The following is a 100,813-nucleotide window of genomic DNA, read 5'->3' as shown; positions in this document are numbered from 1 at the left end:
GGGTGTCAACATATCTGGCGTTGACTTTTGGCACGCTGTTGAGTTCTCAAGGAACGGACGCTTCCTTTGTACTCACCGCAGCAATATTTGCTGGGCTTTCCTCCGGGCGCTTCCCTTCGGTGTTCCACCACTCTATCAGGAGTTTTCCGGCCCCTTTACCGCTCGTTTTCCGCACACACATGCATGCAGACACAACGAAGCGGATCCGGGAAAGGATCTTATCCGATGGAGTGCCGCCCTCCGCCTCGCCTGCAGTTGACTGCGGGCCTCGGTCGTGGGCAGGGAACTGACAGTACATGTCCCGCTCACACGAGGCAAATCGATTACGCACCGCACACGGCTCCCCGCGCGCACGCTCGTGCGGAATCCTCAGTTCCTATGACTTAGGCTTCCGACCAGTGCGCCGTCCAGGACAGGTAGTGACGGCGCGTGATGATTCTCCACCTCTGGGAGGCTTCCCATGACCACCGTGTCGTCCCCGATCGCCGGACGCGCCATCGGACTCGCGGCAGTGCCCGATCCGGTCTTCTCCGGCGCGATGGTGGGACCCGGTACCGCCATCGACCCCGTGCGTGAGCCCGCCACCGCGGTCTCCCCCGTCGACGGTGTCATCGTTTCGCTCCACCCGCACGCTTTCGTCGTCGTCGACGGCGAGGGCCACGGCGTGCTGACGCACCTCGGCATCGACACCGTCCAGCTCAACGGCGAGGGCTTCGAGCTGCTCGTCAACAAGGGCGACACCGTCACCCGCGGCCAGGACGTCGTGCGCTGGAACCCGGTCGCCGTCGAGGAGGCCGGCAAGTCGCCGATCTGCCCGATCGTGGCGCTTGAGGCCACCGCCGACGCCCTGGGCGACGTCCGTGAGGACGGCGACCTCAAGGCGGGCGACTCCCTCTTCACCTGGCAGTGACGTTTCACCTGCAGTGACCTGGAGCCGTCGCGGATGACGACGGCACGTACGACATCCACTGCGGCGGACACGACCCGCCGCATCCAACCGGAGACGGGTGAAATGGAGACAACGCTGCGAGGCGTCGGCGTGAGCCACGGTGTGGCGATCGGCGAGGTGCGGCACATGGGCACGGCGGTTCTGGAACCGCCGGCCAAGCAGATCCCGACGGACGAGGCGCCGCGCGAACAGGGGCGTGCGCGCCAGGCCGTCGAGGCCGTCGCCGCCGACCTCATCGCGCGCGGCAACCTGGCCGGTGGCGAGGCCCAGCACGTGCTGGAGGCCCAGGCCATGATGGCCCAGGACCCCGAGCTGATGGCCGACGTCGAACGGCGCATCACCGTCGGCAGCACCGCCGAGCGTGCGGTGTACGACGCCTTCGCCGCCTATCGCGCGCTGCTCGCCAACGCCGGCGAGTACCTGGCGGGCCGGGTGGCCGACCTCGACGACGTGCGCAACCGCATCGTCGCGCGCCTGCTGGGCGTGCCGATGCCGGGTGTGCCGGACAGCGACGAGCCCTATGTGCTGATCGCCCGGGACCTCGCTCCCGCCGACACGGCGCTGCTGGACCCGACGCTTGTGCTGGGCTTCGTGACCGAGGAGGGCGGGCCGACCAGCCACAGCGCCATCCTGGCGCGTGCGCTCGGGGTGCCGGCCGTGGTGGCGCTGCCGGGTGCCGGGGAGCTTGCCGAGGGCACGGTGGTGGCCGTGGACGGCAGCACCGGTGACATCTTCGTCGACCCGAGCGAGGAGAAGCGGGCCGAGCTGACGAAGGCGGCCGAGGCGCGCAAGGCCGCGCTGGCCGCGTCGTCCGGCCCGGGCGCGACGTCCGACGGACACAAGGTGCCGCTGCTGGCGAACGTCGGCGGTCCCGCGGACGTGCCGGCCGCGGTGGAGGCCGGTGCGGAGGGCGTGGGCCTGTTCCGTACCGAGTTCCTGTTCCTGGACGACAGTGCGAAGGCGCCGTCCGAGGCCAAGCAGATCGAGGCGTACCGCAAGGTGCTGGAGGCGTTCCCCGAGGGCCGTGTGGTCGTGCGGGTGCTGGACGCGGGCGCGGACAAGCCGCTGGACTTCCTGACTCCGGCGGACGAGCCCAACCCGGCGCTGGGCGTGCGCGGCCTGCGGACGCTGCTGGACCACCCGGAGGTGCTGCGCACGCAGCTGACCGCGCTGGCCAAGGCTGCCGAGGGGCTGCCGGTCTACCTTGAGGTCATGGCTCCGATGGTGGCGGACCGGACCGATGCCAAGGCGTTCGCGGACGCGTGCCGTGAGGCCGGGCTGCAGGCGAAGTTCGGCGCGATGGTGGAGATCCCCTCCGCCGCGCTGCGGGCCCGTTCGATCCTGCAGGAGGTCGAGTTCCTGTCGCTGGGGACGAACGACCTGGCGCAGTACACCTTTGCCGCCGACCGTCAGGTCGGTGCGGTGTCGCGGCTGCAGGACCCGTGGCAGCCGGCGCTGCTCGACCTGATCGCCGCGTCGGCCGAGGCCGCCAAGGCCGAGGGCAAGAGCTGTGGTGTGTGCGGTGAGGCCGCGTCGGACCCGCTGCTGGCGTGCGTGCTGACCGGTCTGGGAGTGACGAGCCTGTCCATGGGCGCCGCGTCGATCCCCTACGTGCGTGCCACGCTGGCCAAGCACACGCTGGCGCAGTGCGAGCGTGCCGCGGCTGCCGCCCGTGCCACGGACTCGGCCGATGAGGCCCGTCTGGCTGCGCAGGCGGTGCTGTCCGGCGAGTGAGCCGGTGTGCCTGAGGCGCAGGTGATGTGAGGGGGTGTCCCCGCCCGTGGGCGGGGACACCCCCTCCCCCTTTATGTGCCCTTACGCGTCCTGCGTCTCCCCTTCCCCGTCGGGTTGTCCGTCGAGCGGGATGCCCGCGCGGTACTCGACGCCCGGCTCCGGGGGTACGGGCTCGCCGGTCGCGGCGTCGGTGCAGTAGGCGGCGAAGACCTCCGCTTCGGTCAGGGGACGCAGCCCGCCGTCCTTCAGGGCCCAGCCCCGCACGGTGTCGGGGCTGCCGGGCCGGGTGGTGCGCAGGACGACGCCGCCGTGGCGGTCGGTGACGATGCCCGCGGCGAGGACGGTGCAGAAGACCAGGGCCTCCGCTTCCGCCAGGTGCAGCCGGCCGTCCTTGCCGCAGGTGGTGCGGAGCACCGCGACCAGGGGTGCGTCGCCGTCGGCCTGGACGCTGCAGACGAGGTGGTGTCCGCCCTCCCCCACGGCTTCGGTGATCCGTCGCAGGGCCCGGGAGGCCAGGGCGAACGCCGCCCGGCCGAGGTCCTCGCCGCAGGAGGTGCAGTCGCCGCCGCGGGCGAGCAGGGCCGAGGCGTACTCCCACGTGGCCTGCTGCTCGGCCTCGTCGATGAGGCGGGGCAGCAGGCCGGCGAGGGGCCGGCCGTCGTAGGCGACGGTGGCGCCCGTGGCGGCGACCTCGGCGGTGTAGCGGGTGCGGCTGGCCGCGGTGTCGGGGTCGAGGTGCAGGTCGGTGCAGTATTCCTCGTAGTCGACGGGGTCGAAGAGAGCGACGCTGGTGTACGTGCCCCGGGCGGCCAGGGACCGCAGCAGCCCGTCGACGTCCCGCAGGTAGTCGGCGTGGTCGTCGAAGAGGAAGCTCGTGTAGCGCCGCATGGCGGCGAAGTCCTTTTCGTCGGCCAGGACGGCCACGGTGCTCGGTGTCTCCGTGCGCAGCCTGCGGCGTGCGGTCAGCCGCCGCCGGCCGTTGTCGGTGTGCGCCATGAGTTCCCCCTCAGTGCGAGTGATCGGTGACCGATCGGTGACCGATGCTCACTCACCGTAAGGGGGGTCACTGACAGTCCGCCGTGACCTGCGGCGATCGCCCCTAGCCGCGCTCGCGTGCGAGCTGCTCGTAGAAGCCGAGGAGTTCGGCGTTGTCGACGGATCCGGGGTTGACCGCCTTCTCCAGCGGAGCGCCCTGCAGGAGGCGCTTGACGGGGACCTCGATGCGCTTGCCGGTGAGGGTGTGCGGGATGGCGGGGACCTCGATGACCTCGTCGGGCACGTGGCGGGGGGAGAGCTGCTCACGGATGGTGCGCTTGATGCGGTCGAGCAGTGCATCGTCCAGCGAGGCGCCGGGTGCGAGGTGGACGAAGAGCGGCATCCAGTAGCCGCCGTCGGGCCGTTCGACCCCGATGACGAGGGATTCGCGGATCTCGGGCAGGCGCTCGACGGCCTCGTAGATGTCGGCGGAGCCCATGCGGACGCCCTGCCGGTTGAGGGTGGAGTCGGAGCGCCCGTGGATGACGACGGTGCCGCGCGAGGTGAGGGTGATCCAGTCGCCGTGCCGCCACACGCCGGGGAACATCTCGAAGTAGCTGTCGTGGTAGCGGCTGCCGTCCGGGTCGTTCCAGAAGTGGAGGGGCATGGAGGGCATGGGGGCGGTGACGACGAGTTCCCCGACCTCGTCGACGACGGGCTTGCCCTGGGCGTCCCACGCCTGCAGGTCCGTGCCGAGGCAGGGGGCCTGGAGCTCGCCGATGTACACGGGCAGGGTGGGGACGGCGCCGGCGAAGCAGCTGCAGACGTCCGTGCCGCCGCTCACCGACGCGATCCACATGTCGCCCCCCGCCTCCTGGTGGAATTCGTCGTGGATCCAGCGGAAGCCGTCGGGCGGCAGCGGGGAGCCGGTGGTGGCGACGCACTGGACGCGGGAGAGGTCGAAGTCGCGGCCGGGACGGACCCCTGCCTTGCGGCAGGCCATCACGTAGGCGGCGGAGGTGCCGAAGAGGGTGGCTCCGGTGCGTTCGGCGATGCGCCACTGGGCGGCGGTGTCGGGGTGGCCGGGGCTCCCGTCGTAGAGGACGACGGTGGAGCCGACCAGGAGGCCGGAGACGAGGAAGTTCCACATCATCCAGCCGGTGGACGTGTACCAGAAGAAGCGGTCGCCGGGGCCGAGGTCGCAGTGCAGGGCGAGCTGCTTGAGGTGTTCGACGAGGATGCCGCCCTGGGACTGGACGATGGCCTTGGGCAGGCCGGTGGTGCCGGAGGAGTAGAGCACCCACAGGGGGTGGTCGAAGGGCAGCTGTTCGAAGACGGGCTCGGTGGGGTGCGCGGTCAGCGCGTCCCACTCCAGCGCGCCCTCGGGGGCGGGGGTGCCGAGCAGCGGGATGTGGACGACGGCGCGCAGCGTGGGGAGGCCGGCGCGCAGCTCGCCGACGACGTCGGCGCGTTCGTGGCGCTTGCCGCCGTAGTGGTAGCCGTCGACGGTGAACAGGACGGTGGGTTCGACCTGCTGGAAGCGGTCCAGGACGCTGCGGGCGCCGAAGTCGGGGGCGCAGGAGGTCCACACGCCGCCGACGGCCGCGGTGGCGAGGAGGGCGACGACGGCCTGGGGGATGTTGGGCAGGTAGCCGCTGATGCGGTCGCCGGGGCGGACGCCGAGGCGGCGCAGCTCGGCGGCGAGGGCGCCCACCTGGCCGCGCAGCACGGCCCAGGTGACGGGGACCGGTTCGTGGGTCTCGTCGACATGCAGGAGGGCGGGCTCGTCGGCTCGCGCAGGGTCCTCGGCGGTGCGCAGGGCGTGTTCGGCGTAGTTGAGGGTGGCGCCGGGGAACCAGCGGGCGCCGGGCATGGCGGCATCGGCGAGGACGCGCTCGTAGGGGGTGGAGAAGCGGACGTCGCACCATTCGGTGACGGCCTGCCAGAAGGGCTCGGTCCGCTCCACCGACCAGCGGTGCAGGGCCGCGTAGCCGGCGACGGGGTCGCCGGGCACGGGGGCGGGGGCGCCGTGCCGTTCGGCGGCCCAGGCGTGGAAGCGGGTGACCTGCGCGCGGGCGATGCGGTCCTCGCCGGGGCTCCACAGGGGCTGCGGCGGGTCGACGGGCTGCGGTGCGGTGGTCATCTCGGCTGCTCCCGGGCTCTACGCGTCGTGGGCGGCGCCGTGGGCCGGGCGGGGTGGCACGGGACACGGCTGACCAGGACGATGCCATGTGATCGACTCCCGCACCAGGGGTGTCGTGTCACACCGTGAGGCGGTGGCGCGGGTCCTGCGGGTGAACGGCGGTTGAACGGCGCACGGGCGGGTCGGGGACGGTGGCAGGGTGAGCGGCATGGACGCGGGTGACCTTGTGCGGTCGGTGAAGTGGATGGCGGCGTTGCGGGCGGCCGGGAGCACGCAGGGGCTGCGGTCCGTGCGGTCGGCGTGGCGTCGGCGGCGGGCGGACGCGCTGGGGCTGCCGCGGCCGGGGGCGCAGCGGGCGCGGGTGCCGGGGCTGGCGGAGGGGGCGGATCCGGAGCCGGGGGGCGGGGTGGTGCGGTTCGCGCGGTCGTCGCTGCGGGTGCGGGTGGCGGCGGGGGGTGCGGTGTTCTGCGGCTGGGACGGGGCGGGGCCGGAGCCGTCGTACGCGCTGGCGCGGCCGGGGCCGGAGGTGGACGAGCGGGCGGTGCTGGAGCCGGACACGGACGGCGGCTGGCGGGTGGTGTCCGAGCGGGTGCTGGTGGTGGTGTCCCGGCACGGCGGGGTGGAGGTGCGCACGCCGGGCGGGATGGTGCTGCGGCGTGAGCTGCCGCCGCGCTGGTGGGAGCCGGCGGCCGGGGCGGAGGGGGACGCTCGCTGGGTGCAGCGGTCGGAGGTGGCGGCGGACGCCCGGTTCTTCGGGCTGGGCGGGCGGGCGGCGGGGCCGCGGCTGCGGGACGGTGCGTACCGGCTGTGGAACACCGATCCGGGGGGCGCGTTCGAGCCGGGGGACGACCCGCTGTACATCACGATGCCGGTGCAGCTGGTGGTGGCGGACGCGGGGACGCACCTGGCGTTCCACGACAACACCTGGGACGGCCGGGTGACGTTGTGGGAGGGCGAGGAGGGTGCGGGGTCGGGGCACGACCGACCGGGGCGCTGCGAGGTGCGGATGGAGGGGGGTCCGCTGCGCTACTGGGTGCTGGTGGGCACTCCGGCGCGGGTGCTGCACGGCTGGGCACAGCTGACAGGTGCGGCCGCGCTGCCGCCTTCCTGGGCGCTGGGGTACCAGCACGCGCGGTGGGGGTTCGGCAGTGAGCGGGAGGTGCGGCGGGTGGTGGCCGGTTACCGGGAGCGCGGGCTTGCGCTGTCGGCGGTGCACCTGGACATCGACCACTACCGGGGGCACCGGGTGTTCACCGTGGACCGGGAGCGGTTCCCCGATCTGCCGGGGCTGGCCGCGGACCTGCGGCGGGAGGGCGTGCGGCTGGTGTCGATCGTGGACCCGGCGGTGAAGGCCGAGCCGGGGCTGGAGGTGTACGAGAGCGGGTGCGAGGCGGATGCGTTCGTGCGGGACGCCCGGGGACACCGGGTGCGGGGGGAGGTGTGGCCGGGTGAGTCGGTCTTCCCCGACTTCACCGACCCGAAGGTGCGTGCGTGGTGGGGCGGGCTGTACGCGGAGCGGCTGGTGCAGGGCTTCTCCGGGGTGTGGCACGACATGAACGAGCCGGTGTCGTTCGCGGCGTTCGGGGACCCGACGCTGCCGCGTTCGGCCCGGCACGTGCTGGAGGGGCGCGGTGGTGACCATCGCGAGGCGCACAACGTGTACGGGCTGTCGATGGCGCGGGCGGGCTACGAGGGCCTGTGCGAGCTGCGGCCCGAGGAGCGGCCGTTCGTCTTCTCGCGGTCGGGGTGGGCGGGCATGCAGCGCTACGGGGGCACGTGGTCGGGGGACGTGACGACGGGGTGGCCGGGGTTGCGGGCGTCGCTGGCGCTGGTGCTGGGGCTGGGGCTGTGCGGGGTGCCGTACTCGGGGCCGGACGTGGGGGGCTTCACCGGTTTTCCGTCGCCGGAGCTGTTCGTGCGGTGGTTCCAGCTGGGTGCGTACCTGCCCCTGTTCCGCACGCATGCGGCGATGTCGGCGGGGCGGCGGGAGCCGTGGGAGTTCGGGGCGGAGGTGCTGGAGCACACGGGGGCGGCGCTGCGGGAGCGGGAGCGGCTGCTGCCCTATTTCGTGACGCTGTCGCACCTGGCGCACCGGACGGGGGCACCGTACGTGCGGCCGGTGTGGTGGCGCTCGCCGGACGACCGGGCGCTGCGGGACTGCGAGGACGCGTTCCTGCTGGGGGATTCGCTGCTGGTGGCGCCGGTGCTGGAGCGGGGTGCGGACCAGCGGGCGGTGCGGCTGCCGCGGGGGCGGTGGTACGACACGGCGACGGGGCGGGCGCACGAGGGGCCGGGGCAGGTGCTGCTGGACGCGCCCCTGTCGCGGATCCCGGTGCTGGCACGGGCGGGGTCGGTGGTGCCGGTGGCGGGTGCCGACGGGGCGGTGGAGCTGGAGGTGTGGGCGCCGGCCGCGGGGCGTACGGGGGGCGGGGTGCTGATCACGGATGCGGGCGACGGCTGGGAGCGGCCGGAGGTGGTGCGTTTGACGACGCGGTGGCGGGGCGGGGTGGTGACGGTCGAGCAGGAGGGGGCGTCCGAGGTGGGGTATCCGGTGCGGATGCGCGGCTGAGGGGCGGGCGTCGTCCCTCTTCCGCGGTGGCCCGCCGGGTGGTATCCGGTGGGGTCATGCCGAGACTCTGCGTTCTTCTTCGCGCGTTCCTCCTGCGTGCGCTACCTCTGCGCGCGTTACCTCTGCGCGTGTCCGTGCGGCGCATACCTGTGCGGCGCGCGTCCGTGCGGCGCGTGTCGTCCCTGCGCGTGCTGGTGCTGCCGTCGGCCGTGCTCGCCGTCGTCGCGTCCGCCCCCGGTGCCGCGGCCGCCGCGCCGGGTACGGGATCCGGGCCGCAGCGGCCGCCGGGGTTCGTGGCGCTCGCCGAGGTGGACCCGACGATCCTTCAGGAGATGCGCTACATCACGCCGCACAACTTCACCGGCCACCGCGTCGCCGGCTACGAGCGGCCCCGCTGCCTGCTGACCCGCCCGGCCGCCGAGGCGCTGCGCCGGGCGCAGCGCGCGCTCCTGCGGGAGGGATACACGCTGAAGGTGTACGACTGCTACCGGCCGCAGCGCGCGGTGAACGACTTCGTGGCCTGGGCCAAGGACCTGGCGGACGTGCGGATGAAGGCGGAGTTCTATCCACGGGTGGAGAAGTCGCGGCTGTTCGAGGACGGGTACATCGCGGCGAAGTCCGGCCACAGCAGGGGAAGCACGGTGGACCTGACGATCGTGCGGCTGCCGGCCCGGCCGACGCGCCCGTACGTGCCCGGTGAGCCGCTCGTGCCGTGCTTCGCTCCGCGCGCCGAGCGGTTTCCCGACAACTCGGTCGACATGGGGACGGGCTTCGACTGCTTCGACACGCTGTCGCACACCCTCGATCCGCGGATCACGGGCCGCCAGCGCGCGAACCGGCTGGTGCTGAAGTCCGCGATGGAGCGGGCGGGGCTGGTGAACCTGCCCGAGGAGTGGTGGCACTACACGCTGCGGGACGAGCCCTATCCGGCCACTTACTTCGACTTCCCCGTGCGCTGACGCCACCGCCGACGGCGCTGCGGGGCGGGCCGCTCATACGGCCGCGGGCCGGCGCTCCTCGGTCCCGGCGGTCAGGGCGTGCTCGACCACGGAGACCAGGACGTGCTTGACGGACTCGCGGTCGCGGGCGTCGCACAGGATGACGGGCACCTCGGGGTCCAGGTCGAGCGCGTCGCGCACGGCCTCCTCGGGGTAGCGGACCGCTCCGTCGAAGCAGTTGACGGCGAGGGTGAAGGCGATGCCGCGCCGCTCGAAGTAGTCGACGGCGGCGAAGCAGTCGGCCAGCCGCCGGGTGTCGGCCAGGACGACCGCGCCGAGGGCGCCCTGCGCCAGCTCGTCCCACAGGAACCAGAAGCGGTCCTGGCCGGGGGTGCCGAAGAGGTAGAGGACGAGGTCGTCGCGCAGGGTGATGCGGCCGAAGTCCATGGCGACGGTGGTGGTGCGCTTGGCCTCGACGCCGGAGGTGTCGTCCACCGGCCGGCCCGCCTCGGTCAGCAGTTCCTCGGTGCGCAGCGGCTTGATCTCGCTGATGGCGCCGACGAGGGTGGTCTTGCCGACGCCGAAGCCGCCGGCGACCAGGAGCTTGAGGGCCACCGGGGTGACCGTGGGCCGTGTGCGGCGGTCAGTGCGCCCGAACACCATGGGAAATTCCTCCGATTCAGGGTCAGTGCGGCATCGCGCTCCCCCCGTGGTAGTGATCGTTCCGCAAGGACGGTCACCTCGACAACCCCCGTCCGGCCCCTTGGCCGGAGCCGGCCGGTCCGCCGGCTCCGGTGGCCGCTCACAGCGCCCGCAGGCCGGCGATCACCTCGCGCAGGATGCCGGCGTCGGGCAGCTCCGCGGGCGGGACCGGGCGGGAGACCTTGACGTAGCCGGCGTCGATGAGGTCGCCGACCAGGACGCGCACGACGCCGACCGGGAGGTCCAGGTCGGCGGCCAGCTCCGCGATGGACCGCGGTTCGTCCAGGGCGAGCTCGGCGATGTCGAGGTGTTCCGGTGACAGGGTCCGGTCGGCGATGGCGTGGGCCCCGCCGGGGTGGGCGACCAGGAAGTCCTCGGCGACGACGAGCGCGATCAGGTCGAGCCGCTCCTCGGCCCGGCTGCGGGTGCGGCCGCGGGTCATGGCGTACGGGCGGACCACGGGGCCCGCCGCGTCGTCGTACCAGCGGGCCTCGTGCGCGGGGTCTCCGGTCATGCCGCCCGTCACTCGTCGGCGACGCCGGCCCGCGGAGCGGTGGCCAGGTGCGTGCCCACCCGCTTGACGAGCAGCGTCATCTCGTAGGCGACCTGGCCGATGTCGGAGTCGGCGTCGGCCAGGACGGCCAGACAGCTGCCGTCGCCCGCGGCGGTGACGAACAGGAACGCCTGGTCCAGTTCGACCATGGTCTGGCGGACCCCGCCCGCGTCGAAGTGCCGGCCCACGCCCTTGGCGAGGCTGTGGAAGCCGGAGGCGACGGCGGCCAGGTGCTCGGCGTCCTCGCGGGTGAGCCCCTCGGAGCTGCCGGTGGCCAGGCCGTCGCTGGACAGGACGAGCGCCTTGCTGATGCTGCCGACGCGCTCGACGAGTTCGTCGAGGAGCCAGTTGAGCTCACCCGTGCCGCCGGCCTGCCGGCCCGTGGCCGACGGAGCGTTGCGTATCACGGCCTTCGGTGCGGTCATCGACCGTCCCCCTCAAATGTTGTTCCTGGTGCGGTTGTGCTCTGTGAGTTCGTCACGTCATGGTGCCCCGGCGCCTCGCCCTGCTCGCGCCCGCGCTGCCAGCCGCGCTGCATGGCCGCCATCCTGGCGCGCACCTCCTCGGCGTCGCGGTCGTCGCCGGGGCCGGCCGGGTCGGGCACGGGCCGGGTGCGCGCGGCCGGGCCCTCCTTCAGCTGCGGTACGAGGCTGGCCTGGCGCACCCGGCGGGGAAGGCCGCCGGGCGGGGTGCGGTCGGGGTCGGGGCCGTCGGGCGCCTGGTGGTGCTGCTCGCCCGGCCCGCCGTCGAGCGGGCGCACGGCGGCGGGTTCCGCTGCCGTCTTCCCGCCGGGCGCCGGGCGTCCGGGGCCCGTCCTGCGGTGGGGCAGGGGCAGGCCGCCGGTGTCGTCGCCGCCCGGGCGGCCCCCGCCGAGCGGCAGGGTGTCGGTGAGCAGCAGGGAAGGAATGAGGACGACGGCCGTGGTGCCGCCGTACGGGGAGGGCTGCAGCGAGACGCGGACGCCCTGGCGCTGGGCGAGCCGGCTGACGACGAACAGGCCCAGCCGGTCGGTGTCGGACAGCTCGAACTCGGGGGTCTCGGCGAGGCGCAGGTTGGCCTCCAGCAGCGCGTCGGGGGTCAGTCCGAGGCCGCGGTCGTGGATTTCGAGCGTGAACCCGTTGGAGACCCGTTCGCCGACGACCTGGACGGTGGTGTGCGGCGGGGAGAAGACGGTGGCGTTCTCCAGCAGCTCGGCCAGGAGGTGGGTGAGGTCGGCGACGGCGGGGCCGTTGAGGGCGAGGCGCGGCAGGCGGCGCACCTCGATGCGTTCGTACGCCTCGACCTCGCCGACCGCCGCGCGGACGACGTCCATCAGCTGGATGGGTTTGCGCCACTGCCGGGAGGGGGCCGCGCCGGAGAGGATGACCAGGCCCTCGGCGTGGCGGCGCATGCGGGTGGTGAGGTGGTCGAGGCGGAAGAGGTCGGCGAGTTCGTCGGTGTCCTCGGTGCGCCGCTCCATGGTGTCCAGCAGGGTGAGCTGACGGTGCAGCAGCACCTGGCTGCGGCGGGCGAGGTTGACGAAGACGTCGGAGACGCCGCGGCGCATGTCGGCCTGTTTGACGGCGGCCTCGACGGCGGCGCGCTGGAGCGTGTCGAGGGCCTGGCCGACCTGGCCGAGCTCGTCGGAGCCGCGCTCGCGGCGGGGGGCCTCGGCGTCGACGTCGACGTGCTCCCCCGCGGCGAGGCGGCGCATGACGGCGGGCAGCCGGACACCGGACATCTCGTGGGCCTCCTTGCGCAGCCGGCGCAGGTCGCGGACGAGGCCGCGGCCGACGCGCAGGGAGATGACGAGCGAGCAGACGAGGGCGGCGAGGCCCAGGACGCCGGCGGCCGCGGCCTTGGAGAGCACGCCGACGGCGGCGGGCCGCACCCGCTCGCCGAAGCGTTCGGCGGTCTCGGTGCCCATCCGGCCGAGGTCGTCCAGGACGGGGGTGGCGGTGGCCTTCCAGCGCTGGGCGTCGATGACGTGGGGGGCCCGGGCGGCGCCGGCGAGGATGACGGTGTCCTCGGCGGAGCGCAGCGCGTCCGCTCCGGCACCGCGCCAGTAGTCGTCGAACGCCTTCTGGTCGGCGTCGGACAGGACGGCCAGGTGGGTGGTGTAGAGGATCTTGCGCTCGGCCACGCGGTCGGAGAAGGCGCGCAGGTCCTGCCGGCTCATGCTGCCCGCGGCGAGCGCGGCGGCGAGCAGGGCGTCCTCGCGGGAGAGGGCCTCGCGGGCGCGGGCGATGCCGACCAGGGCGCGCCCCTGCCGGTCCATGCCGGCGTCCTTGAGGGCGCTGAGGCTGCCGAGGAAGTCGTAGTAGGGGTCGACGAGTTCGTTGAAGGACTGCAGCGCGCTGTAGCGGGTGACGGTGTTGTCCTCGACCTTGCGGCGCAGGCCCTCGATGCCGTCGAGGGTCTTCTCGATGGCGCGGAAACGATTCGCCGCCTCGGCCGGCACGTCGTCGCGCGCATCGTCGCCGACCCGCGAGCGGAAGGAAGTGACCATCCTGTCGGTGGCGCGCTGCCGCTCGCGCAGCTCGGCCAGGGCGTCGGCGCGACGGGGGTCGGCGAGGTAGACCATGGTCTGGCGGCGCTCCTTCTGCAGGGCGCGCACCATGTCCTCGGCCGGGAAGCCAACCTTCCGCATCACGTCGCCGACGGACAGCAGCCGGAGGGCCTCGCTGCCGGTGATGACGGTGGCGAAGGCCCACAGCCCCGTCAGGGACACCAGTGGCACCAGCAGCAGCGCCACGATCTTCCGGCGGATCGACTTCCCGCGCAAGCGCATGGCCTCCCCTCCGTCAGCCCCGGCGCACGGGGGTGGTCTTCCGACAGTAACGCGGCGTGAGCCTACTACTGCGGGGTACGCGGCTCGAAGGCCAGTACGGCCGACGGACGGGGGTCTGGCCGGATTACCCCTCCGGGAGGGAACCTTTGGGGGTCATTGTTCGCTCTTCTCCTGGGGAGACGGACCCTTGGGCAGCCACTGGGGGAGGTGAGCCGCCATGGACCAGGACCGCGACGTCAGGTCGTACGCCCGCAGGCCGTTGTGGGTCGAGGAGCCGGCCCGCAGGCCGCGGATGCCCGATCCCGTGCGGACGTCCGCCGTGCGGGCGTTCCTCATCGTCGCCGTGACGCTCATTCAGACCATGGTCGCGATACTGCTCGCGCTCACCGGGTCCTGGTTCGCCTTCCCCGCGGTGCTGTGCGCGGTCGCGTGCACGGTCGCCGCGACGTGGGCGGTGCTCGACGTCTGGGTGACCCGTCAGGTGTGGCTGCAGCGGCACGGCGTGGTGTCCGCGCCGAGCAGCACGGCGCGCGAGGCGCGCCGGATCCGGCGGCCGCGCTACCCCTGACGGTGCGCCAGGGGACATAGCGCGGCCGCCCGGGCGCTACACCCCGGCCGGCACCGGCCCCGCCGGGCCGCTGTCCTCCTCCACGGGCCGGCGGAACATCCGCGTGGCCGTGATCTCTCCGTGCACCTTCTCGGCCGCCCCGTCCTCACCGGTCCGCGTCTGCGGAAGGCCCGGCCGCAGGTGCTCCTCGACGCTGATGTACTTCAGCCCCGCCCGCAGGTCCGCGTCGTTGCGCAGCCGGATGACCAGCGGGAACTCCGCCAGCGCCGTGGTGTCGAACAGGCCGGTGGTGTACAGCAGCTGGACGCCCAGCGCGTCGGCGACGGCCCGCTGGAGCTCCAGCAGGTACGTGGCGTTGGCGCGGCCGATGGGGTTGTCGAGGAACAGCGTGCCCGCGTGCCGCTGCTTGTCGCGGCCGCGGTCGTTGCTGCGCAGCGCCGCCATGGTGCAGTACAGCGCGATGGCGGCGGTCAGCAGCTGGCCGCCGGAGAACACGTCGCCCATCTGCCGGACCGGCACGCGCTCGGCGCGCAGCACCGCGTCGGGCTTGAGGATCTCCACGGCCACGCCGCGCGGCAGCAGCGCCGCCTGCACGCCGCGCAGCAGCAGCGACATGCCGTCGCGGCGCAGGTCGGAGTTCTTCTTGACGGCGGAGCGGGTGGCCTCGTCGATGACCTCGCCGAGCCGCTCGGTGAGCGTGGACTGGTCGGGGTCCTCGAAGCGGATGCGCAGGAACTCCTGGCCCGACCACTCCCCCAGCCCCTCGGGCAGCCGCGACAGGCGCTGTGCGGATCGCAGGGTGGTCAGCGAGGACTCCACCAGGCCGCGCAGCCGGTCGACGATGCTGTCGCGGTTGCGCTCCAGCTGCTCCAGCTCGTCGGTCAGCACCCGCAGCCGGGGCGCGAACGCCTCGGCCCAGGCGGTGGCGTGCTCCGGCAGGGCCGCGGCGGGCAGTTCGCGGATCTGCTGGCGGGCGGGGGTGCGCACCTGCTCGTAGCGGGTGGAGTTGGCGTGGCGTACGAGCACGTCGCTCGCCTCGCGCACCGCCGTCTCCGCCGCCGACAGGTCACCCGCGCAGCCGCGCAGGGAGCGCCGGGCCTCGGCGGCGGCCTGCCGGGCCTCCTCCAGCGTCCCGCTGTAGGGCTCGGACTGCTCGGCGTCCTCCTCCGGGGCGTTGTCGCGCAGCAGGTCGCGCAGGAGGGCCGCCGTGTCGTCGAAGCCGGTGGCGGCGTCCTCCGCGGCGCGGTGGGCGCGCAGCAGGTCGCCGTGGGCCCGGCGGGCGTTCTCCAGGGCGTCGGTGCGGGCGGCCAGCTCGGTGGTGGCGGTGCGCAGCAGCTCCTTGGCCCGGTCGGCGTCCGCGGGCACCAGCTCCTCGGGGAGCTCGGTGTGGGCGTCGCCCTCGGCCGGGGCCAGCCGCTCGGCCTCGCCGCGCAGCCGGCCGAGCTGCTCGCTGGCCGTGGACGCGCGCGTCTCCAGCATCTGCACGAGCGATTCGGCGCGGGCGGCGGCGGCCTGGCGGGAGGGCCCGTCGGCGCCGTCGGTGCCCTCCAGGAGCTGGGCGGCGCGGGTGCGGACCTTGTTGGTGAGGCGGTCGAGCTCGGCGCGGGCGGCGCTCTCGTCGCTCTCGGCGCGGGCCTGTTCGGCGCGCAGGTCGGCGCCGACGCCGACCTTCTCGTAGAGCTGCGAGGCGGCGCGGTGCGCCTCGCGCAGGGCGGGCAGCGAGGCGGTGGGCGGCTCGGTGCCCTCGGGCACGTCGTCCGGGGCGCCGGCGATCTCGGCGCGCTCGGCGCGCAGGGCGCGGGCCGTGCGGCGGGCGTCGTCGCCCGCACGCTGGGCGGCGCGGCGGTCCTCGTCGGCGGCGCGGGCGCGGTCCACGCACGCCGCCGCGCGCTCCTCGCTCTCCGCGGCCTCCTCGGCGAGCTCGCGCAGCCTGGTCTGCCAGTTGGCGCGCTCGCGCAGCCGGTAGGCGAGACCGGCGAGGGCGTCGGCGACCCGGCGGGCGCGCTGGGCGGTCTCCTGCCGCTCGTCGCGCACCCGGGCCGTCTCGGCGGCGATCTCGTCGGCCTCGGCGCGGGCCGTGCGGGCCTCGGCGAGGGCTTCCTGCGCGGCGTCCGCCAGGCCGCGGCAGCGGCCGGCCTCCGCGGCCAGCTCGGCGAGGGCGCCCTCGGGGCAGCCGGCGCGCCAGGACGCGAGCCGGGCGGCGAGCGTGCGGTCGCCGGCCAGCCGGCCCGCCATGGTGCGGATCTCCTCGTCCCGGGCCATGGCGCGCTCGCGCAGCGCGTGCCGCTCCTCGTCGGCGGCGCGCTCGTCGTGCATGGCGGGGTTCGGCGGCACGAGGAAGACGCCCCCGTCCTGCGCGCCGGCCGCCGGGGCGGGCGCCAGAAGGGCGGCGGCGGTGCCGACGGCGACCGCGGAGCGGGGCAGCAGGGAGGCCGCGCCGAGCACCTCGCGGGCACGGGCGTGGGAGCCGGCGTCGGTGATGACGACGCCGTCGACGAGCTCGGGGCGGGCCGCGAGGACGGCCGCGTGGTCGGCGGGGTCGACGGACTGGGCGAGGTAGCGCCAGCCGGGCAGCGCGGGAATGCCGTGCTCGCCGAGGTACTCGACGGCGGCCAGCACGTCGGGGCTGGGCGGCAGCAGGCCGCCGTCGCCGAGTGCGCCCAGGATGCGGGAGTCGTCGGCGGCGGCGGTGCGCAGCTCGAACAGGTGCCGCTCGGCGGCGGCCACGTTCTCGTCGAGCAGCTCGCGCAGCGCGTCGGCGCTGCGGTCGAGGTCCTCGGCGGTGAGCCGGCCGTCCGCGCCGTCACCGGCCGCAGCGAGGGCCGCCGGGGCGTCCGGGGCGCTGCCGCGCCAGGTCTGGCCCGCGGTGCGCTGCGCCGGCAGCCGGCTGGCGGCCGGGGCCTGCGGCAGGCCCAGGAGTTCGACGACGCGCTGGTCGGAGGCGATCGACTCGGCGGCGCGGCGCTCGGCCTCGTAGGCCGACTCGGCGGCCGTGGCGGCGTCGGAGGCGCGGGCCGCGGACAGCTCGGCGCGGGTCTCGGCGGCGGCCGTCTCCTTGGCCCGCTCGGCTGCCCGGCGGGCCGCCTCGCGGGCCGATTCGTACGCGGCCACGGCGGGCTTCTCGGCGTCGCTGGCAGCGAGCGCGGCGCGGGCCGGGTCGGCGTCGGGGGCGCTGTCGTCGAGCCAGCCGGCGCGGACCGCCTCGGCGGTCTCCTGCTCGACCTCGGCCAGGCGCTGGCGCAGGTGCCCGGCCTCGCTGCGGGCGCGCTGCGCCTCGGTGGCGGCGGCGGTGGCGTCGCGGTGGGCGGCCTCGCCGGTCTCCTGCAGGACGGCGGAACGTTCCTCGTGCTCGTTGGCCAGCCGCTCGCCCTCCTCGGCGGCGGCGTTGAGGGCGCGGACGAGCTCGGTGGCGGCCTGGGAGCGGGCCGCGAGCGCCGGGGCGGCGTCCCGCTCGGCCTCGTGGATGGCGGCGGCCACGCGCGCGGAGCGGTCGGCGGCGGCGCGGTGCCGCAGCACGGTCTCGGCGGCCTGCCAGGCGGAGTGCAGCGTACGGGCGTCGTTGAGCTCGCGGCGCTGGGCGGCGGCGGCCTTCTCCGCGGCGGCCAGGGCCAGGGAGGCGTGGCGGTAGGCGAGCTCGGCGGCGACCAGGGAGTGGCGGCCGCGCTCGGACTCGGCGTCGGTGACGGCGTGCGCGGCGGCGGCGACCTGCTCGGCCAGCTCGGCGGCCCGGCCGCGCTCCTCGGCGCCGCGCCCGGAGAGGCTGCGGGCCAGGGCGCGGGTGCGGCGCTCGGCGGCGGCGTGCACGCCGCGGGCCTGCTCGCGACGGCCGCCGGCCTCGCCGATGCGGGAGAGCAGGTCGAGGGAGCCGGCGGTGAAGTCGCGCTCGGCGGTCAGCTCGGCCCGCCGGCCCAGCTTGTGGGCGAAACCGTGCACGAGGTCGGCGAGGCCGTCGGTGTCGCGGGTGTCGGTGACGGCGCGCAGCAGCAGGTCGGTGAAGTCGGAGTCGTTCTTGACGGCGAAGAGGCCGGCGGCCTCTCCCTCGTCGGCGTTCATCTCGCGCTGGTAGCGGAAGAGCTCCGGGTCCAGGCCGAGCTCGCCGAGGTGTTCGTTCCAGCGCTCGTGGATCTCCTCCCACACCACGTCCAGGTTGGGGTACGCCTTGCCGGCCTCGGTGAGGGCGTCGCGGAAGCCCTTCATGGTGCGGCGGCGGCCGCGCGCGCCGGAGGCGCCGTCGGCCGTGGGCCGCATGGCGGTGGACTCGGCGACGGGCAGCGAGTCCAGGCTGAGGCCGGGGCCGGGGCGGAAGGAGTACCACGCCTCGGCGAACTTGCGCGGGTCGTTGGAGACCTGGCGGCCGCGCCACTCGCTGACCTTGCCGACGACGATGGACTCGCCGGTCAGGACGTGCTGCCACTCCAGGGCGACGTGGCCGCAGTCGTCGGCGAGGAGGAACTTGCGCAGCACGCCGGAGCTGGCGCCGCCCAGGGTGTTGCGGTGGCCCGGCAGCATGACCGAGAAGATCAGCTTGAGCAGGACGGACTTGCCGCCGCCGTTCTCCAGGAAGAGCACGCCGGCGGGGGCGGGGCGGCGCGGCGGGCCGACCGGCTCCTCCTCGAAGAACTCCGCCTGCGCGGGCGCGGGGGAGGGCACCGGCGCGCCCACTCCGCGCAGGTCCAGCACGGTGTCGGCGTAGCGCGCACCGGCGGGTCCGATGGAGTAGAGACGGACCCGGGACAGCTCGTACATGGCGGACTTTCGTTGTCGTGACGAACGGTTGGTCAGGCGGAGTGCTGGTTTTCGAAGAACGGCAGGCCGGCGTCGGCGACCAGGTCGAGGGCGTCGGCGTCGTCCGGCGGCAGCAGGGTGGCGGTGCCGTCCGCGACGGGCACGACGCCGAGCTCCAGCAGCTCGGTCATGGCGGCGGTGCCCGCCATGTCGCGGACCTGCAGCTGGTAGCGGGCCGTGGTGCGGAAGGCGCCGCCGGCGTCGTCGCCGGTGCGCTGCAGGAAGCCGGAGTCGACGAGGAAGGCGACGGCCTTGGCGATGATGCCGGTGGTGGAGCCGGCCAGGCGGCGGGCGTCCTTGGTGGCGCCGGTGGCGCTGCGGCGGGCGTAGACCCGCCAGGCGGCCTCCAGGCCGGGGGCGTCGGTGGCCGGGTCGGTGTTCTCGCCCTGGGCGGCGGCCTTCTCCTCCAGGCGGCGGCACGCCTGGCGGACGAACGCGTCGACGCCGTTGACGGTGATGCGGCCGATGTAGCCGTCGTCCGCGAGGTCCTCGGGGCGCGGGAAGGCCATGGCGGCGACGGCGAGGTGGGCCAGGCCGTGCAGGAAGCGGTCGCCGGAGTCGGCGGTGGCGCGGCGGGCGTAGTCGCCCATGCGGACGGCGAAGACGGAGTCCTCGGCGGCGGTGACGGCCATGCCGGCACGGGTGGACACCTCCAGGACGATCAGCCCGAGGCCGGCGGCCACGGCGTCGGCGAGGCGTGCGAACGCGGGCTCGTCGCGGTGGCGGCGCAACAGCTCGGCGTAGTCGGCGTCCCGGGCGGGCTGCAGCTTGGGCTGCAGCCCGAACGCGATGAGGCGCGCGGCGTCGGCGGCGTCGGCGGGGGTCACCGGGGCGCTGCCGCTCGGCGCTGCGGGGGCCTCCGGCGCGTCCGGCTGCGCCATGTCGTCGGCGGCGTACTCAGTCACGGTTGGTGCTCCTGCTGGGGGTTTCCATGGGCTGTGGTGGATCCGGCACCGCCGGACCGGGCTGCCGTTCGGGACGTCACGTCGCCTCCTGGCGGTCCGCGGCCATGCCGGCCGCGTCCAGCAGGGCCGTGCCGACGATCAGGTCGGCACCGCCGAACTCCGGGTCGTCGAGGACGGTGCCGTCGTCGACGGCGAACAGCAGGGACGGCTCGCCCTGGCGGTAGGCCGTGCCGACCGAGGGGCTCGCGGCGTGCACGGCCAGCAGGGCGACGAGGTAGGGAAGTTCGGGGTCCTGGCGGCGGGCGTCGGCCAGCAGGCCGGAGAGGCGGCGGGGCGCGTCCGGCGGCAGGGCCAGCAGCTCCATGGCGACGGCCAGCTGCTCCTCGCTGAACCGGCTGTCGTCGGGGGTCTCGACGAGGTCGGGCTCCGGCATCTCGGCACCGAGGTGCTCGCGCTCGGCGGGCGGCGTCAGCAGCATGTCGACGAGGTCGCCGACCCGCACCGAGGCGGGGGTGCGCAGACCCGTGCCGCGGGCGAAGAAGGCGTCCGTGACGCGGCCGGCCTGCTCCAGGGGCAGCGGCAGCAGCGGGGCCAGGAGCTGGCCGTACAGGTCGAGGCCGGAGCGGGCGGTGGGCGTCGCGAACGCCTGGCGGTCCTGCTCGGCGCGGAAGAGGGGGCCGGCCTCCAGGAGCCGGGACTGCAGCTGGGTGTGGCGGCGGATGCAGTCCTTGACGATGTCGACGAGCTCGGCGGCGCGCCTCTTGTTCTCGGGGTCCTCCGCCTCGTCGCGCGCCTTGCGGATGTTGGTGAGGATCGCGTTCTCGTGGCGGTAGCGGTCGGCGACGTGGTCGAGCGCCTCGGCGATCATGTCGGGGACGGCCTGCAGCCAGTCGACCGCGCGGACGTTGCGCCGCGTGGCGTCGAGGGTCTTGCGGAGGGTCTCGGCGTACTGGACGGTGCGGTAGCGGGCCTGCTCGGCGGCGAGCTGGGCGTCGGCCAGCCGGCCGCGGCTGATGAGGACCTCCAGCTTGACCTCGGCGGCGATCTGGGCGCTGGTGACGTCCGTGTCGAGGGCGCCGACGAGGACGTTGACGGCCTCGTCGGTGGTGCGCAGGAAGACCGTGCCGCCGGGGCCGGGGACCTCCTCGATGAGCTTGAAGTCGTAGTCGCGCCGCACGTACGCGCCGTCGGCGCCGAACGTGCCGTAGACGGCGCGGAAGCCGCGGTCGACGCTGCCGACGTTGATGAGGTTCTCCAGGACCCAGCGGGCGACGCGCTCGTGCTCGCCGTGGGGCCGCTCCGGCGCCTGGGCGGCGACGCGGGGCTGGAGCCTGGTGACTATCTGCTCGTGGTCGGCACCGGTGTCGAAGTCCATGGTGAGCGTGACGAGGTCGATGGCGGCCAGCGCCACCTCCGCCATGGCGTAGACGCCGAACTCACCCGCGAGGTTCGCCTTGCGCGCGTCGAGGTCGTGCAGGGGGGCGGTGCAGGCGAGCGCACGCAGCCGCCGGGCCAGGCCCTCGTCGGCGGCCGGGCCCGGGGCTGGGCGTGAGGGCCCGTTGAGCTGGGGCGGAACGGCCGCCGGGGCTGCAGAAGTCACGTCGCACAGAGTAGGCGGTCGCACCGACAACGGACGAAACGGCACGGGCCCGCCGGAGTGCGGCGCTCCAGTTTAGGGCGGGCCCCTGCGCACCCGTTCGCAGGGGCCCGGGCCCGCGCACAGGGCCGGACCCCATCGGACCGCATCGCACCGGCCTGGACCGCACCGGACCAGACCATCAGACCGCAAAAGCGGACATGATGGCTATATTGCAGCCGAGCAGGAGGAACGCGGTCGGAAGTTGCGCCTTGATGGGCCCGTACTGGTCCTTCAGCTCCAGCAGGGCGGCGGGCACGAGGTTGTAGTTGGCCGCCATCGGGGTCACGAGCGTGCCGCAGAAGCCCGCGAGCATGCCGACGGCGAGCACGGCGGCGGGGTCGCCGTGCGCCTGCTCCACCAGCACCGGCCAGCCGACGGCCGCCGTCATCACGGGGAAGGCGGCGAAGGCGTTGCCCATGATGACGGTGAAGACGAACATGCCGGTGCAGTAGACGACGACCCCGAGGAAGACGGACCCCTCCGGCAGCACCGCGGTGGTGATCCTGCGGACCTGGTCGCCGACGCCGGCGACGGAGAAGATCGCGCCGAGGGTGGCGAGCAGCTGCGGCAGCAGCATGGCCCACCCCATGGACTCCAGCATCGACCGCCCCGCGTGCAGGGGGGTGGACAGGCGCTTCTCGCGCAGCATCACCATGGCGACGACGAGGGCCACGAGCGAGCCGATGCCGAGCCCCAGGACGGTCTCGCTGCCCTTCTGCAGGACGGGCTCGCCGCCCACGTGGAGCCTCTTGACGCCGACCGCGCACACCAGCGCGACGACGGGGACGGTCAGCGCGGGCACGAAGAGCCGGTTGCCGTGCTTCCGCGCGGCGGCGGCCCGCTGTGCGGCCGTGGTGGTGCGGGGCGTGCCGCGCCCGGTGAAGCCGAAGCCGGCGAGGCCGGCCATGACGAGGACGGCGGCGCCCAGCGGTTCGGCCGGCGCCTTCTTGTCGGCCACCCAGGTGCCGTAGCAGAAGCCGAGGCCGAGCAGGCCCCAGAAGGCCGCGGTGCCCAGGCGCCGGGGGTTGCTCCGGTCGGTGAGCATCTGCGCGGCCATCACCAGGAAGACGCCGCCGACGAGCCAGAAGAACCATTCCGCTTCGATCATCGGGCCACTCCGTCGGGGCGGGCGGGCTCCGGGGCGGGCCGCAGGGTGTGTTCCAGCGTGCGGTCCAGCCGCAGCAGCCGGCAGCCGTGGACGGCGAGGGCGCACAGGGCGGTCGGGACGGCCCAGAGCGCGAGGTCCAGCGGCTCCAGGTGCGTGTGGTAGGTCGTGTTGACGAATCCGGTGATCAGGAGGATCGAGCCGACGGCGAGGAAGACGTCCTCCCCGAAGAAGAAGCCGACGTTGTCGGCGCTCGCCGCGAAGGAGCGCACCTTCTCCCGCGCCCGGTCGGTCAGCGGTCCGTGGCGGCGCTCCGCCGCCCCCTCGGCCATGGGCGCGGCGAGCGGGCGCACGGTCTGGGCGTGTCCGAGGACGCCGCCGAGGCCGACGGCCGCGGTGATCTGGCGCAGCAGGAGGTAGAGGGCGAGGAAACGGCCGGTGGTGAGCCCGGCGAAGCGGGCGAGGAGGGCGCGGGCCTGTTCCTGGAGCCCGTGACGTTCCAGGAGGCCGATGACGGGCAGGGTGATGGCGAAGACGGTCACTGCGCGGCTGGAGGCGAAGCCGGTGCCGAAGGCCGCCAGGACCCGCTGCGGCGAGAGACCGCCCAGCAAGCCGGTGACGATGCCGGCCGCGCCGACCACCAGGAGGGGGTTGCGCCTCGTGGCGAAGCCGGCCACCACCACGAGGACGCCCAGGAGTACGAGCATGCGTGGGCCTTCCGCATTCTCGGACCTCACTCGACGAGGTGAGGCGACTGCGGAGGACGCTAAGATATTGTTCAACAATCCTCAATAGGCAATGCTGAACCCGTCGAAGGCCGAGACGGCTGGTTCCCCGGTACCGGCTGGAACGGCCACTCCGTCGAGCCCGTGGGAGACGCCATGGCCCGATCCACCGCTCAGCGCGTCGCCACGACGCTGCGCGAGCGCATCGAGGGCGGCTCGCTGCCGCCCGGCACCCAGCTGTCGGAGGAGGCCCTGGGCCGCGAGCTCGGGGTGTCGCGCAACACGCTCCGCGAGGCGTTCCGGCTGCTGGTCCACGAGAGCCTGGTGGTGCACCTGCTCAACCGCGGCGTGTTCGTCCGCGTCCTGGAGCCCGCCGACGTCACGGACATCTACCGGGTGCGCGAGGCCCTGGAGACCGCGGGCGTACGGGCCGTCGCCACCGCCCCCGCCGCCCGCCGGGAGGCGCTCGCCGAGGCGGTGGCGCAGGCCGAGCGGGCCGCGGAGGCGGGGAACTGGCTGGAGGTGGGCTCGGCCGACCTGCGCTTCCACCGGGCGCTCGCCGCGCTGGCCGGCAGCGAGCGCATCGACGCCGCGATGGACCGGCTGCTGGCCGAACTGCGGCTGGCCTTCCACGAGATGCCCTCGCCACGCCACTTCCACGAGCCGTTCGTGGCCCGCAACCGTGCTCTCGCGCAGCTGCTCGCCGACGGCGAGCACACCCGCGCGGAGGCGGAGCTGACCACCTATCTGGAGGACGCCCGCCGGCTCATCCTCGACACCATGCGGGAGGCCGACCGATGACCGCACACCCCGCCGCGCCGCCCGTGCTCGACCTCAACGCCGACCTCGGCGAGGGCTTCGGCCGCTGGCACCTGACGGACGACGACGCCCTGCTGTCGGCCGTCACCAGCGCCAACGTCGCCTGCGGCTTCCACGCGGGCGACCCCTCCACCATGCGGCGGGTGTGCGAGCGCGCCGCCGAGCGCGGCGTGCGCATCGGCGCGCAGGTCTCCTACCGCGACCTCGCCGGCTTCGGGCGCCGCGCCATGGACGTGCCCCCCGACGAACTGGCCGACGAACTCACCTATCAGATCGGTGCGTTGCGGGCCTTCGCCCGGGCCGCCGGCTCCGAGGTGACGTACGTGAAACCGCACGGCGCGCTCTACAACCGCGTCGTCACCGACGCCGAGCAGGCGGCCGCCGTGGTCCTGGGCGTGCTGCGGGCCGGCGGACCGCTGCCGGTGCTGGGCCTGCCCGGCTCGCAGCTGCACGAGGCGGCCGTCCGGGCCGGGCTGCCCGTCGTGGCGGAGGCGTTCGCCGACCGCGCCTACACCGCCCTCGGCACGCTCGTGCCGCGCCGGCAGCCGGGGGCCGTCGTGCTCGACCCCGAGGCCGTCATCGCGCGTTCCGTCCGGCTGGCCCGCGAGCAGGCGGTCACCGCGCTCACCGGCGAGGAGGTCGCCGTCCGCGCCCGCTCGCTGTGCGTGCACGGCGACACCCCCGGGGCGGCGCTGCTCGCGCGGCGGGTGCGGGAGGGGCTGACGGCCGCGGGCGTCCGCGTCGAGGCGTTCGCATGACGGGCCCCGGGCACCCCGCGCCGCTGCGGGCGCTTCCCGTCGGGCCGCGGGCCCTGCTGGTGGAGGTCGCCACCGCGGAGGAGGCCCAGGCCCTGCACGCCGAGCTGCTGCGGCGGCGCGCCGCGGGCGCCCTGCCGCCGGTGCGCGAGATCGTTCCGGCCGCCCGGACCGTCCTGCTGGACGGTCTCGCCGACCCGTACGCCCTCGCCGCCGACCTGGCGTCCTGGAACGTGCCGCCGCTGCCGGCCGCCGACGCCGAGCCCGTCGTGCTGCCCGTCCGCTACGACGGCGCCGACCTGGCGGAGGTCGCGGCGCTGTGGGGCGTGGGCGAGGACGAGGTCGTCCGCCTCCACACCGGCACCGTGTTCCGCGTCGCCTTCTGCGGCTTCGCGCCCGGCTTCGGTTATCTGACGGGCCTGCCCGAGCGGCTGCACGTGCCGCGCCGGGCCACCCCGCGCACGGCCGTACCCGCCGGGTCCGTGGGCCTGGCCGGCCCGTACACCGGCGTCTACCCGCGCTCCTCCCCCGGCGGCTGGCAGCTCATCGGCCGTACGGACGCCGTGCTGTGGGACCCCGGACGCGAGCCCGCGGCCCTGCTCGCGCCCGGTACGCGGGTGCGCTTCGAGGAGCGCGCATGAGGAGCGTCACCGTCGTGCGGGCAGGGGCGCTGACGACCGTGCAGGACCTGGGCCGGCCCGGCCACGCCCACCTGGGCGTGCCGCGTTCGGGCGCCCTCGACGAACCGGCGCACCGGATCGCCAACCGTCTCGTCGGCAATCCGGCGCACTGCGCCACGCTGGAGACCACCCTGGGCGGCTGCGCGGTGCGGGCCGGTACGGCCGTGACCGTCGCCGTGACGGGGGCGCCCTGCCCGGTGCGGGTCGACGGCCTCCCGGCGGCGTGGGGTGCGGCCGTGCGCGTGCCCGCGGGGGCGGTGCTCGACGTGGGCCCGGCGCGTGCGGGCGTGCGCAGCTACGTCGCGTTCGCCGGCGGGCTCGCGGTGGAGCCGGTGCTGGGCAGCCGCTCCCGGGACCTGCTGTCCGGCCTGGGGCCGGAGCCGCTGGCCGACGGCGTCGCGCTGCCGCTGGGCGACCCCTGCGGGCCGTCCGCCGGCGCCGACGCCGTGCCCTGGCCCGGGCCGCCCGTCGGCGAGCTGGTGCTGCCGCTCGTCCTCGGGCCGCGCCACGACTGGTTCACGCCGGAGGCGCTGTCGGCGACGCTGCCGGGAGGCGGCTTCCGGGTCTCCGCGGCGAGCAACCGCATCGGCCTGCGGACGGAAGGGCCCGCCCTGGCCCGGGCCCGTACCGGCGAACTCCCCAGCGAGGGCATGGTGCTGGGGGCGGTGCAGGTCCCGCCGGACGGACATCCGGTCGTCTTCCTGGCCGACCACCCGACGACCGGGGGCTATCCCGTGGTCGGCGTGGTGCCCGAACCGGCTCTGGCCGCGGTGGCGCAGGCCCGGCCGGGAACGCCGGTGCGGTTCGTGCCGACGCGGGGACGAGCGGGATGAGCCGTGTGCGGCGCGTACGGACACGAGCCGTACGGACACGAGCCGTACGGACACGAGCCGTACGGACACGAGCCGTACGGGCGGCACGCCGAACGGGCGGCACGCCGAACGGGCGGCACGCCGAACGGGCGTCGCGCACACCCGTACCGGCCCGGGCGCCGGACCCGCGGCACCCCGGGCCGGCGGTCCTCACGCCGGGACCCCCTGCCCGGCACGGCGGGCCAGCACCTCCTCGTAGTGCTCCAGCAGCAGGTCGCCGACCGCCTCCCAGGTACGGCCCCGGACGGATGCGCGCCCGGCGCGGCCGTACTCGGAGCGGGTGCGGCGTGCGGCCTCCAGGGTGAGGACCGCGTCGCGCAGGGCCTCTCCGTCGTAGGGACGGACGAGGAGGCCGGTGCGGCCGTGGTCGACGAGGTCGAGGGGACCGCCGACGGCGGGGGCGACGACGGGGACGCCGCTGGCCTGCGCCTCCTGCAGGGTCTGGCAGAAGGTCTCCTGCGGTCCGGGGTGGACGAAGACGTCCAGCGAGGCGAAGATGCGGGCGAGTTCGTCGCCGGTGCGGGTGCCCAGGAAGCGGGCACCGGGCAGGACGGCGCGCAGCCGCGCCGCGTGCGGACCGTCGCCCGCGATGACGAGGCGGATGCCCGGCAGGGCGCACAGGGGCGCCAGTAATTCGACGTGTTTCTCCGGTGCGAGGCGGCCGACGTAGCCGACGAGCAGCTCGCCGCCGGGCGCGAGCGCGCGGCGCAGGTCCACGTCGCGCCGGGCCGGGTGGAAGCGCTCGGAGTCCACGCCGCGGGGCCACAGCCGCACCCGGGGCACGCCGTGGGCGGCCAGGTCGCGGGCGGCGGCCGCGGAGGGGGCCAGGGTGCGGTCGGCGGCACGGTGGACGGCACGGAGGCGGTACCAGGCGTAGCCCTCGCCCATGCCGAGGTACGTACGGGCGTAGCCGCCGAGGTCGGTCTGGTAGACGGCGACCACGGGCACGCCGAGCCGCGTGGCGGCCGTCATGGCGCGGGCCCCGAGGACGAAGGGGCTGGCGAGGTGCACGATGTCGGGCCGGTGGGCCGCGAGCACGGCGGCCGGCCGGCGGCTGGGCAACGCGATGCGGAACTGCCGGTAGCCGGGCATCGGCACCGACGGCACACGCACCACCGGGCACGGTCCGGCCCCGCTCGCCGCCGCTTCGGGCCCGTCGGCGCCCAGCCGGCCGGCCGGCGCGATCACGAGCGGCTCGTGGCCCCGCAGCAGCAGGTGCCGGGCGGTCTGCCAGGCGCAGTGCGCGACGCCGTTGACGTCGGGCGGAAACGATTCGGTGACGATGACGACACGCATATGCCTGTTGTCGGCGCCCTGCGCGTGGTGCGGGCCACGTGGATCTTTCCGCCCGGGGAACGTCCCGTGAGCGTCAGTCCACGCCGCGGACGATGTGGGACTCCGATTCGTCCTCGTCACCGGTGTGGTGACGACCGGAGTGATCGTCCCGGTCCGCGCGGCGCGCCCTCGCGGGTGTGTCCGGGGCCCCGGCGGCGCGTTCGCGCTCCTGCCCTCTCGTGGGCTCTTCCATGGCGGGTTCCTCCCCCCTGGGGTGCGGTTCCTGACCTCCTAGCCTTCCCCGTCCGGGGGGCCGATATGCCGCGTCTTCGGACCAGGTGTCACTTCCTACCGCCAACAGGGTGAATTAATGGGCAATTGGGTTAAAATGCAACCAGGTCCGACCGACACGGAAGGAAGGTGGCTGACGTGACCGCCCCTACGTCGCCCCGGATCGATCAGCACCCGGACATCATGGCGCTGCGCGCCCACTCCGAGGAGACGACGGCGACCCCCGCCGCCCAGGCCGTCGAGGCCCTTGCCGTCCTCTGTGGCGTCTACTTGGCCGCCTCACCATGGATTGTGGGCTTCAACGGCTTCACCACCCTGGCCATCAATAATCTGATCTGCGGGGTCGCCTTCGCTTGCCTGGTCGGCGGCTTCGGACCCGCATACGAGCGGACGCATTCCATGAGCTGGGCGGCGCTCGGCCTCGCCCTCTGGACGATCGTGAGCCCGTGGGTCGTGGCGGGCAGCGCCGCGTTCATCACCCCCGCGATCGTGAGCAACGTCGTCGTCGGCATCGTGGCGTGCCTGACCGCCCTGGCCCTGGCGGGACTGGGCGTCAACAGGGCGCGCCGCCTCTGACCTCCTCAACCCCCCGACCGCCTGAACACCGGCCCCGTCGACCCCCGGTCGGCGGGGCCGTCGTGCACCCCGCCCACCGTCACGGGCCCGCCGCTACTCCGGCCGCTTCGCGCACTCCGGCTGCCCCGCGGGAGCGGCGGCGACCGGGTGCCCGGCACCGGGCGGCCGGGGCTGGGCCGGAATGACACCGGCCGGCCGGTCCCCGGCGCCGGCCGTGGGCAACGCCCTGCGGGCCCTCTTGCGCAGCTCCGTGTCCATGTCCCGGCGGATTCGTCGGATGATCTCATCCATGTCAGGCATGCGGGCGACGGTAGAACCCGTCCGTCCGCAACGCCGCGCAGGCCAGGGGGGATTCACCCGCTCGGATGAATACTCAGGTGATCTTCCGGCGTCATGGCTTCGCCGCACGGGAAGTGGCAATGCTCCCCTCCCCCATCCGGCCCACACGACCTCAAGAGGTGCCAGGCATGACGACCGTACGCGCAGCCGCGCGTGAGCTGTTGCGGTCCCACGGAGCGACGACGGTGTTCGGCAACCCCGGCTCCACCGAGCTCTCCTTCCTCCAGGACTTCCCCGCCGACTTCCGGTACGTGCTCGGCCTGCAGGAGGCCGTCGTCGTGGGGATGGCCGACGGGTACGCCCAGGCCACCGGCACCACCGCCCTGGTCAACCTGCACACCGCGCCCGGCGTGGGCAACGCCATGGGGGCCCTCGTCACGGCGGCGGCCAACCACACGCCGATGGTGGTGACGGCCGGGCAGCAGGTGCGGGCCATGATGACCATGGAGGCGATGCTGACGAACGCGGACGCCACGCTCCTGCCCCGCCCGGCCGTCAAGTGGGCCTACGAGCCCCCGCGCGCCCAGGACGTGCCCGCCGCCCTCGCCCGCGCCTTCCACATCGCCGGGACCGCCCCGCGCGGGCCGGTGTTCCTCTCCCTGCCGATGGACGACTTCGACGTGGAGCTCGACCCGGCCGAGCAGCGGGCCGCCCGGCACGCCGCGGACCGCCGGGTGACGGACCGGACGGCGGCGGACCGGGCGTCCGTGGAGGCCCTCGCCCGCCGGCTGGCGGCCGCGTCCCACCCGGTGCTGGTGACGGGCGGTGCGGTGGACGCGGACGGGGCGTGGGACGCGGCCGTCGAGCTCGCCGAGCGGCTGTCCCTGCCGGTGTGGGCGTCCCCCGTCGAGGGCCGGGTGGGCTTCCCGGAGAACCACCCCCTCTACCAGGGCGTGCTCCCGCCGGCCATCGCGCCCCTGGCACAGACCCTGGCCGGGCACGACCTGGTCCTGGTGGCCGGTGCCCCCGTCTTCCGCTACTACCCCTACGTCCCGGGGCCGTTGCTGCCCGAGGGCACCGAGCTGGTGCTGCTCACCGACGACCCCGGCGAGGCCGCGCGCGCACCCGTCGGCGACGCCCTGGTGGCGGGGCTGCGCCCCACCCTGGAGCTGCTCGCCGAGCTGGTGGACAAGCGCGGTGACGCGCTGCCGCCGCGCCCGCCCCGGGCCGCGGTCGAGGTGCCCGAGGCCGACGGCGAGCCGATGTCGGCCTCCATCGCGCTGGCCGCCGTCGCCGGCGGCGCCCCCGCCGACACGGTGTGGGTCAACGAATCGCCCTCCACCATCCAGGCGTTCCGCGACCACGTGCGCATCGACCGGCCCGGCTCGTTCCTGATGACCACCGGCGGCGGCCTGGGCTTCGGCCTGGCGGCGGCCGTCGGGGCCCAGCTGGGCCGCCCCGAACGGCCGGTGGTGGCGGTGGTCGGCGACGGCTCCGCGCAGTACGCCATCACCGCGCTGTGGACGGCGGCCGCCTACCGGGTGCCGGTGACGTTCGTCGTCCCCGCCAACCGCGAGTACGCGATCCTCAAGTGGTTCGGCCGCTTCGAGAACACCCCCGGTGTGCCCGGTCTGGACGTCCCCGGTCTCGACCTGTGCGCCCTCGCCCGGGGCTACGGGGTGCCCGCGCACCACGCCACCGACCCGGCGCACCTGGCGGAGCTCGTCGCCGCCGCCACGACCAGCCCGGACGGGCCGGTGCTGATCGAGGCCCCGGTCACGACCGTGCCGCCCACGCTCTGACCCCGCCGCCCCGCCGGCCCCCTCCCTCCCGCTCTTCCGCACCGCCCGGCCGCCGTGCCGCGCGGTCACCGCGCGACGCCCGTTTCCGGATTCCCCACCGCATGGAGCTGCCCATGACCGACACCCCCGGGAGCCCGCTGCTCGCGGCGCTCGCCGAAGCCCTGCCTCCCGACGCCCTCCTGACCGGCGAGGCCGAACTCGCCCTGCACCGCCACGACTCGGCCCCCTTCGGCGAAGCCGGGCGACCCGCCGTGGTCGTCCGCCCCGAGACCACCGAGCAGGTGCAGCACGTGGTGCGCGCCGCCCGCGCGCTGGGCGTGCCCGTGGTGCCGCAGGGCGCCCGCACGGGCCTGGCCGGCGCCGCGAACGCGGTCGACGGCTGCGTGGTGCTGTCGATGGTGCGGATGAACCGCATCCTGGAGATCGACGCCGCCAACCGCCTGGTGCGCTGCGAACCCGGTGTGATCACCGCGGACCTGGCGGCGGCCGTCGCCGGCGAGGGGCTGTGCTACCCGCCGGACCCGGCCTCCTGGGAGAGCTGCACCATCGGCGGGAACATCGCCACCGGGGCGGGCGGGCTGTGCTGCGTGAAGTACGGGGTCACCGCGGACTACGTGCTCGGGCTGACGGTCGTCCTGGCGGACGGCGAGGTGCTGCGGGTGGGCCGGGACACGGTCAAGGGCGTCGCCGGCTACGACCTGACGCGACTCTTCGTGGGCTCCGAGGGAACGCTCGGCGTGGTCGTCGAGGCGACGCTCGCGCTGCGGCCGCCCCGGCTGCCGGAGCGGGCGGTGCTGGCCCGGTTCGCGTCCGCCTCGGACGCCGGTGCCGCCGTCGGGGCGATCGTCCGGGCGGGCCTCGTGCCCTCCGCGCTGGAGCTGCTGGACCGCACGACGAGCGAGGCGGTCGCGGCGCTGGGCCACCCGCTGCTGGCGGACGCGGGGGCGGGAACGGGCGCCACGCTGATCGTGGCGAGCGACGCCCCCGACGCGGCGGCGCAGGTGCGACGGGCGGCCGGGCTGTGCCGGGACGCCAAGGCGCTGTCCGTCACGGCAGCCGAGGACGAGGAGGACACCCGGCAGGTGCTGCAGGCGCGGCGGTCGGTCATGCCCGCGCTCGGCGCCCGGGCCCGCGAGCTGCCGGGCGAGGTGACGGCGTTCATCGAGGACGTCGCCGTGCCCCGGGACCGGCTGGCCGGGCTCGTCGAACGGATCGAGGAGATCGCCGAGGAGTACGGCCTCGCCATCGCCACGGTCGGTCACGCGGGGGACGGCAACCTCCATCCGGCGGTGCTCTTCGACCGGTCCGACCCCTCGGCCGTGCAGCGGGCGCGGGAGGCGTACGACGCCATCATGGCGGCCGGCCTGGAGCTGGGCGGCACCATCACCGGCGAGCACGGCGTGGGCACCCTCAAGCGGGAGTGGCTGACCCGCGAACTGCCGCCGCGCGCCCTGCGGTTGCAGCGGGACGTCAAGCGGCTGCTGGATCCCGACGGGATCCTCAACCCGGGGAAGGTGCTGGCATGAGCTGGACGAGCGAGACCTTCGGCAGGGGCACGGGGACGCTCGCGGACGTGGCGGACGGCCCGGCCCTGCCCGCCGCGTCCCGCGGCGAGAACCTGCGCCTGACCCTCGGCTACTTCCTGCCCCACTACCTCAGGGGCGTCTTCCGGGCGCGCCCCCGCATCGCCCGCCTGGTGGCCGTCCTCGACCCCAACCGGCGCGGCCTGGAGCTGATGCGGGACCTGCGCCGGCGGCACGGCCGCGGGCCCGTCGTGGTGCGCGGCACGTCGGGGCCCACCCTCCTCGTCCTCGACGCCGACGACGCCCGGCAGGTGCTGGCCGGACCGGTCGGGGTGTACGCCGTCGACACCTGGGAGAAGGTGAACGGCTTCGCGGCCGTGCAGCCGGAGGCGCTGGTCGCCTCGCACGGCAGGCAGCGCACGGCGCGCCGGGCGTTCAACGACGCGGTGCTGGACGCGGGCGCTCCCGTGCACCGGCTGGCCGGCCACTTCCTGCGGGTCGCGGGCGAGGAGTCCCGGGCGCTGCTGGGCCCCCGGGCGGCGGCGGGGCTGTCCGCGCAGCAGGTCCGCGAGCGGATCGAGCGCATGGGGCGGCGTTGCTTCCTCGGCGAGGCGGCGGCCGGCGACGAGGAGTTCTCGCGGCTGCTGGGCGAGCTGCTGGCGGAGGCCAACTGGATGGGGGCGCGGCGCTGGCGCAGGGCGCGCACGCGCCGCGTCCGGCGCCGGATGATGCAGCGCCAGGCCCGCTATCTGTGCGACGCCGACCCGCACAGCCTGACGGGGCTGTTCCGTACGGCGCCCCGGGGTCCGGAGACCGCCCCGGAGGGGCAGGTCGCCCACTGGTTCATGGCGCTGGGCGGGGTGCACGCCGCCGTGGTGCAGGCGCTGGCCCTGCTGGCCACGCATCCGGCGCAGTACCGGCGGGCCGTCGAGGAGGTCCGGGAGGCGGACCGCGCGCACGGGGCGCACACCGCGGCCGGCTTCGGGCAGATGCCGTACCTGCGGGCCTGCGTGCAGGAGGCCGCCCGGCTGTGGCCGCCGGTGCCGAGCCTGATGCGGCGCACGACGGCGGAGACGCGCTGGCGGGCGGCCGTGGCGCCGGGCGGGATGAACGTCCTGGTGCCCGCGGCCTTCCACGCCCGGGACGGCGAACGCATCGACTACGCGCACCGCTTCGCTCCCGAGAAGTGGCTGGACGGCACGGCGGAGGGGGACTGGGCCGTCAGCCCCTTCAGCCGGGGCGAGGCGCAGTGCAGCGGCACGGAGCTGGGGCTGCTGCTGGCCACGGGGTTCGTCGCCGAGTTCCTGCGCGGCGGGGAACTGGCGGTGGCCGGGGTGCGGATGGGCCCGCTGCGGCCGCTGCCGTACACCGTGGACCTGACGCGGCTGCGGATCGGCTACCGGCCCTACCGGACCGCGGAGGGCTCATGAGCACCGACAGCGGCACCCGCGCCGGGGCGGGGCCGGACGCGGCGGCCCTCGCGGCCGTGGCCCGGACGCTGGGCGAGGTGGCCGGGGAGATCCGTGCGGCGGGCCGGGCCCTGACGGCGGTGGCCACCGACCCGGCACTGACCGCCTCCCTGGGCCGCTCCCCGCGCACCGGCCTGCGGGCCGTACGGGCCCTGGCGGGCGCCCTCACCGACCCCGCGGGGCTGGGCTTCGCGCCGGACGGCGGGGGGCTGGGCAGGGCCGCCTGGCTGGGCGGGGTGCTCACGAGCCGGGAGAGCCTGGCCGTGGCGGTGGCGGTGACCTCGCTCAAGCTGAGGATCCGGCTGTGCTCGCTGCGGCACCCGGAGTTCGCCGCCGACGGTCCGGTGCGGCGGCTGCTGGAGGCGATCGAGGCGGACCGGCAGACGCGGGCGCTGCGGATCCTGCGGCGCAGCGTGCGCGAGCAGGGCGCCGAGCGGGCCCTGGCCCGGCTCGCGCCGTCCCTGACCGAGGTGATGGCGTGGAACGCGCTGGTGGACGAGAACCCGTTCAACGACGCGGCGGCCTGGCACATCGTCACGGGCACCCGGGCGGACGGCGATCCGTTGCTGGGCACCTCCATCGGCGCCTGGGCCCGCTGGGACCGGGGACCGGGCCGGGCGGAGCCGGAGCCCGCGGACCCGGCGCTGCTGGCGCGGCTGGACCACGGCGGCGGCATCACCGCCCACCTGCGCAACGTGACGGTCCTGGGCAACGACGGGCGGATGCTGGTGCAGCGCGTCACCGGCCCGGACGGCGTGGCCCGTCACGTGGTGCTGCTGCCCGGCATGGCCTTCGGACGGCCCCGCAACGCCACCCCGCAGGACCTGGTCGGCGCCGTCACCGCCGTGGGCCGCAACGACACCCCGTACACCCGCGCCGTCCGCAAGGCGCTGGCGCGGACCGTGCCGGAGGGGGCGCCGGTGGCGCTGATCGGGCACAGCCTGGGCGGCATCACGGCGATGAACCTCGCCGAGCTCCCGGAGGTCAACGAGCGGTGGCGGCTCACGCACGTGGTCGCCGTCGGTTCGCCGATCGACTTCAAGCGCCCCCGCGACCCGGCCACCCGGGTCGTCAGCCTCGTCAACGAGCACGACGTGGTGCCCAACCTGGAGGGCCGCAGCCCGGTCTCCGTCTTCCCGGTGCCCGCCGACTGGCTGGAGATCACCTGGGTGGACCCCTCGCACGACTTCCCGCAGTGCCACAACGCGGGGGTGTACGCGCAGAGCCTCGACGAGGTCGTGCCCGAGGCGCGCGACCGGGTCGACGCCCTGCTGGCGCCGTACCGGGGCCGGGTGGAGGAGACCGTCGTCCTCCGGCTCCACGACCGCTGAACCGCCCCGTCCGACCCACCCTGGAGAGCGATCGATGACCCCGGTACCGCGGCCGCGCCGCGAGTGGCACGAGCTGCCCTTCCCGCTGGCGCTGCTGGAGATCAGGCGGCAGCGGGAGCTGCTGCGCGCCCACAACCTGCACGACACCTACGGCGCCGGCGGCGAGCGCCCCCGCCGGCCCGGCCCCGCCGCGCTGCCCCACCGCAGCTACGACGGCTCGGGCTACGACCCGCACGACGTGGACATGGGCCGGGCGGGCACCCGCTTCGACCGCAACTGCCCGCTGCCGCTGACCTTCCCGGACGCCGAGGACAAGGGCCTGTTCGCGCCGAGCCCGCGGGAGGTCAGCCGGCAGCTGCTGGCCCGCAGCGCGGGCTTCCGGCCGGCGCCGACCCTCAACCTGCTGGCCGCGGCCTGGATCCAGTTCCAGAACCACGGCTGGTTCAGCCACGGGGACAACCCCGCGCAGGCGCCCCTGGACGTGCCGCTCGCGCCGGACGACGACTGGCCGCAGTGCCCCATGCTCGTCCGCCGCTCCCGCCCCGACCCGGCCGCCCACACCGGGCCCGGCCGGCCACCGACGTACGAGAACACCGTCACCCACTGGTGGGACGGCTCGCAGGTCTACGGCTCCGACGAGGAGCGGTGCCGGGCGCTGCGCACGGGCGAGGGCGGCAAGCTGGCCCTCGTGGCGGGCCGGCTGCCGGACGAGACGCAGCCGGGGCTGTCCGGCATCGACGCCACGGGCTTCAACGACAACTACTGGGTGGGGCTGTCGCTGCTGCACACGCTCTTCGCCAAGGAACACAACGCGATCTGCGACCGCATCGCCTCCGCACATCCCACCTGGGACGACGAGCGGCTCTTCCAGACGGCGCGGCTGGTCAACGCCGCCGTCATGGCGAAGATCCACACGGTGGAGTGGACGCCGGCCGTCATCGACCAGCCGGTCACCCGGGCGGCGATGCACCTCAACTGGTACGGCGTGCTGCCCGCCCGGCTGCGGCGGCGGGTGCGGCGCTTCGGCAGGGGGGAGGCGCTCTTCGGCATCCCCGGCTCCCCCACCGCGCACCACACGGCGCCGTACTCGATGACCGAGGAGTTCGTCACCTCCTACCGGCTCCATCCGCTGGTCCGGGACGAGTACGAGATCCGCTCGCACCGCACGGGCGAGCCGATCGAGGTCACGGACTTCGAACCGCTGCAGGCACTGGCCACGCGCAAGGCGGTGGACCGGTGGGGCCTGACCGACCTGCTGTACTCCTTCGGCACCATGCACCCCGGCGCCATCTCCCTGCACAACCATCCCGACTGTCTGCGGGACCTGGTCCGGATCTCCGGGGAGCACGTCGACCTCGGCACGGTGGACGTCCTGCGCGACCGCGAGCGGGGCGTCCCCCGCTACACCGCCTTCCGGGCCGCGCTGCACCGGCCGCCCGTCCGCAGCTTCGAGGAGCTGACCGGCGGCGACGCCCTGCTGGCCGCCGAGCTGCGGGAGGTCTACGCCGGGCGGCTGGACCGCGTCGACACGATGGTCGGTATGTACGCCGAACCCAAGCCGCGCGGCTTCGCGTTCAGCGACACCGCGTTCCGGGTGTTCGTGCTGATGGCCTCCCGGCGGCTGAAGAGCGACCGCTTCTTCACCACCGACTACCGGCCGGAGGTCTACACGGCGGAGGGACTGGAGTGGGTCGACCGTACGAGCATGCGCGACGTCCTGCTGCGCCACCATCCGGAGCTCGCGCCGGCGCTGGAGGCCGTGGGCAACGCGTTCGCGCCCTGGCGGGGGCCCCGGTGACGGGCCCGGGCGGCAGCGCCGGGGGCACGGCCTGGTCGGGGACGGTACGGGAGCGGGCGGACCGGCTGCGCGACCAGGCGGACCGGCTGCGCGCGGGCGCCGGGGCGGTGACGCTGCCCGGCGCGGAGGGCACCGCCCTGCGGCAGCGGATCCTCACCCATGCCGTCCGGGCCGAGACCGCCGCCCTCGCGCTGGAGCGCGCGGCCGAGGCGCTGCACGGCCACGAGGCCGTGCTCGCGGCGCTCGCCCGCAGGCGGCGCGCGAAGGGGGGCGCCCCGCACATCGGCTGACGGGGGGCCGGGCCGGGGCGCGCGGCCCCAGCCCGGTGCGCTCACCGGTCGGCGAGCTCGCTCACGGCGGTCGCGTACCAGCGGTCGCCGCGCAGCTCCGCCAGGCCGTGGCCGGCGAGGCCGTTGACGTGCTTGAGGATCGTGCGCGCCTGGTAGCCGACCGCCGCGCACAGCTCGTCGACGGAGGCCCCGCCGTCGCCGAGGCCCCGCAGTCCGTCGAAGGTGCGGGCCTCGTGGCGACCGAGGCCGGATACGGGACCGGGCCGCGGCTCGGTCCGGGCCTCCTGGCGCTGCTCCGGCCGGGACTCGGGCCGCGCCGTGGAGGGGCGGGTCGAACCCACCGGGCGTGGGGTGCGGTTGACCCTGCGGTGTCGGCGGCCCTTCTGGCGCTTGCTCATGGCTGAACCACTGCTCCGTCCTGCGTCGTCGATCCTGCGGTGCCGGTGCCTCAACCCGCCCCGGCACCGGCCGGTTACGAGACTTCCACGAAGTGTGCGTCACATCACGCACCGTGTCCCGGATGGCCGCGCCCCCGGGGCGTCCGGGCCGGCGGCGCGTGACCCGGGCGGCACGGAGGAACAGGTGTGCAGCCGGGGGCAGGGGCAGCCCTTTGGCATGAGGCTCCGGCGCCTGGCCGCTGTCCTCGGCGGCGCAGGTCCGGCCGGCCGTGCTGCGCGGTGTCGTCCGGCGTTGCACGATGAGGGCATGCTGCTGGCCGAGGTCGCACGGGTGTCCGGGGAGGTCGCGGCGACCAGCGCGCGGTCGCGGAAGATCGCGCTGCTGGCCGGCCTGTTCCGGGACGCCGAGCCGGACGAGGCGCCCGTCGTCATCCCCTATCTGGCGGGCCGGCTGCCGCAGCGCAGAATCGGCGTGGGCTGGAGCACGCTGCGGGACGCCCCCGCTCCGGCCGATCGGGCCACGCTGACGGTGGGGGAGGTCGACCGGGCGCTCGGCGCGATCGCCGCCGTGGCGGGCCCGGGCGCGCAGGGCGAACGCAAGCGCCTCGTCGGCGCCCTGCTGGCGGCGGCCACGGCGGAGGAACAGCACTTCCTGCTCCGGCTGATCGGGGGCGAGTTGCGGCAGGGCGCCCTGGACGCGCTGGCCGTGGAGGGGCTGGCGGCGGCGGTGGACGCGCCGCCGCAGGAGGTGCGGCGGGCGGTGATGCTCGGCGGCTCGCTCGGCGCGGTGGCCCGGGCGCTGCTGGCCGCGGGCCCCGCGGCGCTGGCGGAGTTCCGTCTGGAGGTGGGCCGGCCGGTGCTGCCGATGCTGGCGCAGAGCGCCAAGGACGTCGACGAGGCGCTGGACCGGCTGGGCCCCTGCGTGGTGGAGGAGAAGCTGGACGGCATCCGGGTGCAGGTGCACCGGGACGGCGGCACGGTGCGGGTCTACACCCGCACCCTGGACGAGATCACCGACCGGCTGCCGGAGCTGACGGCGGTGGCGCTCGGCCTGCCCGTCGCCTCGGCCGTGCTGGACGGCGAGGTCATCGCCCTGGACGAGGCGGGCCGCCCGCATCCCTTCCAGGACGTCGCCGGCCGGGTGGGCTCCCGCCTCGACGTGGCGGCCGCCGGCGCGGCGCTTCCGCTGTCACCGGTCTTCTTCGACGTGCTGGCCGTGGACGGGCGGGAGTTGCTGGCGCTGCCGACGGCCGAGCGGCACGCGGTGCTGGACCGGGTGGTGCCCGGGCCGCTGCGGGTGCGCCGGCTGACGGTGGCGGAGCCGGGCGACGAGGGGGCCCGGGCGGCGGCCCGGGAGTTCGCGGAGGAGGTGCTGCGGCGCGGCCACGAGGGGGTGATGGTCAAGGCCCTGGACGCCGCGTACGGCGCGGGGCGGCGGGGCGCGTCCTGGCTGAAGGTCAAGCCCGTGCACACCCTCGACCTGGTGGTCCTGGCCGCCGAATGGGGCCACGGGCGGCGACAGGGCAAGCTGTCGAACGTGCATCTGGGGGCGCGGCGGCCGGACGGGTCGTTCGCGATGCTCGGCAAGACGTTCAAGGGCATGACGGACGTGATGCTGGCGTGGCAGACGGAGCGGCTGCGGCGGCTGGCGGTGAGCGACGACGGCTTCGTGGTGCGGGTGCGGCCCGAGCTGGTGGTGGAGGTCGCCTTCGACGGCCTCCAGCGGTCCTCCCGGTACCCGGCGGGGGTGACGCTGCGCTTCGCGCGCGTGGTGCGGTACCGGGAGGACAAGGGGCCGGAGGACGCCGACACGGTGGAGACGGTGCTGGCGCTGTCCCTGTGGCCCCCGCCGGCTAGCGGTTGACGTCCGCCGGGCAGAGGCGGCGTGCCTGCTTGTCGCCCTTGAGCCGCGCGTCGACGCAGCCGCCCGGCAGGCCCTCGTACGCCGTGGTGCCGAAGTTCGCGGTCACGGTCAGCGTGCCGTCGCCGAAGGACGTGCGCTGGACCGTGCGGTCCGCGGTGAGGGTGCGGAAGCCGGTCATCGGCTCGGTGCCCGCCGCCCGGTGCAGGGGCGAGAAGTACTTCTGCAGGGCTGCCAGTTCACTGCCCTGCCTGTCGAGCGAGTCGCCGCTGATGACGAAGTTGAGCGGGGTGTTGTAGAGCATCGCCAGCAGGGCCCGGTCGGTCTTCTGCTGCGGGAGCTTGTCGTACGACAGCTCCCAGCGCTCGACGTTGACGAGGGAGTCGTGCAGGGCCGTCTCGTACAGCGGGACGCGGTACGTGGGGTCGTACATGGCCTTGGCGACGTCGGCCGGCAGTTCGGCGGGCTTGAAGAAGACGTCGGGGGCCTTCTCGGGGGCGTAGCCGCCCCACTTCTGCTTGTCCCGCTGGGCCTTCCACAGGCCGTCGTGGACGGGGGTGCCCGAGCCGTGGTTGAAGGAGAGGACCTGGTTGGACCAGGCGCCGGCGGACTCGGAGCCGAGGGCCAGCCCGGCGCCGTCGGCCAGGCGCTTCATCCGGGCGAGGCGGCCCGCGCGGTCCTGGGCCTTGGTCTGGGGGTGGGCCGCGCTGTGGTCGCGGAAGAGCTCCCCGGCCGCGTCGACGTCGAGGAAGTAGCTGTCGGCGCCGTTGGCGGTCATCTGCCGGGTGCGGTCGGCGAGGTAGTGGCGGGTGGGCTCGGCCTTCTCGAAGGCCGTGGTGCTCATGTAGCAGCCGCGGTCGTGGTAGCCGGGCTCCGGCGTCCTGTCGGCCCGCTGGACGCAGAAGCCGGGGTAGAGGTCGTCCGGCCAGGCGGAGGTGGGGGTGTCGGACGTGGCGGGTGGCTGGCCGTTGGCGAAGGAGTCGTACGGGCCGACGAGGAAGCCGGCGTCCTTGGCGGCGGCGGTGGCGGCGGCGTCCATGGGGTTCGGGCCGGCGTCGTAGCCGAGCCACATCCGCTCCACGCCGAGCGCCCGCAGCTTCCGTATGCCTTCGGCCGTACGGGCGTTGCCCCACACGTAGGCGTGGAAGGCGCCGAGGAGCTTCTTGTTGGCGGGAACGGCCTCGACCTTGCGCTGGAGGCTGCCGAGTTGGCCGTGCTCCTTCATCCAGGCGCGGTAGTCGAGGGCGGGGGCGACGGGTGAGCCGTCCGTGAGGCCGAAGGCGACGGTGTAGTCGGTGGTGTCGTCGCCGCGGGCGAAGGTGTGGGTGGCGGTGGTCCGCAGCCTGCCCTTCTCGGAGGCGAAGTCCAGCGTGGTGCCGATGTCGGTGGGGACGAGGTAGCTGACGCCGCTTCGGCCCGTGCTGTACCCCCACAGTGGCAGGGACAGCTGCGATTCCATCGCCACCTTGCTGCCGGCGAGCCCGGCCTCGGGCGAGTTCCAGAAGGGGTCGGCCACCGGCAGGGACAGGCCCTCGCCGCGCGGCAGCTGCAGGGTCGCGTCGGCCCGGTCCGCGCCGGTGACGGGCCAGGCGAGGGTGCGGTCGGCGGCGCCGGTGGAGCGGACGGAGACCAGCAGCCGGCCCTGCTCGGCGCGGGCGGTGACGGTCAGGCCGGTGTCGCCGTACGTCCACCGGGCGCCGTCCGCCGTGGTGGTCACGCGCCCGGGCCGGCCGGGGCTGCCGGCGGCCGGCGCGGAGAGTTCCACGGTGGCGCCGGCGTCCGTGCGGGCCGTGACGCGCAGGGTGGCGGTGTCGACGGTGGCGGTGCCGCCCCTGACCGGGACGTCGACGAGACGGTCGTGCACCCGGACGGCACCGGCCGGCTGCCGGCCGGTGGCGTCGGCGGGTGCGGCGAGGGTGACGCACGGGAGGGTCACCGCGAGGGCGACGGCCGCGGCCCGGGCGGTACGACGAGGGTTGGTGAAGTGCATGAGGAGTTGATAGCGGGCCGTTTTAAGAGGCTTCTAAGGAAGTCCGGCGAATTCCGGCCACGGCCAAGGGCGCTGAGGAAACGTCACCGCATCCCAGCGCCCCGGCCGCGGTGCCTCTCAGCCGCCCTGGAGGAGGTCCAGCAGGTCCTGGCGGGCGAACATCGCCGCGGTGTCCACCGCGGACGGCACGCCGGCGGAGGGGTCCGCGCCGTGGCCGACGAGGAGGCGCACCACCTCGGCCTCCCCCTTGAAGACCGCGCCCGCCAGCGGCGTCTGGCCGCGGTCGTTGGGACGGTCGGGGTCGGCCCCGCGCTCCAGCAACGAGGTGACGGTCGCGGCGTGGCCGTGGTAGGCGGCCAGCATCAGGAGCGAGTCGCCGCGGTCGTTGGTGAGGTTGACCGGAACGCCTGCATCCACATAAGCGGCCAGAGTATCGGTGTCGCCGTGTCGCGCCAGGTCGAAGACCTTGGCCGCGAGTTGGAGCACCTCCGGGTCGTGTGCGGGCTCGCCGGCCTCGGGCGTCGGTCCTGTCATGATCTGCCATCCTCCGTACGGGGGTATCCCCAGTTGCCGGAACAGTGCTTTCTGTGAAGCTGGAGGGGCTCATGGTGACCGCCCCCCAGTTCCAGGAGATTCCCATGATCCTCTCCATCTCGGGCGTCGTGCTCCTCGGTGTCGTCGTCTTTCTCTTCTTCAGGAAGGACAACCTCAAGGCCTCGCACGGGCTCGTCTGCGCCCTGTTCGGCTTCTACCTCGCGGGAACGGGCATCGCGCCCAGCATCAAGGCCGGCGGCGCGAGCCTCGCCAGCCTGCTGGGAGGCATCAAGTTCTAGCCCCGCTCCCACCCGCCGCACCGATATCAGGAGGCCCACATGGGCCGGCGCTCGCTCCCCCGCCCCCTGCCCGAGCACACGGCGCTCTCCCGTGGCCGGGAGCTCACGCGCGGCCTCGCCGACCACGCCCGGGACATACTGCACCCCCTGCTGGTCGTGGCGCGCGGGCTGCGCGTCCTGGCGGCCGGCGGGCGGCGGCGGTGGCAGCAGCTGCCCGGCGACCGGCGCGGTCCCACCCTGCTCCTGGTGGCCTCCTGCACGGTCATCGTGGCGCTGATCCCGCACGGGCCGACGTTCGCCACGGCGGCCCTGATGGCGGCGGGCGCCTGGGCCGGGCGCGAACGCGTCCTGCCCGAGGAGGACGACGACCGGGGCGAGGCCGAGGACGCCCGGCTGCAGGCGGTCTACGAGGCGCTGGTGCCCTACTTCTCCGACCCGCAGGACCCCGCGCCGCTCTACGAGCACGGCGGCGACCGGCAGCGGGCCTTCGAGGACCACGCCTTCGACGGGCAGGGGCGGCTGACGGCCCTTCGGCTGCGCTACCCGGGCTACTTCACCGACGGGGAGCCCGCCGCCCGGGCGAGGATCGAACAGCTGCTGTACCTCAAGGCGGGGCGGGGCCGGGAGTACCGCTTCGACTGGGACGAGGCCACCAACCGGCTGGCCCTGAGCGCACTGCCCCCGCTGCCCACCGACATCTGGGCCCAGCGCTTCGTGACCGCGCCGGGCGAGACGGTCCTGGGCTTCACGGACGCCGTCACCGTGCAACGGACCCTGCCGGTGACCGACGGCGGCGGAACGCGGGACGCCTCCCCCGTCGTGTGGCGCACGGGCCGGCGCTCCACCGAGCCGCACCTGCTGGCCCTGGGCCGGCCGGGCAGCGGCACCACGACGCTGCTGCGCTCGGTGGCCGTGCAGGCCCTCCAGTACGGCGACGTCGTGGTGGTGGACGGCGGCGGCACCGGCGAGCACGCCTGCCTGGCGGGCCGGCAGGGCGTGCTGGCCGTCGAGTCCGCCCTGCCGGGCGTCCTGGCCGCCCTGGAGTGGGCCTCGCACGAGACGCAACGGCGGCTGATGGCCGCCCACGGCGCACGACGGCTGGGGCGTGCGCTGCCCGACGACGTCCGCCGGCCGCTGTGGATCGTCGTGGACCGGCCCGCCGCCCTGAGCCGGCTCGCCGCCGACCAGGGCCGTCCGGACCCGCAGGCGCTGCTGGAGGTGCCGCTGCAGCACGGGCGCGTGGCGGGCGTCACCGTCGCGGCGGGCGAGCAGCTCGACGCCGCGGGGCTGCTGGGCGGTCCGCTGCTCGCCCTGACCGGGGCGCGCGTGGTGCTGGGGGCCCTCGACCACGACGACGTCGCCCGCGTGCTCGGCGCGCCCCCGCACACCACCCCGGCCGAGGAGGCGCCGCCCGGCCGCGGCTACGTGCGGCTCGGCCCCGGGCCCGTGCTGCGGCTCCAGGTGCCGGCCACCCCCGACCCGTACGACACGGAGACGGGCGAGGCGATGCGCCGGGCCGTGCTGGACCTGCTGCCCGAGCGGGTCCTTCCGTTCCTCGGCCCGGCGCCCGTGGGCCGTGAGGGGATGCTGCCGGTTCAGGCCACGTAGGTGCGCGGCATCTCCACGGCGGCGGTGGCCCCGCTCGCGACCTGGCGGGCCGCCTCGGCCAGCCGTGTGGCCGCCTCCTCCGCGACCGCGCCGCCCACGGTGAAGGGCAGCCGCACGTACCCCTCGAAGGCCCCGTCGACGCCGAAGCGCGGCCCGGACGGCACCCGCACGCCCAGCCGCTCGCCGGCCTCGGCGATCCGCGAGCCGGACAGCCCGCCGGTGCGCGCCCACAGCGTGAGGCCGCCGCGCGGCACGGTGAACTCCCACTCGGGCAGGTGGCGCCGGACGGCGTCGACGACGGCGTCGCGGTTCTCCCGGGTCTGGGTGCGCCGGATGTCGAGGGCCGCGTCCCAGCCGCCGGTGTTCAGCAGCCAGGCGACGGCGAGCTGGTCGACCACGGGCGTACCGAGGTCGGCGTAGGCGCGGGCGGCGACGAGGTTGCGGATGATGTCGGGGGCGGCGCGGACCCAGCCGATGCGCAGCCCGGCCCAGAAGGACTTGCTGGCCGAGCCGACCGTGATGACGGCGTTGCCGGCGGGGTCGAAGGCGCTGACGGGCCGCGGCAGCTCCAGGCCGGGCTCCAGCACCAGCTCGGACATGGTCTCGTCGGCGACCAGCAGGGTGCCGGCCGCCCGCGCCGCCTCGACCAGCTCCCGGCGCTGGTCCTCGGGGGCGAGGGCGCCGGTGGGGTTGTGGAAGTCGGCGATGACGTAGGCCATGCGCGGTGCGGCGTCGCGCAGCACCTGGCGCCAGGCCGGCAGGTCCCAGCCGGCGAGCCGGTCGGCCATCGCGACGGGCACGAGGCGGGCACCGGCCTCGCGCATGAGCTGCAGCACGTTGGCGTACGAGGGCGACTCGACGGCGACCCGCTCGCCGCGCCCGGCGATGAGCCGGCAGATGGCGGCGACGGCGCCCATGGCACCGGTGGTGACCATGATCTGCTCGGGCATGGTCGGGATGCCGCGGGCGGTGTAGCGGTCCGCGAGGGCCTCGCGCAGGGCGGGCAGGCCGGCGGGGTAGTCGCCGTGGGTGTGGGCGTAGGGCGGCAGTTCCTCCAGGGCGCCCTGGAAGGCCCGGGTGAGCCAGGGCTCGGGGGCCGTCAGGGCGGCGCAGCCGAGGTCGATGACCGAGCCGGCCGCCTCCGGCGGCAGCGGGTCGAGGGCCCGGGTGGGCAGGGGGCTGCCGGCCGGCATGGCCGTCCAGCTGCCGGCGCCGCGCCGGGACTCCAGGAAGCCCTCGCCGCGCAGCGCCTCGTAGGCGGCGGCGACGGTGGTGCGGCTGACGGAGAGGGCGGCGGCCAGCTCGCGCTCCGCGGGCAGCCGGGCGGCCACGGGGACGCGGCCCTCCAGGACGAGCAGCCGGACGCCGTCCGCGAGGGAGCGGTAGGCGGGGGTGCGGCGGGCGCCGAGCGGCGTCACCGAGGAGCGCTCGTGCTGGGATCCGAGGAGGCGTGCGAGCTGCGGCGCCCCCACCGAAGAGGTCCACTGACTCATTGCGTGCGGTCCACCTTCCCGGGATTGGCTATGGATCCAGAACGTATCCAGTCCACAGACTGTCACGCTACAGGCCACTCGCACCACCATTGGGGAGGAATCCTTGTCTGCGCCTCGGGGATCCGGACTCGCCCGCCGTCTCGTCCAGCTGTACGGCGGGCTCGTGCTGTACGGCGTCAGCATTGCGCTGCAGCTGCGCGCGGGGCTCGGGCTGGCGCCGTGGGACGTGCTGAACCAGGGCGTGTCCCGGCATACGGGCATGTCGATCGGTACGGTCACGATCGCCATCGGCGCGCTGGTGCTCCTGCTGTGGATCCCGATGCGGCAGCGGCCCGGGCTCGGCACGATCTCCAACGTCCTGGTGATCGGCCTGATGGTGGACGCGACGCTGCGCGTGGTGCCGGCGCCGCCCGCGACGCTGTGGGTGCGGATCCCGCTGCTGCTCTTCGCGGTCGTCCTGTGCGGAGCGGCCACCGGGCTCTACATAGCGCCGCGCTTCGGCCCGGGGCCGCGGGACGGGCTGATGACCGGCCTGCACCGCAGGACGGGGCGCTCGGTGCGGCTCGTGCGGACCTGCATCGAGGTCCTCGTCCTGGTGACGGGCTTCGTGCTGGGCGGCACGGTCGGCGTGGGCACGGTGCTGTTCGCGGTGGGCATCGGGCCGCTGGCGCAGTTCTTCCTGCGGTTCTTCGAGATCCCGGGAGCCGCCCGGAAGGAGCGGCCGGAGGAGCCCTCGGGGGAGCCCGCCACGGAGCGCGCGAACGTGCCGGAACGGGCGCTTCCGACCGAACCCGTCCACGAATGCCCGGACCCGGTTTAGGTCTCAAACAAGCGGGCCGGTAGTGTACGCCTCTGAACCACCGGACGGACCGTTACTGCGCGTTCAAGCAGCAGAAACACAGGGTGACATCTGTTGTCAGATGTGACAAAACGGGCGCCGGTGGGTACAACAAGGGGCGGCACGACGGGCGACGCATGTCCCTCAACGGGGAATCTTCACCGCCGACCGGACGTTGACCGGATGACGACGACAGCGACACCTGTCCTGTGGGCGACAAGCCCGGGAGGCACGATTCATGAGTGAGCGAGCTCTCCGCGGCACGCGACTTGTGGTTACCAGCTACGAGACCGACCGCGGCATCGATCTGGCACCGCGCCAGGCGGTGGAGTACGCATGCCCGAACGGCCATCGATTCGAGATGCCGTTCTCGGTAGAGGCGGAGATTCCGCCGGAGTGGGAGTGCAAGGCGTGCGGCGCCGTGGCACTCCTGGTGGACGGCGACGGTCCTGAGGAGAAGAAGGGCAAGCCTGCGCGTACGCACTGGGACATGCTCATGGAGCGACGCACCCGCGAGGAGCTGGAGGAGGTGCTGGCCGAGCGGCTGGCCGTCCTGCGCTCCGGCGCCATGAACATCGCCGTGCATCCGCGGGACACCCGCAAGTCCGCCTGACGGCGGACGCACGACAAGCACGACAAAGGGCCCGGGCCACTGCTTTCCGAGCAGTGGCCCGGGCCCTTGTGCGCTCCGGGTCCTTTTGCGCCACGGCGTCCGCCCGGCTTCCACGGCCCGGCTTCCACGGCGGCGCTGCCGGCCGTCGCCGGCGGCGCTACCGGGGCAGCTGCGGCCCGTCCCGGCGCGGGGCCGGCGGCTCGTCCTCGCGGATCACTTCACCCTGGACGACCTTGCCGTCCGCCTGGTGCATGCGCGCCTGCTGGAAGGCGTCGCCGAGCGGGCCGGGTGCGTAGCCGGTCAGCCGGCGCCCCACGGACTTGCGCAGCAGGGCCCGGGTCGGCGGGAAGAGGCAGAGCAGGCCGGCCGCGTCGGAGAGCAGGCCCGGCACCATCAGCAGCAGCCCGCCCAGCATCGTCAGGGCGTTCCCGCCGCTCTCACCGGGCGCCGGGGCGGGGGCCGCGCCCGGGGTCTGCAGGGACTGGGTCAGGCGCTGCCAGGCCCGCCGGCCCGCCCGCTTGATCACGTACGAGCCGGCGACGACGCCGGCCACCAGCAGGGCGAGGACGGTCAGCCCGCCCGCCGCGCCGGCCACCAGCAACAGGAGCCAGACCTCCAGCACCACCCAGGCGGCCACGGCGAGGGGAAGGAACCGGCGGGCCCGGCCGCGCCCCGGCGGCCGTTTCCCAGGGGTCTGCTGCTGCGCTCCGAACGTCATGCCACCAGTGTGCCCGGCCGGCGCCGGAAGGGCCGGAGCGGGTTTACCCGGCCCTTATCGGTCGCGGCCGAGGACCTTGGCGGCCCGGGATCCGAGCCCCCAGGACGTGACCCGCCACAGGGCCTCCGCGACGATGTCGCGGCTCATCTTGCTGTCGCCCAGCTCGCGCTCGACGAAGGTGATGGGGACCTCCACCACGGTGAACCCGGCCTTGACGGCACGCCAGGCCAGGTCGACCTGGAAGCAGTAGCCCTGGGAGGCCACCTCCTCCATGCCCAGCCCCTCCAGCGTCTCGCGGCGGAAGGCGCGGTAGCCGCCGGTGACGTCCCGGATCGGGACGTCGAGCATGAGGCGGGAGTAGGTGGAGCCGCCGCGGGAGAGGAACTCGCGGGACCGGGGCCAGTTGACCACCCGGCCGCCGGGCACCCAGCGCGAGCCGAGCACCAGGTCGGCGTTCTTGAGCGCGGTGAGCAGCCGGGGCAGCTCCTCGGGCTGGTGGGAGCCGTCGGCGTCCATCTCCACCAGCACGCCGTAGCCGTTCTCCAGGCCCCAGCGGAAGCCGGCCAGGTAGGCGGCGCCCAGGCCCTCCTTGCCCTTGCGGTGCAGGACCTTGACGTGGTCGTCCTCGGCCGCCAGCTCGTCGGCGAGCTTTCCGGTGCCGTCCGGGCTGTTGTCGTCGGCGACGAGGACGTGCGCCTCCGGTACGGCCTCCCGCACCCGGGCGACGATGGGCTTGATGTTCTCCGCCTCGTTGTAGGTCGGAATGATCACCAAGGTCGTGCCGAGCGGACCGTATCTCCGCTGACCGCCGTCGTTCACTTCTGGCCCTTCTTGTCCATGATCTCGTCCGGCCGTACCCGACGGCCGATCAGGACTGCGGCCGCGCAGGACAGAAGGCCCACCATAGCGAGCGCCCATTCGGGTGCCGCACCGACGCGGTCGGCGACGGTGGTGCCGTCGCGCAGCGGGATGCGCGCGGTGATCACGTCCCGGGTGAACTCCTCGCTGCGCTGCAGCACCTTCCCGTCGGGGGCGACGACGGCGCTGATGCCGCTCGTCGCGGCGGTGACCACGGCCCGGCCGTGCTCGACCGCCCGCAGCCGGGACATCGCCAGCTGCTGCTCGGGCTGGCCCGTGCGGCCGTAGGTGGCGTTGTTGGTCTGGACGACCAGGGCCCGGGCGCCGGCCCGCACGGTCTCGTGCACGATCTCGTCGTAGGCGACCTCGAAGCAGATCACGTCGCCGAGCCGGGCGGGGCCGACCTGGAGCAGTCCGGTGCGGTCGCCGGGGTAGAAGTCGCGGGGAACGCGCTGCAGCCGGGAGATGACCTTGCTCAGCTGGGCGCGGAAGGGCACGTACTCGCCGAACGGCACGGGGTGCTGCTTGGCGTAGGAGGCGCCGGGACCGGTCCGCGGGTCCCAGACGATGCCCTTGTTGTCGATGTAGCCCTGCTTGCCCGGGTGGTCTATGAGGGCGCCGACGAGGACCGGCACGCCGACGGCCCGGACGGCCTCCTCGATCCGGTCGTACGCCTCGGGGTACTGGAAGGGGTCGAGGTCGGAGGAGTTCTCCGGCCAGATCACCAGGTCCGGCTTCTTCGCCTTGCCGGCCCGGATGTCGCGGGCGAGCTCCAGCGTGGCGTCGACGTGGTTGTTGAGGACCATCAGCGGGCGGCCGAGGAAGTCCATGCCGGGCTTCTCCACGTTGCCCTGGACGATCGCGATCTCCACCGTGTCGTCCGCCTCCGTGGGCACGGGCACGGCGTAGCCGGCCACGACGACGACGGCGACGAGGGCCAGCGCGCCCGCACCGGGCAGCGCCGCCCGCGGGCTCCGCGGGCCGGTGCGCAGCCGGTGGGCGGCGACCGCGGCCCAGGCCAGCAGGGAGCCCGCCAGGGCGACCGCGAAGGTCACCAGCGGGGCGCCGCCGAGGGCGGCGAGCGGAGTGAAGGGGGAACCGGTGTTGGCGAAGGCGAGCCGTCCCCAGGGGAAGCCGCCGAAGGGCGCCCGGTCGCGGGCCCATTCCTGGGCCACCCACAGGCACGCCCCCCACAGCGGCCCCAGGGGCAGCCGCGAGGACAGGGCGAGCCCGGCGCCGAGGACGGCCAGGAAGACCGCCTCGACGACCGACAGGCCCAGGACCGCGTCGTAGCCGACGACGTGCAGCCAGCGCAGCAGGACGAAGAAGAACGGCAGCCCGAAGGCGAAGCCGGTCCAGGCGCCCTGCCGGGCGGTGCGGCCACGGGTCAGCAGCGCCAGCGCGGCCACGGCGGCGACCGACAGCGGCCACACCCCGTACGGCGGGAAGGCGGCGGCCAGCGCCAGGCCGCCGACGGCGGCGAGGGCGGTGCGGGGCGCCTCGCGGCGGGCGAGGCGGGCCAGCCGTGCGGCCCGGCCGGGCCGCGCGGGCGCGCCGGAGCCGGTGGGCCCGCCGGCGGCCGCCTGCGGGCTCACGGCGGCTTCTGGGGTGGTCTCGGGACCCGAGGGCACGGTCGCGCCTTCCTGGAGCTTTCGGGGTGTCTGCTGACCGTACCTCGCTCCAGGGGCGTCCCGGCCCGGCGGGTGGTCCCGGGGAGGCCGGCTCCGGCAGGTCCAGGGGCCGTGCGGGGCCGCGGAAGGGGGGCCCGGCGTCCTTCGGGCCGGCCTGGGATCCGCTGGCTGCGGGTCGACCGAGAGCCGTTGTCTACTGAACGTCCGGGCCCCACCCGGGTCGCACCTGCCGGCCCGGCCGAACCCTCCCTCACCCCGCGCGCTGGACCTGGCTCCCAGTGGCGGCGCACCGGCTCGGCACCCCGCCCCATGGCCCAGCTGCGCTCGACGGCTGCGTGGAGGTTCGCCGGTCGGACGTCCTGTGGTGGACAGCGGAGAACCTACCGGCCGCCGCCCGCACCGTGTCAACACCTTCGTGACCTGCGTGTGTCGTTCAAATCAGCAGGTCAGTACGGTAGATGGGACGGCACGGCGGCAGGCGGAGGGGACGTCGTTCGGCGGTACGCGGATTCAGGCCGTCACCCGTTCGGGCCCCCGTACACCGTGCGCCCGCCCACCACCGTCCGCAGGCAGACCGGCAGCGGTGCGCCGGGGGTGAGGTCGGGCAGGCCGGGGGTGCCCGAGCGCGGGTCGGTGGACCAGTTGGCGACCCGGGTGTCGGGCACCTGCACCACGAGCTCCCCGCCCTCCCAGACCGCGTAGTCGGCGGGCGCGCCCGGTACCAGGACGCCCGCGTCGTCCCGGCCGATGGCCCGCCAGCCGCCGCGCGTGTGTGCGGTGAAGGCGGCCCTCACCGAGATGCGGTGCCCGGGCGTGCGGTGGAAGGCGGCCGCCCGGACCGTGCCCCACGGGTCGAGGGGGGTGACGGGGCTGTCGGAGCCGAGGGCCAGCGGGACGCCGGCCCGCAGCATGGACGCGTACGGGTTGAGGGTGCGGGCCCGCTCGGTGCCCAGGCGCCGGGCGTACAGGGCCTCGTCACCGCCCCAGGTGGCGTCGAAGGCCGGCTGCACGGAGGCGGTGAGGGCGAGTTCGGCGAAGGCGGCGATGAGTTCGGGGCTGAGCATCTCGGCGTGCTCGACGCGGTGCCGGGCGGCGCGCACGCGCGCCAGCCCCAGCTTGTCCGCGGCCGTGCGCACCCCGTCGACGACCGCCGAGAGGGCGGCGTCGCCGATGGCGTGGAAGCCGGCCTGCAGGCCCGCCTCGGTGCAGGCGATGACGTGGGCGGCGATGGCACCGGCGTCGAGGTGGGCGACGCCGCGCTGCTCCGGCGCGTCGGCGTAGGGCTCGTGCAGGCAGGCGGTGTGGGAGCCGAGCGAACCGTCCACGAAGAGGTCGCCGGCCGCTCCGACCGCCCCGAGCTCCCGGACGCGCCCGGCGCCCTCGACGGAGGTGATCGCCTCGGCCCAGTAGCCGGTCACCCGCGGGCCGGGCTCGGCCGCCGCCAGGCCCAGCAGGCCGGTGAGGTCGTCGGCGCTGGAGATCTCGGGCCCGGCGCATTCGTGGACGGAGCCGATGCCGAGCGAGGCCGCGCGGGCGAGCGCGGCGCGCTGCGCCCCCTGGCGCTGCGCGGGGGTGACGCTGTCGTACGCGGCGGCGCGCACGGCGTGGTGGGCGACCCCGGTCAGCGGCGCGTCGGCGGAGTATCCGCTCAGCTCGCGCGCGCGGGGGACGAGGTCGAGCAGGGCGTTGGTGACGACGGCCGAGTGGACGTCGGCGCGGGTGAGGTAGAGCGGCCTGCCGCCGGTGGCCTCGTCGAGCTCGCGCCGGGAGGGGGCGCGCAGTTCGGGCCAGGCGCTGGCGTCCCAGCCGTGGCCGAGCAGGACGCGGTCGGCGGGCCGGGCGGCGGCGTGGGCCCGGATGCGGCCGAGGGCCTCGGCGAGCGTGGGCACGCCGGTGAGGTCGAGGCCGGTGAGCGCCAGGCCGGTTGCGGTGGTGTGCACGTGCGCGTCGGTGAACGCCGGGGTGACGAGCGCCCCTTCGAGGTTGACGACGTCCTCGACGCCGTCGGCGAAGGAGTCCGCCGCGCCCTCGGAGCCGATCCAGGCGACGCTGCCGTTCTCGACCACCATGGCGGTGGCGAAGGGGTCGGCGGGGCTGTGTACGGTGCCGTTTCGCAGCAGGACGGTGCGGGGTGGCTGGTCCTCGAAGGCGGTGCGCTCGCTCATGGGAGCCAGTCTGGCCCCTCACGGGGAGTGCGCCGAACCGGGGGCCCGGGGGCCGGGGGTCAGCCCACGCGGGGCGGCCTGGCCTCGTAGGGCGTCGAGAGGACGATCGTGGTGCGGGTGGACACGCCGGCGAGCGAGCGGATGCGGGCGAGCAGATGCTCCAGCTCCAGCGGTGTGGCCACGCGCACCTTGAGGATGTAGTTCTCGTCGCCGGCGACGCTGTGGCACGCCTCGATCTCGGGGATCTCGGCGAGCCGGTCGGCGATGTCGTCGGGGGCGCTGGGGTCGAAGGGCTTGACCGAGATGAACGCGGTCAGGGGCAGCCCGACGGCCTCGGGGTCGACCACCGCCGCGTATCCGCGGATGACGCCCCGCTGTTCGAGCCGGCGCACGCGCTGGTGCACCGCCGAGGTGGACAGGCCGGTGGCCTTGCCCAGGTCGGTGTAGCTCATCCGCCCGTCCTTGACGAGCAGTTCCACGATTTCTCTGTCCAGCTCCTCCACATGGGTCAACCTACTGCGTCCGGGTGCGTCCGGGACAGCCGACGGCGCCGCAGGCGCACAACGTATGTGACAAACGCCACAGGTATGCACCCGTGTCCTCCCGGGGGTGGCGATTACCCGGCTCCCCGCGAGGGAAGTGCTTGCTGTGGCCGAGGCCGAGATTGCCTGGCCGGCCCATCCGAGGGGGAAAAACACTATGCCCAGCCTGGAACGCCTGGACCACGACGGCGACGGCAGCCCGTACGACACCGAGACCTACGAGATGTTCCGGGTCACCTGCCCGGACTGCGCGCGGCCGATCGGGCTGCTCGCGGACGAGGACGTCCTGCCGGAGCACGCGCTCTGCCCGTCCCCGTGGAATCCGTTCGGGCTCACCGTCTGCCCGGGCTCGGGGCGCGGCATCGAGGACGCCGCGCCGGCCGACGATTCGCTGGCCGCGCAGGACCTGGACGCGGCGCTGCTGCTCACGCTGCCGGAGTCGCTGGACTGGCGGACGCAGCCGTTCTCGCACATCGGCGGTCCCGGATCGCGCCCGCTGCGCGTGCCGGAGATGCGGCACCCGTCCTGACCGGACGCGCCGGAGCAGCACGGGAGAACGTGCAGGAGCTGCAGGAGCAGAAGGGGTGAAGGGGGAGCCCGGGAAGGAGTCGCACCGGCGGCGCCGGTGCGACTTACGGCACCGGCTCAGGCGGCGGACTCGGGCCCTGCCACGTGGCGGGCGATGACCATCCGCTGGATCTGGTTGGTGCCCTCGACGATCTGCAGGACCTTGGCCTCGCGCATGTAGCGCTCGGCGGGGAAGTCGGCGGTGTAGCCGTAGCCGCCCATCAGCTGGACGGCGTCGGTGGTCACGCGCATCCCGGCGTCGGTGCAGAAGAGCTTGGCCATGGCGGCCTGGCGCGCGAAGGGCTTGCCCTCGTCGCGGAGCCGGGCGGCGGCGAGGTAGAGCGCCCGGCCCGCCTCGATCTGGGTGGCCATGTCCGCGAGCATGAACCGCAGCCCCTGGAAGTCGGCCAGCGGCCGCCCGAACTGCCGCCGCTCGGCGACGAACGCCAGCGCCTGGTCGAGGGCGGCCTGGGCGACGCCGACGGCGCAGGCGGCGATGCCGAGGCGGCCGGAGTCGAGGGCGGCGAGGGCGATGGAGAAGCCCTGGCCCTCGGCGCCGAGGCGACGGGCGTCGGCGACCTCGACCCCGTCGAAGTGCAGCTGCGCGGTGGGCGAGCCCTTCATGCCCATCTTGCGCTCGGGGGGCGCGGCGCTCAGCCCGGGGGCGTCGCCGGGCACCAGGAACGCCGTGATGCCGTGCGGGCCTTCACCGCCCGTGCGCGCCAGCACGGTGTAGAAGTCGGCGATCCCGCCGTGGGTGATCCACGCCTTGGTGCCGTCGATGGTCCAGGTGTCGCCGCTGCGCGTGGCGCGGGTGCGCAGGGAGGCGGCGTCGGAGCCGGAGGACGGCTCGGAGAGGCAGTAGGCGCCCAGGAGGCCGCCGCCGAGCATGGCGGGCAGGTGCTCCTGCCGCTGCTCCTTGGTGCCGTAGCCGGCGAGCGCGTGGCAGGCGAGGGTGTGCACGCTGACGCCGAGGCCCACGGTGAGCCGGGCCGCGGCGAGCTCCTCCAGCACCTGCAGGTAGACCTCGTAGGGCTGGTCGCCGCCGCCGAACTCCTCGGCGTAGGGGAGGCCGAGCAGGCCGGATTCGGAGAGCAGTCCGAAGACCCGGCGCGGGAAGCGCCCGGCGTCCTCCTCCTCGGCCGCGTGCGGCGCGATCTCCCGCTGGATCAGCTCACGGACGAGCGAGATCAGGTCGCGGGCCTCTTCGGTGGGCAGCTGACGCTCCACCGGCTGCGGGCCGTGATCGGTCATGACGGCGGCTCTCCTCCCTGTCGGGCGCGGCGGCGGCGGGCGCGCAAGGGTGTCGGCGGCGCCGCCGTGGATGCCCCGCCGATGGTCGCGCGCCGGGTCGCGGAACGGCGTGACCTGCGGCGGTGGCGCTTGGAGTATGCCCGATCGGGGGCCCGGCGTCACGGGTTCGTTGATCTTGAGGGAGTTCTTCCGGTGGTTCGGTCCGAACCATTGACCGTATTGGTCTAGTCCTTCTACGGTTTCCCCACTGTTCAACGCGTCCATGTCAACAGTCGGACGCCGGTCACCCCCTGCTCTCCCCACCCCACCGAGGAGAACCATGCCCGGACCGTACGGACACCGCCCCCGCACCCTGCTCGCCTCGGCGGCAGCCGCCGCCACGCTCCTGGCCACCGCGCTGGCCGCCGCCCCCGCCACGGCCGACACCCCCGACGACACCGCCGCGGGCCGCCGCGTCGTCGGCTACTTCACCAACTGGGGCGTCTACGAGCGCAATTACCACGTCAAGAACATCGAGACCTCCGGCTCGGCCGCCAGACTCACCCACATCAACTACGCCTTCGGCAACGTCAGCGGCGGCAAGTGCACGATCGGCGACGCCTACGCCGACTACGACAAGTTCTACGACGCGGCGGGCAGCGTCGACGGCAAGGCCGACACCTGGGACAACGGCGCCCTGCGCGGCAACTTCAACCAGCTGCGCAAGCTCAAGAAGCTGCACCCGAACCTCAAGGTGGTCTGGTCCTTCGGCGGCTGGACCTGGTCGGGCGGCTTCGGGGAGGCCGCGAAGAACCCCGCCGCGTTCGCCGAGTCCTGTTACGGCCTGGTCAAGGACCCGCGCTGGGCCGACGTCTTCGACGGCATCGACATCGACTGGGAGTACCCCAACGCCTGCGGCCTGACCTGCGACACCAGCGGCCGCACCGCCTTCCGCGACGTCATGGCCGCGCTGCGGGCGAAGTTCGGCGGCAAGAGCCTCGTCACGGCCGCCATCACCGCCGACGCCTCGGCCGGCGGCAAGATCGACGCGGTCGCCTACGCGGGCGCGGCCCGGTACGTCGACTGGTACAACCCCATGACGTACGACTACTTCGGGGCCTGGGAGGCCAAGGGCCCCACCGCCCCGCACTCCCCCCTCACCGCCTACAGCGGCATTCCCAAGGCGGGCTTCGACACCGACGCCACCCTCACCAAGCTCACTTCCCTGGGCATCCCGCCCTCCAAGCTCCTGCTGGGCCTCGGCTTCTACGGCCGCGGCTGGACGGGCGTGACGCAGTCCGCCCCCGGCGGCACGGCCACCGGACCGGCGAAGGGCACCTACGAGGCCGGCTTCGAGGACTACAAGGTGCTCAAGTCCAGGTGTCCGGCCAACGGGACGGTGGGCGGCACGGCCTACGCCAGGTGCGGCAACGACTGGTGGAGCTACGACACCCCGGCCACGATCGCCGGCAAGTCGGCCTACAAGAACCGCAAGGGACTGGGCGGCACGTTCTTCTGGGAGCTCAGCGGCGACACCGCCGACGGCGAGCTCATCAAGGCGATCGGCTGACCCTCCCTCAACCACCGGGGTCGGGGCGGGAGTCGAAGCAGCACGCCCCGCCCCCGTCCCGGTCCGCGGTCACCACGACGCGACGGGCCGCCGGCACCGCATGGTTACGCTGGGCCGACCCGAGCCCGATGAGGAGCCGCCACCCATGCCTGTCACGCTCGACCTGGACTTCTTCCGCCGCTTCCTGGACCGTACGACGCGCGTCGTGGCCGAGGAGGCCGCGTACCTCACCGAGCTCGACGCCGCCATCGGCGACGCCGACCACGGCGCCAACCTCAAGCGGGGCTTCACCTCCGCCGCCGAGGCCGTCGCCGCCGAACCCCCCGCCACCCCGGGGGCGCTGCTCACCGCCGTCGGGGTCCACCTGACCAACACCGTCGGCGGCGCGGCCGGACCGCTGTACGGGACGGTGCTGCGCCGCATGGGCAAGGTGCTCGGCGAGGAGCCCGTGGTGGAGCCGGAGGCCCTCGGCCGCGCGCTGGCCGCGGCGGTGGCGAGCGTACGACGGCTCGGGGACTCCGCGCCCGGCGACAAGACGATGATCGACGCGCTCCAGCCGGCCGCCGACGCCTACGCCGAGGCCCTGGCGCACGGGGACGCGACCGCCGCCCTCGACGCCGCCGCACGGGCCGCCCGCGCGGGGGCCGGGGCCACGGTCCCGCTGCAGGCACGGCGCGGCCGCGCCAGCTACCTGGGCGAGCGCAGCATCGGCCACCAGGACCCGGGCGCCACCTCCTCCGCGCTGCTGATCACCGCGCTGTACGAGGCGACCGACCCCGCCCTGTGCGCCGCCGCACCGCCGGAGCGGGCCCGGGCGGAGCCCGAGGTGCAGGCCGAGGCACCGGCCGGGCGGGTGGGGGTCGTGCTCGTCTCGCACAGCCGCGCGGTGGCGGAGTCGGCGGCAGCGCTCGCCGGCGCCCTGGTCGGTACGGGCGACCCCGCGCCGGTCGCCCCGGCCGGGGGGCTGCCGGACGGCTCGATCGGCACCAGCGCCGAACTGGTCCGCCGGGCGGTGGCGAGCGCCGACGAGGGGGCGGGCGTGGTCGTGCTGTGCGACATGGGCAGCGCGGTCCTCACCGTCAAGGCGCTGCTCACCGAGAAGGAGTTCGCGACCGTGCGCATCGCGGACGCCCCCTTCGTCGAGGGCGCGGTGGCGGCCGTGGTGACGGCCTCGGCGGGCGGCGACATGACGGCCGTCCTGGCGGCCGCGGACGACGCACGGACGTACCGCAAGCTCTGACACGACCGGCCCCCGGGGAGCCGGGGCCGGCGCCGAGGGCCGCGGGCGGGCGCCGGGAGGCAACCGAACAGATGTGGCCGACACGAGACCCAGCTGCACGGCATTCACCGGGAAAGTCTGGAAATGTCTACGTGTCCCCATCCCCCTTCCCGGCGCGGAGGTCCTGCCACGGTGTCGCGCACCCTGCCCCTGTCGCGGCCGAAGGCCGGCACACTGCCGTTCGCGCTGGTCCTGGCCTACCTCGTGGTCGTCGTGGCCGTCGACCTGGTGACTCCCGCCAACCTGCGCCTGGACATGTACGCCGCGCTCGCCCCCATGACCGCCGCCGCCGTGTGCACCTACCCCCAGACGGTGTTCGTCGGGGCCCTGGACTTCTGCCTGATGGCGGCACACCACGGGGTGCTGCCCCAGCACATGCCGGTCGTCAACCGCGTCGGATCCGTCGTGGGCAACGCGCTCATGACCGGCGCGAGCGTCGCCCTGGCGCGCCTGCGGCGCGACGAGGTCTCCCTGCTGGAGCGGGTGCGCGTCACGAGCGAGGCCGCCCAGCGGGCGCTGCTGCGGCCGCTGCCGCTGCGCACCCGCGGCGTCCTCGTGAACGGCTTCTACGTCTCCTCGCAACGGGAGTCGCTGATCGGCGGTGACATCTACGAGGTCGTCGACACCCCCTACGGGACGCGGGTGCTCATCGGCGACGTGCGGGGCAAGGGGCCGGGCACGCTGGGTGCGGGGGCGGCGGTGCTGACGGCGTTCCGGGAGGCCGCCTATCACCGGCGGGACCTGGAGGGCGGGGTGGTGGCCATGGAGCAGGGGCTGTCCCGCTACCACCGGTCGGTGGAGTACCAGGCGAGCTCGGGGGGTGCGCAGGCGGCCGAGGAGTTCGTCACCGCGCTCGTCTTCGGGACGGAGGAGGACCCGGCCGCGCCGGTGTCCCGCACCGCGGTGTCGGTGGTCTTCCTCGACTGCGGGCACGTGGCGCCGTTCCTGCTCGGCCCGGACGGCGGCGTGCACGAGCTGGAGCAGGAGGCGGGCCTGCCCCTGGGCCTGGGGGATCTGGTGCCGCAGCAGCGCTCGGCCCGGCGGGTCGCGCTGGACCCGGGCTGCCGGGTGCTGGCCTGCACGGACGGGGTGACGGAGGCGCGCGCGCCGGGCGGTGCGTTCTATCCGCTGGCCGAGCGGCTGCACGCCTGGGCCGCCCTGCCCACGCCCGAGCTGCTGCGGCGGCTGCGCGCCGACCTCGACGCGCACACCGGGGGCCGGCTGCAGGACGACGTCGCGGTGCTGGTGATGGAGCGCGCGCCCGCGGTCAGCGGGTGAACAGCTCGAAGGCGACGCCCGGCCGGCCGCCGAACCGCTGGGCGACGGCCGCCATGCTGCCCTCCAGGAGGTTGTGGCAGTAGGTCTGCGGGTCCTCGTCGGTGAGCGCCTCGATGTAGGTGCGGTGGCAGAGCAGGGAGGCGACGGCCCGTTCGAGGCCGGAGGCGGCGGCCACGGCGTGGGTGGCGCGCGGGGAGCCGGCGACGGCCACGTACCGCACGCCGTCCCAGGGCAGCAGGCCGTCCTCGGCGAGGTCCGGGAAGATCCAGCGGTTGGCGGCGTCGGCGACCGCGTCGAGGGCGGCCCGGCCGACGTTGCGGTGGTCGGGGGTGTTCCAGAAGACGGTGCCGCCCCAGGACCAGGTGTCGTGGTGGTTGAGGGTCAGGACGAGGTCGGGACGGTGACGGCGGATGGCGGCGGCGAACTCGCGGCGCAGCGCGATGCCGTATTCGACGGTGCCGTCGTCGTGGCCGAGGAACTCGACGCTCTCCACCCCGACGGCCGCGGCGCTCGCCCGCTGCTCGGCCTCGCGCAGGGGTGCGGCCTCGGCGGGGGTGAGGGTCTCGATGCCGGCCTCGCCGAAGGTGGCCAGCAGGTAGGCGCAGGTGCGGCCCTCGTCGGTCCAGGTGGCGACCGCGGCGGAGGCGCCGTATTCGAGGTCGTCGGGGTGGGCGACGACGGCGAGGGCGCGCCGCCAGTCGGTGGGCATCTCGGCGAGCTGGTCGGTCATGGCGTCTCCTTCGCAGCGCTGTCCTGACGGCTCCGGCAGCCCCCGGCGGCCCCGGTCGTCCCGGCGGCCCGGGGGTCGTCACCGCTGGTGACCCCCGGGGCAGCGTATGCGCGCCGACGGCGGAGCTTTTCACTCTTCTTCGCGACACGCGGGAACCAGGTGGACGTGCGGTCCGACTATCTGGTCCCGGACCCGTACGGTCGGGCCCGGGTATGTCGACTTCTGGAGTGTTTCTGATGCGCCCTCGTGCGTGGTGCGGTGTGCTGGCCGCTGTGGCCCTGTCGGCGACGGCTTGCGGCGTCGGCGGTGAGGCGAAGAAGGCCGACGACGCGGGCGCGGCCGCCGGCGCGAAGGCCGGGTTCCCGGTGAGCGTCAGCGACTGCATGGGCGCGAAGACGACGTTCGACGCGGCGCCGCAGCGCATCGTCACCAGCAACGCGGCCGGCCTGGAGCTGCTGATGTGGCTGGGCGCGGGCGACAAGGTCGTCGGTACGGGCTTCCCGCCCGGCAAGGGCGCCCTGCCCGGGGAGTACGCGGAGGCGGGCGCCGGGGTGCCGGTGCTGGGGAAGACCGTGATCCCCAAGGAGAAGCTGCTTGGGTCGGGCGCGCAGGTGTACGTCGACTCCTTCTCCTCGATGAAGAACATGGGCAAGATGGGCGACGCCCCGACGGCCGAGGAGTTCAGGGCCGCCGGCATCAAGCACGTCTTCCTGAAGTCCACGGCCTGTGCCGCGATGAGCAAGTCCGCCCGTACCGACCTGTCGGGCGTGGAGGCCGACGTCGAGGAGCTGGGCAAGGTGACGGGAACGTCCCGGCGGGCGAGTGAGCTCGTCGCGGGCATGCGCAAGAAGACCGGTGAGGTCCGCGAGGCGCTGAAGGACGTGCCCGAGGACAAGCGGCCGACGTACTTCCTCTTCGACTTCGACGCCGGCACCAAGCAGCCGATGGCGGTGTGCAACCGCCAGGTCGCCAACGCCGTGATCACCCAGGCGGGCGCCCGGAACGTCTTCGCCGACTGCGACGGCGACTTCAAGCCCGTCGGCTGGGAGGACGTCGTCGCCAAGAACCCGCAGTGGATCCAGCTCGCCGTCCGCAACCGCGGCAGCCAGGAGGCCAACGACAAGGCGTTCGACGAGGCCGCCGCGTTCCTCAAGTCCTTCCCCGCCACGGCCGAGCTCGACGCCGTCAAGGAGGGCCGCTTCCTGCGCATCGGCTCCGAGCGCACCACCATCGGCGGGGTGCGCAGCGCCGACACCGTGCGCGAGATCGCGCACACGCTGCACCCGGACCGGGTCAAGTAGATGGCGACGCTCACCGAGGCCGGTGCGGCCGAGGAGGAGCGGGAGCCGGGCGCCCGCACGGTGCGGGCCGGCTGGGCCGCCGCCGTGCTGGGCGCCGGCCTGCTGGTCGCGCTGACCGCGTCGGTGTGCCTGGGGTCGACCTCGGTGCCGCTGGGCGAGGTGTGGTCGGCGGTGGTCCGGGGCGTCGGCGGGCAGGGACCGGCGCCCGGCACCCAGGACCTGATCGTGTGGCAGCTGAGGGTGCCGCGCGCCCTGCTGGCCGCGGTGGTGGGAGCGGGCCTGGGCCTGGTCGGCACGGCCGTCCAGGCCCTGGTCCGCAACCCGCTCGCCGACCCCTACCTGCTGGGCATCTCCAGCGGGGCGTCGCTGGGCGCGGTCTCGGCGATCGTGCTGGGCGCGAGCGCGGGCGGCGCGCTGGGGCTGGGGCTGTCCTCGGCCGCGTTCGCGGGGGCGCTGGCCTCCTTCGCGCTGGTGTGGACCTTCGCCCGGCGCGGGGGCGGCTTCCGGCCGCTGCGGCTGGTGCTGGCGGGGGTGGGCATCGGGCAGTTCCTGTCCGGCTTCACCCACTACCTGGTGCTGCAGGCGGGGGACGAACAGCAGACGCACGGCGCGCTGTTCTGGCTGATGGGTTCGCTGGGCGGCGCCCAGTGGTCCACGCTCGCGCTGCCCACGGCCGCGGTGGTGCTGGCCTCGGCGGCGCTGCTGGCCCGGGCCCGGGGGCTCAACGCGATGCTGATGGGCGACGAGACCGCCGCCAGCCTGGGCGTGGACGTCACCCGGCTGCGCCGCGAGCTGTTCGTGGTGACGAGCCTGCTGACCGGCGTGCTGGTCTCGGTGTCGGGGGCGATCGGCTTCGTGGGGCTGATGGTGCCGCACGCGTGCCGGATGGTGGTGGGCGGCGACCACCGCCGGCTGCTGCCGGTGGCCGGGCTGTTCGGCGCCCTGCTGCTGGTCGTCGTCGATCTGGTGGCCCGCACCGCGCTGCCCGACCAGGAGTTGCCGGTGGGTGTGGTCACCGCACTGATCGGTGCTCCGGCACTGCTGTATCTGCTGGACCGACGCATGGAGCGGCTGTGAGGATCGCCATCGAGGACCTCGACGTGAGGCTGTCCGGGCGGACGGTGGTCTCCGGGGTCGATCTGCTCGCCGAGGACGGCGAGATCGCCGCGCTGGTGGGCCCCAACGGCAGCGGCAAGTCGACCGTGCTGCGGACGGTCTACCGGCATCTGGCGCCGCACGCCGGGCGGGTGCTCGTCGGCGGCACGGACATCCGGCGCCTGACGCCGGTCGAGTCCGCACGGCAGGTCGCGGCGCTGCCGCAGGAACGGGGCACGGACTTCGAGCTGAGCGTCCGCGAGATCGTGGCCATGGGCCGTACGCCCTACAAGCGGGCCTTCGCGGGCGAGGACGCGGCCGACCGGGACGTCGTGACGGACGCGCTGGCCCATGTGGGCATGGCGGGCGCGGCGCGCCGGCGGTTCTCCGCCCTCTCCGGCGGCGAACGGCAGCGCGTGCTGCTGGCCCGGGCGCTGGCCCAGGACCCGAAGGTGCTGGTGCTGGACGAGCCGACCAACCACCTGGACGTCCGTCACCAGGTGGAGCTGCTGGCCCTGTTGCGCCGGCAGCGCCGTACGACGCTGCTGGCGCTGCACGACCTGAACGCGGCCGCCTCCGTCTGCGACCGGCTGCACGTCCTGCACGAGGGGGCGGTGGTGGCGTCGGGGGCGCCGCGCGAGGTGCTCACGCCGGAGCTGCTGGCCGAGGTGTTCGGGGTGCGGGCGGCCGTGGTCGAGCATCCGCTGACCGGCGACCCGCTGATCGCCTTCGATCACCGGGCGCCGGCCTCCGTCGTGGTGGCGGCGACGGTCAGCTGACCGCTTCGTAGTGGCTGGGGCGCCCGTCGCGCAGGACGAGGCGCCCCAGCCTTTCGGCGTCCGCGCGGTGCATCAGCTGCGCCTCGCCGCCCGGCTTCCGGAGCACGGCCGTGTGCCAGGGCGTGGCCCAGGCGTCGGCCGCCTCCAGCAGCCGGATCCCGAACTTGGCGGCGCCGGGCCGCTGCGGGTGGATGGACAGCCGTACCGACCGTGGGTGGCAGTGCGCGATGAGGTCGCCCCACGCGCGGCTGCGGGCGATGACCCCGTACGCCCGTTCCCGGCACGCGCGCTGCAGCGCGGAGCGGGTGCCGGTGAACTCCGCGGTGTCCTCCGCCAGGAAGCGGGTGATGCCGCGGTAGAGCCGGGCGGTCTCCTCGTCGCTGCGGACCTGGGCGCGCAGGGTGGCGAGGGAGGGGGCGTAGGCGTCGGTCACCAGGGCGCGCTTGGTGTCGTAGTCGGCGTCGCCGTGGACGTGGCGCATGTCGAACGTGTCGAGGTGGTGCAGCCCCTCGGTGCGGATGAGGGTGCGCAGCTCGTCCCCGTAGGCGTCGATGTGCGCGTCGGGCACGTCGATGAGGTCGCCGAAGATGTGGCCGTCGGAGCAGATCAGCATCCGGGCTCCGGGCTCGTATATCTCGCCGATGCGGGCGCAGAGCCGGTCGAGGAAGGCCAGGGAGAGGCGCTCGCCCTCGTCGGGGAGGTGGCCGAGGACCTTGGCGGGGTTGGGCGACTTGCACGGGAAGCCGGGGAGGGTGAACAGCACCGGCTCGCCCGCGTCCGTGAACTGCCGTATCTGCCGCAGCTGCTCGGGGTGGGCGCCGGGTCCGGCGGTGGTGCCGGGCTCGGTGGTGCGGTGGTAGGGCAGGAGGAGGCCGAGGATGCGCTCCTGGACGGGGGTGCGGTCGCCCACGGGGGCGCCGGCGGGCCGGAGCCGGGTGAGGGTGTCGCCAAGGGGCATCATGCGGTCGTCCCACGGGAGTAGGGGCATACGGGCCGGTCGAAGGTGACGGGGAGTTCGGCGGTGCCCCTGCCGAGGACGGCCGGGATCCAGCGGAGTTCCTCGTCGGGGACGGCCAGGCGCAGGCCCGGCAGCCGGGCGATGAGCGTGGCGAGGGCGACCTGGAGTTCGATGCGGGCGAGTGCGGCGCCCGGGCAGAAGTGGATGCCGTGCCCGAAGGCCAGGTGCGGGCCCTGGGCCCGGTCGAGGTCGAGGGTGTCGGGGTCGGGGAAGCGCTCGGGGTCCCGGTTGGCGGCGCACAGCGAGACGATCACGGAGTCGCCGGCGGGCACGCGCGTGCCGTGCAGGTCGGCGTCCTCGGCGAGGAAGCGCCAGGTGGTGAGCTCGAAGGCGCTGTCGAGCCGCATCAGTTCCTCGACCGCCCGCGGCATCAGCTCCGGCTCCTCGCGCAGCCGCGCGAGGGCCTCGGGCTGCCGCATGAGGGAGACCAGGGCGGTGGTGATCTGGTTGGTGACGGGTTCCTGGCCGGCCACCAGCAGCTGGAAGATCATGGAGTCCAGCTCCTCCGGGGTGAGCTCGCCCTCGTCGCGGGCGGCCACCAGCCGGCCGAGGAGCCCGTCGCCGCCGTGCTCGCGCCGGTCGGCGACGACCTCGGCGATGTACGCCTGCAGTTCGCGCAGCAACGCCTCGTAGGCCGGGCGGCCGGGGTCGGCGGGGCCGACGGGGGCCACGACCTTGCCCCACTCGCGCCGGAAGCGGGCGGCCAGGTGCGGCGGCAGCCCGATGACCTCGGCGAGGACCTGGAAGGGGAAGCGGGCGGCGAAGCACTGCACGAGGTCTGCGGTCCGCGCCCCGGCGGGCAGGGCGTCGACGAGGGCGTCGGCCATCTCCTGGAAGCGCGGCCGGAGCTCCTCGACGCGGCGCGGGGCGAAGGCGTCGGTGACGAACCGCCGCATGGCGGTGTGCTTCGGCGGGTCCTGGTGGAGGAGGTGGACCTGCAGCTGGGAGTGCTGCGGCTCCGGCATGATCGAGGCGCGTTCGCGCCAGCGGTCGTTGCCGCGCTCGTGGTTCTTGCCGAGCCGGGGGTCGGCGAGGGTGTGCTGGGCGGCGGCGTGGCCGGTGACCAGCCAGGCGGTGACCCCGCTGGGGAAGAGCACCCGGTGGATGGGCCCGGCCTCGCGCATCCGCGCGTACAGCGGATACGGGTCGCGCTTGTACGCGGAGCCGTAGAGGGGTACGGGGTCGGGCAGCGGCACGGTGGGGGTCTCCCTCGTGAAGTCGTGTGAAGTCGTCGGCGGTGCCGGACCCCTGAGAAGTCGTACGGAACGCCCGGTGGGTTCCCGGGCCGCCGACAAGGTTTCGCACAACTCTTCGACGCTGCGGTGGGTGCTGTGGCGAGTGCCGTGCCGAGTGCCGCAATCTCTGGGTAGTCGGCTCGACGGGCCCCCTGGTTCCCGAGCGCGAAAGGGATAATCCTCACGCGCCGGAAAGTGGGCGAAGGAGCCGGGCGCCGACGTCGGCCGTGCCACGATGCGGCGATGACCGCACGTCGAGCACGTCCCCCGCTCACCCCCTACACGACCCTGGCCGGCTTCGTCCTCCTGCTGGCCGCCGTCTTCGGCGTCTCCTACCTGGCCGGCTCGGCGGCCGGTCCCGTCGCACCCGGTATGCATCGCAGCGACGGTGGCACACCGCCGGGTCCGGGCGGCGGGGGCACGGGCGGAAACACGGGCGGCATGCCCGGGATGGGCCACTGATGAGCACGACCACGAGCGCGGGCACGCCCGCCGCGGCCACCCCGCCGGCGGACTCCGGTGCCGTCACCGAGCTGATCGTCGGTGGGATGACCTGCGGTGCGTGCGTGGCACGCATCGAGAAGAAGCTCGGCCGGCTGGACGGGGTGAGCGCGACGGTCAACCTGGCCACCGGCCGGGCCCACGTCAGCCACCCCGCCTCGGTGACGGCCGACGAGCTGATGGCGGTCGTGGTGGCCGCGGGCTTCACGGCCGCCCTGCCGGAACCGCAGCCCACGGCGGAACCGGACGATCCGGTCGGGGACGAACCCGCCGCCGGACGGCTGCTGATCACCGCTGCCCTGGCCGTGCCGGTGCTGGTCCTGTCGATGGTCCCCGCCCTGCAGTTCCGCAACTGGCAGTGGCTGTGCTTCACCCTGGCCACGCCGGTGGCCGTGTGGGGGGCGTGGCCGTTCCACCAGCGCGCGGTGCGCGGCCTGCGGCACTCGGCCGCGACCATGGACACCCTCGTCTCCCTGGGCGTGCTGGCCTCCTACCTGTGGTCGGCGTACGCGCTGTTCTTCGGCGGTGCCGGGGAGCCGGGCATGACGATGCCGTTCACGCTGGTGCCGTCGGTGACGGGCGACCGGGCGGACGTGTACCTGGAGGCGGTGGTCGGCGTACCGCTGTTCGTGCTGGCCGGCCGGATGCTGGAGGCGCGGGCGCGCCGCGGCACGGGCTCCGCGCTGCGGGCGCTCGCCTCGCTCGCGGCGAAGGACGTGGTCGTCCGGACCGCGGACGGCACGGAACGCACGGTGCCGATCGCCCGGTTGCGGGTCGGTGACCACTTCGTCGTCCGGCCCGGTGAACGGGTGGCCACCGACGGCGTGGTCGTCGCGGGCAGCTCGGCGCTGGACCTGTCGCTGGTGACGGGCGAGAGCGCGCCGGTGGAGGCCGGCCCGGGCACCGCCGTGGTCGGCGGAGCGGTCAACTCCGGCGGCCTGCTGGAGGTACGGGCCGAGGCGGTCGGCGCGGACACGCAACTGGCCCGGATCGCCCGGCTGGTCGAGGACGCCCAGGCGGGCAAGGCCCGCGTACAGCGGGTGGCGGACGCGGTCGCCGGGGTCTTCGTCCCCGCGGTCCTGACGGTGGCGGTCACCGTCCTCGGCTTCTGGCTGGGCGCGGGCGCCTCGGCACAGGCCGCCGTCACGGCGGCGGTCGCCGTACTGGTCGTCGCCTGCCCGTGCGCCCTGGGCCTGGCCACCCCCACGGCCCTCCTGGCCGCAACGGGCCGTGGCGCGGGCCTCGGCATCCTGGTCAGCGGCCCACAGGCCCTGGAGGGCCTGCGCCGCGTGGACACGGTCGTGCTGGACAAGACCGGCACCCTGACGACGGGATCGATGACGGTCACAGAGGTCACGGGCGACGAGGCGACCCTGCGCCTGGCAGCAGCCGCGGAAGCCGGCTCGGAACACCCGGTGGGCCGCGCGATCCACGCCCACGCCCTGACCCTGGAACCCACGTCCACGCCCCTGCCGCCGGCAACGGACTTCACGGCCACGGCGGGCGTGGGCGTACGGGCGGTGGTGGAATCCCATCTGGTGGAGGTGACGCGCCCGGGGACGGACTCGAACGCCGGGGCTGCTGCGGCCGGGGGGCCGGGGGGCGGGGGTTCGGCGCCGGGCGGGGGCGCGCCGGGGGGCGGGGCCGGGGCCGCAGGCCCGGGGACGGACGGCCCGGGTAACCGGCACCCGGCGTCTGGCGGGCCGGAGGCCGGAGGTTCGGCGTCCGACGGCGGTCCGGGGACCGGAGGTTCGGCGTCCGGCCGACCGGGGGCCGGGGCCGTAGGCCCGGGGGCCCACGGTCCGAGGAGCGGGCACGCGGCACCCGGCGAGCCTGGGGCCGAGGGTTCGGCGTCCGGCGGGCCGGGGACCGGAGGTTCGGCGTCCGGCCGACCGGTAACCGGGGCCGCAGGCCCGGGGGCCGCAGGCCCGGGAAGCGGGCACCCGGCATCCGACGGGCCTGGGGCCGAGGGTTCGGCGTCCGGCGGGCCGGGGGCCGGGGCCGTAGGCCCGGGGGCCCACGGTCCGAGGAGCGGGCACCCGGCACCCGGCGGGCCTGGGGCCGAGGGTTCGGCGTCCGACGGCGGTCCGGGGACCGGAGGTTCGGCGTCCGGCCGACCGGGAACCGGGGCCGCAGGCCCGGGGACCGACGGCCCGGGAAGCGGGCACCCGGCATCCGACGGGCCTGGGGCCGAGGGTTCGGCGTCCGGCGGGCCGGGGGCCGGGGCCGTAGGCCCGGGGGCCCACGGTCCGAGGAGCGGGCACGCGGCACCCGGCGGGCCTGGGGCCGCAGGTCCTGGATCCGCGGGGGTCCGGGGCGGAGCCCCGGTTTCGGGAAGGGGCGGGGCTGGGGAAAAACTCCCCACCCCCCTCGCCGAAGCCCTCCGCCGGGCAGAGGACAACGGCCACACCGCCGTCGTCGTCCACATCGACGGCGCACCCAAAGCCGTCATCGCCCTCGGCGACACCGTCCGGGCCGGCAGCTACCGCGCCGTCGACCACCTCCGGCGCCTCGGCCTGCGCCCCGTGCTGGCCACCGGCGACAGCGAGGCCGCAGCGAACGCCGTCGCCGCCGAGCTCGGCATCACCGAGGTCCACGCCCGGGCCACCCCCGAGGAGAAGGCGGAGCTGGTGCGCGCGCTGCGCGAACGCGGCCACCGCGTCGCGGTGATCGGCGACGGGGTCAACGACACCGCCGCCCTCGCAGGAGCCGACCTCGGCATCGCGATGGGCAGCGGCACCGACGCCGCCATCGGCGCGGCGGACGTGACGCTCGTCCGCGAGGACATGAGCGCGCTGGCCGACGCGGTACGGCTGGCCCGGCGCACCTCCGTGACCGTGCGCTCCAACCTGGTCTGGGCCTTCGGCTACAACCTGGTCACCGTCCCGCTCGCCGCGGTCGGACTGCTCAACCCGATGGTCGCCGCGGCAGCGATGTCCGCCAGCTCGCTGCTGGTGGTGGGCAACAGCCTGCGCCTGCGCGGCTGGCAGCCACGACCCGCCGGGGCAGCCCGCACCCAGTCCTCCCGAAGCCGAGGTGGCCTCCGATGAAGGCATCCACATCCGCAGCCGCATCCACATCCGCATCCCTGATCCGCACCGCACGCGCGGCCCTGGTCCCGGTCGCGGCCTGTGCGGTGGCCCTCGGCGGCCTGACCGCCTGGACGGCCTCCGGCGCGGCCGGCCGCCCGGCCGGCGTCACGGTCGAGGACGCGCGCGTCCTGGTGCCGTTCGGCATCGAGAGCACGGCGGCGATGGTCCGGCTGCGCAACACCGGTGACGAGGACGACGAGCTCGTCGGCGTCGACGTTCCCTCCGCGGGCGGCGCGATGCTCAGCCGCACGGTCGTGAAGAACGGCGCGGGCACCATGCGCATGGTCGCCTCGGTGCCCGTCCCGGCGCGGGGCACGCTGGAGATGTCGCCGCACGGCCTGGACATCATGGTCTACCGGCCGCCCGCGGTGCGCGTGGGCGAACGGCTCCCCCTCGTCCTGCGCTTCCGCAAGAGCGGCACCGTGCGGGCCGAGGCGACGGTCGTACGGGCCGGAAGCTGAGCCTCGCCCCCTCGGCGGGGGCGCCGGGAACGGGCCAGGGGGCCACGGTGTGCTGCACACCGTGGCCCCCTGGCCTTGCTCATGCCGCCGCCGTAGCGGCGGCGGCGCACTACCCGGCGAGTGCCGGCACACGCATCGGCGTACGCGCGGGAGCCCGCGCCGGCAGCCGCACCGGCAGACGTACGGCAGCCGCCGCCCGCCCGGGCGCCACCCGCTCAGGGGCCGCCATTCCCTTGGGAACGGTCCGCTCCGTGGCGGCCCGAACGGTCACCGCCCGCACCGTGGCCGCCCGACCGGGCACCTCTCGCGCGGCCGCTTCCCGCGCAGCCGCTTCCCGCCCGGGCGTCTCCCGAACGGTCGCCTCCCGCTCCGCCGTCTCCAGCTGCACGATCAGCGCCTCGCGCGCCCGCGCCACGCGCGACCGCACCGTACCGACCGGGCACCCCACGACGACCGCGGCCTCCGCGTACGGCAGCCCCAGCATCTGGGTGAGCACGAACGCCTCACGGCGCTCGCACGGCAGCCGGTCCAGCAGTTGCGAGAGCGCGACGCCCTCGTCGAAGCCGGGCAGCTCCGCGGACTGGGTGCGCTCCGCCGCCGACTGCCAGTCGTCCGTGTCCGACAGACGCGGCCGGGCCGCCTGGAAGCGGAGCCGGTCCACGACCGTGCGGCGCGCGATGGACAGCAGCCAGGTGCGGGCCGACGCGCGGCCCTCGAAGCGCGGCAGGGAGCGCAGGGCCCGCAGGAACGTTTCCTGTACGAGGTCGTCGGCGCCCTGCGGGTCGTTGCTGAGCCGGGCGACGTACCGCCGCACGTCGCTCTGGGTGGCGCGGATGAACCGTTCCACCGCGTCGGCGTCGCCGCCGCGCGCGGCGAGGGCCCAGGCGGTCACCGTCTCGTCGTCACGCACGGCGGCCTCCCGACCGGGGGGTGGTGCGCCGGGCGCCGGGGACGCCGGGGACGATGGCGGGGTGCATTGCAGTGAGGTTCGTACCGCTATATCCGCACGCGTCGACGGCGAGGAACTGCCGCCGGGCGTGTCCGACGCGGTGCTCGACGCGCATCTGCAGGTCTGCGCCGAGTGCCGTGCGTGGGGCGAGCGGGCGCGCAGCCTGAAGGCGCTCGCCGCCGGTCTGGTGTGAACAGACCGGTGTAATGAGGGCAGGGGTCATCGCCCTGGGTCCTTCCTGGAATCCGGGCACCCTGCCCCGAGTGCGGGACGGGCGGGCCCGGTGACGTGATCCGACCTGGTCGGTCGCCGTGGGCGGACCCGGCGCGGCAGGCGGATGAGCCAGGAGGCCGGGTCAGCGAACGGCGAGGAGAGCCGGCGGACCGCGGGTTTCGAGGACGTGGGCGTACAGCAGCCGGCGCAGCCGCTGGGCGGCACGCCCGCGGCCGGCCCGGATGCGCGGCGGGCCGGGGCGGACCGGTACGTCGTGGAAGAGGAGGATCAGGGGGGTGCGGAGGCGGGCGCCGATGGTCCGGCCGAGCCGGAAGGCCGCCTGTTCACCGCCGGAGAGCCAGACGCCGCAGAGGGCGGCGACGAGGACGTGGGCGGACCACATGCCGAGGGCGCCGTGGCCGGCGTGCATGGCCATGCCGGCCATGTCGGTGCCGTGGCTCATGCCCGCGCCCATACCCATGTCCATGTTCATGCCCATGTCCATGCCGCCCATGTGGTCCATGGGCGGGGGCGTGCCGGTCCCGGGGCCGGCCAGGGCGCGGCCGCTGCCGTCGCAGATGTCGGAGAAGGCCGTTCCGCCGCCCGTGGCACCCGCGCCGAGGTCCACCACGACGGTGCCGGCCGCCTGGACGGCGTTGCGGGCGACGTTCTGCGCGAGCGTGAAGAAGGAGTGCAGTCCGGTCTGCGCGCCCACGGTGGCGAGCGTGATCAGCAACGGACCGCGTTCGCGCCCTGCGAGGAACCAGGCGCAGGCACCCGTCGTCGACAGGGCGACGGCGATGGCCCACCAGGGGACGGTGACGCCGGACATGACGGCGTGCCCCAGGGCCGCGAGCAGCACGCAGACCACCGCGAACACGCCGGCTCGCAGCGCACGCGGTACCTGCCCGGTCTCCTGCCCTGTTCTCATGACGGAGACATCGTTGCACCCGCTCCGCACGGGCCGACGCCGGGGGGCGCACTGGCACCCCCCACGCCCCCCGCTCGGACGCACGGCTTCCGCCCGCCGCGGGACCCCACAGGCCCCGCACGGCCCCGCAGGCCATGACCGGCCGCGAAGGCCCCGCACGCCCACGCCGGCCCCGCACACCCCCCGCAGGCCCCGCACGGCCTCGCGCCGGCGGACATGGCTCCGCCCCGTACCGTCCGCCCGGCGGTACGGGGCGGCGGGCCGCCCGGCTCGGGGGGATTGACCGGTAGCCCGGTCCCGTCGCGCCAGTGGGACTCGCGTCATCGAGTCAACCGCGTACGGGTCCCCGGCGGCAGCGTGTGCACGGGGGTGGCCGCGGGTGCACCGCGCACACCCCGTGTGGACTCTCGGCTTCCGTTACGAGCGGGCCGGCACCACGAGGCGGCCCGCCCGCCCGGCCCGGCCCTGGGCCCTAGCCCTGCCCCCGGCTCGGGCTCTGTCCTTGCCCCTGGCCCGGCCCCTGCCCCTGGCCTTCACGCCGGGCGGGCAGCCAGGCGGCGGAGCCCTTGTCACCGAAGCGGCTGCCGATCGCACCCTTGATGACGGAGAGCGCGGCGGGCAGGGCCGCGATGGCGGCGGCCTTGATGGCCGAGACGCTGGTGAGGTCGAATCCGTCGGCTATGAGCAGGCCGAGGAAGGTGGTCACATAGGCGGCGAGGGTGCGTTCCGCGATGTCGAGGAGGACTTTGCGCATCAACGTGTTTCCGTTTCAAGGAGTTTCGGGAGTTGTTACCGGTGGTGGCAGAGTCGCCGCAGTGACGTGTGCACTGCAAATTCCCCCGGGTCCGGGGGTGTACCCGCCCTGTTCGCCGTCGACACTCCCGGCGCCGTCGCCACGGCGGTATGGTCACGGCGGCAAGCGCACTTCCGCGGGAGGGGCTGATGGCCGAGGCGGTCAACCCGGACAACCCGAACGACCCGAGCAACCCGAACGACCCATGGCTGGCGATGGCATCGGGCACCGATCCCGCCGAACGTTCCCGCCGGGTACGCGACGCGCACGCCGCATTCGTGGCGGGCGGCCCGTTGGACCCGCACGTACGCCCGGTGGTCGCCGCCTCCTGGCGGCGTTCGGCGGCGGCGCTGCCCACGGCGGAGTTCACGGCCCCGGTCGAGCTGAGCGACGCCGCGCTGGAGAGCCATCGCCATGCCCATCCGCTCGCGCGGGTGATGCCGCTGTTCCGGGAGTTGCTGGGCTCCATCGCCGAGGACGGGGCCCATCTGCTCGCGGTCTGCGACGCGGCGGGCCGCATGCTGTGGGTGGAGGGGCATCGGGGCGTGCGCCGGCGCGCGGAGGGCATGAACTTCGTGCCGGGCGCCCGCTGGGACGAACGTCACGCCGGCACCAACGCCCCGGGCACGGCACTCGCCCTCGACAACGCCGTGCAGATCTTCGCCACCGAGCACTACAACCGCCTCGTCCAGCCCTGGACCTGCGCCGCCGCGCCCGTTCACGACCCGCGCACGGGGTGGCTGCTGGGGGCCGTGGACATCACGGGCGGCGACCACCTGGCCGGCCCGCACAGCCTCGCCCTGGTCCGGGCGACCGCCCGGGCGGCGGAGGCGCAGCTGGCGACGGACGCCACCGGCCCGCGGCACACACTCGCTCTCCTGGGCCGCAACGAGGCACTGCTGGTGGCGGACGGCCGACGCGTGCGGCTGAGCGGACGGCACAGCGAGATCCTGGCCCTGCTCGCGGGCCGGCCGGACGGGCTGACGGGTGATCAGCTGATGTCGGCGCTGCACGGGGAGCGGCCGGTGCCGACGGTCACCTTGCGGGCGGAGCTGTGCCGCCTGCGCAGGGCGGTGGGGGCGGCAGGGGACCTGGTGGCGTCACGCCCGTACCGCCTGCAGGTGGCGCTGGAGACGGATGCGGCGGCAGTGGAAAGGAAGGTGGCGGCCGGCGACCTCCGGGCCGCACTGCGCGCCTACAACGGCCCGCTCCTCCCCCGCTCCGAGGCACCGGGCGTGCGCCGGATGCGCGCACTGCTGGAGGACCGGCTGCGGCGGGCGGTGCTGAGCAGCGGTGACGCGACGGCGCTGCAGCTGTGGGCCGAGAGCCCGTGGGGCGAGGCGGACCTGGAGGTGTGGGAACGGCTGCTGGCGGCACTTCCGCAGAGCGCGGTGCACCGCGGCACGGTGGCCGAGCGGGCGCAGCGGTTGCGGGAGACGTACGCGCACACCAAGGGGGACTGAGGCAACGTCCGCGCAACGCACGCAGGTCTAGCGTGCGCTCGGCGCCGCAGCCGCGCGGCGTCATCACGCACGGCCGACGGAGGCTTCGCCCATGACCCGTTACGCCAGCCCCGGCTCCCCCGAGGCGATCGTCACGTACCGGCCGCGGTACGACCACTGGATCGGCGGCACGTACGTACCGCCCAAGCAGGGCGGCTACTTCGAGAACCCGACGCCCGTCACCGGCCGCCCCTTCACGGAGATCGCGCGCGGCACGGCCGAGGACGTCGAACGCGCCCTGGACGCCGCGCACGCCGCGGCACCGGCCTGGGGCCGCACGCCGGTGGCCGACCGTGCGGCGGTGCTCAACGCCATCGCCGACCGCATGGAACGCAACCTGGAGATCCTCGCGGTCGCGGAGTCCTGGGACAACGGCAAGCCGGTCCGCGAGACGCTCGCCGCCGACATCCCGCTCGCCATCGACCACTTCCGCTACTTCGCGGGCGCGATACGCGCCCAGGAGGGCAGCCTCTCGGAGCTCGACGAGGACACGGTCGCCTACCACTTCCACGAGCCGCTGGGCGTGGTGGCCCAGATCATCCCGTGGAACTTCCCCCTGCTCATGGCCGCGTGGAAGCTGGCCCCGGCCCTGGCGGCGGGCAACGCGGTGGTCCTCAAGCCGGCCGAGCAGACCCCCGCCTCTATCCACGTGTGGCTGGACCTGGTGGCGGACCTGCTCCCGCCCGGCGTGGTGAACGTCGTCAACGGCTTCGGCGTGGAGGCGGGCAAGCCCCTGGCGTCGAGCCCCCGGGTGGCGAAGATCGCCTTCACGGGCGAGACGACGACGGGCCGCCTGATCATGCAGTACGCCTCGGAGAACCTCAAGCCGGTGACCCTGGAACTGGGCGGCAAGAGCCCGAACATCTTCTTCGACGACGTCTCGGCGGCCGACGACGACTTCCTGGACAAGGCGTTGGAGGGCTTCACCATGTTCGCCCTCAACCAGGGCGAGGTCTGCACCTGTCCCTCCCGCGCCCTGATCCAGCGCGGCCACTACACGCCCTTCCTCGAAGCAGCGGTGGCCCGCACCGAACGCATCCGCCCCGGGCACCCCCTGGACACCGACACCATGATCGGCGCGCAGGCGTCCAACGACCAACTGGAGAAGATCCTCGCCTACATGGACATCGCCCACCAGGAGGGCGCCCGCCTCCTGACGGGCGGCGCCCGCGTCCACCTGCCCGGCGAACTGGCCGACGGCTACTACGTCCAGCCCACCGTCTTCGAGGGCCGCAACAGCATGCGGATCTTCCAGGAGGAGATCTTCGGCCCGGTGGTGGCGGTCGCCCCGTTCACGGACCTGGACGACGCGATCACCCTGGCGAACGACACCCTCTACGGCCTGGGCGCCGGCGTCTGGGCCCGCAACGGCACCACCGCCTACCGCACGGCCCGAGCCATCCAGGCCGGCCGCGTCTGGACCAACTGCTACCACACGTACCCGGCCCACGCCGCGTTCGGAGGCTATAAACAATCCGGCATCGGCCGGGAGGGCCACAAGATGATGCTGGACCACTACCAGCAGACGAAGAACGTTTTGGTCAGCTACTCCCCGAAGAAGCTGGGCTTCTTCTGAGCGAGCAACAAAACCGCCAAACGGCGGAGTTGAGGACCGGGCCACCTCCCACAGCCCAGCAAGACGTCAGCATGCCGCTTGCCCATTGAGACACTTCGACCCAGCTCATCACGAGAGGCCGCTGGATTCGGTGCGCTCCGGGAATCGGCATTCTCGGTAGCGTGACCACCTACTGCATGGGTGCCCACGTGTCCGGCCAGTCCGTACGGGGGCTTTCGACGGAGAGCGGTGAGGCTGCAATGAGTGAACTGACGAAGCCCGAGGTCGACGTTCCGGAGGGTGACGCTCCTACCGAGCTGACCATCCGGGACCTGGTCGTCGGGGACGGGGCCGAGGTGCAGCCGGGCATGGTGGTCAGGGTCCACTACGTCGGGGTGACCTTCGAGTCCGGGAAGGAGTTCGATGCCTCCTGGGACCGGGGCCAGCCGTTCAAGTTCGCCCTGGGCAGCGGCAGGGTCATCAAGGGCTGGGACCGGGGGGTGAGGGGGATGAAGGTCGGCGGCCGGCGCGAGATCATCGTTCCCCCGCGTCTCGGCTACGGCAATCAGTCGCCCTCGCCGCTGATCCCGCCGGGCTCGACCCTGGTCTTCGTGGTGGACCTGCTCGACTCGTATTCCAGCACAGCCGGGTGGAGCAACGCCTAGCGCGATGGCGCGACCGGTCGGCAGCCAGGTGATGCCACTGCTTACCACCAGCAGACGAAGAACCTGCTCGTTTCCCACTCCCCGAAGAAGTCGGGTTTCTCCTGGGAGCCGAAACAATCTGTGGCCGGGCAACTCCCGGCCACAGATTGCGCGCCGGGGATTCGGTTCTCCCATTCCCGGACGGCAGACGACTCCCGTGCGAGGGTGAACAGCGCTTCTCTGAATTGGCGTCAACTACCCATGCTGCACTAGACTTTACTCTCGCACCGACGAAAAGGAGAGGCGCCGTCCATGGGCACCAAATTCATTGAGGTAGACGAAACCCACAAGGGTCAGCCCGGCGTGGAAGAAGGGGTGAAGACGATCGAGGTCGGTGGTCAGACGATCACGACGCCGATTTTCGTCCAGCGGATCGACTTCGACGACCTCGCCCCCGAGGTGACCGACAATCTGACCACGGTCAAGTTCGCCGTAACGGTGACCGAGGAAATGGAGGACTTCACGGGGGAGGTGGACGAGGACGGTTCCCCCATGACGGAAATCAAGGAAATCCAGGTGCCCAAGTGGCTTGAGGTCGACCTGGGGGCCGAGTCCCTGAAGCAGTACGAGGACGTCATGGCGCCCTTCTTCGCGGCCGCCCGCGAGACCGAGGCACCGACCGTGCCCGCGCCCCGCAAGCGCCGCAAGAAGTAGGAAGCAAGAAGTGATCTCGTGCCCCTCTCCTGTCGTCAGGAGGGGGGCTTCGTTGTCGGCCGGCGGGGTGGTCACCGACCCGACGGTCCGGCGAGGAGCGCCCGGTGTCCGCCGTCGCTGGGAGGCGACGTGCACGTGCAGACGGGTGGGGGTGGCGGAGGCGTGGCGCGGCGGGCCGAAGACGTGTTGGCCATGCAGCGTGTGGTGCGCGAGGACGGTACGCGGTCGCTCCTGCGCTGGCTGTCCTCGCGTGCCGGCCGGACCTGGAGCTCCCCCCCTCGGGCGGCCGCGGCCGCCTGGGCGGCAGACGTGCGACCAGCCCCTCCTGGCCCTGGCCGGGCGCGCGGCCTCGGTGCCCGTCCCCGGGCTCCCGCAGAGCCACCCTGCGGATGGGGGTGGGCACTCGCTCGATGAGCTTCTGACGCGTCCGGCGGCGATGGCGGCATGGGCACACCGGCGGCTCCACCCCGATCCGTACCGGCCCCGCCCCCTCTGGACGAACTCGACCGGACGCTCACCGCCTATCCCTGCGATGACGGACGGATCGGCCCGACCGCCACCGCCACGCGCAAGGACATGCACCTGCAACGATCAGCAGTGGTGATCCCGGGGCAGCCCCTTCGCGGGGCTGCCCCGCTGTCATGGGCCGGTGAACGTCTCGACGGCCTCCCGGCGCCGGGCGGTGAAATAGTCCGAGTCCTGGGGGCGGCCCGCGTCGCGGCCGGTGGGGCGGGGGGCCGGTTCCAGGTGGGGTATGTACTTGGAGCAGTGGATGTATGCCTCCTCGACGGCGAGGTGGACCCACATTTCGGGACCGCGCCCGGGTGCGACGTCCGTGGGCAGGCCGGGATGGATGCGGCGCAGGTCCGCGTCGTGGTAGAGGTGGGCCACGCCGTTGACGTGGAGCCCCACGTGATGGTGGGTGAAGTCCACGAAGAGCATGCCGAGGTGCGGATTCTCGATCATGTTGCCGGCGCTGGCCAGCACACCGTTCCCGCGGAACTCGGGGTAGGCCAGCGTGTGGGCGTCGATCACGTGGACGAATCCCGGGGGGCCGGCCCGGAAGCTGGCGTCGCATTCCCCGTGGGAGTCGGCGGTGGCCAGGAAGACCATGGCCTGGCGGCCGATGAAGTCCTGCATCTCGGGTGTGAGGTGGCGGCGCACCTGCTGGTCGTAGAACCGGGCGGCGCGGTCGGCGGTGCCGAGGTGCTGCTGCAGCTGGTGTTCACCTGCTGAGCCGAATGACGGCGGAGGCACGGTCAAGAGGGCTTCTCCTGGCGGGACGGATGAGGGGGTGCGGCAGCTCAGGGAGCGGAGAGGACGGGAGTCTCGAACGGGTCGTGGTGGATGCGGTCGGGCCGGGTGCCGTGGAGGGCGAGCGTCTCCCTGGCGGAGGCCACCATCTGGGCCGGGCCGCTGAGAAAGACGTCGTGCTCGTACCACGGCCCGTACTCGGCCAGGACCTGCGGCAGGGATCCGCGGATTCCGGGAATGTGCTCGTCGGAGATCGCTGCCTTCATGGTCAGCCAGTGGTGCCGTTGGGCCATGCGGAGCATGTCGTCGACCCCGTACAGCTCGGCCCCGGTGCGGGCGCCGAGGAACAGGGCCACTTGGTGGTGTCCCCCGCGGCGGGCGACCTCTTCGATGAGTGCGCGGATCGGGGCGAGCCCGGTGCCGCCGGCCACGAAGAGCAGATCGCCGTGGTCGGCCGCGTCCAGGACCATGTCGCCCATCGGGGGGCCCAGCCGGAGCACGTCGCCCACCGCCGCCCGCTGCACCAGTGCACCGCTGACCGAGCCGCCGGGCACCGCGCGCACGTGAAAGGTGAGCGTGCCGTCCTCACGGGGCGCATTGGCGACGGAGTAGTAGCGCCACCGCTTCGGCCACCACGGGGTCTCGACGCTCACGTACTGGCCTGCGGCGTACTCGTAGGCCATATGGGGACGTACGGTGATCTCGGCGATGCCGTGACCGCGCGAGACGCGGTGCACCACCGTGGCCGGCCACGAGGCGGGCCGTACCGCCTCGTCCTCCTCGGCCGCACTGATCATGACCTGGGCGACCGTGCCGTACGCCTTCGTCCAGGCGGCGGCGATCTCCGGGGTCCACGCGGAGCCGGCGAACCGGGCCAGAGTGGCGAGGAGGCACTCGCCCACGGCCGGGAAGTGCGCGGCGAGGGTGCCGAACTTGCGGTGATCGCGGCCGAGGTGTCCGCAGAAGCGGACGAGGTTCTCGGGGTCGTCGGCCAGATCCACGATGCGCAGCAGCGAGCGCAGGAGGCGATCGCGCTGGGTGTCCATCCCCTGCGGGAACATCGGACGGACCTCGGGGTAACGGGCGAAGAGAATGGCGTAGAAGTAGACCGTGATCTCCCCCGCAAAGGGCTCGACCACCGACAGGGAAGCCCTGATGAGGGCTATCTCGTGGTCCGACAGGGGCGCTTCGGCGGTCTCCGGCTCTTCGGTGTGTACGGCCTGGGCAGGTACCGGTTCTTCCGGATACCGGGGCGCCGGTGTGCTGCTGGAACGACCGATCCGGAACCTCAAGGGGTCAGCGCTCTTCCATCCGCCGTTCGGCACGGCTTTCGCCGGACATAGCACGAAGCGACCCATTCAGAAGGAGCGGCATGGGAGTCGAACGGAGCCATCATGAGTCCTCACCGGCGTGCGGGGGCGAAGAAGCGGACGGAGCGCTTCCGGATGCCCCACGATCCTCAAGGAGGCTCACGAAGGGGGGAAGGGACGCATCCACTAGAACTCGGACCACGTTCTTGTGGGAATCTCGCTGGCCAGGCCCGACGGGTGTGGCGATTTGAGGCATATAAGGGGACGCACGACGGCCGCCGCCCCCGCTCCTGGAGGGGACGACGGCTGGGGACACTACGCGCCCCCTACGTGCCTACGCGTCCTGGGTGCCTACGCGCCCTACGCGTCCGTGGCCTCGTCGGCGTCGGGGTCGCCGGCGGCCTCCGCCTGGGCCGCGACGATCTGCAGCACCGCCGCCTCCCCGTCGATCGCCAGCGACACACCGGGCGGAAGCACGATGTCCGCCGCGCGCACGGTGTGGCCGATGTCCAGGTCCTGCACGGAGACGGTGACCGATTCGGGTATGTGGGTGGCCTCGGCCTCCACCGGCAGGGCGTTCAGGATGTGCTCCAGGATGTTGCCGCCCGGTGCCAGCACGCCCTCGGTGTGGATCGGCAGCTCGACGGTGACCCTTTCGCCCTTCGCCACGGCCAGCAGGTCGACGTGGATCAGGAAGCCCTTGAGCGGGTCGCGCTGCACGGCCTTGGGGATGACCAGTTCGCTCGTGTCGTCGACGGTCAGGTTGATCAGGGCGTTCGGGGTCTTCAGGGCCATCATCAGCGCATGGCCCTCGACCGCCACGTGTTTCGGTTCGGCGCCGTGCCCGTAGACGACAGCCGGCACTTTGTGCTCCCGTCGCATACGACGGGCAGCGCCCTTGCCGAACTCGGTCCGCAGCTCGGCGGCGAGCTTCACCTCAGCCATTCCTGCACTCCTCGCACAACTCGTGGATCGATGCCGGACATTCGCCGCCCGGCCCACGACGGGTCTCTCGCGAACAGCACGAGGAGCGCGCCGATCACGGAGCCGCCCCACCTCGTGACAGCGGTGCGACTCCCTCGCCGAGCAACCCGGTCAGCGTAGCCACAGCCCCTGCCCCCGCATCAAGACCCCCGCACGGCCTGCGAAGGCCACAGATCCCGGCTCCGCCACCCGTCCGGCCGGAATCCCTTACCGAATGGAGCAATACGACTACCCTGCGGATGCTCCTCCCGGATTGCCGGGTGAACCTCGGAGGCAAGGAGGTACACCCCGTGAAATCAATCCGCACCGCACTCTGCGGCACCCTGACGGCTGTTGCCGTCTGCGCGGCCCCGGCCGCCTACGCGCTCAACGACCCGACCGCCAAGTCCGGAACCGTCGAGCTGTCCACCCCGAAGGCCGCCGACAGCCGTCTCGCCACCACGCATGACGACGACGACTGCGACGACGACGACCACGGCCGCAAGCACCACGGTCGGGACCACAACCGTCACGACGACGACTGCGACGACGACGACCACGGCCGCGACCACGACAAGGGCCGTGACCACAACCGTCACGACGACGACTGTGACGACGACGACCACGGCCGCGACGACCACGACGGTCGCAAGCACGAGGGCCGGGACGACGAGGACCACGGCCGCGACCACCACAAGGGTCGTGACGACGACCACGGCCGCGACCACGAAAAGGGCCACGACAAGGGCCACGACGAGGACCACGGTCGTGAGGACCACGGTCGCGAGCACCACAAGGGCCATGACGGCAACCACGGCCGTGAGCACCACGACGGTGGCCGCGAACACCACGACGGTGGCCGCGAGCACCACGGACGGCCGAGTCACCACGCCCACGCGGGTGGTGGCGCCACGGCCGAGATGGCCGCAGCCGAGTCCTCGGCCGTCGGCACCCCGGCCCTCGCCTTCGCAGGCGCCACCGCGGGTATCGCCGGTGGGCTGATCTGGTACCGCCGTCGCGCCAACGCGGCCAAGCAGTGACAGAAAGCGGACCGGCGATATGTCAGAGGTGCGCACAGGCGGTTCCGCCCGTCTGCTGACAAGGACGGCCTGGCTGACGTTGATCCTGGCCCTGTGGCTACTGGGCAACGGCGTCGCGAAGGAGCCCATAGCCACGGCTCCCAAGACCGGCGACGTGGCCGCTGCAGGCCGTCCTCCCGCGCACAGCCTGCCCCCGGCACACGAACCGTTGCCGGGGGCAGGCCCCCAGCGTCTGGTCATCAAGGCGATGGGGGTCCGCGCCCCGATCGAGGGGCACGGACTGGACTCCCTGGGCGGCGTCGAGCCGCCCCCGTACGAGCGGCCCAACTCCGTGGCCTGGTACCAGGACGGGCCCGAGCCCGGCAGCAGCGGTGCCGCCGTGCTCGTCGGCCATGTGGACACCAAGCAGTCACCGGCCGTCTTCTACGAACTCAGCAACATCAAACGCGGCGAGAAGGTCGACGTCGTCCGCGCCGACGGCTCCGTCGCCGAGTTCACCGTGGAGAGCGTCACCGTCGTCGCCAACAAGCACTTCGACGTCGACAAGGTCTACGGATCCCCCTACGGGAAACGCGCCGAGCTGCGCCTGATCACCTGTGGCGGGGACTACGACCACGCTCGGCACACGTACACCGCCAACGTCGTGGTATCCGCCTATCTGACGGGCGTCGGTGCAGCGCCGCCCGGCAGCGGAACCAGGGGAAACGGAAGGGGCGGAGGCAGCGGAAACGGGAACAGTGGCGACGGCGGCGACGGTCGCTCCTCCGACGAGTCCTCGGACACGTCCGGCGCCGATGCCTGACCCTTCCCCCTCACAGACGGATGTGCGCCATCTCGTCCGCGAGGGGGTACGGGCGTTCCTGCGGCAGCAGCGCGGCCGCTTCGCCGGTCGCGCCCTCCGCCACCAGCCGGCGGATGCGTGCCGCCAGCGGTGTCACGTCCGTGATGGCGACCGTCCACTCGTCCGCGTAGCGCCGGGACGCCTCGCCGGAGAGCCCCAGTTGCAGCGAGCGGTGGGGCAGCGGCTTCAGGTGCAGGTCGCGCTCGGGGTCCCACTGGACCCGGGCCGGGGCGGCCTTGAGCTGCTTCTTCCAGGCGGCCGGGTCGGGGTGGACGCCGCGCTCGTAGTGGGACAGGCAGGCGTTGCGCAGCGCCCACTCGAAGCCCTCGCGGCTGATCTCGACGGCCAGGACGGTCTCCTGGCCCTCCTTCGTGCCCCAGCCGCAGCGGTACATCATCCACAGGAACGAGGGCTTGATCCAGGTCATGCGGTCCCGCTTCCAGGCGGCCGGGAAGCGGCCGTCGCGCGCCGCGGGCAGGCCGATCCGCGGGTCGTACGCCTGGTAGACGGTCACGGTGGACGCGGTGTGGAGGGCCCGGATCCGGTGGTTCGGTTCGTTCACCACGACAGAATGGGCCGGCCCGGCAGGATGTGCCACTGGATATCCGTGCCCCCGGGGCGACGGCCCCGCCCCCCGTCACAGTGCCCGGCGGCGCACCGAGACCAGCCAGTCCTCCACCCGTTCCGCGTCCGGGCTCTCGGGCAGGGGGCTGCCGGCCGCCGCCCGGTCGAGGCGGTCGCCGAGCCGGTCGCACCAGGCGCCCACCTCCTCCCACGGCAGTTCGCCCCGGCGCACCGCCAGCAGGCGGTCGCGGTGCTCCCCGACGCCGGTCTGCAGGACGCCGGTCTCCAGCAGGGCGGCGCCGCTGATCAGCAGGCGCAGCATGTGCATCACCGGCTTCCAGCGGGGCTCGCCGTCGCGCTCCCTGCGGGCCTGGGCCCTGGCGAGCTGCGACTGGGCGTAGCGCCCGAAGGTCTGGTGGACGCGGCGGGAGAGGAAGGCCGGGGCCAGCTCGCGCAGTTCGGTGCCGAGCGGGGTGCAGCGTTCCACCAGGGGGCTGTGCAGGACCTCCAGGAGGTTCGGGTTGCCCTTCAGGGCGAGCTCGCAGAACCGCTCGGCCTCCCAGCTGAACTGCTCGGGCAGCGGGCCCTCCACGTGGGCCGGCGGCTTGGTCATGCGCCAGAACGCCGCGGTGGGCGCGACGTACACGCCCCGCCGGTCGGTGTCCGACGCGGCGGTCTCCAGCCCGAAGGCCCGCGATCCGGCGACCACGGACAGGATGGCGTGCTGTTCGACCAGGTGTTCCCACTGCGACATGCGGCCATTCTCCCCCTGGTGATCAGCTCGGGGCACGCGTCAGGCTGTCGTCCCCGGTACATCCAGCACATCGAGGAGGAATATTCCATGATCCCGCACTTATCCGGACACCCCTCATGAGCGAGTACGTCTCCCGCATCGCCCTGACGCCCGCCGCCGCCCGGCTGGTCCGCGACCTCCACGCGAAGCACGGGCCGCTGATGTTCCACCAGTCGGGCGGCTGCTGCGACGGAAGCTCGCCCATGTGCTACCCGCGGGGTGAGTTCCGCACGGGCGGCTCCGACGTCCTGCTGGCCGAGCTGACCGTCGAAGGAGTGGCCGAGCCGGTCGGTTTCTGGATGTCGGCCGATCAGTTCGAGCGGTGGCGCCACACCCACCTGACGGTGGACGTGGTGCCGGGCCGCGGCAGCGGCTTCTCGCTCGAAGCACCCGAGGGGGTGCGCTTCCTGATCCGCTCACGGCTGCTGACCGATCACGAGGCACGCCTGCTCGACGCGTACTGACCCGTCGGACACGCCCTAGGACGCCGCGTCCACCAACGAGAGGGTGTGCAGGCGCTCCGGCGGGCCGGGCCGGGCGTAGTACCAGCCCTGTGCCGTGTCGCAGCCCAGCAGACGCAGGTGATCGGCCTGCGTGCCCGTCTCCACGCCCTCGACCGTGACCGACAGGTCGAGGGTGTGGGCCAGGGAGACGATGCCCTCGACGATCTTCACGTCGACGGGGTCGGCCGGCGCGCACTGCATGCCGCGCGTGAAGGACCGGTCGAGCTTGAGGGTGCTGACCGGCAGCCGGCGCAGGTACGACAGGTTCGAGTAGCCCGTGCCGAAGTCGTCGAGGGCGATGTCCACGCCCAGGTCGGCGAGTTGGCGCAGCGGGCGCAGTTCCTCCTCGTCGGCGCCGATGAGGGCGTTCTCGGTGACCTCCAGGCACAGGGCGGAGGGGTCGAGGCCCACGTCGCGCAGGACGGAGACGGTGTCGGCGACCAGGGCCGGGTAGCGCAGCTGGGAGGGCGAGAGGTTGACGTTGACGCGCAGGGGTGCGGACGCGTCGCCCTCGCTGCGCCAGGAACGGGCCTGGCGGGCGGCCTCCTCAAGGACCCACCGGCCGAGCGGCACGATCAGGCCCGTGCTCTCGGCGAGGGGGATGAACTGGTCCGGCCCCAGCACCCCGTGCACCGGGTGCAGCCAGCGGACGAGGGCTTCCGCTCCGCGTACCGTGCCGTCGTCCAGCCGGACGAGGGGCTGGTACTCGATGAAGAACTCGCCCTTGTCGAACGCGCCGGGCAGGCAGTTGGTGAGGCTGTGCCGGGCGATGACGCGGGCGTCGGAGTCGGCGTCGGCGAGCTCGTAGCGGTTGCCGCCGGCGGCCTTGGCCCGGTACATGGTGATGTCGGCGCTGCGCAGCACCTCCTCCGCGCCGAGCTCGCCGGCCGGCCCGTCGACGACGCCGATGCTGGCGCGGACGGACAGGTCCCGGCCGTCGAGGCGTACCGGCTCGGCGAGGGCGGAGAGCATGCGGCGGGCGAGGGCGGTCACGTCGCCCGCGGCCGAGGGGCCGGTGGTCAGGGCGACGAACTCGTCGCCGCCGAGGCGGGCGACGAGTTCGTGGGGGCCGCTCGCGCAGGCGCGCAGCCGTTCGGCGACGGCGACGAGCAGCCGGTCGCCGACGGCGTGGCCGAGGCTGTCGTTGACGGCCTTGAAGCCGTCGAGGTCGAGGTAGCACAGGCCGAAGCGGGCACCGCCGTCGTGAGTCCCCTCCTCGGCCCGGCCGAGTGCGCCGTCGAGGCGTTCGAAGAAGAGGGTGCGGTTGGGCAGGCCGGTGAGGGCGTCGTGGGTGGCCTCGTAGCGGATGCGCTCGTGCAGCAGCCGGCGTTCGGTGACGTCCTCCAGGACGGCCAGCTGGTACTGGGGCTCGCCGGTCGCGTCCCGCAGGAGGGAGACCGACAGGTCCGTCCACAGGACGCTGCCGTCGCTGCGGTAGAAGGGCTTCTCGACGCGGTAGTGCTCACGGTCGCCGCGGGCCAGTTCGCGGTAGAGGCCCCAGAATTCGAGCGGGTCCTCGGGGTGGACGAACTCGCCGACGTTGCGGCCGTGGACCTTGCGGCCGGGGCTGCGGAACATGCGCATCAGCGCGTCGTTGACGTCCACGATGCGGCCGTCGACGTCGGCGATGCCGACGCCGACGGCGGCACCCTCGAACACCGCGCGGAAGCGGGCCTCGCTGCCGTGCAGGGCCGCTTCCGTCGCGGCCTGCGCGACGGAAGCGGCACGGGAGGCGGTCTCCTGCTCGGCGCGGGTGCGTTCGCCCAGGGCCCGGGCGAAGCCCGCGGCCACCGCGTGCTGCACGCGCGAGCAGCGGGCCCGGCTCTCCTCGGCGGGCATGGGGTGGTCGGGCGGCAGGTAGAGGACGAGGTAGGCGTCGATGACGCCGAGGATCAGCGGCAGGGCGTCGGGGTCGGTGATGTGGGCCCGCACCAGCGCGGCCCCGACCTCGGAGGCCGGGCGGGGGTCGAACGGGCGCGAGTAGAGCACGTCACGGAGTCTGGCGGCGAGCGGCACGAGGCAGCGCTCGAACCGGGCGCGCGTCATGGGGCGCACCATGACGCCCGACGTGGCCGGGTAGAGGGCGCGGCACCAGATCGCGGCGAAGCGGCGCAGCCGGTCGTCCCGGAAGTCGGATGCGGCGTGCGGGACGGCCATGGGGGTACCCACGGCCGTGTCCACGGCGGCATACGAAACCGGGGTGACGGTTTGATCCACGGACAACATTCTGCCACTGGACATTCCGGTCACGGCCGCCACCCCACCCCCGTGAGCCCGGCAAATGCCGGTTCGCCGCCCGCGGCACCGGGATGCACGGCATTCTCGCGCGGGCTCGGCGGCCCCGGATAACCGACCGCGCGGTCGCCGTCCACGGACAGGTCGACGCCCCGGGGGGCCGGGGTGGGACGCTCCATCAGACTGTGTCTCCAGCTCGTCGCAAGGGTGTTGGGCGGAGTGGGGGGCGGGGGAGGTGCCGTGGGGTGTTGACCAGAGGCTACTGATCGTTCGTTCGAATGGAAGCAACAAGCGGACATGGGTCATCCGCATTCGGCCACGCACCGCCCCCGCCTCCTGCGAGGTCCCCTCCCCCACTGTCCGAAACGCGCTCGCGACGTGAGATGCATCTCCTCCCTTCCCGCGCCCCTCCTCCCGGGCGCGCGCCCCTCAGCGCACCCCCACCGACGCCAGGGCGCGTGCCTGACGTGTCGTCGGGCGGAGGGGGAAGTAGAGGTAGCAGATGCCTCCGGTGCCGCTCCTGACCTGTCCCTGGGCGTTGTACCGCTTGGTCCTGAGCCAGATGTTCTCGAACTGCCGCCGCTTGTAGATCCGTTCGACGGCCGCGTTCGACGGACTGGCCGGGTCGTTGGCGATCACGTCGCCGTCCCCGGTGAAGCCGACGACGCACATCAGGTGGCCGGCCGTGCCGTAGCCGGCGCCGTCGAGCTCGGTGGCGAGGAAGGACTGGGAGGTGATGAGCGGGATCCCGGCGCGCACCAGCCGCTCGGCGTCGTTGAGGGAGCGCAGCCGGGTGACCACGCCCTGCAGGTCCTGGTAGGTGGCCGCGTAGGCCGCGTTGAAGGGCCAGTTGCCGCAGCCCTTGTACTGGTAGTCGTAGGTGTGGCGGGCGGCGTGGCAGACCTGTGGGTCGGCGTACGCGGGATCGACCCAGGCGAGGTCCTCGCGGCTGGGGCCGCGGCCCCAGTACTCGATGACCATCGTCGAGGAGGTGGGACTGCACCACGCCTCACCGCCGTTGTCGTACTCGGGGTACTGGCCCCGGTGGATCTCCTGCGAGTGGCGCGGCACCCGCAGCGCGTGGCCCGCCCCCTCCCCCGGCCTCGACGCGGGCACCGTGAAGCGGTCGGGGATGTCCGAGGCCATCGCGCCCACGCGCCAGACGGTGGGGGTGCGGGAGGTGCCGGGCCGGCGGTGGAGGGTGAGCCGCAGCTCGTAGGAGGCCAGGCGGAGTCCGCCGGACGGGTCGTCGACGGCCAGCGTGTCGGTGGAGACGCTGCTCTTCTTGTCGCCCTGCCCGTCGACGCAGGTGCGGCGGATGTCGCCGGCCCCGTCGCCGGACGTCCAGCGGCCCATCACGTACCAGGGGCTGTGCGTGCGGTCGGTGTAGGCGGCGCGCAGCTCCGCCTGCAGCCAGGTGCCGGCGGGGGTGCGGGCGTTCCAGGAGACGACGATCTCGCTCGCGGGCTCCGGCAGGACGTGGACCGGGGAGTGCCAGGTGGCGTACTCCCAGCGGGCCGTGGTGCCGGTGTGCGGGTCGGTGTACTCGACGGTACCGAGGGGGCGGTCGAGGACCAGCCCGGGACGGGCGCCGCCGAGGACCCTGGTGCCGGCGCCCCTGCCGCCGGCCCACTGGGGAAAGGTGGTCCAGGCCCGGTAGTCGACGCTGCCGTCCGGGCGGCCGGGCCCGCCGCGCGGGGCCGCGGACGCGGAGGCCACCGACGACAGGGGCGCGGCGGCCGCCGTGACGGCGAGGGCTGCGGCGAGCACGGCGCGCCGGGGTGTGGATCTGCTGGACATGACGGTGGTCCCCCAGTCGTGGGTGTGGGGCTGCGGGTGCGCTCCGGCCGGTCCGGGCCGGACCACTATCGCCGCTCGGACGGTCCAGACCAGTGATTCCCGCGCGGCGCGCCCTCAATGCGGGGCGGGGCACGGGCCGGTCCTAGGGTGGTCCGGTGAACGATCAATTCAGCCATGACCCGGGGGAGGCGGCCGCCTCCCCCGGCGGCCTGGACGCCCTCGCCCGCCGGCTCCGGGCGCTGCCCCCCTCGGTCGGGCCGGTCCGGCTCGTGGCCGTGGACGGCCATGCGGGCTCCGGGAAGACCACGTTCGCCGGGCGGCTGGCGGCGGCGCTGGGCGGCGCGCCCGTACTGCACCTGGACGACCTGGCCACGCACGAGGAGCTGTTCGAGTGGACCGGGCGGCTGCGGGAGTGGGTGCTCGGTCCGTTCTCCCGGGGAGAGGCCGCGCGGTACCGGGCGTACGACTGGGTGGCGAGGAGCTTCTCGGCGGAACGGGCGCTGGAGGCCGCGCCCGTGGTGCTGGTGGAGGGCGTCGGCGCGGGGCGGAGCGCGCTACGCCCCTACCTCGCCTGCCTGTTGTGGATGGAGTTGACGGATGAGGGCTCCTGGGAAAGGGGTCAACTCCGCGACGGCCCCGGACTGACCGAATTCTGGGACGGCTGGAAGCGAGCGGAGCGCGCACATTTCACAACCGACCCCTCACGCCCGTACGCGGAACTCCTGGTACTGCAGGGGAAAGAGGGATATGTGTTGCTGCCGGGGCAGCAGAAAACCAACTGATTCGCGGCCGCCGTCACGCTCCGTGCCCACCCCCGGCCGGGCCGGTCCCCGGCTGCGCACGTTCCCCGCCGACTGCCCCAACTCGGCTTGACCCAGGGGGCGTACAGGACTTACGTTCTCAATGTGCGGCTGAGACAAGCCGCTTGCAGACGCGAAGCCCCCGGTTGTTCCCCCGTGATCGGGGGCTTCGTACTGCGCCGGGTGCTGCGTTTTGCGCCCTTTGTTCCGCCCCACCACCCCACCGCGTCACGCTCGGTGACCACTCTCCGGATCGCTTTCGCGACCGCCCCCGGCTCACGGCGGCGCCGTGATCTGCGCCCCCGCACCCTTCGGCCGACCCCGACCGCGCAGGTACGATGCGAGACGGCGCACCCCATCGGCGGGCAGCTCCCGGGATCTCCCCGGGCACCTCGGCGGGAGGCGTCGGCACGGCCGGCAACTCCCGTCCACAGCACAGCAGTTCGGAAAGGCGCGGCCAAGGCACTCGCCCGGCGGCACGGCACGCTACGGGGGCAGGTTTGTGGGGGACGTGATGGATCTCGGCATGCAGGGCCCGCCCGCCCCGGCCGATCTCGCCTGGCTGCGCGCCGTCGACGCCTACACCATGGGCGCGTACACCGAGGCGGAGAAGGAGTTCCGGACCGCGGTCCGCGTCGACCCCGGGATGGCCGACGCCTGGCTCGGCCTGCACGCGCTGCGCGCCGAGACCACGACCGCGCTGCTGCGCATGTACCGGCACCGCGACCGCTTCGGGGAGCAGCGCCGCCGCCACCGCCGCCCGCTCAACTCCTGGTACTGGCTCGGCTGGTGGGTGCAGCCGGTGCTGGAGAGCGGCCGGGACCTGCTGCTCGCCCACGCCTCGCACTGGCTCGACGGCCGGCACGTCCCGGAGCTCGACCGGGCCCTCGCCGGCTGCCCGCCCGTCGAGACGGACCCCCAGGTGCGCTTCCTGCACGCCTGCCGCGCCTACCTGGTCAAGGACTGGGAACAGCTCGTCGGCCACACCGAGCCGCTCCTGGACGACCCGCTGCTCGGCATCGAGGCGGGGCTCTTCGGCGGCATGGCCCGGGTCCGGCTGGAGATGTACGGGCACGCCGAGCCGCTGCTCGCCGCCGCGCTGATGCGCTGCCGCAGCGAACAGCCGCAGCGCAAGGAGCTGCGCTACTGGCTCGCCCGGGCCCACGAGGGCACGGGCCGCAGCGCCGCCGCGCTCCCCCTCTACCGGGCCGTGCACCGCGTGGACCCCTCGTTCATGGACACCTCGGCGCGGCTCACCGCCATCGCCGACGGGGACGGTCTGGACGACGACCCCGTGGACCTGGCCCCGGCGCCGCTGGGCGGTGCCCTCTTCCCGGAGTCCCCCGATCCGGGCGGCGAGCAGGACGTCCAGGCCGCGTCCGACCCGCTCGACAGCCGCGACGTCCTCACCGGCACCGACCCCGGCGCGGTCCCCGGGCCCGCGTCCCCGGGCAACGCCCCCGCCGAGGCCGACGGCGTGCGCGAGAAGTTCCGCGTGCCGGCCCAGCCCGGTCCCCCGCCGCTGCCCGGCCGCTCCGACCCCGTGCTGCTGGCCGAGGCCCTCGCCGAGCTGGAGCGGATGGTCGGTCTGGAGCCGGTCAAGCGGCAGGTGCGGGCGCTCTCCGCCCAGCTGCACATGGCCCGGCTGCGGGCCGGCCAGGGCCTGCCCGTCCAGCCCCCCAAGCGGCACTTCGTCTTCTCCGGCCCCTCCGGCACGGGCAAGACCACCGTCGCCCGCATCCTCGGCAGGGTCTTCTACGCCCTCGGCCTGCTCGGCGGCGACCACCTGGTCGAGGCGCAGCGGGCCGACCTGGTCGGCGAGTTCCTCGGGCAGACGGCCGTCAAGGCCAACGAGCTGATCGACTCGGCACTGGGCGGGGTGCTCTTCGTCGACGAGGCGTACAGCCTCTCCAACTCCGGCTACAGCAAGGGCGACGCCTACGGCGACGAGGCGCTGCAGGTGCTGCTCAAGCGGGCCGAGGACAACCGCGACCGCCTGGTGGTCATCCTCGCCGGCTACCCCGAGGGCATGGACCGCCTGCTGGCCGCCAACCCCGGCCTGCACTCCCGCTTCACCACCCGCGTGGACTTCCCCAGCTACCGCCCCCTGGAGCTCACCAGCATCGGCGAGGTGCTGGCCGGCGAGAACGGCGACGCCTGGGACGAGGAGGCGCTGGAGGAGCTGCGCAGCATCAGCGGCCACGTCGTCGAGCAGGGCTGGATCGACGAACTCGGCAACGGCCGCTTCCTGCGCACGCTGTACGAGAAGAGCTGCGCGTACCGCGACCTGCGGCTGTCGGGCTACCCCGGCACGCCGACCCGCGAGGACCTCGCGACGCTGCGCCTGCCGGACCTGATGCAGGCGTACGGCGAGGTGCTGTCGGGCCCCGGCTGGGGCTCGCCCCGCGGCCGCCGCGGCGACGCGCGGGATCCGCAGGATCCCGCGCCGTGACGCCGGGTGGAGGGCCGGTACGGCGCGGCCGGCTCGGCGGAGCCCACGGCACCCGTGCCCGCTGGCATGTGCCCGTTCATCCCAATGAGGGAAACGCCGGGGCGGCAGTGCAGGTTTGTGCTTTCCGGCACCGGGCCGAGTGCAGGGCCGTTGCGGTACTCAGTCCTGTCCGGATCTACTTGAGCAGAGCTCTTCTGCTGACAGTATGGGAGCATGCCAAGTCAGCGCTTGTCATGGTGGCGTGTGAGTGTCGCCTGCGTATCTGGGCTTCTGCTCATCGGATCACTCCTCTTCCTTGCCCGGCAAGGGCTCGAACGAGCCGACCAACTCAGCAGCGTCGGCGCACTGATCACCGGTGTACCCATCGGTCTCACGGGGCTCTGGCTGACATGGCAGCAGGGGATACGTGAGCATCGGAACGCTCAGGTTGACGCCGTCGTACAGGCAGATGCCGCTGCCGATGAGTTAGCAGCCCAGGTGCAACGGCTATGGCAGCAGCAAGCCGCCAACCAGGGACTGCACAAGACCGATCCCATGACAGTGCGCTGGTCGACTTCACGCCGACCGTCTGTTTCCGACCACCCGGAAGCCGTCCTCGGCAGTGCGATCGGCGGCCGAGTGATCCGGCTTCGGCTACAGGGGCACCTCAACCAGATCGTCGATGGTTTCCTGTCGCTACCGAAGCGGCGGATGGTGGTGCTCGGGGGCCCTGGCTCCGGGAAGACAGTGTTGACGATCACGTTGACACTCGGTCTTCTCAGCCGCCGGGAACGAGGCGGGCCCGTGCCCGTGCTGCTGTCCATTGGTTCTTGGGACCCGAGGCGCGAGCATCTGCATGACTGGATCGCCGGCAAGCTGGCTCAGGAATACTACGGTGGTCGTGACGAGATCCCACGAAGCTTGATCAAGGCTGAGAAGATTTTGCCGATTCTGGACGGCGTTGACGAAATCCACGTGCAGGCCCACCCCCAAATCCTCGACAGCATCGACCGGGCGACCGCCGGCAACCAGCCTCTCGTCGTCACCTGCCGCTCCGACGACTACGAGGCCCTTACCACCACAACACGTGCGGTCCTCGCAGCTGCCGCCGTAGTGGAGCTCGCCCCCATCACACCCGGCGACGCCGCCGAGTACCTCCGTCGTTCAGCACCACCCGGCGACGCGCGATGGGAGGCCCTCTCCGCCCATCTACGCGGGCGACCGAACGAGCCTCTGGCCAACGTCTTGTCCACTCCGCTGATGGTCTTCCTCACCCGAATGGCGTTTGCCGATACGGCCTCCGAACCGGACCGGCTCACCGACACCGCGCTCTTCCCGACACGGGAGTCCATCGAGAAACACCTCCTCGACGCACTCATCCCGTCGAGGTACCAGAGCCGTCCCACACCGCTCGGCGCCCGCCCCCACCCCTCATGGGAAGTGGAGAAGGTGGAGAGATGGCTGCGATTCCTCGCGCGTCACCTCGACGAAGAACACACACATGATCTGGCCTGGTGGAGGCTGGACCGCGCGGTCCCCCGCTGGGCGCTCGGAACGTTCTTCGGAATCGGAGGAGGTGTGCTGCTGGGCTGGGCGATGGCACAGACATTCGGTGCTGTTGTAGGGGGTGCGGTGGGCGTGGGAGGGGGTTTGGTCTTTGGATTCGGAGGCGAGGTCGTGGAAACGGTATGGGGCCGCAGCATCTCCAGGTCCGAGCACGTTCCCGTCCGCGCTGTGCTTCACAAGGGGGGCCGATTCCGTCTGCTTATGTCCAACTTCGCGGCCGGAACGGCGGGAGGGATCGGCCTCGGTCTCGCCAGCGTGCTGTGGAACCAGTTCGGTGTCTTCTGGGGGCTGCTGGCAGCCGTGGTCGCAGCCGCGGGCGCCGTCGTTCTGGTGACAGGTCTGGCGGACTCGCTGATAGGGCCGGTCCAGACAGCTCTGCTGAGCCCTCGTTCTTTGTTGGTCGGCGACCGGGGCATGGCGGCCTTGAGGTCGGTCGGGCTCAGCCTCGGAGTGGCGCTGGGGATCATCAGCGCAGTCGGCGTCCAGGACGGGCTCGTGATCGCTCTCGGGGCTGCGCTGGTAGCTGCGCTGTCCGGATTCTGTGATACCGCTTGGGGTTTCTTCTTGCTCGTCCGGTGCTGGCTGGCCCTACGACAACGACTCCCCCTACGGCTGATGCGGTTTCTCGAAGACGCCTACGAACGGGGAGTGCTGCGCCAGTTCGGAGCGGTATACCAGTTCCGGCACTCCCGCCTCCAAGAGCACTTTGCAGAGCGCCATGGCATCGGCAGGCGAAGGGGCCCGATACTCCGCCCCTGACGACCTCACTACCTGAAACGCCGTCCGGAGGTCCCGGTGACATCCCCTGCTGAGAACTCAAGCCTCATCCCCGACCCGTTGCAGCTGTGGGAGGTCGTCCGAACCCTCGTGACCTCCTGGTTCGGCGTCGGCAGCATCACCGCCTCGTTCCTTGCCACACTCATCACCGCCTGGATGTGGCTCCAGGGCGCGCGCGCAACGTACCGGAGCACCCGCCTGACCGGCCAGACGATCACGTCGGCCATCCGGCTCAGCATCCAGCACCTGCGCCGGATCCCCGTTCACCGGACCGTCTTCGCCGTGTGCGCGACCCTCGCCGGCTTCACCTTCCAAGCCATCTGGGTCGGCATGACCTACGTCTTCATCAGCGTTGTGGCCGAGAACTGGCGAGAGACCTTCAACGATCAATACGCTGCCAACACGCAGGAACTCCTCCACTGGAACGGCGGCAACGGCTACTACACCCTGGCCTGCATTCTTCTCCTGGTCTGCGCCTACGCGCTGGCCGCAACCCGTCGCGACGACTATGTACCGCTGCTCGGCTTCCTGCCCGCCATCCTGCCCGCGCTCGCCGGAGTGATCACAGCCCTGCTTGCCGCCGCATTCACCATCTTCTACATCCTGGCCTGGCTCATCACCTTCGGCCACGTGGATTCCGCATGGTCCGACGTCGGCATGTTCTGGTTCTTCACCCTCATCTTGATCGTCTACAGCGTCTTGGGCTTCGCCGCTCTGAGAGCCTCCGCCTTGATCGCGTCCATGTGGAAGGGGGCACCCGTTTACCAGGCTACGACTCTCTGACATGCCTGCCGTCAAGGTGTGGTCCCACCCCCGGGAACGGGTGAAGGGGCGGGGCCAGGCCCCGCCGCGGCGGAGCTCGGCAGCGCGGGCCCGGCGGTGCCGGGTCGGCTCAGCCGACCATCGCCTCCTGTCCCTCCGGCATGCGTGCCTCCGGCACCTCCCGGTGCGCGGGGTCGCGGACCTCGCCGACGAGCATCTCCAGGACGTCCTCCAGGGCGACGAGCCCCAGCACGCGCCCCGAGGCGTCCGTGACCGCCGCCAGGTGCGCGGCAGCACGGCGCATCACGGTCAGTGCGTCGTCCAGCGGCAGTTCGGCCCGCAGCGTCTCGACGCGGCGCCACACGCGCTGCGGGACGGCCCGGTCGCGGTCCTCCAGGTCCAGCACGTCCTTGACGTGCAGGTAGCCCATGAACGCCCCGCCGGGAGAGGCGCATATGGGGAAGCGGGAGTAGCCGGTGCGTACGGTCAGCTCCTCGACCTGCCGGGGCGTGACCGACGGATCGACCGTCACCAGCGTGGCCGGGTCCAGCAGCACGTCGGTGACCGGGCGGCTGCCCAGCCCCAGTGCGTCCTCCAGCCGCTCCTGCTCCTCCGGCTCCAGCAGACCGGCCTGCCGCGAGTCCTCGACGAGGTGGGTCAGCTGCTCACTGGTGAAGACCGCCTCCACCTCGTCCTTGGGCTCGACCCGGAAGAGCCGCAGGACGCCGTGCGCGCACGCGCCGAGCAGCCGGGTGACCGGCCGGCACAGCCGGGCGAACGTCACCAGCCCGGGACCCAGCCACAGCGCCGCCCGGTCGGGCGCGGACATGGCCAGGTTCTTGGGCACCATCTCGCCGATGACCAGATGCAGGAAGACCACCAGGGCGAGGGCGATGACGTAGCCCAGCGGGTGGACGAGCTGCCCGGGCAGCCCCACCGCGTGGAAGAGGGGTTCCAGCAGCCGTGCCACGGTCGGCTCGGCCACCGCTCCCAGCGTCAGGGAGCAGATGGTGATGCCGAACTGGGCCGCCGCCATCATCTGCGGCAGGTTCTCCAGCCCGGTCAGGACCGTGCGGGCCCGGGACGAACCCTCGGCCGCCTTCGGCTCGATCTGGCTGCGCCGCACGGAGACGAGCGCGAACTCGGCCCCCACGAAGAAGCCGTTGGCGAGCACCAGCACCAGGGCGAAGAGGAGTTGCAGCATGTTCATCGCTGCGCCCCCGCCGGGAGGTCCGTACGGACGCACCGCACCCGCTCGGCACGGTGGTGGCCGACCCGGCGCACCGAGAGCCGCCAGCCGGGCAGCTCGGCGACGTCCCCGGCCGCGGGGATGCGCCCCAGCAGCCCGGCGACGAGACCGGCGAGGGTCTCGTACGGGCCGTCGGGCGCCTCCAGGCCGATGCGCCGCAGCGCGTCGACGCGGCAGCCGCCGTCGGCGTCCCAGGCCGGGCGGCCGTCCTCGCCGGCCGCCGGGGCCAGCTCCGGGCGGGCCGCGTCGGCGGCGTCGTGCTCGTCGCGCACCTCGCCGACGAGCTCCTCGACGATGTCCTCCAGGGTGACGACGCCGGCCGTGCCGCCGTACTCGTCGACGACCACGGCCATCGGCTGCTCGCTGCGCAGCCGCTCCAGCAGCGGCTGCACGGGCAGGGTGCCGGGGACGAGCAGGGGGGCGACCGCGATCCGGCCGACGGGTGTGCGCAGCCGGTCGTGGCCGGGGACGGCGAGCGCGTCCTTGAGGTGGACCATGCCGATGACCTCGTCGAGCCGGTCCCGGTAGACCGGGAAACGGGAGAGGCCGGTGGCGCGGGTGAGGTTGAGGACGTCCTCCGCGGTGGCGGTGGACTGCAGGGCGCTGACCTTCACCCGGGGGGTCATCACGTGCTGGGCGGTGAGGCCGCCGAGGGAGAGGGTGCGCACGAAGAGGTCGGCGGTGTCCTGTTCGAGGGCGCCGGCCCGGGCCGAGTGGCGGGCGAGGGAGACGAGTTCGCCGGGGGTGCGGGCGGAGGCCAGCTTCTCGGCGGGCTCGACGCCCAGGGCCCGTACGAGCCGGTTGGCGACGGCGTTGAGGAGCGTGATCACGGGCCGGAAGAAGTGGGCGAACAGGCTCTGCGGGCCGGCGACGAACCGCGCGACCTGCAGCGGCCGGGAGACCGCCCAGTTCTTGGGGACCAGCTCGCCGACGACCATCTGGACGGCGGAGGCCAGCAGCATGCCGGCCACCACGGCGACGCCCGGGGCGACGCCGTCCGGGAGCCCGGCCATGCCGACCGGGCCGGTGAGCAGCCGGCCCAGGGCGGGCTCGGCGAGCATGCCGACCACCAAGGAGGTGATGGTGATGCCCAGTTGGGTGCCGGAGAGCTGGAAGGAGAGCTCGCGCAGCGACGCCACCACGGTGCGTGCCCGGGGGTCGCCGTCGGCAGCGGCCCGCTCGGCCTCCGGTTTCTCCACGGTCACCAGGCCGAATTCGGCGGCGACGAAGAATCCGTTCGCGAGGATGAGGAGCAGGGCTGCCGCGAGCAGCAGAAGAGACACGGTGACACTCATGACGCCGCCTCGCTGTGGGGGGCGGCGCAGGTACTACAGGACGGTCCGTCCATTGCCGGAGTACGTCACTCCTCGGTTCGCAGGTGCCCCGTGCGGGGGCGGGGCACGGACGTGCCCCTGACACCAGAGTAATCATGGAACCGGGAGCAGCACCGATTCAGGTGGACGAGCTTCCCGTGCCGTGCGTCTCGGCGAGCGCGCGCAGGGCGCGGGCGTCGGCGATGGCCTGCTGTTTGGCGATGCCGGTCTGGATGCCCATGGCGGGCAGGCTCGTGCCGTCGGAGAGGTCGAGGTGGACCCAGGGGTCGCCGGCCCGCAGGTTGACCCGGACGACCTGCGCCCAGGCCAGCCGCCGGGTCGTCGTCAGGTTGGTGACGGTGACGCCGTCCTCGGTGGCGACGACCTTGGGGCGGCTGAGCAGGGCGAGGACGCCGAGGCCGAGCAGTCCGGTGCCGATGAAGGTGATCCGGTCCCCCGTGGTGAACGTCTCCAGCATCAGCGAGAGCGCCGTCAGCACGCAGAGCAGGGCGGTGCCGGTGCTCAGCAGCACGATCCGGGTGCGGGTCGGGCGGAAGGTGACGGGCAGCTCGGGCAGGCCGGGCGGCGGCACGGGGGTGGACACGGTGTGCGTTCTTCCTGGCGGGGCTGTCAGAGGCGGCAGGCGTGGATGCCCGTGGTGAGGATGGCGCGGGCGCCCAGCTCGTAGAGCTCGTCCATCACGCGCTGGGCGTCCTGGGCGGGGACCATCGAGCGGACGGCGACCCAGCCCTCGTGGTGCAGCGGGGAGACGGTCGGCGACTCCAGGCCGGGGGTCAGGGCGACGGCCCGGTCGACCTGCTCGACCCGGATGTCGTAGTCCATCATCACGTAGCGGCGGGCCACCAGGACGCCCTGCATGCGGCGGAGGAACTGCTGCACCTTGGGGTCGTCGGCCGGCGCGCCGTGGCGGCGGATGACGACGGCCTCGGACTTGAGGATGGGCTCGCCGATGATCTCCAGGCCGGCGTTGCGCAGGGTGGTGCCGGTCTCGACGACGTCGGCGATCACCTCGGCCACGCCGAGCTGGATGGCGGTCTCGACGGCGCCGTCGAGGTGGACGACGGAGGCGCTCACGCCGTTGTCGGCGAGGTGCTTGGTGACCAGGCCGGAGAAGGACGTGGCGATCGTCATGCCGCCGAACTCGCTGACGTCCTTCGCCGTGCCGGGGCGGGTGGCGTAGCGGAAGGTCGACCCGGCGAAGCCGAGCTGCATGATCTCCTCGGCCCGGGAGCCGGAGTCGAGCAGCAGGTCGCGGCCGGTGATGCCGATGTCGAGCTTGCCGGAGCCCACGTAGACCGCGATGTCGCGGGGCCGCAGGAAGAAGAACTCGACGTCGTTGGCGGCGTCGACGAGGACGAGCTCCCTGCGGTCCTTGCGCTGGCGGTAGCCGGCCTCATGGAGCATCGCCGACGCAGGCTCGGAGAGAGAACCCTTGTTGGGAACGGCGATGCGCAGCATGAGGTCGTTTTCCTTCGTGCGGAGGTGTGTTGTGCCAAAGGGGCGGGTCGGGGAAGTCGCGTCTGTCAGAGATGAGCGTATACGTCGTCCAGGGAGATCCCCCGGGCCACCATCATCACCTGAAGGTGGTAGAGCAGCTGGGAGATTTCCTCGGCCGTCGCCTCGGCGCCCTCGTACTCGGCGGCCATCCAGACTTCGGCGGCCTCCTCGACGACCTTCTTGCCGATGGCATGGACGCCCTTGCCCACCAGCTCTGCGGTGCGCGAGGTGGCGGGGTCGCCGGTGGCCTTCTGCTGGAGCTCGGCGAAGAGCTCCTCGAACGTCTTCCTGTACATGGTGGTCCTACCCTACGGGGTCCGGCCGTCGGGTCAGTGCCAGGGCTCGGACACCGAGCGCAGGATGACGGCCGTGGCGACGGCGGCGGTGACCGCCTCGTGGCCCTTGTCCTCGGCGGAGCCCTCCAGCCCGGCGCGGTCCAGGGCCTGCTCCTCCGTGTCGCAGGTCAGGACGCCGAAGCCGACGGGGACGCCGGTGTCGACGGAGACCTGGGCGAGGCCCTGGGTGACGCCCTCGCACACGTACTCGAAGTGCGGGGTGCCGCCGCGGATGACGACGCCCAGGGCGACGACGGCGTCGTAGCCGCGGCCGGCGAGGACCTTGGCCACCACGGGCAGCTCCCAGCTGCCGGGCACGCGCAGCAGGGTGGGCTCGTCGATGCCGAGGTCGTGCAGGGCCCGCAGGGCGCCGTCGACGAGGCCGTCCATCACCTTCTCGTGCCACTGCGCGGCGATGACGGCCACCCGCAGGTCCTGGCAGTTCTTCACACTCAGCTCGGGTGCACCCTTGCCGCTCACGTGTCGCTCTCCTCGGTCGCTTCGGTCTGTTCGTCGGTGTTCGTCAGTGCGCGTGGGTCACTGGTTGCCGCAGGCGGAGACCTGGTCGGCCTCCAGCCAGGGCAGGTCGTGCCCCATGCGGTCCCGCTTGGTGCGCAGGTACCGCAGATTGTGCTCCCCGGCCTGGACGGGCATGGGCTCGCGGCCGGTGACCTTGAGACCGTGCCGGACGAGGGCCGCGGTCTTGTCGGGGTTGTTCGTCAGCAGCCGCAGCGAACGCACGCCGAGGTCGGTGAGGATCTGCGCGCCGGCGGCGTAGTCGCGGGCGTCGGCGGGCAGGCCCAGTTCGAGGTTGGCGTCCAGCGTGTCGCGGCCGTCCTCCTGCAGCTCGTAGGCGCGCAGCTTGGGCAGCAGGCCGATGCCGCGTCCCTCGTGGCCGCGGAGGTAGAGGACGACGCCGCGCCCCTCGTTGCTGATGCGCTCCAGGGAGGCGTGCAGCTGGGGGCCGCAGTCGCAGCGCAGCGAGCCGAAGACGTCGCCGGTCAGGCACTCGGAGTGGACGCGCACCAGCACGTCCTGGCCGTCGCCGAGGTCGCCGGCGACGAGGGCGATGTGCTCGACGCCGTCGACGGTGGAGCGGTAGCCGTGGGCCCGGAACTCGCCGAAGGCGGTGGGCAGCCGGGTCGTGGCCTCGCGCCGGACGGTGGGCTCGTTGGACTTGCGGTAGGCGATCAGGTCCTCGATGGAGATGATCGACAGGCCGTGCTTGCGGGCGAAGGGCACCAGCTCGGGCAGGCGCAGCATGGCGCCGTCCTCGCCGGCGATCTCCACGATCGCGGCGGCCGGGCGCAGTCCGGCGAGGCGCGCGAGGTCCACTCCGGCCTCGGTGTGGCCGTTGCGGGCCAGGACGCCGCCGGGGCGGGCGCGCAGCGGGAAGACGTGGCCGGGGCGGACGAAGTCGCCGGGGACGGCCGCGGGGTCGGCCAGCAGCCGGATGGTGAGGGCGCGGTCGGCGGCGGAGATGCCGGTGTCGGTGCCGTGCGCGCGGCTCGCGTCGACGGAGACGGTGAAGGCGGTGCGCATCGACTCGGTGTTCTGGCCGACCATCTGCGGCAGGTCGAGCCGGTCGATGTCCGGCTCCTCCATGGGCACGCAGATCAGGCCGCGGCACTCGCTCATCATGAAGGCCACGATCTCGGTCGTGATCTTCTCGGCGGCCACGATGAGGTCGCCCTCGTTCTCGCGGTCGGCGTCGTCCACGACGACGACGGGCCGGCCGGCGGCGATGTCGGCGATGGCCCGCTCGACGGGGTCGAGGGCCAGCACGTCGGCGTCACCGTTGTCGGTGGCGTACCAGCTCTGTACGGCGGTCATGCCGTTGCTCCTTCCGGAACGGTGGCGGTGCGGGCGCTCGCGCGGGACCGCAGCCACCAGTCGCGCAGGCCCCACAGGACGAGGACGAGGTAGACGATGTAGACGAGGCCGGAGAAGGCGAGCCCGCTGTCGAAGGCGAGCGGGACGCCGACGACGTCGACCAGCAGCCAGGCGAACCAGAACTCCACGAGCCCGCGGGCCTGGGCGACCATCGCGGCGAGGGTGCCGACGAAGATGTAGGCGTCCGGCCAGGGGTTCCAGGACAGCTCGGGCACGGCGGTGAACAGGGAGCCGACGGCGAGGGTACCGACGGCGGTGCCGCCGAGCAGCAGGGCGCGCTCGCGCCAGGTGGCGAAGCGGACCGCTATGGAGCCGTCCTGGGCGTCCCGCCGGCCGCCGGCCCACTGGCGCCAGCCCCACAGGGCGACGGTGATGACCAGGAGCTGCTTGCCGATGCCGCCGCTGAGGTGGGCGGAGGCGTAGGCGGCGACGAGGATGACGCCGGAGAGCAGCTGGGTGGGCCAGGTCAGCACCGAGCGGCGCCAGCCGAGGGCGAGGGCGGCGAGGCCGATGGAGTTGCCGACCATGTCGGACCAGATCACGTGCTGGCCGAAGGCCGCGAAGGCTTCTTGGTTGAGCCGGTCGAGGGCGCTCATGCGGCGGTCTCCTTCGCGCCGCGCTGCCCCAGGAGGCGCTCGACGTACTTGGCGAGGACGTCCACCTCAAGGTTGACCGGGTCGCCGGCCTGCTTGATGCCGAGGGTGGTCAGGTCGAGGGTGGTGGGGATGAGGCTGACGGTGAAGTGCTCGTCGCCGGCCTCGACGACGGTCAGGCTGACGCCGTCGACGGTGATGGAGCCCTTCTCCACGACGTAGCGGGCGAGCCCGTCGGGGAGGGCGATCCTGACGATCTCCCAGTGCTCGCCGGGCACGCGCTCGACGATGGTGCCGGTGCCGTCGACGTGGCCCTGGACGAGGTGGCCGCCGAGGCGCCCGCCGAGCGCCATGGGGCGCTCCAGGTTGACGCGCGAGCCGGGAGCGAGGGCGCCCAGGCTGGAGCGGCTGAGGGTCTCGGCCATCACGTCGGCGGTGAACTCGCCGTCCTCCGTCTCCACGACG

At 73.8% G+C, this 100,813-nt stretch carries 87 protein-coding genes and 3 pseudogenes (1 of these 90 cut by a window edge); 44 read left to right on the top strand and 46 right to left on the bottom strand.

The window, feature by feature from the left end; translation table 11 throughout:
* The first annotated feature begins 460 nt into the window (after positions 1-460).
* Both IE182_RS09015 and ptsP read left to right on the top strand, forming a co-directional pair.
* Entirely contained in the window at positions 461-910 is a 450-nt protein-coding gene (locus IE182_RS09015; protein WP_190109138.1) for a PTS sugar transporter subunit IIA, read from the top strand.
* A gap of 102 nt (positions 911-1,012) precedes the next feature.
* Positions 1,013-2,683 (top strand): phosphoenolpyruvate--protein phosphotransferase, encoded by a 1,671-nt coding sequence (gene ptsP, locus IE182_RS09010; protein ID WP_190109137.1) that lies wholly within the window; start codon positions 1,013-1,015, stop codon positions 2,681-2,683.
* An 81-nt stretch (positions 2,684-2,764) separates the two neighbouring features.
* On the opposite strand, the gene IE182_RS09005 is transcribed toward ptsP, so the two are convergent.
* Together IE182_RS09005 and IE182_RS09000 are read right to left on the bottom strand one after the other, a co-directional pair.
* Positions 2,765-3,679, bottom strand: a complete 915-nt coding sequence (locus IE182_RS09005) for a DUF8829 domain-containing protein (protein ID WP_190109136.1) — start codon at positions 3,677-3,679, stop codon at positions 2,765-2,767.
* Positions 3,680-3,782: 103 nt separating this feature from the next.
* Positions 3,783-5,801, bottom strand: coding sequence for an acetoacetate--CoA ligase (locus IE182_RS09000; protein WP_190109135.1), 2,019 nt, complete (start codon positions 5,799-5,801; stop codon positions 3,783-3,785).
* Between the two features lie 208 nt (positions 5,802-6,009).
* On the opposite strand from IE182_RS09000, the gene IE182_RS08995 reads away from it, so the two are divergent.
* Complete coding sequence (locus tag IE182_RS08995) at positions 6,010-8,370, top strand: glycoside hydrolase family 31 protein (RefSeq protein WP_190109134.1); 2,361 nt, start codon at positions 6,010-6,012, stop codon at positions 8,368-8,370.
* Positions 8,371-8,543: 173 nt separating this feature from the next.
* Positions 8,544-9,329 carry a M15 family metallopeptidase gene (locus IE182_RS08990; protein ID WP_373303522.1) on the top strand — a complete coding sequence of 262 codons (786 nt, stop codon included), beginning with the start codon at positions 8,544-8,546 and terminating at the stop codon, positions 9,327-9,329.
* A 33-nt stretch (positions 9,330-9,362) separates the two neighbouring features.
* On the opposite strand, the gene IE182_RS08985 is transcribed toward IE182_RS08990, so the two are convergent.
* From IE182_RS08985 to IE182_RS08970, 4 genes are all read right to left on the bottom strand, one after another.
* Positions 9,363-9,971 (bottom strand): GTP-binding protein, encoded by a 609-nt coding sequence (locus IE182_RS08985; RefSeq protein ID WP_190109132.1) that lies wholly within the window; start codon positions 9,969-9,971, stop codon positions 9,363-9,365.
* 139 nt (positions 9,972-10,110) lie between these two features.
* A complete protein-coding gene (locus IE182_RS08980) occupies positions 10,111-10,524 on the bottom strand; it encodes a DUF742 domain-containing protein (protein ID WP_190109131.1) in 414 nt (137 codons plus the stop codon).
* A gap of 8 nt (positions 10,525-10,532) precedes the next feature.
* A complete protein-coding gene (locus IE182_RS08975; RefSeq protein ID WP_190109130.1) occupies positions 10,533-10,988 on the bottom strand; it encodes a roadblock/LC7 domain-containing protein in 456 nt (151 codons plus the stop codon).
* Positions 10,985-13,333, bottom strand: coding sequence for a sensor histidine kinase (locus IE182_RS08970; RefSeq protein WP_190109129.1), 2,349 nt, complete (start codon positions 13,331-13,333; stop codon positions 10,985-10,987). The genes IE182_RS08975 and IE182_RS08970 overlap by 4 nt, the downstream gene beginning before the upstream one ends.
* Before the next feature lie 217 nt (positions 13,334-13,550).
* Here IE182_RS08970 and IE182_RS08965 point away from each other — a divergent pair, with 217 nt between their 5' ends.
* Positions 13,551-13,901 (top strand): hypothetical protein, encoded by a 351-nt coding sequence (locus IE182_RS08965; RefSeq protein WP_190109128.1) that lies wholly within the window; start codon positions 13,551-13,553, stop codon positions 13,899-13,901.
* A gap of 36 nt (positions 13,902-13,937) precedes the next feature.
* Here IE182_RS08965 and IE182_RS08960 read toward each other — a convergent pair whose 3' ends face one another.
* The 5 genes from IE182_RS08960 to IE182_RS08940 all read right to left on the bottom strand — a co-directional run bounded on the left by IE182_RS08960 (position 13,938) and on the right by IE182_RS08940 (position 23,042).
* The gene (locus IE182_RS08960) at positions 13,938-18,647 is read right to left on the bottom strand and encodes a coiled-coil domain-containing protein (protein WP_190109127.1); all 4,710 of its coding nucleotides are present in this window, start codon (positions 18,645-18,647) and stop codon (positions 13,938-13,940) included.
* A gap of 32 nt (positions 18,648-18,679) precedes the next feature.
* Positions 18,680-19,567: a hypothetical protein gene (locus IE182_RS08955; RefSeq protein WP_506417121.1), complete on the bottom strand. Its 888-nt coding sequence runs from the start codon at positions 19,565-19,567 to the stop codon at positions 18,680-18,682.
* A gap of 100 nt (positions 19,568-19,667) precedes the next feature.
* Positions 19,668-21,191 carry a hypothetical protein gene (locus IE182_RS08950; protein ID WP_190109125.1) on the bottom strand — a complete coding sequence of 508 codons (1,524 nt, stop codon included), beginning with the start codon at positions 21,189-21,191 and terminating at the stop codon, positions 19,668-19,670.
* 178 nt (positions 21,192-21,369) lie between these two features.
* Positions 21,370-22,338, bottom strand: a complete 969-nt coding sequence (locus IE182_RS08945; RefSeq protein WP_190109124.1) for a DUF979 domain-containing protein — start codon at positions 22,336-22,338, stop codon at positions 21,370-21,372.
* Positions 22,335-23,042: a DUF969 domain-containing protein gene (locus IE182_RS08940; protein WP_190109123.1), complete on the bottom strand. Its 708-nt coding sequence runs from the start codon at positions 23,040-23,042 to the stop codon at positions 22,335-22,337. The genes IE182_RS08945 and IE182_RS08940 overlap by 4 nt, the downstream gene beginning before the upstream one ends.
* 174 nt (positions 23,043-23,216) lie before the next feature.
* On the opposite strand from IE182_RS08940, the gene IE182_RS08935 reads away from it, so the two are divergent.
* From IE182_RS08935 to IE182_RS08920, 4 genes are read left to right on the top strand one after another with little or no spacing between them, the layout of a single operon-like run.
* Positions 23,217-23,861 carry a GntR family transcriptional regulator gene (locus tag IE182_RS08935; RefSeq protein ID WP_190109122.1) on the top strand — a complete coding sequence of 215 codons (645 nt, stop codon included), beginning with the start codon at positions 23,217-23,219 and terminating at the stop codon, positions 23,859-23,861.
* A complete protein-coding gene (locus tag IE182_RS08930) occupies positions 23,858-24,637 on the top strand; it encodes a LamB/YcsF family protein (protein WP_190109121.1) in 780 nt (259 codons plus the stop codon). The genes IE182_RS08935 and IE182_RS08930 overlap by 4 nt, the downstream gene beginning before the upstream one ends.
* Complete coding sequence (gene pxpB / locus IE182_RS08925) at positions 24,634-25,275, top strand: 5-oxoprolinase subunit PxpB (RefSeq protein WP_190109120.1); 642 nt, start codon at positions 24,634-24,636, stop codon at positions 25,273-25,275. Before IE182_RS08930 ends, pxpB begins: the two co-directional genes overlap by 4 nt.
* Entirely contained in the window at positions 25,272-26,147 is an 876-nt protein-coding gene (locus IE182_RS08920) for a 5-oxoprolinase subunit C family protein (RefSeq protein WP_190109119.1), read from the top strand. The genes pxpB and IE182_RS08920 overlap by 4 nt, the downstream gene beginning before the upstream one ends.
* Positions 26,148-26,336: 189 nt before the next feature.
* Here the strand turns inward: IE182_RS08920 and IE182_RS08915 are convergent, their stop codons facing one another.
* On the bottom strand, positions 26,337-27,482 hold the full coding sequence (locus IE182_RS08915; protein WP_190109118.1) for a glycosyltransferase family 4 protein: 1,146 nt from the start codon (positions 27,480-27,482) through the stop codon (positions 26,337-26,339).
* Positions 27,483-27,555: 73 nt separating this feature from the next.
* A complete protein-coding gene (locus IE182_RS08910; protein WP_190109117.1) occupies positions 27,556-27,714 on the bottom strand; it encodes a hypothetical protein in 159 nt (52 codons plus the stop codon).
* Between the two features lie 176 nt (positions 27,715-27,890).
* Between IE182_RS08910 and IE182_RS08905 the strand changes: the two genes are divergently transcribed.
* Positions 27,891-28,328 (top strand): SPW repeat protein, encoded by a 438-nt coding sequence (locus IE182_RS08905; RefSeq protein WP_190109116.1) that lies wholly within the window; start codon positions 27,891-27,893, stop codon positions 28,326-28,328.
* A gap of 93 nt (positions 28,329-28,421) precedes the next feature.
* On the opposite strand, the gene IE182_RS08900 is transcribed toward IE182_RS08905, so the two are convergent.
* Positions 28,422-28,628, bottom strand: coding sequence for a hypothetical protein (locus tag IE182_RS08900; protein ID WP_190109115.1), 207 nt, complete (start codon positions 28,626-28,628; stop codon positions 28,422-28,424).
* Positions 28,629-28,795: 167 nt separating this feature from the next.
* Here IE182_RS08900 and mdlC point away from each other — a divergent pair, with 167 nt between their 5' ends.
* From mdlC to IE182_RS08870, 6 genes are all read left to right on the top strand, one after another.
* Entirely contained in the window at positions 28,796-30,409 is a 1,614-nt protein-coding gene (mdlC, locus tag IE182_RS08895) for a benzoylformate decarboxylase (RefSeq protein ID WP_190109114.1), read from the top strand.
* Positions 30,410-30,522: 113 nt separating this feature from the next.
* On the top strand, positions 30,523-31,935 hold the full coding sequence (locus IE182_RS08890) for an FAD-binding oxidoreductase (protein ID WP_229844666.1): 1,413 nt from the start codon (positions 30,523-30,525) through the stop codon (positions 31,933-31,935).
* Entirely contained in the window at positions 31,932-33,362 is a 1,431-nt protein-coding gene (locus tag IE182_RS08885) for a cytochrome P450 (RefSeq protein ID WP_190109112.1), read from the top strand. The genes IE182_RS08890 and IE182_RS08885 overlap by 4 nt, the downstream gene beginning before the upstream one ends.
* Positions 33,359-34,732: an alpha/beta hydrolase family protein gene (locus IE182_RS08880; RefSeq protein WP_190109111.1), complete on the top strand. Its 1,374-nt coding sequence runs from the start codon at positions 33,359-33,361 to the stop codon at positions 34,730-34,732. The genes IE182_RS08885 and IE182_RS08880 overlap by 4 nt, the downstream gene beginning before the upstream one ends.
* 34 nt (positions 34,733-34,766) lie before the next feature.
* Entirely contained in the window at positions 34,767-36,530 is a 1,764-nt protein-coding gene (locus IE182_RS08875) for a peroxidase family protein (protein WP_190109110.1), read from the top strand.
* Complete coding sequence (locus IE182_RS08870) at positions 36,527-36,820, top strand: hypothetical protein (RefSeq protein ID WP_190109109.1); 294 nt, start codon at positions 36,527-36,529, stop codon at positions 36,818-36,820. Before IE182_RS08875 ends, IE182_RS08870 begins: the two co-directional genes overlap by 4 nt.
* Positions 36,821-36,861: 41 nt before the next feature.
* Here IE182_RS08870 and IE182_RS08865 read toward each other — a convergent pair whose 3' ends face one another.
* Entirely contained in the window at positions 36,862-37,218 is a 357-nt protein-coding gene (locus tag IE182_RS08865; protein ID WP_190109108.1) for a hypothetical protein, read from the bottom strand.
* Positions 37,219-37,525: 307 nt separating this feature from the next.
* Here IE182_RS08865 and IE182_RS08860 point away from each other — a divergent pair, with 307 nt between their 5' ends.
* Positions 37,526-39,082 carry an ATP-dependent DNA ligase gene (locus tag IE182_RS08860; RefSeq protein WP_190109107.1) on the top strand — a complete coding sequence of 519 codons (1,557 nt, stop codon included), beginning with the start codon at positions 37,526-37,528 and terminating at the stop codon, positions 39,080-39,082.
* Here the strand turns inward: IE182_RS08860 and IE182_RS08855 are convergent.
* Together IE182_RS08855 and IE182_RS08850 are read right to left on the bottom strand one after the other, a co-directional pair.
* Positions 39,072-41,069, bottom strand: a complete 1,998-nt coding sequence (locus IE182_RS08855; protein ID WP_190109106.1) for a glycoside hydrolase — start codon at positions 41,067-41,069, stop codon at positions 39,072-39,074. The genes IE182_RS08860 and IE182_RS08855 overlap by 11 nt on opposite strands.
* 117 nt (positions 41,070-41,186) lie before the next feature.
* Entirely contained in the window at positions 41,187-41,603 is a 417-nt protein-coding gene (locus IE182_RS08850) for an ankyrin repeat domain-containing protein (protein WP_190109105.1), read from the bottom strand.
* Between the two features lie 104 nt (positions 41,604-41,707).
* Here IE182_RS08850 and IE182_RS08845 point away from each other — a divergent pair, with 104 nt between their 5' ends.
* Together IE182_RS08845 and IE182_RS08840 are read left to right on the top strand one after the other, a co-directional pair.
* Entirely contained in the window at positions 41,708-41,902 is a 195-nt protein-coding gene (locus IE182_RS08845; protein ID WP_071965316.1) for a hypothetical protein, read from the top strand.
* A gap of 39 nt (positions 41,903-41,941) precedes the next feature.
* Positions 41,942-43,510 carry a hypothetical protein gene (locus tag IE182_RS08840; RefSeq protein ID WP_190109104.1) on the top strand — a complete coding sequence of 523 codons (1,569 nt, stop codon included), beginning with the start codon at positions 41,942-41,944 and terminating at the stop codon, positions 43,508-43,510.
* Here the strand turns inward: IE182_RS08840 and IE182_RS08835 are convergent.
* Entirely contained in the window at positions 43,498-45,003 is a 1,506-nt protein-coding gene (locus tag IE182_RS08835) for an SCO1417 family PLP biosynthesis transcription factor (protein ID WP_190109103.1), read from the bottom strand. The two genes, IE182_RS08840 and IE182_RS08835, sit on opposite strands and share 13 nt — an antisense overlap.
* A gap of 103 nt (positions 45,004-45,106) precedes the next feature.
* On the opposite strand from IE182_RS08835, the gene yczE reads away from it, so the two are divergent.
* Both yczE and IE182_RS08825 read left to right on the top strand, forming a co-directional pair.
* Positions 45,107-45,823: a membrane protein YczE gene (gene yczE, locus IE182_RS08830; protein ID WP_190109102.1), complete on the top strand. Its 717-nt coding sequence runs from the start codon at positions 45,107-45,109 to the stop codon at positions 45,821-45,823.
* A 256-nt stretch (positions 45,824-46,079) separates the two neighbouring features.
* The gene (locus IE182_RS08825; protein WP_004948858.1) at positions 46,080-46,454 is read left to right on the top strand and encodes an RNA polymerase-binding protein RbpA; all 375 of its coding nucleotides are present in this window, start codon (positions 46,080-46,082) and stop codon (positions 46,452-46,454) included.
* 157 nt (positions 46,455-46,611) lie between these two features.
* Here the strand turns inward: IE182_RS08825 and fxsA are convergent, their stop codons facing one another.
* The 5 genes from fxsA to IE182_RS08800 all read right to left on the bottom strand — a co-directional run bounded on the left by fxsA (position 46,612) and on the right by IE182_RS08800 (position 52,329).
* Positions 46,612-47,172: an FxsA family membrane protein gene (gene fxsA, locus IE182_RS08820; protein WP_190109101.1), complete on the bottom strand. Its 561-nt coding sequence runs from the start codon at positions 47,170-47,172 to the stop codon at positions 46,612-46,614.
* Positions 47,173-47,226: 54 nt separating this feature from the next.
* Positions 47,227-47,991: a polyprenol monophosphomannose synthase gene (locus tag IE182_RS08815; protein WP_190109100.1), complete on the bottom strand. Its 765-nt coding sequence runs from the start codon at positions 47,989-47,991 to the stop codon at positions 47,227-47,229.
* A complete protein-coding gene (lnt, locus tag IE182_RS08810; protein ID WP_229844665.1) occupies positions 47,988-49,625 on the bottom strand; it encodes an apolipoprotein N-acyltransferase in 1,638 nt (545 codons plus the stop codon). The genes IE182_RS08815 and lnt overlap by 4 nt, the downstream gene beginning before the upstream one ends.
* Positions 49,626-50,179: 554 nt before the next feature.
* Positions 50,180-51,826: an amidohydrolase gene (locus tag IE182_RS08805; protein ID WP_190109098.1), complete on the bottom strand. Its 1,647-nt coding sequence runs from the start codon at positions 51,824-51,826 to the stop codon at positions 50,180-50,182.
* 59 nt (positions 51,827-51,885) lie between these two features.
* Complete coding sequence (locus tag IE182_RS08800) at positions 51,886-52,329, bottom strand: Lrp/AsnC family transcriptional regulator (protein ID WP_030365423.1); 444 nt, start codon at positions 52,327-52,329, stop codon at positions 51,886-51,888.
* A gap of 196 nt (positions 52,330-52,525) precedes the next feature.
* On the opposite strand from IE182_RS08800, the gene IE182_RS08795 reads away from it, so the two are divergent.
* A complete protein-coding gene (locus IE182_RS08795; protein WP_190109097.1) occupies positions 52,526-52,897 on the top strand; it encodes a hypothetical protein in 372 nt (123 codons plus the stop codon).
* A gap of 116 nt (positions 52,898-53,013) precedes the next feature.
* On the opposite strand, the gene IE182_RS08790 is transcribed toward IE182_RS08795, so the two are convergent.
* Positions 53,014-54,189, bottom strand: a complete 1,176-nt coding sequence (locus tag IE182_RS08790) for an acyl-CoA dehydrogenase family protein (RefSeq protein WP_190109096.1) — start codon at positions 54,187-54,189, stop codon at positions 53,014-53,016.
* A gap of 319 nt (positions 54,190-54,508) precedes the next feature.
* On the opposite strand from IE182_RS08790, the gene IE182_RS08785 reads away from it, so the two are divergent.
* The 4 genes and pseudogenes from IE182_RS08785 (at position 54,509) to IE182_RS08775 (ending at position 58,295) form a co-directional block, all read left to right on the top strand.
* Positions 54,509-55,738 (top strand): glycoside hydrolase family 18 protein, encoded by a 1,230-nt coding sequence (locus IE182_RS08785; RefSeq protein ID WP_190109095.1) that lies wholly within the window; start codon positions 54,509-54,511, stop codon positions 55,736-55,738.
* Between the two features lie 145 nt (positions 55,739-55,883).
* Positions 55,884-56,519: pseudogene (dhaL, locus tag IE182_RS31930) on the top strand (dihydroxyacetone kinase subunit DhaL); the annotation flags it as partial.
* A 45-nt stretch (positions 56,520-56,564) separates the two neighbouring features.
* Positions 56,565-56,978 (top strand): dihydroxyacetone kinase phosphoryl donor subunit DhaM, encoded by a 414-nt coding sequence (gene dhaM, locus IE182_RS31925; protein ID WP_229844678.1) that lies wholly within the window; start codon positions 56,565-56,567, stop codon positions 56,976-56,978.
* Positions 56,979-57,149: 171 nt separating this feature from the next.
* On the top strand, positions 57,150-58,295 hold the full coding sequence (locus IE182_RS08775; RefSeq protein WP_190109093.1) for a PP2C family protein-serine/threonine phosphatase: 1,146 nt from the start codon (positions 57,150-57,152) through the stop codon (positions 58,293-58,295).
* Here IE182_RS08775 and IE182_RS08770 read toward each other — a convergent pair.
* Positions 58,285-59,025, bottom strand: coding sequence for a PIG-L deacetylase family protein (locus IE182_RS08770; RefSeq protein WP_190109092.1), 741 nt, complete (start codon positions 59,023-59,025; stop codon positions 58,285-58,287). The two genes, IE182_RS08775 and IE182_RS08770, sit on opposite strands and share 11 nt — an antisense overlap.
* A 236-nt stretch (positions 59,026-59,261) precedes the next feature.
* Here IE182_RS08770 and IE182_RS08765 point away from each other — a divergent pair, with 236 nt between their 5' ends.
* Genes IE182_RS08765 through IE182_RS08755 form a run of 3 tightly spaced genes read left to right on the top strand, consistent with a single transcriptional unit; the run spans position 59,262 to position 62,200 of the window.
* Complete coding sequence (locus IE182_RS08765; RefSeq protein WP_190109091.1) at positions 59,262-60,326, top strand: ABC transporter substrate-binding protein; 1,065 nt, start codon at positions 59,262-59,264, stop codon at positions 60,324-60,326.
* Positions 60,327-61,403: a FecCD family ABC transporter permease gene (locus IE182_RS08760; protein WP_190109090.1), complete on the top strand. Its 1,077-nt coding sequence runs from the start codon at positions 60,327-60,329 to the stop codon at positions 61,401-61,403.
* A complete protein-coding gene (locus IE182_RS08755) occupies positions 61,400-62,200 on the top strand; it encodes an ABC transporter ATP-binding protein (protein ID WP_190109089.1) in 801 nt (266 codons plus the stop codon). The genes IE182_RS08760 and IE182_RS08755 overlap by 4 nt, the downstream gene beginning before the upstream one ends.
* On the opposite strand, the gene IE182_RS08750 is transcribed toward IE182_RS08755, so the two are convergent.
* Positions 62,193-63,158, bottom strand: coding sequence for an L-tyrosine/L-tryptophan isonitrile synthase family protein (locus tag IE182_RS08750; RefSeq protein WP_373303525.1), 966 nt, complete (start codon positions 63,156-63,158; stop codon positions 62,193-62,195). The genes IE182_RS08755 and IE182_RS08750 overlap by 8 nt on opposite strands.
* Positions 63,158-64,414, bottom strand: coding sequence for a cytochrome P450 family protein (locus tag IE182_RS08745; protein ID WP_190109087.1), 1,257 nt, complete (start codon positions 64,412-64,414; stop codon positions 63,158-63,160). Before IE182_RS08745 ends, IE182_RS08750 begins: the two co-directional genes overlap by 1 nt.
* Positions 64,415-64,696: 282 nt before the next feature.
* On the opposite strand from IE182_RS08745, the gene IE182_RS08740 reads away from it, so the two are divergent.
* From IE182_RS08740 to IE182_RS08725, 3 genes are read left to right on the top strand one after another with little or no spacing between them, the layout of a single operon-like run.
* Positions 64,697-64,915 carry a hypothetical protein gene (locus IE182_RS08740; RefSeq protein ID WP_190109086.1) on the top strand — a complete coding sequence of 73 codons (219 nt, stop codon included), beginning with the start codon at positions 64,697-64,699 and terminating at the stop codon, positions 64,913-64,915.
* Positions 64,915-68,004, top strand: a complete 3,090-nt coding sequence (locus tag IE182_RS31920; RefSeq protein ID WP_268249610.1) for an HAD-IC family P-type ATPase — start codon at positions 64,915-64,917, stop codon at positions 68,002-68,004. The genes IE182_RS08740 and IE182_RS31920 overlap by 1 nt, the downstream gene beginning before the upstream one ends.
* Complete coding sequence (locus IE182_RS08725) at positions 68,001-68,507, top strand: copper chaperone PCu(A)C (RefSeq protein ID WP_190109085.1); 507 nt, start codon at positions 68,001-68,003, stop codon at positions 68,505-68,507. Before IE182_RS31920 ends, IE182_RS08725 begins: the two co-directional genes overlap by 4 nt.
* A 361-nt stretch (positions 68,508-68,868) precedes the next feature.
* Here the strand turns inward: IE182_RS08725 and IE182_RS08720 are convergent.
* Positions 68,869-69,417 (bottom strand): annotated as a pseudogene (locus IE182_RS08720) (sigma-70 family RNA polymerase sigma factor); the annotation flags it as partial.
* Positions 69,418-69,478: 61 nt separating this feature from the next.
* Between IE182_RS08720 and IE182_RS08715 the strand changes: the two are divergent.
* Positions 69,479-69,649 (top strand): zf-HC2 domain-containing protein, encoded by a 171-nt coding sequence (locus tag IE182_RS08715; protein WP_190109084.1) that lies wholly within the window; start codon positions 69,479-69,481, stop codon positions 69,647-69,649.
* A 162-nt stretch (positions 69,650-69,811) separates the two neighbouring features.
* Here IE182_RS08715 and IE182_RS08710 read toward each other — a convergent pair whose 3' ends face one another.
* Both IE182_RS08710 and IE182_RS08705 read right to left on the bottom strand, forming a co-directional pair.
* On the bottom strand, positions 69,812-70,600 hold the full coding sequence (locus IE182_RS08710; RefSeq protein ID WP_190109083.1) for a hypothetical protein: 789 nt from the start codon (positions 70,598-70,600) through the stop codon (positions 69,812-69,814).
* 472 nt (positions 70,601-71,072) lie between these two features.
* Positions 71,073-71,354, bottom strand: coding sequence for a holin (locus IE182_RS08705; RefSeq protein ID WP_190109082.1), 282 nt, complete (start codon positions 71,352-71,354; stop codon positions 71,073-71,075).
* Between the two features lie 188 nt (positions 71,355-71,542).
* Here IE182_RS08705 and IE182_RS08700 point away from each other — a divergent pair, with 188 nt between their 5' ends.
* The 4 genes from IE182_RS08700 (at position 71,543) to IE182_RS08685 (ending at position 75,808) form a co-directional block, all read left to right on the top strand.
* A complete protein-coding gene (locus IE182_RS08700) occupies positions 71,543-72,856 on the top strand; it encodes a sigma-54-dependent transcriptional regulator family protein (RefSeq protein ID WP_190109081.1) in 1,314 nt (437 codons plus the stop codon).
* A 91-nt stretch (positions 72,857-72,947) separates the two neighbouring features.
* Positions 72,948-74,471 carry an acetaldehyde dehydrogenase ExaC gene (gene exaC / locus IE182_RS08695; protein ID WP_190109080.1) on the top strand — a complete coding sequence of 508 codons (1,524 nt, stop codon included), beginning with the start codon at positions 72,948-72,950 and terminating at the stop codon, positions 74,469-74,471.
* Positions 74,472-74,710: 239 nt separating this feature from the next.
* The gene (locus IE182_RS08690) at positions 74,711-75,115 is read left to right on the top strand and encodes an FKBP-type peptidyl-prolyl cis-trans isomerase (protein ID WP_190109079.1); all 405 of its coding nucleotides are present in this window, start codon (positions 74,711-74,713) and stop codon (positions 75,113-75,115) included.
* A gap of 291 nt (positions 75,116-75,406) precedes the next feature.
* A complete protein-coding gene (locus IE182_RS08685; RefSeq protein ID WP_190109078.1) occupies positions 75,407-75,808 on the top strand; it encodes a hypothetical protein in 402 nt (133 codons plus the stop codon).
* Between the two features lie 639 nt (positions 75,809-76,447).
* On the opposite strand, the gene IE182_RS08680 is transcribed toward IE182_RS08685, so the two are convergent.
* The 3 genes from IE182_RS08680 to IE182_RS08670 form a co-directional block, all read right to left on the bottom strand.
* Complete coding sequence (locus IE182_RS08680; protein ID WP_190109077.1) at positions 76,448-77,071, bottom strand: pyridoxamine 5'-phosphate oxidase family protein; 624 nt, start codon at positions 77,069-77,071, stop codon at positions 76,448-76,450.
* Between the two features lie 41 nt (positions 77,072-77,112).
* Positions 77,113-78,201, bottom strand: coding sequence for a globin domain-containing protein (locus IE182_RS08675; protein WP_229844664.1), 1,089 nt, complete (start codon positions 78,199-78,201; stop codon positions 77,113-77,115).
* Positions 78,202-78,732: 531 nt separating this feature from the next.
* On the bottom strand, positions 78,733-79,317 hold the full coding sequence (locus IE182_RS08670; RefSeq protein ID WP_190109075.1) for a 50S ribosomal protein L25/general stress protein Ctc: 585 nt from the start codon (positions 79,315-79,317) through the stop codon (positions 78,733-78,735).
* Positions 79,318-79,646: 329 nt separating this feature from the next.
* Here IE182_RS08670 and IE182_RS08665 point away from each other — a divergent pair, with 329 nt between their 5' ends.
* Together IE182_RS08665 and IE182_RS08660 are read left to right on the top strand one after the other, a co-directional pair.
* Positions 79,647-80,375: a hypothetical protein gene (locus tag IE182_RS08665; protein WP_190109074.1), complete on the top strand. Its 729-nt coding sequence runs from the start codon at positions 79,647-79,649 to the stop codon at positions 80,373-80,375.
* A gap of 19 nt (positions 80,376-80,394) precedes the next feature.
* Positions 80,395-81,048 (top strand): annotated as a pseudogene (locus IE182_RS08660) (class F sortase); the annotation flags it as partial.
* A gap of 139 nt (positions 81,049-81,187) precedes the next feature.
* Here the strand turns inward: IE182_RS08660 and IE182_RS08655 are convergent.
* A complete protein-coding gene (locus IE182_RS08655; RefSeq protein ID WP_190109072.1) occupies positions 81,188-81,778 on the bottom strand; it encodes a DUF4291 domain-containing protein in 591 nt (196 codons plus the stop codon).
* A 75-nt stretch (positions 81,779-81,853) separates the two neighbouring features.
* Entirely contained in the window at positions 81,854-82,534 is a 681-nt protein-coding gene (locus IE182_RS08650; RefSeq protein ID WP_190109071.1) for a nucleotidyltransferase domain-containing protein, read from the bottom strand.
* Positions 82,535-82,650: 116 nt separating this feature from the next.
* On the opposite strand from IE182_RS08650, the gene IE182_RS08645 reads away from it, so the two are divergent.
* Positions 82,651-83,037: a DUF779 domain-containing protein gene (locus tag IE182_RS08645; protein WP_190109070.1), complete on the top strand. Its 387-nt coding sequence runs from the start codon at positions 82,651-82,653 to the stop codon at positions 83,035-83,037.
* A gap of 15 nt (positions 83,038-83,052) precedes the next feature.
* Here IE182_RS08645 and IE182_RS08640 read toward each other — a convergent pair whose 3' ends face one another.
* Positions 83,053-85,233 carry a putative bifunctional diguanylate cyclase/phosphodiesterase gene (locus IE182_RS08640; protein ID WP_190109170.1) on the bottom strand — a complete coding sequence of 727 codons (2,181 nt, stop codon included), beginning with the start codon at positions 85,231-85,233 and terminating at the stop codon, positions 83,053-83,055.
* A gap of 507 nt (positions 85,234-85,740) precedes the next feature.
* Positions 85,741-87,111 (bottom strand): C39 family peptidase, encoded by a 1,371-nt coding sequence (locus IE182_RS08635; RefSeq protein WP_190109069.1) that lies wholly within the window; start codon positions 87,109-87,111, stop codon positions 85,741-85,743.
* 209 nt (positions 87,112-87,320) lie between these two features.
* On the opposite strand from IE182_RS08635, the gene IE182_RS08630 reads away from it, so the two are divergent.
* The 4 genes from IE182_RS08630 to IE182_RS08615 all read left to right on the top strand — a co-directional run bounded on the left by IE182_RS08630 (position 87,321) and on the right by IE182_RS08615 (position 93,468).
* Entirely contained in the window at positions 87,321-87,893 is a 573-nt protein-coding gene (locus tag IE182_RS08630) for a uridine kinase family protein (RefSeq protein WP_190109169.1), read from the top strand.
* A gap of 532 nt (positions 87,894-88,425) precedes the next feature.
* On the top strand, positions 88,426-90,363 hold the full coding sequence (locus tag IE182_RS08625) for an AAA family ATPase (protein ID WP_190109068.1): 1,938 nt from the start codon (positions 88,426-88,428) through the stop codon (positions 90,361-90,363).
* A gap of 213 nt (positions 90,364-90,576) precedes the next feature.
* Positions 90,577-92,667 (top strand): NACHT domain-containing protein, encoded by a 2,091-nt coding sequence (locus IE182_RS08620; protein ID WP_308432089.1) that lies wholly within the window; start codon positions 90,577-90,579, stop codon positions 92,665-92,667.
* A 108-nt stretch (positions 92,668-92,775) separates the two neighbouring features.
* A complete protein-coding gene (locus IE182_RS08615) occupies positions 92,776-93,468 on the top strand; it encodes a hypothetical protein (RefSeq protein ID WP_190109066.1) in 693 nt (230 codons plus the stop codon).
* Positions 93,469-93,577: 109 nt separating this feature from the next.
* Here IE182_RS08615 and IE182_RS08610 read toward each other — a convergent pair whose 3' ends face one another.
* The 9 genes from IE182_RS08610 to IE182_RS08570 all read right to left on the bottom strand — a co-directional run.
* Positions 93,578-94,657 (bottom strand): hemolysin family protein, encoded by a 1,080-nt coding sequence (locus IE182_RS08610; RefSeq protein ID WP_190109065.1) that lies wholly within the window; start codon positions 94,655-94,657, stop codon positions 93,578-93,580.
* On the bottom strand, positions 94,654-95,991 hold the full coding sequence (locus IE182_RS08605; protein ID WP_190109064.1) for a hemolysin family protein: 1,338 nt from the start codon (positions 95,989-95,991) through the stop codon (positions 94,654-94,656). Before IE182_RS08605 ends, IE182_RS08610 begins: the two co-directional genes overlap by 4 nt.
* A 157-nt stretch (positions 95,992-96,148) precedes the next feature.
* Positions 96,149-96,613: a PH domain-containing protein gene (locus IE182_RS08600; RefSeq protein ID WP_190109063.1), complete on the bottom strand. Its 465-nt coding sequence runs from the start codon at positions 96,611-96,613 to the stop codon at positions 96,149-96,151.
* Between the two features lie 26 nt (positions 96,614-96,639).
* On the bottom strand, positions 96,640-97,488 hold the full coding sequence (gene hisG / locus IE182_RS08595; protein WP_190109062.1) for an ATP phosphoribosyltransferase: 849 nt from the start codon (positions 97,486-97,488) through the stop codon (positions 96,640-96,642).
* A gap of 65 nt (positions 97,489-97,553) precedes the next feature.
* Entirely contained in the window at positions 97,554-97,823 is a 270-nt protein-coding gene (locus IE182_RS08590) for a phosphoribosyl-ATP diphosphatase (RefSeq protein ID WP_190109061.1), read from the bottom strand.
* 33 nt (positions 97,824-97,856) lie between these two features.
* On the bottom strand, positions 97,857-98,342 hold the full coding sequence (ribH, locus tag IE182_RS08585) for a 6,7-dimethyl-8-ribityllumazine synthase (protein WP_190109060.1): 486 nt from the start codon (positions 98,340-98,342) through the stop codon (positions 97,857-97,859).
* A 57-nt stretch (positions 98,343-98,399) separates the two neighbouring features.
* Positions 98,400-99,695 (bottom strand): bifunctional 3,4-dihydroxy-2-butanone-4-phosphate synthase/GTP cyclohydrolase II, encoded by a 1,296-nt coding sequence (locus IE182_RS08580; RefSeq protein WP_190109059.1) that lies wholly within the window; start codon positions 99,693-99,695, stop codon positions 98,400-98,402.
* Positions 99,692-100,351 carry a nicotinamide mononucleotide transporter family protein gene (locus IE182_RS08575; protein ID WP_190109058.1) on the bottom strand — a complete coding sequence of 220 codons (660 nt, stop codon included), beginning with the start codon at positions 100,349-100,351 and terminating at the stop codon, positions 99,692-99,694. Before IE182_RS08575 ends, IE182_RS08580 begins: the two co-directional genes overlap by 4 nt.
* Positions 100,348-100,813: the 3' portion of a riboflavin synthase gene (locus IE182_RS08570; protein ID WP_190109057.1), read on the bottom strand. Its footprint extends 146 nt past the window's final position; the window shows 466 of its 612 coding nt (coding positions 147-612); its start codon lies off the right edge, out of view; its stop codon occupies positions 100,348-100,350. Before IE182_RS08570 ends, IE182_RS08575 begins: the two co-directional genes overlap by 4 nt.

Source organism: Streptomyces cinnamoneus (genome assembly GCF_014650495.1).
GTDB classification, from domain to species: Bacteria; Actinomycetota; Actinomycetes; order Streptomycetales; family Streptomycetaceae; genus Streptomyces; species Streptomyces cinnamoneus.
This window is presented reverse-complemented; position numbering and strand designations above follow the sequence as displayed.

Coding starts and splice junctions, on each gene's coding strand:
- IE182_RS09015 (WP_190109138.1), top strand. CDS start 461: ATGACCACCGTGTCGTCCCCGATCGCCGGACGCGCCATCGGACTCGCG.
- ptsP (WP_190109137.1), top strand. CDS start 1,013: ATGGAGACAACGCTGCGAGGCGTCGGCGTGAGCCACGGTGTGGCGATC.
- IE182_RS09005 (WP_190109136.1), bottom strand. CDS start 3,679: ATGGCGCACACCGACAACGGCCGGCGGCGGCTGACCGCACGCCGCAGG.
- IE182_RS09000 (WP_190109135.1), bottom strand. CDS start 5,801: ATGACCACCGCACCGCAGCCCGTCGACCCGCCGCAGCCCCTGTGGAGC.
- IE182_RS08995 (WP_190109134.1), top strand. CDS start 6,010: ATGGACGCGGGTGACCTTGTGCGGTCGGTGAAGTGGATGGCGGCGTTG.
- IE182_RS08985 (WP_190109132.1), bottom strand. CDS start 9,971: ATGGTGTTCGGGCGCACTGACCGCCGCACACGGCCCACGGTCACCCCG.
- IE182_RS08980 (WP_190109131.1), bottom strand. CDS start 10,524: ATGACCGGAGACCCCGCGCACGAGGCCCGCTGGTACGACGACGCGGCG.
- IE182_RS08975 (WP_190109130.1), bottom strand. CDS start 10,988: ATGACCGCACCGAAGGCCGTGATACGCAACGCTCCGTCGGCCACGGGC.
- IE182_RS08970 (WP_190109129.1), bottom strand. CDS start 13,333: ATGCGCTTGCGCGGGAAGTCGATCCGCCGGAAGATCGTGGCGCTGCTG.
- IE182_RS08965 (WP_190109128.1), top strand. CDS start 13,551: ATGGACCAGGACCGCGACGTCAGGTCGTACGCCCGCAGGCCGTTGTGG.
- IE182_RS08960 (WP_190109127.1), bottom strand. CDS start 18,647: ATGTACGAGCTGTCCCGGGTCCGTCTCTACTCCATCGGACCCGCCGGT.
- IE182_RS08955 (WP_506417121.1), bottom strand. CDS start 19,567: ATGGCGCAGCCGGACGCGCCGGAGGCCCCCGCAGCGCCGAGCGGCAGC.
- IE182_RS08945 (WP_190109124.1), bottom strand. CDS start 22,338: ATGATCGAAGCGGAATGGTTCTTCTGGCTCGTCGGCGGCGTCTTCCTG.
- IE182_RS08940 (WP_190109123.1), bottom strand. CDS start 23,042: ATGCTCGTACTCCTGGGCGTCCTCGTGGTGGTGGCCGGCTTCGCCACG.
- IE182_RS08935 (WP_190109122.1), top strand. CDS start 23,217: ATGGCCCGATCCACCGCTCAGCGCGTCGCCACGACGCTGCGCGAGCGC.
- IE182_RS08930 (WP_190109121.1), top strand. CDS start 23,858: ATGACCGCACACCCCGCCGCGCCGCCCGTGCTCGACCTCAACGCCGAC.
- pxpB (WP_190109120.1), top strand. CDS start 24,634: ATGACGGGCCCCGGGCACCCCGCGCCGCTGCGGGCGCTTCCCGTCGGG.
- IE182_RS08920 (WP_190109119.1), top strand. CDS start 25,272: ATGAGGAGCGTCACCGTCGTGCGGGCAGGGGCGCTGACGACCGTGCAG.
- IE182_RS08915 (WP_190109118.1), bottom strand. CDS start 27,482: ATGCGTGTCGTCATCGTCACCGAATCGTTTCCGCCCGACGTCAACGGC.
- IE182_RS08910 (WP_190109117.1), bottom strand. CDS start 27,714: ATGGAAGAGCCCACGAGAGGGCAGGAGCGCGAACGCGCCGCCGGGGCC.
- IE182_RS08900 (WP_190109115.1), bottom strand. CDS start 28,628: ATGCCTGACATGGATGAGATCATCCGACGAATCCGCCGGGACATGGAC.
- mdlC (WP_190109114.1), top strand. CDS start 28,796: ATGACGACCGTACGCGCAGCCGCGCGTGAGCTGTTGCGGTCCCACGGA.
- IE182_RS08890 (WP_229844666.1), top strand. CDS start 30,523: ATGACCGACACCCCCGGGAGCCCGCTGCTCGCGGCGCTCGCCGAAGCC.
- IE182_RS08885 (WP_190109112.1), top strand. CDS start 31,932: ATGAGCTGGACGAGCGAGACCTTCGGCAGGGGCACGGGGACGCTCGCG.
- IE182_RS08880 (WP_190109111.1), top strand. CDS start 33,359: ATGAGCACCGACAGCGGCACCCGCGCCGGGGCGGGGCCGGACGCGGCG.
- IE182_RS08875 (WP_190109110.1), top strand. CDS start 34,767: ATGACCCCGGTACCGCGGCCGCGCCGCGAGTGGCACGAGCTGCCCTTC.
- IE182_RS08865 (WP_190109108.1), bottom strand. CDS start 37,218: ATGAGCAAGCGCCAGAAGGGCCGCCGACACCGCAGGGTCAACCGCACC.
- IE182_RS08860 (WP_190109107.1), top strand. CDS start 37,526: ATGCTGCTGGCCGAGGTCGCACGGGTGTCCGGGGAGGTCGCGGCGACC.
- IE182_RS08855 (WP_190109106.1), bottom strand. CDS start 41,069: ATGCACTTCACCAACCCTCGTCGTACCGCCCGGGCCGCGGCCGTCGCC.
- IE182_RS08850 (WP_190109105.1), bottom strand. CDS start 41,603: ATGACAGGACCGACGCCCGAGGCCGGCGAGCCCGCACACGACCCGGAG.
- IE182_RS08845 (WP_071965316.1), top strand. CDS start 41,708: ATGATCCTCTCCATCTCGGGCGTCGTGCTCCTCGGTGTCGTCGTCTTT.
- IE182_RS08840 (WP_190109104.1), top strand. CDS start 41,942: ATGGGCCGGCGCTCGCTCCCCCGCCCCCTGCCCGAGCACACGGCGCTC.
- IE182_RS08835 (WP_190109103.1), bottom strand. CDS start 45,003: ATGAGTCAGTGGACCTCTTCGGTGGGGGCGCCGCAGCTCGCACGCCTC.
- IE182_RS08825 (WP_004948858.1), top strand. CDS start 46,080: ATGAGTGAGCGAGCTCTCCGCGGCACGCGACTTGTGGTTACCAGCTAC.
- fxsA (WP_190109101.1), bottom strand. CDS start 47,172: ATGACGTTCGGAGCGCAGCAGCAGACCCCTGGGAAACGGCCGCCGGGG.
- IE182_RS08805 (WP_190109098.1), bottom strand. CDS start 51,826: ATGAGCGAGCGCACCGCCTTCGAGGACCAGCCACCCCGCACCGTCCTG.
- IE182_RS08795 (WP_190109097.1), top strand. CDS start 52,526: ATGCCCAGCCTGGAACGCCTGGACCACGACGGCGACGGCAGCCCGTAC.
- IE182_RS08790 (WP_190109096.1), bottom strand. CDS start 54,189: ATGACCGATCACGGCCCGCAGCCGGTGGAGCGTCAGCTGCCCACCGAA.
- IE182_RS08785 (WP_190109095.1), top strand. CDS start 54,509: ATGCCCGGACCGTACGGACACCGCCCCCGCACCCTGCTCGCCTCGGCG.
- IE182_RS08770 (WP_190109092.1), bottom strand. CDS start 59,025: ATGACCGACCAGCTCGCCGAGATGCCCACCGACTGGCGGCGCGCCCTC.
- IE182_RS08765 (WP_190109091.1), top strand. CDS start 59,262: ATGCGCCCTCGTGCGTGGTGCGGTGTGCTGGCCGCTGTGGCCCTGTCG.
- IE182_RS08760 (WP_190109090.1), top strand. CDS start 60,327: ATGGCGACGCTCACCGAGGCCGGTGCGGCCGAGGAGGAGCGGGAGCCG.
- IE182_RS08750 (WP_373303525.1), bottom strand. CDS start 63,158: ATGCCCCTTGGCGACACCCTCACCCGGCTCCGGCCCGCCGGCGCCCCC.
- IE182_RS08740 (WP_190109086.1), top strand. CDS start 64,697: ATGACCGCACGTCGAGCACGTCCCCCGCTCACCCCCTACACGACCCTG.
- IE182_RS31920 (WP_268249610.1), top strand. CDS start 64,915: ATGAGCACGACCACGAGCGCGGGCACGCCCGCCGCGGCCACCCCGCCG.
- IE182_RS08725 (WP_190109085.1), top strand. CDS start 68,001: ATGAAGGCATCCACATCCGCAGCCGCATCCACATCCGCATCCCTGATC.
- IE182_RS08710 (WP_190109083.1), bottom strand. CDS start 70,600: ATGAGAACAGGGCAGGAGACCGGGCAGGTACCGCGTGCGCTGCGAGCC.
- IE182_RS08705 (WP_190109082.1), bottom strand. CDS start 71,354: ATGCGCAAAGTCCTCCTCGACATCGCGGAACGCACCCTCGCCGCCTAT.
- IE182_RS08700 (WP_190109081.1), top strand. CDS start 71,543: ATGGCCGAGGCGGTCAACCCGGACAACCCGAACGACCCGAGCAACCCG.
- exaC (WP_190109080.1), top strand. CDS start 72,948: ATGACCCGTTACGCCAGCCCCGGCTCCCCCGAGGCGATCGTCACGTAC.
- IE182_RS08690 (WP_190109079.1), top strand. CDS start 74,711: ATGAGTGAACTGACGAAGCCCGAGGTCGACGTTCCGGAGGGTGACGCT.
- IE182_RS08685 (WP_190109078.1), top strand. CDS start 75,407: ATGGGCACCAAATTCATTGAGGTAGACGAAACCCACAAGGGTCAGCCC.
- IE182_RS08670 (WP_190109075.1), bottom strand. CDS start 79,317: ATGGCTGAGGTGAAGCTCGCCGCCGAGCTGCGGACCGAGTTCGGCAAG.
- IE182_RS08650 (WP_190109071.1), bottom strand. CDS start 82,534: ATGTCGCAGTGGGAACACCTGGTCGAACAGCACGCCATCCTGTCCGTG.
- IE182_RS08645 (WP_190109070.1), top strand. CDS start 82,651: ATGAGCGAGTACGTCTCCCGCATCGCCCTGACGCCCGCCGCCGCCCGG.
- IE182_RS08640 (WP_190109170.1), bottom strand. CDS start 85,233: ATGGCCGTCCCGCACGCCGCATCCGACTTCCGGGACGACCGGCTGCGC.
- IE182_RS08635 (WP_190109069.1), bottom strand. CDS start 87,111: ATGTCCAGCAGATCCACACCCCGGCGCGCCGTGCTCGCCGCAGCCCTC.
- IE182_RS08625 (WP_190109068.1), top strand. CDS start 88,426: ATGGATCTCGGCATGCAGGGCCCGCCCGCCCCGGCCGATCTCGCCTGG.
- IE182_RS08620 (WP_308432089.1), top strand. CDS start 90,577: ATGCCAAGTCAGCGCTTGTCATGGTGGCGTGTGAGTGTCGCCTGCGTA.
- IE182_RS08610 (WP_190109065.1), bottom strand. CDS start 94,657: ATGAACATGCTGCAACTCCTCTTCGCCCTGGTGCTGGTGCTCGCCAAC.
- IE182_RS08605 (WP_190109064.1), bottom strand. CDS start 95,991: ATGAGTGTCACCGTGTCTCTTCTGCTGCTCGCGGCAGCCCTGCTCCTC.
- hisG (WP_190109062.1), bottom strand. CDS start 97,488: ATGCTGCGCATCGCCGTTCCCAACAAGGGTTCTCTCTCCGAGCCTGCG.
- IE182_RS08590 (WP_190109061.1), bottom strand. CDS start 97,823: ATGTACAGGAAGACGTTCGAGGAGCTCTTCGCCGAGCTCCAGCAGAAG.
- IE182_RS08580 (WP_190109059.1), bottom strand. CDS start 99,695: ATGACCGCCGTACAGAGCTGGTACGCCACCGACAACGGTGACGCCGAC.
- IE182_RS08575 (WP_190109058.1), bottom strand. CDS start 100,351: ATGAGCGCCCTCGACCGGCTCAACCAAGAAGCCTTCGCGGCCTTCGGC.